Source organism: Bacillus sp. cl95, assembly GCF_900115925.1.
Taxonomy (GTDB): domain Bacteria; phylum Bacillota; class Bacilli; order Bacillales; family Cytobacillaceae; genus Neobacillus_A.
Window position 1 is genome coordinate 1 of sequence record NZ_FOYF01000003.1, and the last position, 115,343, is coordinate 115,343.

Below are 115,343 nucleotides of genomic sequence, written 5' to 3' on the forward strand. Positions count from 1 at the left end.
AAAAGCGGTTCAGAATTCATCATGACATCATTATCGGTGAATCCAATAGGAATAGGAAAATTTTCCGCCCTTAAAAACTTCTTAATTTTTTGAATATGGTCCTGACCTAAAGAAATAGCATATTCAAAAATGCCTTTAATTTCTGGATCCTTTAGATGCTCTAACATATATTTATTGAAGCAAAGTCCTGCAGTGTCATTCAAATACTGTGTCCATAAAGCCGCAATCTCACCTGATGTCAGTTTGGGTTCACCATTCTGGGTATTCATTGCATTACACCTCCAAATCTTATTTTTCCCTTCAGTAAACCTTTTCATACCAATAAAAATGTTGCATTTCGGTCAGCATGGTGCTAAATGCAAGTTGATTACAAATGGCATGTTTAAGAAAAACTAAAAGTTTCGGAAGTCAGTACAGGCGACTCAAATTCTTTATTTATTCTCCATCAAGATCACATTTTAATTCAGTATGATAAGGAAGGAAGTCACCTTTTTTCTTTATTGTCCAGGAAAGATTGTGAAATATTGTACTTAAACTAACGGGGGCTTTACTTCCATAAGGAGTAAAGCCTTTTTCTTATTCGAGTAACGGGCAGTTTAGTTGATGAAACATGGCTTAGTTCAACATTCAAGAACCGGCTATTGCACGCCTTTGGTGCAATAGCCGAAAGCGAAAACCAATCGGAAAAGCAAATTGAATTGGTTCTCTTAAGGCATTACCTTTTTAAGGATTAATCGTATATTACAGCTTTTCCTTGTTCACGTAACTTTTTTAAAGATGCAAGCATATGATTTATTTCTTCATCGGAATGCCTTTCCCATGAACCTAATTCTGCTACTATTTTCAAAGGAGATTTAGACCTATAAGAACGTGTTGGGTTGCCAGGAAATCTTTTGTCAGTTAAGTTCGGATCATTTTCAAAATCACCTAATGGTTGTACAATAAAAATTCTTTCTTTTGAATTAGATGTTGCTAATTCAGCACCCCATTTAGCAGCATCCAATGTTGCAGTAAAGTATATATAGTTAGATTTTTTATCTTGGTAATTTGATAAGTGTAGTGGTTCTAATAAATCTCCAATTTTTAATTCTGCTTTAGTACCATGAAAAAAAGGACCATTATCTAAGAAATCTTTTTTGTCATTCATACTGATACCCCTCTTATATTTTTAGATTTGTGTATAACAGTATATTATTGGAATTACAAAAAGAGTAGTCTATAAATTATTTATTAATAGTTGTATAATGTAAGTAGAGAGAATGATATCGAACGACAATTAACCTATTTACGTTTTAATTTAGCTTCACCATTTTGGGTTGTTGCGGATTTTTGAACTGACATATGGTCTTATACTTGTAAGCAAGCAATAGGTGCGTTGATCCAGAAGGATTAACCGCCTTTTTTGTTGAATTCCTTATTAAATAAAAGATGCAGGATAGCTGAAGAAGGGATAATGGTTTAATAGAGAGGGATATGTATGCCTGTTATTAAGAATAGACAATTTATCAAAGCTCCCATTGAACTCTGTTTTGACCTGGCAAGGAACGTAGATATACATATTCAAACTACTTCTGAAACCAAGGAAAGAGCTGTTGGTGGTATTACAGAGGGATTATTGGAACAGGGTGATACAGTTACCTGGGAAGCAATTCACTTTGGGGTTAAACAAAGGCTGACTGCCAAAGTGACTATAATGGAAAAGCCTCATAAATTTGTCGATGTTATGGTAAAAGGAGCTTTTCAATCTTTTGTTCATACCCACCAGTTTTTCGAACAAACAGACGGAACAATAATGATCGATACATTCGAGTATAAGTCGCCACTTGGTATTATCGGGGTTGTAGCAGATAAGTTGTTTTTAGAGAAGTATATGAGTGTATTTATTGCCACTCGTGCAAAAGAATTGAAAAAGATTGCTGAGAATATAGCTTAACTTATTCCCTTTAGACAAACGGTTCAGTTTAGTTGAAGAAGGAACTGTAATGTTTTGGGTGATTTTGGTATCCTTACATTGATGTTTTGTTTGAAATGAGTGATAAAAGTGAATAATTTTATAATTGCTGGTAAAGAAGGATTCATACAAATTGAATTAAACGAAGTGTATGGTTTTCCTAATGAAACAAGTTATTTGGGTGGTTATGATGTTAAAGGCAAAATCGACATAAAGAGTGGAAATTATTATGTTAAAGATGCTGAAATATGGTTTTCAACTGGTCAGGTATATCAGTTCTTCATTCGGTTGAAGAAATGTTATAACGAATTAAAAGGTAGTGTTACCTTTTTAGAATCAGAGAATAATCTGAAAATCGAACTTAATTTTAATAGGCTTGGTCAGATAAACATTCAAGGATATTTTCAAGAAGTAGCACACCAAGAGAATATTCTACATTATGAGTTTGAAAGTGAACAAAGTTATTTAACCTCAACATTACGCCAGTTGAATAGTATTGTTGACGAGTACGGCGACTTAAAAGGTGAAAAATAAGATATTCCTTATTGTGCAACGGGGGCGTTGATCCAGAAGGCTTAACGCTATTTTTGTGGAATTATCTTATTAAACAAACGGGCAGTTTAGTGCAAGGAGGTTAAACGACAAATTTGTAGAATTATTTTTATAAAGGAATTGTAAAGGGGTATAGTGTTGTTTCAACAATGATGATTTAATAAAATTCTAATAGGGTAAGGGGGACTGTGATTCAAGTGAGTAAAGTTGATAAACAAAAAGAAAGATGGAATAGAATAAAATCCAAAGGAAAAAAAAGATATGTATTAAACATATTATTACTATATGTAGTTTTTTCATTACTACTTGCAACAGTTCAAGTGTTTGTGCTTAATAGAATACTCTTATCCTATATTCCGTATGTTATCTCATCATATATAATGTCCATAATAATATTTAGTTTATTGGGAGTATGGATTGGAAATAAAACTTGGAAAGCTAACACGAATAAGTTTTAAAAGTAGATTATGTTTACCTTAATCCCCTTGAAGGTATACATTGTGAAATAATGCACTTAAATTATAGGGTGCAACAGTTGAAGAACGAGTGCCAAGATATTGGTGTCTTTTTTTATTAAAATAAAGGGAAGTATAGTGGAAGAAGGTATTTGAATAAAAAAAATAATAAATAATTTTTTACAAATATTTTTTTTATTTGAGGTGTAATATGAAGTAACAAACGTTATTGAGTTTGTTGGTTCTGTCTGTTTTTATTATCATTTTTTTTTATTATAGTTGGGAACTTTTCTCTACAGATTGGTCATATTCTTTAGCAGGACTGCCTTCCATTATATTAATGTTGCTTTCTTGCTTATTAGGTATATTCATATTCTTACCATGGAAAGACACAGGGAAATAGTTTTTGATAATGTTCTTCTATAAGAAGGTTTTTAGTGTTGATAGTATGTGAAACATTGTTAAACTGTAGGGGGCTTAAGTGAAAGTGTGAGGTGGTTGTGGCGATCCCTTTTCCTGGTAAACTAAACTGTGCAGTTTAGTTTAATTACTTAGTTACACAAATAAATACCATTAAAGCTAGCAATATAACAAATGATATATAACGTAACATGGCTTGTAGCTTAGAAAGTTAGTTAGATAAATTACATAGCAAGGTTAACACTTTTAAGAAGGGATGATTTACAATGAAAAATTCACTAAAAGAAAAGGCTGTGTCGTTTTTACAACTGGTTGCGTCGGGGGAAGTGCGCGAAGCATACCGTAGGTACATTAGTCCGGATTTTCGCCATCATAATCCCTTTTTCCAGGGAGATGCTGACTCTCTTATGCTGGCAATGGAAGAGAACGCCGCCAAGAATCCTAACAAAATACTTGAAGTAAAACGTGTCATTGAAGAGGGGGATAATGTTGCGGTTCACTCCCATGTAAAACAAAAGCAAGATGACCTTGGGGTAGCAGTGGTCCATATCTTCCGCTTCCATAACAACTTCATTGTCGAATTATGGGATGTGGGTCAGCCCATACCGGAGAATTCTCCTAATGAAAATGGCGTGTTCTAATGTAGGATATTGTTGATGTAATGCTAAGGTTCCGTTGATCCAAGAGGATTAACGTTTATTTAATAAATATACCCTCATTAATTCCCTAGACTTTGTTTGACTTGCCAGTTGCTTTCCGGGAATACTTAAACACGAAAAAATGCATTTGCATTAATTGGTGTAAAGAGCCTTCCAATCCAATCATCAAAATAAAGAACATTATCTGAAGTTTGATGTATGGAGGTTATGACAAAGTTAAGGTTATTTTTGAATTTATTCGTGTTGGTGCAGTAGTAGATGGGATAGAGGGAGGAAGAGTATTCATTAGGAATTCTAGAATTAAGTCAAGATTAAGTGGATACTCTCAAGATTTTTACTAAGAACGTATAGATAAAATCTATACATCCTTAGTAATGTCATATTTTAATAACTTTTGTTTATCAAATATTTTTTCAAAAACAATTCCCGTTAAATAGTAAAATCCAAGGCCAAAGCAAATATGAATAAGTGTGAATTTGGAACCAAATGAAGTGAATTCATATACTAGAACGGGTAATTTCACTGTCGACCATGCGCCTAAGAAAAACACAATATATCGGATACTGGCTCCTTTTTTCAATAAAAGTACTGCAATTGGAAAGGCTATATAAAGAGGGCCCGCAGCCACCGTTGCTAATAATAGGGTGAAGATGATACCGTAAATACCTGAATTCTCACCCATATATCGAATCAGTGATTCCTTCTTTACCCACTGGTCTAATAAACCTACTAATAGAAATATAGGAGGAAGCAGAAATAGCATATCCAAAATACTTTTACTAGTTAAATGAACTGTTTTCACAGCAATTGATTGATTTACGAATGCGATAAGAAACAAACCTAATAATAATATCAAAAATAAACGATATCTTTTTATTTTTTTCATGTCATCACCATCCAAACAATTAATGCAAATAGAAGAGACATTATGATAGCTGAAGCATTACGAGCACATGCAAAACTTCGTCCAAATGTTTTTTGTTCCATGGATAAAGTAACAAGTCCTACAGACATTAATGTCGACATTAATACCGCTACCTGTGGAAGTGCAGCACCATTTTGAACTAATGTACGTCCGAGAGGAAAGACAACAAAGCTTGGAACTAAAGCAATTGAACCAAGTATTGTTGAATAAGTGATACCTAGTAATCCGGAATTTTCGCCAATAATTGAAGAAATAAGGGCCGGTGACAATAAAGACAATGTTAGCCCGACAAAAAGCATGATAGCTAATAAATCCGGTAAGACATTGCGAAACATCTTCCATGCATTTAATAAGGCTGCTTTTGTTTTGGATTTGTCTTTTATGAAGGATATAACTAAATAAATAGTGGCAATAAAATATAGTATTATTCCACTAATCATTTTTTTGAGGTCCCCATTCTTTATACTTCTCTATGAAAAACGATAAGTTTTTTATTTTTTCCTCTATATCCATATGAAAATCTTCTAATTTTCTTTTTCCTACTGCAGTGATTTTGTACATCCTTATCGGTTTATCTTGACTTGTTGTATCAAGATAAGACTCAATAGCTCCTTCTTGCTCTAATTTTTTTAGTGTGCGATATAATATCGCACTATCTATGGGGTTAATGGGGAGCTCTTCCTGACACTTTTGAAGAAGTTTTCCTCCATAGTTATCCCGCTCTGTTAAAAACAGCAATAGAAAAGCACCTGTATGTCTGCCAGAATGTTTCATGATATACCCTCCAATTTTAGTGTTCTACTGTTAATAACAGTATGCTGTTATTAACAGTAAAGTGTCAATTTTTCAGTTAATTTTATAAAATAATTAACCAGTACTTTATTAATATCAACTCAAAACAAAAAGCTACAATATACCTGAATTTATGTAGCTCATGTATATTCTTGAGAAGTGATTTAAATCGAAATGCCTTAAATCTTGAGAATCACTGTAATGATTTTTAAGGCAAAATTCTTCAAAAGCGCTTTTGTAACCTCTACAGGAAAATTATTAAATGTTCGACCCCTGTTTAGGTTCATAGATATTAGCTAAAGTATTTTTAGCTAAATGCAATTCATCGTGGGTCCAACGAAAAAGACCTAATCAAGATATTGCTATATATTGGTCAAGAGATAATGTAGGTGATAGCAATGAGGAAATGGTGGCAAAGTTAAAAATAAGGGGATTTAATTGTTACATCATAATGAACGTGAAGTGGGATTAACAGGAATCTCTCTTTTGAATATACAATGGTCTGAATCAAATCGCGTGTAAAATAAGAATTCAACCCCTATACTATAAGGGAACAAAGTAATGGAGGGATAAAATATGCATATTGAAATGTGGACCGACTTTGCTTGACCATTCTGCTATATTGGCAAAAGGCGTCTGGAGGACGCCATTAAGCAGATTAACCATCCGATTGAAGTTGAAGTCACTTATAGATGCTTCGAGTTGGATCCAACGATGGAACGGGATATAAATGAAAATATTTACGAAAAATTGGCTAAGAAATATGGGATGAGTTTAGCTCAAGCAAAGGCAAATGCTCAAAACGTGGTGCAAATGGCAAAAGAAGCTGGGTTGGATTTTCAAATGGACACCTTAGTTTTAACCAACACATTCGATGCACACCGTTTGACGATGTATGCTAAAACGCAAGGATTAATGAAAGAGATGACAGAACGAATTTTGCGTGCGCATTTCACCGAATCCAAACATATTGGAAAGCATGAGACATTAACGGAGTTGGCAGTAGAAGTAGGCTTGAACCGGGAAGCTGTCCAACAGATGCTTTCAAGTGATGAAATGGCTGACGTCGTTCGTGCAGATGAGCAAACTGCCCAACAGTATCGTATAACAGGTGTTCCATTCTACCTGATCAATAAAAAATATGCCCTTACTGGTGCACAACCAACAGAGGTTTTTGTACAGGCACTGCAAAAAATCATCGCAGAGGATGAAATCACCGTTCTAAATGAACAAGACGGAGTCATATGTGATGACAATGGATGTGAAATTCCTGAAAAGTAGTGCGGTTGAAGGATTGAATAAATTGTATAATGTAACTCCACAAGCAAATTTTTTGTTTTGACTGAAATTAATTAGATTTGCTTGTTTCAGCGGATAACATACTTTAGATTAGGAAAACATCAGAGCTGCCATATGGCGGCTCTCTTTTTACATTAGGCTAGGTTAGATTTCGGAAAAAAGATAACTCAAAATTCCAACTATTATCAAGGAATTTGTTAATATATAAATAAATATATTCCTTCCATAACCTGTGTCGATAGAAAGGAGTGAATTTAATGAAACACTTAGAAAAGAATCAATCTGCATACTTCCTGCTCGTTCTTGCCAATGTAATTTGGGGAGGGAATTTTGTAATTGGAAGAGTAGGGACAGAGTATTTTCCTCCTATCACATTTTCAATTTTGAGATGGTCAGTTGCTTTTTTATTTTTGACTCCTTTTATGGTCAAGCCTATGCTTAAAGACTTCAAAGTTCTTTGGAGACACAAATGGATTGTCCTTTTACTAAGTGTCACTGGAGTTGCCGGATATAACACGATCATTTATTTTTCATTGAACTTCACAACATCCATAAATGCATCCATTGTGAACTCAACCACGCCTTTGTTCATTGCCATTTTTTCATTTTTTATGTTAAAAGAAAGACTTTCATTGTTACAGGGAACAGGTTTATTATTATCAGTAATAGGAATTGTTTTCATTCTTTCAAAAGGATCATTTGAAACATTGCAGGGGTTCAAGTTCAATCCTGGGGATTTATTTGTTTTGGTTGCTGTTGTAAACTGGAGCATTTATTCTATTGTAATAAAGAAGAACTCTAAAAACTTGCCAGCATTCTCTACGTTGTATGCCACTTCATTTGTTGGGATTCTCATTCTATTCCCATTAAGTCTACTAGAAATCATGCAGACTGACGCAGCGGTCATTTTTAATCCGGAAAGCTTATTGATCCTAGGTTATGTTGGCTTCTTTGCTTCTATCGTTGCTTTCATTTCCTGGAATACAGGCGTTTCTAAAATCGGAGCCGCAAAATCAGGTATCTTTATTAATTTGCTTCCGGTATTTGCAACCCTTTTTGCTACGATTTTTACAAAAGAAGATTTATTATGGTACCAAATTGCCGGGGGAGTCATTGTCCTTTTGGGTGTAGTGCTATCCTCACAAAAAAACAGGGCAGTTGAGGAGCGGAGTGAAAGTAAGGTCAGTGCATAATTAACGAAAGTCACATTGGGTATGTAATAACCCTAAATGGGAGTAAGGGTAAACGAATCAAGATTTACTTGAAAGATACGTGCGGAGGTGGGATATATGAAAGGTGCATTAACATTATTTATTGGTTTGCTTTTCTTTTTTTCATTAACAGGGTGCATCGCAGAGGATTATGATTTTACTCCTCCTACTGTTACCCTTTCAAACACCGATAGTGTCCAATCAGTAGATTTAGAAGAAGTAAATATTGATTGGAGAGGAGAAAATGGTGAACAAATTGAAAAACATACGGAAAATATTCTAGCATTTGCAAGAGAACGGAAACAATTGAACTTTAGTTCTGGGCAACAGGTTGATTTACTGTTTGACAGTGAAGACTTTGTTGTTGAAGAATTAAGTGTTTCAGTATGGAAGAATGATGAGAAAGTAAAATTGAATCTAAATGATTATCGTTCCTTTTATTTTCCAAAAGATAAAGGTGTGTACGTGATTGACGTAGAACTTCGTACGGATAGAGGAAGTGCTCAATATGTGGGGAATGTTGTCATCAAGTGATACGAAAAAAATGCTTAACTCAATAAATCCAAATTAGAAACATGAGCTGAAGATGTTATTAACATCCAAAAGAATATGGTATGCCAATAAGAGACGATAAATAGGAAAAAGGTTCAGAAATTGGGAATTCTGAACCTTTTTCCTATTTTTCATTAATTTTCAGCCAATTGATTTAGTTTATATATTTCCCGAGCCATAGATTCTAAGATATAGACAACAGGTACTTGTGTAGTAATATTAGATTCTTCGAAAAATTCTTCTGTTACGTAATAGGGAATGTTTATATCCGAGATTTTTGCAACGGTGGAGAGTTTATTGTTTGTGATACTAACGATTTTACTTCCTTCTTGCTTAAGTTGGTTAAGATGAGTGACGGTAAAATGATTTTCTCCTGAGACAGATAAAGCAATGGTTACGCTATTATGTCGTAGTTTAGAGTGAATAGGAAAGTGAGGATCTTTAATATATAACGAAAATTTACCTAAGCTTGAAAAATATCTTGCACCATATTCAGCAAGAATTCCGGAGCTTCCGATTCCAATAAAAATAACATTATCTGCCTTTGTTACGAGACTTGCAGCCTCTTTCATTTTTTCTTCCAAATCACCTTTTAAAGATCTCTCAAAAAATTCGACTACAGATTGTTGAGAACTTTTTATAAGCGTCTTCTTACTCTCTTTTAAGTCCAATTTAAGCTTTACTTTAAATTCGGAAAAACCCTCACAATTTAGTTTTCTGCAAAACCGCAAGATGGTTGCTGTTGATACATGAGTTTCATCTGCAAGTTCACGAATTCGCATGTAAGCCACTTTATCTTTGTTTTGACTTATATAGTTATATAAAGAAGTTTCTAATTCATTAAAAGAAGCGATTATTTCGTTTGAAAACATCGATTCACTTTCTCCTTCAGCTGAAAAGTTGATAACCACATTTTAACACAATTTTTTTAGCGAAACATAGTGTTACATTCGTGAAACAAATACCTTTTTTGGGTAATAAAAACTAGATACCCTTCATTCATTTACTAAGCTCCTAAACGTAGTATGATTCTTCTATAGTCTTTGTGTGTATTTAAACAAGTAGAGAAGTTAATAAATTTACAGGATAAACAAATATTAATGATGGAATAAATTTCTGGAGGTAAACCCAATGAAAAGTTATCATTTCCCTGAAGGTTTTTTATGGGGAGGGGCTACTGCTGCCAATCAAATTGAAGGTGGATTTAATGAAGGGAATAAGGGATTAAATATTGCAGACGTTCTTCCAGGTGGAAAAGAGCGGTATGATATATTAATGAATCCAGGTTTTGATTTTGAAATCCAAAGTGATCAACACTACTATCCCAATCATGAAGCGATTGATTTCTATCATCGGTATAAGGAAGATATAGCATTATTTGCAGAAATGGGCTTCAAGGCTTTCCGCATGTCGATTGCCTGGACTCGAATTTTTCCAAATGGAGATGAGTTAGAGGCAAATGAAGAAGGACTGGCTTTTTACGATCGTGTTTTTGATGAATTGCTTAAGCATGGGATTGAACCAGTCGTAACCATTTCTCACTATGAAATGCCCCTACATTTAGTAAAAGAATATGGCGGTTGGCGAAACCGTCAAGTAGTGACGTTCTTTGAAAGATATGTAAAAACGATTTTCAAGCGTTATAAAAATAAAGTGAAGCTGTGGATGACTTTTAATGAGATAAATAGCAGCTTGGTGATGCCGATTCAAGGTCTTGGTTTTTCAATTCAAAAAGAAGAAGATAAATACCAGCCTACATTTCAAGCATACCATCATCAATTTGTTGCAAGCGCCATTGCGGTAAAAGCTTGTCATGAAATCATTCCGAACTCCCAAATTGGATGTATGATTCTATTTGCGCCTGTATATTCCTTTGACAGCAATCCAGAAAACGTCATGTATGCTCTTCAGGAAGAACAGCTTTTCAATTATTTCTGTGCGGATGTGCAAGTACGAGGTGAGTATCCAGCTTATATGAAGAGATACTTTAATGAGCATCGTATCGAATTGGAGATTCAAGATGGTGACCTAGACTTAATAAAGAAAGGCACTGTAGATTATATTGGATTTAGTTATTATATGTCCCGGACAGAGAAGAATGTGAAGACAGATGCGGATGCGACACAAGGTAATATTATCGGAGGAATAAGAAATCCGTTCTTAGAAGCAAGCGACTGGGGTTGGGAAATTGACCCAGTAGGACTACGTATTAGCTTAAATAAATTATATGATCGCTACCAGAAGCCACTATTTGTTGTTGAAAATGGGCTAGGAGCTTATGACAGAATAGAAGAAGATGGCACGATCAATGATGACTATCGAATTGACTATCTTCGAGAGCATATTAAGGCAATGGGCGAGTCAATTGAAGATGGTGTCGAATTAATGGGCTATACAAGCTGGGGCTGCATTGATATGGTGAGTATGTCGACAGGTGAGTTCTCCAAACGTTATGGGTATATTTATGTTAATAAACATGACGATGGCAGTGGAACGTTAGAAAGGAGAAAGAAGAAGTCTTTTTTCTGGTATAAAGACGTCATTGCAACCAATGGAGAAAAATTATGAGATTCTTTCAATAGTTGCATGGCAACCTTCTTCTTTAAACAAATAAACAGACCATCCAAAATGATGGTCTGTTTATTAAGCTTTATATAATGAACATCATATGGCAGGGGAATCTCAAGTTTTAATCAATTTCATGAGAACGAAAGCAGCTGTCCTATCAATCTTTCATCCTATGAAAAAGTTGATTGTGTATTTCACCTTTTGAGGTGATGGTTAGTAGTCCAATATTGTTTTGTGTATCAATCAGTGACCCTTTTGTCACAGGATGGTAGGTGATAGCGTCAGTCCATCTAGTCGGAAGCTCTTGTGGGTCTCCGTTCAGAATATGATAATCCTTCGTACAAAAACGATGAATGGAGTCTTTCTTCCTTCTGAATTCATTGCGCATTAGGAAAGTCTTTATTAACAATCCACCAATACCTGAATAACTTATATTTTTGGTAGGGCTACTCGTAAACTGATGGATTTTCAGAAGTTCACCATTTGAAAATGTAATATTCGCAGAAACAGCGGATGCAGAATGAACATCACCAGAAAGGATGATACAGTATTCGGGGTTCCAACTCCCAATTTGCTGAAGAAAAGTGGTAAATCCCTTACCGTTGTATTTCCAGGCCTCGAAGTCGAGAATATTTTGCATGTCGATGCCGATTGTCCTTAGTGGGTAAACATATCGATCCAATACCGTTTCAATGAGACCCAGTCCATAAACGGGGGCTGGTGAAACGACAATTAGAGGAGTATTGTGTTTAAACCCCGCTTCCAAAAGTAGACGGTGTACATTTTCCCAGGCTTGAGGTTTTAACAGGTGCGGACTTGCCACGGTTTCTTCTATTTTACCGCCTATCATAATGGGGCGAGGATTCCATTCGTAAAGACGCTGTGTCCTTGTATCAAGAAAAACAGTGGGTGGATTAGTTGGAGCAACAAAATGCCAATTTTCATATTCCCAAAGAACTTTCGTCCACGTTTCACGGTCCTTTGTCGTTTCCTCTGCCTCATGAAATTCTTTCACTGTGTGAAAAAAATCATCCTCAAATACCTCTGGATTATTTCCCCAACCTTGGAACATCCAGTAGGCGTCGAGTCCATTTGACACAACATGTCTTCCAAGCGGAGAATCCCATACCTTCTTTTTCCAGTCATGAGAGAGGTTCCAATCGTCTGTGATGTCATGATCGTCAAAAATCATATAGACAGGTATATTAGCGAAGAGTCTGCGAACTTTATATGTATCAAGCTGGAAAGTGATGAGAGATTCTTGCTGATGCTCGAAGCGTTTCTGAAGCTGAAGCTTTTCAAGTTTATGTTTTTTATGGAAGGGTGTTACGTCAGGGAAAACAAAATAGATTTCCTTGTTGATCATGGCATCATTGAATGAAGATTGTATTCCAAGCTTTCTGGAGATTTCCCAAAGCTGAGGTCCCCAACTAAGCAAATACATGACGGCAAATTCGCTCCACCTCATCAAGTGATTGCTTGAATGAGTAGAGGTGAATTCACATAAGTGCTCCATGATGAATGACCGACCATTTATTTGTTCGAGCGATTTTCTAAACGGTTGGAGGGAAAGACGTTCGTCTAATTCAGTGAGGTCTTCTTTATCTCCAATGATTGCTTTTGAGTAGAATCGAATGAGTTGAAACAGCGGATCCGCTACATCGTCCGCATAAATTTGATCCCCCATGAGGAATAACGCTTCGGGTCTTTTGGAAAGATCATTGTGATATTGTTCTAAAAGGAAATCAACGTTCGGCAGTGTATCTTCGCCTTCTCCATGCGGCTTTCGACAAGAACCATAAGAAATGTGATGTTGATTCGAACGTTTATCCTTAATGAAGAAGGAAGGATAGGGAAGTTGCCCATAAACGATACTTCGCTCGATCGCTGGATTCAACAACCCCAGTGTACCTAAATCAAAATGACGTTCTTTTTCATAAAAATGGAGATTGTAACCTAGTAAGTGATTTGTGGGAAAGGGCTTCTCTTTTGGTTTCAATGTAAGCAGGTGGATGAAAAGATTTTTCCCAGCTGAAATCGATTTTGCTTCTGTAACAGTGGCGATCTCATGAGGTTCGTCATGATTGACCTCATTAAGAAGTTTATATAATTGTCCCTTAATGTTGACTGGCCGACTTGTTGCTATCCATATCGTTATAGCCGATATATCGGTCCTTCTAATAATCGGCCCTGATAGGATTAATGGGAAAATGATGGATTCCATGTTACACCTCAGTTGTCTTTTGCCATCATTTTATTCGGGCATTGTTCATCATATGAGGAAACGGTAGAAAAAAGAGGCACTTTTACAAGAAATAGCATATAATGATTCTTGCGTTTATTTTTTTTAACAAGGAGTAACACTCATGTACGAAACGTTTACTTTACGACAAAAAATTAAGCAAATCCTATTTCTTTTGATCCCCATTCTGATTACTCAACTTGGGATGTTTTCCATGGTATTTTTCAATACGATTATGTCAGGCAAGTATAACGCTTCGGATTTAGCGGGAGTTGCGATTGGTTCCTCCATTTGGTCGCCCATTTTTACAGGGCTAAGCGGAATCCTTTTAGCGGTATCTCCTATCGCTGCACAGCGTTTTGGTGAAAAGAAGATAAAAGAAGTGTCTTCGGTTTTGACACATGGAATCTACCTGGCATTATTGATTGGTGTTTTGGTAATAGGAGCGGGCGCTCTATTCCTAAATCCACTATTAGATTCAATGAAGTTGGCCCCAAGTGTGAGGGAAACTGCACATGACTTCTTGGTAGGACTAAGCTACGGAATTATCCCATTATTCATTTTCAATGCACTAAGGTCGTTCATATATGCATTAGGAAAAACAAGGGTAGTCATGGTCGTCTTACTCTTAGCACTACCGGTTAACTTTTTCCTCAATTATGTTTTAATTTTTGGAAAGTGGGGCTTTCCTGAGTTAGGGGGTGGGGGAGCTGGTTATGCAACATCGTTCACATACTTTGTGATTGCTGGTATTACAGCCTATATCGTTATGACAAAAGAGCCATTTGTGAATTACGTTCAACTGAAGCAATTTAAGGTCTTCAAGTGGACGGAGTGCCGTGAAATTCTAAAGATTGGCGTACCGATGGGATTATCCGTCTTTTGTGAAACGAGTATTTTTGCCCTTGTAACCATTCTCATGAGCGCATTTAGTATTACGACGATTGCCGCTTATCAATCTGCATTAAATATTGTCGCATTCATTTACATGATTCCAATGAGCATTTCGATGGCGCAAACGGTTTTGGTTGGTTTTGAAGTGGGAGCCAAGCGGTATAAGGATGCGAAAACGTATAGCTGGCTCGGAATTGGATTGTCAGTATTAATCGGAGGAGTATCTGGTCTATTGATCGTCCTCTTTAAGGAAGAAGTAGCGGGATTATATTCAAACGACCCTGAGGTAATTATATTAACAGCACAATTTCTAATCTTTGGATTGTTCTTCCAGATTGCAGATGCCATCCAAGTCACTGCACTTGGCGCATTGAGAGGTTATAAAGATGTAAACATTCCTTTTGTAATGACATTATTTGCTTATTGGCTAATTTGTTTGCCAGTCGGTTATTTCCTTGCACATAAGACGGACTTAGGGGCAACGGGTTATTGGATCGGTTTAACAGTTGGACTTGTGGCAGCGGGAATTGCACTCGCATGGCGGCTCATTCATATCCAAAAGCATAAATTTGCTGCTGTTGAAATGAAAGAAGTAGTTTGATTATGAAGAAATGGCACTCAAACTTTGTTTGAGTGTCTTTATTTTGTTTTTGTTTAAAGGACGTGGGCTGGGCTGGTATGGTGTGATGCAAGATTCTTGTGTATTTTCACAAGATTCTGCATGAGTTTCTCTCATAATATAGGTTGGAACGATTAGGGGAAGGTGGTTGTTCAGAACGGGATGCCTTATGAGAAAAGGGTAGATCTTAGGAAAGATGCTTTCACTAGGAATATTATATTTTCCAAGGTAACTGAGTCTAGTATGGTACACATGGTGGACTCCTAAAGGGACTCTTGAATCAAAACTTCCCCTTTAGGATGAAATACATTCATTTTCTAGGCCAATACAAAGTAAAATGCTATTATTCGGAGTTGCCATATTGGCAGCTGTTTTTATACTATGCTCTTGATAGGAACACTTCCAGAATCATTTGAAAAGCTTAGAGTTCTTTTGTCTAACCGTGATGTAGTTGTAAAACGACTCGTTAGTTCTATCAATCAATTAAATTATTGATTCGATTTTTGTCTTCTCATCCATTGGGTAGCAACCCATTTTTCTCCAGTTCTCACTGGCGCTCCACCATGTAAAGTTAATTCGTTTATGTTTTGATCGGTATAGAAATATTCGAAATACACCGCCATTCCCTTTTGTGGGGATACTGAAAAATTTAGTTTAGGAAAAAATGTTTCTCCTCCATGCTCCACATCATTTAAGTACATGACGATTGTGCTAATTCTATTATTTTTTGTTGCTTTACTTGAAGATGTAAAAAAATCAAAATGAGCTTTATACTCTTGGCCAGGAGTATATTTAAGAATTTGAATGCCATCCCCATGCTCAATCGGTATATTCATGATAGATGATATTCTTTTTTCAATTCTGGTAATAATGTCATTTTCATTTTCTTGAAAATGCATACTACTACTCGTTCTTATATCATTTACTTTGTGTGTAATGCCAATTTTAGAACGATGCAATTTGTCTTTTGACATTCTAATAAGTTCGTCACATTCTTCGTCACTCAAAACATTTCCCAAAATTGCGACTAGTGGTTCTTCTAATCTAGCAATGATATTAATTTCTCTATCTTCTGTTTTGATTTTATTTCCAATGTGATTGAAAATTGTTTGTTCTTTACAAATTGTTTTTTCAGTATCCATTGTCAACTTTACCGACTCCTAAAAAGATTTAATTTTCTGAATAATTATGTTATTTTGTTTGTTCAAGCAATTGTCTTTCATAATTATATCATGAAAGTCCTTTGATTGTTCCTTATTCAGTGAACGGGGATGTTGATCAGAGCAGGATAAATTCTCTTTTTTGTTGAAGTAAACTAGAAAGATAGATCATTTGCAGATGAATGGAGGGATGAATGGAGGAATCCAATAATGGTAAATGAGCTAAATAGGGTAGATGTACCATGCGTTTTGGGTAAGGGAATCATCTATAACCCTGATAAACAAGGGAGATAGTCAATTTTAATTTTATGAAAATAATCATAATTTAACAGGAAAGTTAGAAGGGGCGACTATTTATGGATTTTTACAGATTTCTAAAGGAAATGAATTATATCTTAGACTTTCAAAATAACACCCCTCACTAGAAAGGGGTGTAATCAACATTAGGTGTATATTTATTGGCAGCGTTCCAAAGGAGGAAGTCATGTATTCCTTCTGACCGCAAACCGTTAATCTGATCTTCTATTTCCTTTTTGCCGTAAACTTTGTAGTTTCCGTTACCGAGCCAACTTGCTGTGAAATCTTGAATCCACGGACGGGATTGTGGTCGATTGCGAACTGCTTGGAGTCGTTTATTTTCAAGTTTTGCATATTCTTTTACCAATCGGTAAGGCTCTTTATCTGGCTTCTGGATGCCAAACATCGGACTCCAGTGGCTAGGGTAAATCATGGCTGAAATCACGTCTACGTGTTGTGAGATCTTTGAAAAATTTTGACCAATACCTCTTGCCTCTGGAATGACGGTTGCATTGCCAAAAACATCAACGGACACTTTTACATGATAAGGTTTTAATTTTTCAGAAGCGTATTTAACAAAAGAGGTAACCGCTGCAATTCGGCTTTGTCCACCATCAGTGCGTGCGTTAGTGAATTCCCCATCCGAATAGGTCAAACTGCTTTCAAACCTCTCGAACTTCTCAGGAAATCTCACATAATCAAATTGAATTTCCTTAAAGCCAGCTTTCGCCGCTTCAATAGCAACTCCGACATTGTATTCCCAAACATTTTTTAAAAAGGGATTCGTAAAAGAATCTCCACGAGCATTTTTCCAAACAGAGGTATTCGTCTTAAAAGACAAACTAGGGTTTGACCGAGCCAGAACATTATCCTTAAACACAACAACTCGGGCAATGGAATAGATTTGATTTTGATTAAGTGTTTGAATGAGTTTGTTCACATCCCGGATATAAGGATGGCTCATTCCGTGATAGGGTGAATGTTTAGCGGGTACAAAAGTTAAATTCCCATGATCATCTTTGACATCGATGACCATCGCATTCAAATCCGTTTTCTTCACGAGTGAAAGCAGATCGTTGAAATAAGGGTCACGAGTATGTGAAGCCGTTACATAAATGCCTCTCACTGGTTCGTGTGTTGAAGTGGTCTCCGCGTTTATTTCATAAACCGGATTTGTAAAGAACGTGAAAATGGTCATTAAGATCAGGATTAATAGATGTTTCATAGTTATACCACCCAATTTTTGTTTTTCTTATCTTGCGCATGGAGAATGGAAACCATTCTTTTTTTAAAGGCTGTTTTCTCATAAATTGTTTCTTCTCCGATTAAAGCAACAACACGTATAAATTCTTATTTCGTGCTCTTTTCCTAAATATGAAGTTCTAAACGCTAATTTCCTAGTGGTTTGGAGGTCTAGATGATTGAATCGATACGATGCAAATTTTTAAATGTACAAAATAATGATTTTGAAGATGTAAAAAAATTATATATGAATCCACGGGTAAGAGAGTTTTTAGGAGGTACGGTAACAGAAAAAGTATTCTTAGATGGTTTCAAGGATATGTTGGAGAACAAAAGCAGAATGTACCATTGGTGTGTCAGGCTGAAAGAAACGAATGCGTTCATTGGTTTGGTTTCATTAAATGAACACCATGATGGGGATAGAATGGAAATTTCCTATCAGATCCTTCCTGATTACTGGGGACAAGGCTTAGCAACCGAATTGGTTAAACGATTGATTAGATATACAGGTGAAGAGTTGAAATGGAGAGAATTGATTGCGGAAACACAAGCGGCAAATAGGGCATCTTGTCAGGTCCTACTTAACGCTGGAATGAAATTCGAACAAAGTTTGAATAGGTTTGGTGCGATACAAAACATCTATCATATTCATACAACCACACATCATGAATAATTTGCTGGTGTAATTTTGTTTTAAATGAATTAGTTGGTATTTCATATTTGTAAACAGATATTTCAAAAAAAGTTTGACAAATTTGTGAACGGAGATAAAATTATCTTAAAGGGGATGAAACGATGAATACAAATCAAGCAAAACCTTTAAAGATGATTAAAAATGTAACCGTTATCTTTTGGCTTTTTGGAATGGCTTTATTTTTATACGGATTTACTGAGAGCGGTATTAGGCAAGACTACACCTTCGCAGTTAGTTTAAGCATAATGGTGTCAGCCATCTTAACCTTGGGATTTTGCGTGTTCATCCAAATGATGGAAGAAGTGAGCGGGAAAAATCGCCAGGTGCGCAGTCAATCTTCATTTGTATATAAAAAATCTCAACAAATTGTATAGGAATACAATCAAGCAGTGACTTTCTAAAAAGAGCACTGCTTTTTATTTGGGGAGGATTCGAATCGTGAAACATGCACTTGTAGTAGGCGGGACAGGAATGTTGGCAGATGTAGTGGAATGGCTTGCAAAGAATGGATACTTCGTTTCTGTGATCGGTCGTGATGCTCGTAAAATGAACCAACTTTTGCATAAGAATTCTCGAATTAAGCCTATTCTTGTTAACTATCGAAACGAAGAAGATTTGCAAGAGAAATTAGATCTAGCCATTCAACAAGATGGAGCTTTCGATTTGATTGTGGCTTGGGTAAGGAGCGACGCGCAAAGAGCTTTGGAAGCGATTATGGTTCAAAATTCTGGTTATCTAAAGGAATGGAAGTTGAGACATGTATTAAATAGCGGTCGTGATGCAGCTGATGTACGTGCGAATTTAGAAATTCCCGAGTTATGTCATTACAGTCAGGTACAGCTAGGGTTCATGATAGAAAATGAAAGCTCACGTTGGTTAACAAATGAGGAAATTAGTTCTGGTGTAATCAAAGCGATACAATTGAATCAACCGTATCATTTGGTTGGTGTAATGGAGCCAGTCGAAAAAAGACCATAATATAACTAATATATTTCACCCTGATGACAAGCTCACCATAATTGATAAACATTGTAACTCTATCGAAAAATTCTCGTAATCTTTCATTGATATAATGGTAATAGAAGAAATACTTTACTTTTATAATAGAGAATGTTGATAGGGGGCGGGTTTGTGGAATCTTACATTCAAAAATCGCTAGAAGAGTGGAAACAGGAAATCTCGGAACTGTTAAGCGCAATCGATGAAGAATATGATAAGGTAAAACAGGAACTGAAATTGTACATGTATAAGTATGGGATTACGAAGCAAGTCATTCAATCGACGGTAAATGAAGAGTTGATTGAGAATATTCGCGATCTTTACCATCGTCCGTTCGAAGAAAAGTACCATGAATTAAAGGAAGAAATCAAGGATTTAGATGAAAAGCGCAAAGTATTCCAAATGTTCGTAAACAAAATTGAAGAAGTAAGTCGTAAGGAAGATAATAAACAACCATACATACCTAATGTTCTGCAAACAAATTGAAACTATTAAAACGGTATCTCTTAATGGGGATACCGTTTTTCGTTGCATTCAAATATGCTACTATGTGCTTAGTACGTGTTATGGGAGGACTCATGAAAAAGTTCAAGAAAGTTATGAAGAAGATCTCTATTTTTTTATTGGTACTTATCATATTTATTTTCTTAAATAATACTTCCATGTTTACGAAAGAAAGTACAGATAAACCACTATTATTTGCACACAGGGGCGTTTCACAAACTTTTTCAATGGAAGGAATTACAGGAGAAACTTGTACGGCCGAACGAATTTACGAGCCAGAACATCCCTATATTGAAAATACGATCCCGTCCATGGAGGCTGCATTTGAGGCGGGAGCTGATATCGTCGAACTCGACATACATCCGACAAAGGATGGAAAGTTCGCTGTATTTCACGACTGGACGCTTGAGTGTAGAACAGAAGGAAAAGGTGTGACTAGGGATTTTACCATGGCTGAATTAAAGAAATTGGATGTTGGTTACGGATACACGGCAGACAACGGTAAAACGTTTCCTTTTAGAGGTAAAGGTGTGGGACTGATGCCTGAGTTAGATGAAGTATTAACTCATTTTCCGAATAAGTCGTTGCTGATTCATGTTAAAAGCGATGATCCAGAGGAAGGTAAACTATTGGCAGCTTATTTAAAGAAATTTACTGAAACAGAGCTAGCTTATTTTTCTGTTTATGGTGGAGACCAACCGATTGCCACTTTGAAAAAAGAATTGCCACAAATTCGAGTGATGTCAAAAGAAACAATGAAAAGTTGTTTAATTCCATACCTTGCTGTTGGTTGGACAGGATACGTACCGAACGCTTATAAAAACACTCAGCTCCATATTCCTGAAAAAATTGGCCCGTGGTTATGGGGATGGTGGATGGTCAGGAAAATTTCTTGAACGAATGGAATCAGTAGGAACAAGGACTATCATAGTGGCAGGAGATGGCGGGTTTTCTGAAGGCTTTGATAAAAAGGAAGATTTAGAACGATTGCCGGAAGAGTTTGACGGTATCATTTGGACAAACCGGATGGATGTCATTGCTCCATTGTTGAAAGATAAATAAAATCAATCTTTGAGTTTCAAAATAGCGATGATACCGTTCAATAGGTAAAATATGTTAAAGTATAAACATCGCAATTATTATTGGAGGTGATGTGCTTGTCTCTGAAAGAGGATTTATTGAAATTAGATTTGAGTGATGAAAACTTCTTGGAACTTGATAGTTTGTTAAGAAGAATGGTGGACCAAATTGGCTCTCCAGATTCTGAATTACGTGACAAGCTTATTTACGGTACATTTTGTAAGCTAATAAACGACGGTTATTTAACTGAAAGTCAACTATCGAATTTGTTAGTAACTCTGTTAGATGACCAACATCTATTCTTCAAAATTGGTGAAAAAGATACAGATTCAGTTTTTACAAGATCATTTTCTGCATCAGTTATTGCATTAATTCTGTATAAAGATCGTGAACAACAAAGCCTGTCTGACATCTTAATTAAACAAGCAATTGAAAGTGGTCTGACATATCTTCAAAATGAAGTTGATACTAGAGGGCATGTTGAAGGTAAAGGGTGGGCTCACGCAGTGGCACATGGCGCAGATCTTTTAGATGAGGCCATTCGCCATCCTTTATTTCACATGGATATGGCAGAGAAAAGCCTCCGAACAATTGAAAAATGTCTTACGAATGGACAAGCATACTTTAATGAAGAAGATGAACGATTAATCACTCCTATTGAAGCTCTGTTAGAAATAGGACTAAATGATAGTTTATTATCAAACTGGTTAATCGGCATATCGCTTAAACTAGCAGAAATTAGAAAAGAGGAAGGGTTCAGCATTTTCTACTTCAGGAAGAAAACCACATTCAATTCCTTCATAAAGACTTTGTATTTCAGGTTGAAATATAGGAATATCGGTACCGAAATAAGGGGAACGATCGAAAACATACTAAAAGAGGATTATAGAAAGGTTTATGGATAAGTCCGATTTGAGGTGTAAAGATGTGAGGGAAGAATCCGAGATAGATTTTGAGTATATAGACTATTTAGCCCAAGGAAATTCTCGACAGGTTGAAGTTTATCAACTTCTAATCAAAATGAATGTCATGGAGATATTAAGAGATTTTGATCCTATTTTAGTAGGGACTATTCCTATTGATATAGATATCCTTGAAAGTGATATTGACATCATTTGCGAAGTGCATGACTTTAAAGGGTTTAAAAAACTAGTAGAATCCCATTTTCATTTAGCTAGTGATTTCAAAATATTAAGTGAAATGGTTAATGGAATCCAATCCATAACAATTAATTTTAAGATTGATGATTGGCCGATTGAAATATTTGCACAAGCTATTCCAACAATCCATCAAAATGGCTACAAACATATGAAAATCGAGCACCAAATCTTAAATCTTCTCGATGAAGATGAAAAGAAATATATCAGGCATCTTAGGGCTAACGGGTTAAAAACGGAACCAGCTTTTGCAACATTCTTAGAAATAGAAGGCGATCCTTATCAAGAATTGTTGAAAATGTATGATTGGGATGATGTGAGGTTACGTGAGTTTCTATCAATTAGGATCGCTAATAAAAAATAGGGGCTTTCAGATGTCTAGAAGTCATGATAGTTTTATTGATTTGGAGTTGTAAATTCGATATTCCTCGCCTTTGCTTGTGCAGGATAAGATTCGGCAATACCTCCGCTTATCCAAATGACAACTTCTTTACCTTCTTGATATCTTGAAATGTTATCAAATGCACTTAGTGTTATCCAAATTAACCCGTCTTCTTGGCTTTTGATCAAAATCCTTCTTCCTTCGGTGTCAATTTCTTTAATGATACCGATAGTGTCAAAAGCACCCTTGCCAATGTCATCTTCTTGGTCACTTGAACCGATGAATCCAAGCAATACGATGAATAGAAAAGCAATTAGAATAAAAGTTTTTCTCATGATTCATTCTCCTTATTTTAATCATTTGCTCTGTTAAACTACATTTAAGTTAAAAATTACAGGAGTCCGCTCTCTTTGCGCAGGAATTTAAAAAGAGCCTATGATATAAAAATATAGACGGATTAAAATCACTTAAGTTTCAATTATCATTGTTTGAAAAGAGGAGCTCCCTTGGTTTGGTCATAATAATAGTAACTGCAAATACAGGAGGAAATAAATTGAAGAAAAAAATCGTTTTCATTCCCTTAATCATCATTTTAGTAGTAGCTTACGGTGTCTATTGGGCATTTTTTGACATGAATCGGTTACCGAAGGGCGATTATCAGACAAGAGCAGATTCCCCAGATGGGACTTATACAGTAAAAGCATATGTTTCAAACGGTGGAGCTACAACAGATTATGCCGTTCGTGGGGAACTTATCTTTAATAAGGAGAATAGAAGGGCTAAAAATATTTATTGGAATTATCACGAAGAGTATGCGCAAATTGAATGGAAGGATGAAGATACAGTTGTTATTAATGGGCATGAATTAACGGTTCCACAGGATACATACGACTTCAGACGAGACTGAGAATTGCTTGTTTAATATTGAGAGGAAAAGTGGGGAGTATACATGAACTTTTCACCCCCCAGGACAGAGGGAAATCGCTTCTAATAAAATGTGATTTAGAAAATTTAACACTTGTTTGGCAGCATTTTGCGTAACCTACTTATCACCAATGGCGGTCGGATCTTGCTCAATGACTTTTTATTAAGCGTGGGAATTATCTTCAGATAAAATCGAATTGTAACCTACTCTTGATAGTGATGAATATAAACAGAAAAATGATCCCTTGGATATCAGTATTGACTTGCAAACGAATGATTTTCTAGTATCACTCAAGAAATTTCCAATTAGTAAAAAAACGATTATATGATGACCTACGTGAATAATTCAGTTTAAGGGAAAGACAGTAGGTACTCGTGGGAAAATAAACTTGTTACTTTAGCATATGAAAATGAATTAGAAAAGAAAAAAGACCTTCACGCGAATGTCTTTTTTCTTTTATTGACTAATATTGCATTCTTAAAGCCTTTTTAGGAACACATAGCTAGTTTTGTCATAGTTCATCTTTTCTTCATAAAAACGATGGGCATCCACACGTTGCAACCCAGATGAAAGCGAAACAATATCATAACCATTTTTCTTTGCCCATTTTTCAACATAGTTTAGAAGGGCAGCACCATGTCCATTTGATCGGATATTTGCATCGGTCACCAGGTCGCTGACCCAAATGAATTTGCCATTGTATAAGGTGATCATGGGCATAAAGCCAATAAGGCAACGATGTTTTCATTTTCAAATAGTGCAGCCATCTTATAATCTTCCTTATTTGTTGCTTCTTCAACTAACTGAAGATAACTTGCCTCATCTAAATGAGTCCTCAATTGATTCATCACTGGAAATGCCTTTTTCCATTCTTCTTGACTATTCAACTCACGTATGGAAATTGTCTTTTGCTCCGTCACTTTTCAACCATTCCTTATTTATAAATTATATAATAATTTCATCTTAAACTGGAGTAGTCAATATGTCAGCTTTTTCTGATTTTGAGCAAAGGAAAGAAGGATTTCTATAGGAGGAGGTAGAAAAGGACTTCTATAATGTTCTTCACAATTAATAAAAGAGTTGAAGGTGATTACATGATTAAATATATGGGAACCCCTACAATAGAAACCGAGCGCTTAATATTAAGAAAATTAGATCTCACTGATGCAAAAAGTGTATATGATCATTGGCTTTCGGACGAGAGGGTAATGGACAATCTCATTAAAGGTGCACACAAGTCAATTTCTGAGACAAACATGAGGGTTGCTGAGATTGTCAGTAATTATGAAAAACAAGATTTTTGCTATTGGGGAATTCAATTGAAAGAAAGTGGCGTACTAATAGGTTGTATTGATTTCTACAATTTTGACATGCTGACGGAAAACTGTAACGTGGGCTATTCACTCGGATTTCACTGGTGGAACAAAGGGTATGGCACTGAAGCTTTGAAAGCAATCGTAGAATTTGGCTTTAAGCAAATGAATATTCACAAGATATCTGCTGCACATAACACAGATAATCCAGCCTCTGGAGTCATCATGGCTAAAGTAGGGATGAAACAAGAAGGAACCATCAAGCATATGATTCGAAACGCTAAGAAACTGTATAAGGACTGTGCGGTTTATGGGCTTCTCCATGAGGACTATATCAAAAACAATGACAATATCCAATCAAACATTCTTAAAATTGTATTTTAACAATTCGAAAGGAAGCAAAGTCTTATTCGAAGATATTTGGTTGGGAGATTGCGACGTTAGAATGGGGTTTTATTACAAAAAGGAGAAAAAAGTCATGTATGAACTTAAAACAAAAGAAACAGATAGCAGTGTCATTGAATTTATTGAATCGGTCGACAACCCGAAAAAACGAGAAGATGCTTATAAACTTTTGGACATTTTTACTGAGGTTACGGGTTTTGAAGCGAAGATGTGGGGACCTAGTATCATTGGCTTCGGATCGTATCATTATAAATACGCCTCTGGACATGAAGGTGATGCACCACTCGTTGGCTTCTCACCGCGCAAGGCAAAAATCAGTCTGTATTTTGCACCAGGTGAACCGAAAAGGGAAGAATTATTACAGCAGTTCGGGAAATATACAACGGGAAAAGCCTGTGTATATATCAACAAGATAGCGGACATTGATGTGGAAGTATTGAAAGAATTAATCTTACAATCCATTAAATTTCTGAAGGAAACTTATCCTGATTAATGATAAAGAGAATTAATTTTTAGGCAATGCTTTAAAAGTAACAAATCTAAAGTAATGATTGGTTAAAATTTTGGTTAATAGGGCAGTCCTTTAGCTTGTTCCAAAAGAAGTGTTCAAACTTAGTAGATTTATATTTATACATTACGTTAATTAATACGAAAATAATTGTAAGGACACACGGTAAAATAAGGATCTTATGGTGAGGTGATTCTATGAATATAGGTAGCGAATATTTAAAAACAGTTATCCAACGATTTATGGATGCTAAAGTTACCGCTGAAAAAGCCTTAGAACAATTAACCGAAAGCGAATTATTTTGGGCTCCGAATGAAGAGTCTAATAGTGTCGCGATCTTTGTGAAACATATGAGTGGTAATATGGTTTCTCGGTGGACTGATTTCCTTACAACAGATGGAGAAAAACCCTACCGAAATCGAGATGATGAATTTGTGGGAGATATTCAAACCAAAGAACAGATAATGGAACTGTGGGAATTTGGCTGGGATACCTTTTTTGACGCATTGAATCGTATTGAAGATGAACAACTCTTAAAAATAATAACCATCCGAAATGAACCCCATTCAGTTATCGAAGCTATTGAACGCCAAATGTACCACTATTCTTATCATATTGGGCAAATAATTTATGCAGCAAAAATTTTAAAATCAGGTTATTGGAAGACATTAACTATCCCTCGTAAAAAATAAATAATGGATACTTTTTCTACTACCTGGGTGCTTTACTTCTAGAAAGAGTAAAGCTTTTTTCTTATTCAAGAAAGGGACAGTTTAAATTTCATTTGTTGTATAGAAAAAATATGAATTAGGATTTTAATCGGGACAAGCAAAGACCCATTTACAGATAATAAGTACGGTTTTATCTATGAATTATGTGTTTTAGATGAATTTAGCGGAAATGGGATTTCAAAACAGTTGATGGAAAAAGGTATTGAACATCTAAAGAAAGAAGGATATTCCGAAGTTCGTTTAAGTGTATTTGCAGGAAACCAAGCAATTAAACTGTATGAAAAATTAGGATTTTACATAAGAACAGTTACTATGAGTCTGCCAATTTAAAAAAGCTGTCTTACTCAACTACGGGTACGTTTGATCCAAGAAGGATTAACGGCCTTTTTTGTTGAACTTCTTATTAAGCCAAATTGAGCTTAGTTGATTAAGCCTTAATAAACAAAGGTGTTGAAAAATATGTATCGGTGGAAATACGATAATGAATCTAAGAAGAAAATTAGAGGTCTTAGAAGAAGGAAAAAGAATTTAATAAACACTTTATATGAAATGACAGAAGAATTGCCTAACCCATAGGTGAGTTAAACTAAACGTTTTTCTTATCGTGCTTAGGAGCAGAGCGTTTTAATAGAACAACGCTTTAAAAATGTATTAGTTTAAATGAGGGAGGTGAAGACCTATGATAATTTGGTTTCGACACTTACAACAGACTAGTATGGATTTGTCAGAATGGACTCCTTTCATACAAATTAATTGGTATCGAAAACATTATATGAAGTTTGTATACCTACTTCAGATAATCATTTTTCTGATACCACATTTCTTTACTATAGGATTCACTAATATTAATATATTTTTACTCATTATAATAGGTATCCTTGTCTTCATCATTCACGAATGTCTACACATTTTGGTCATAAACAAAAAAGGTGATATTAGCCTAACGTTTAGCGGTATATTTTTTTGGCTACATACAAATGCAATTCTCTCAAAAGTTAGATTCTGGTTTTTTATGAGCTTGCCCTTTATTGTGTTATCGGTTGTGCCAGTTATTATTTCGTTTTATGTATTAGGAAATATCAAATTAATCCTATTATTTGTAAGTTGGATCAACACTTTGATTTCTTCTTCAGATATCATTAATTCATTTCTCATTGCAATTAAACCCAAGAACACCGTTTTTTGCAGAGGTTATTACCGAATAAAATAGTAATAAAAAGTAACTCAAATGAGTTTGAACATAAGTTAGAGCAAATTTGAAAAGGACTTGGAAAAATATGAAGACTTTAAAACTAATCCAGCTCGTCAAACATCTGAAAAGTTAGCGGAAAATAAAAAGAAATACTCTATCTTTGTGCATACGCTCCTCGTTCCCTCTGGCATCAATTGCACAATTTAGGCAACACTAGTCATATTAAGATATGGGAGTTGTTGCGATGAATAAAGTAGTGATTATGTTAGTCTCGGTATTTTTCTTAATTGCGGGTAATGCTTCGGCTGCTAAAGTTACAGCAGTAGGAGGAGATAGATATGAAGTGAAGGACCAAGCTACAAAGATGTTCATATATGACACCATGCAGGTATGGATGCGTCATAGCTTAGTCGATTATTATCATAATAAATATCATGCAGACTCCATAAATTGGGGAGAGCTAAAACCAGAAGGAATTCATGTTTGGATAAAGCAGCTTAAGCCTACTGAAAACGACGGAACGTATACCCATCTAATAAAAATTTCTTTAAAATATGATAAATTAATTATCAATGACAAGAAAGAAATAAAAACAAAGGATACATTTACATATGCGGTTAACGCAGATTTACTTTCACTTTGTCCTGAATCGGGTAAATCTGAAAAGGAACTTAAATTAATCAATTCTGATCATAAGGTGCGACCATAGCTGGTTGCACTTTTATTTATTAAAGTTATAGAAAAAAGTTGATGATTAGTACAAAAAGAGATGCAGTTTCTTAAATGATCCCATTGGTAAACATGTTGTAAATCCTATGGGAATCTCGGGTAAAAGACTTGGCAAAATTGGTACATTCGATTGGTGGAAATCACTTTTATTCCGAATCCTAAAGGTTCTTGTTGTTTTCTGTTTCATTAAATAAGATCAAAATGTCTTCAAAATAAAATGGAAGGAGTTATTCAAAAAACGTTTGACTGACTGGTCATATACCTTATATAATAACTTTTATTGAATGACCAGGTGGTCAAAGGGGTGATATGTTGAGGAGTAGTAAGCGTGTGGAGATCATTGAGAAGGCAATTGAAATGTTTGCGATGAAAGGCTATCATGAAACGTCTGTTCAAGAAATTGCCAGTGCCTTAAGTATCTCCAAAGGTGGATTTTATACTTATTTTCCTTCAAAAGACGACTTGATTATCGAGATATTTCATTACTACAGTGAAAAAATGCGGTCAGAAATGCAAAAAGTAAGTGAAGAATTGCCTCCAAAAGCAAGGATGAAAGAGCAATTAAAGGTTCAGATTGAAAATTTTATATCCCATCAACCATTTATGAAAATGCATTTTCGTGAGCAGAATGCTTCCATTATCAAAGGCTTACAGATTTTTATGCGGAAAAACTACTTTGAGATGTGCAAATGGTATGAGCAATATCTAATAAAAGTCTATGGCCCTGAGATTGAGCCTTATGTGGCGGATGCCGTGACCATTTGTGAAGGGATTAAGCAATCCTTCTTGAGGACATTTGTTTGGAAAACAGAACCTGTAGAGACTGCAGTTTTCGCTGATTATCTGATGGAGCGTTATGACGATGTCATTAAGGGCTTGATGAAAAGTGACTACCAACCCATTTTAGATAAAAAGAAGATGGAAAAACTTCTTAAACCGTGGACAGAAAAGGAAGAAAAAGTGGAGGAAGCAAAGGAATTGCTAGAAAAAATGAAGCAATTACTCTCTTTGGAACCACATCTAGATATTTCTGAAGAGGAAATAACTCAGATTATAGAATTTCTCATGAATGAAGTAAAAAAAGAATATCCGCAAAAACTGATGATACAAGGGATGCTTGCTAATTTGAAAGGAATCCAACGAATTAAAAATGAGAGAGAACGATTCGCTGAGATCATGAACGTTCAGCTTTTATAAGGAGAAGTGAATATGGAAGTACAACAACAAAAACCTTTAAACACAAAACTTATACTTACCGGCTTGATTATCGGTATGTTTTTTAGTGCCCTGGAGCAGACCATTGTCGGAACAGCAATGCCAACCATTATTGCTGATTTAAATGGATTCTCGATATTTGCCTGGGTAACGACAGCCTATCTTATTACGTCAACGACAGTTGTGCCGATTGTAGGTAAGCTTTCGGATTTATATGGGCGAAGAAAATTGTATCTTTTAGGTAACCTTATCTTTATTTTAGGTTCTGCCCTTTGTGGTACGGCTGATTCTATGGAACAACTTGTTTTCTATAGAGGCTTACAAGGGATTGGCGGAGGTATGATCATGCCTCTTACACAAACGATTATCGGTGATATTTTCACTGCTGAACAACGTGCAAAATGGCAAGGAGTATTTGGTGGGATTTACGGCTTAAGCTCGGTTATCGGACCATTTATCGGTGGTTTGATGGTTGACCATATCAGCTGGCACTGGATCTTTTTAATTAATGTGCCTTTTGGTTTGCTTTCAACAGCTATGATCGTAATCGGTATGAGAAACGAGACAATTAGAAGTAAAGGCAAAGTCAATATCGATTTCCTTGGGATATTTACTTTGATTCCAGCAGTTATTCTTTTATTGTTAGGACTTACGTTTGGCGGAGATAAGTTTGCTTGGGCTTCAACAACAAGCTACATGCTATTCGGAGGTTTTATTGTCTTGTTGGCACTGTTCTTATATGTTGAAAAACGAGCGGTGGAACCGATTTTAAGTCTTGACCTCTTCAAGAATAGAGTTTTTGCCACAACAAATGTACTAGGCTTCTTACTAGGTCTTGGCATGTTCGGGGCGATCATGTTTGTTCCTATGTTTATGCAAGGAATTCTTGGCGTTAGCCCGACAAAAGCAGGTTCAACGATGACTCCCATGATGATCGCGTTAATTGCTGCAAGTATTATCGGTGGTAGATTATTGTTGAAATTCAACTTCCGTACCGTCTTGACTTCCGGTATGGTGATTACTTTTATCGGATTCCTCTTAATGAGTACAATGGGCGTCGATTCAAATGAATATACAGCCTATGTCTATATGGTAGTGCTTGGATTTGGTATGGGTCTAGTAATGCCGACATTAATGATTGCGGTGCAAAACGAGTTCCCTAAACACCAACTAGGTGAAGTGACATCAGCGTCAACTTTCTTCCGCTCTATTGGTGGTACGATTGGGATTACAATCTTGAATGCGGTAATGAACCATTCCCTTGCTGACAAAATCAAAGCAGCTGCTAGCGATGAATCTAATCCAGTCTTAGCCAAAGCTCTCGAAGAAATCGGGAAGAAGACAGATGCGATGTTTGGGATTTTGATTAAACCTGAATTGTTACCATTCCCAAAAGAGTTAAAAACGCCTTTAATCAGTACAATCAAAAACGTGTGGGCAAATTCATTCTCAAGTGTCTTCTTAACAGGGTTGATCTTCATCGGTATCGGTATTCTGGTTGCCTTATCTGTTGGTAAGAGCCGAATTAACCGAGACAAAAAGGATGAGGAAGCAACTGAAGAGCAAGAATTAGCTACTGAATAAATTAAGGAGCTATCCTAATGGGTATAATGCCTAGGAGGGTAGATTTTTTATGATTGACATATAACCAAAAGGTGTTATAATATGAAAATGAAACCAAAAGGTGTTATTTTTAAAATAAAGGAGAATGTAATTTGGAAACTCTACAAGATATTAAACAAACTGCAGTATTCAACGCACCAATTCAGAAAGTATGGGATAAGGTATCTACATCTGAAGGCATGTCAGCATGGCTTATGCCGAATGATTTTAAGCCTGTTGTCGGTCACGAATTCCACATTCAGTCTCCATTTGGGCCGTCTCCTTGTAAGGTGGTAGAAGTCGAAGAGCCGCATAAAATTTCTTTTATATGGGACACGGACGGATGGGTTGTGACATTTCTTTTAAAAGAAATGGGCAAACAGACTGAATTCACGCTCATTCACGGAGGATGGAAGCATCCAGATGCAATTAGCGAGAAAGCGAGAGAGAAAAACTCTGTCATCCGCGATCGCATGGACAGTGGATGGGTCAATATTGTGAATGAGCGACTTAAAAAGGTTGTGGAAGCGTAAGTGTCTTCCTCTGCCGAAAAGTATGATGTATTTCAGGCAATTGCCGACCCAACTCGTCGAGAGGTCCTACGATTACTTTCAGTCGAAGAAATGCCGATATCGAAAATTACAGAGCATTTTTCAATCAGTCGCACCGCAATCGTCAAACATCTTCATATCCTAACCGAGGCTAAGTTAATTAGCGGAAAGAAGTTAGGACGAGAAAAGATTTATCATTTGCAACCAGAACCATTAGAAGAGTTGCATCAGTGGCTTGCCTACTATGAAAAATTCTGGAGCAATAAATTGTCTATGTTGAAGCATTTGGTGGAAAATGAAGATGATAGTGATATAAAAGTGATTAAGACTGGATCTGATCAAAAAATGGAATAGAGTAAAAAGAGACTGATATCACTTGAATGTCAGTCTCTTTTCATGTTGAAAATGGTTATGGAGAGGGTTTTAAAAGAAAAGGATATTTGTTAGGCATAGCGAATCATTAAATGTATAAGTTACATAGTTTTGAGAAAATGAGGTGTCCAAATGAAAGATTACAAAATTATTACCTATCAAGAAGCAATCAAAGTAATTGAAGAAATAGGGTTATTGCCTTTAGCTGATTTGCTTCCGGAATATCCTTCTTTAAATAGTATGACATCTAAGGAAAGCTGGCATTCTGACACAGAATTTGACCCTTGGACATGGCGTACCAAGTTTGCGGCAGATGGAGTAGCAGCTTATGGGAAATTTCTTAAGAAAAAGTCGATTTTAATATCCCGCGAATTGCTTCCTTGTGTAAGGGCTGTTTTAGGGCGCCAAGATTCTGTAAATGATCGTTACAAAAACGGTCTGATTTCAAAAGAGGCAATGAACTTGTACCATTTGATTAAAGAAAACGAAGGTATCGATACACGTATATTACGAGCTGAAGCAGGAATGAAGAATAAAGAGAAGAAAAAAGCCTTTGATCAAGCTCTAGTCGAACTTCAAGGAACCTTAGATATCACGATTTCAGGAATTAAAGAAAAACAAGATGCTAATGGAGAAAAGAACGGATGGAGCAGCACTTCTTTTGAAACGATGTCTCATTGGATGGAAAAGAATGACGTAGCCATGGACTGGAATCTAGACAATGCAAAAGAGAAATTAAGAAGTCATTTTTCGCGTGTATGTACGCCGGAGTCACTTAAAAAGGTTGAAAAGTTCTTTATGCTTTAGTTGTTGTTTATTTTTAAGAAAGGATGTGTTCAACGATGATCAGAAGTGCAAAAATGACTGATGCCAAGGAAATCATGAATCTTTCCATTCAATTGGGATATCCTGTAACAAAAGAACAGGTAGAATCACGTCTAGAGCGATTGTTAAACCATCGGGATCATGGAGTGTTTGTCTTCGAGAAAGAAGAAATGATTCTAGGATGGGCACATGTTTATGGGAAATGCTTGATAGAACTGGAGTATGCAGAAATTGGTGGCTTGGTTGTCGATGAACATGCAAGAAGACAAGGCATTGGTGAAAAACTCATGAGAAAATGTGAGGACTGGGCCAAAAATAATGGGTGGCAGGAAATGCGGTTGCGCTCGCGTGAACATAGACTGGAAGCACACGAGTTTTACAAAAAGATAGGGTATGAAAATGCCTATGCCCAACAAGTGTTTTGCTTGAAACTTTAAGTGTAAAGGTAGGTAGTCTATGAAAAATGAAACCTATTTTCACTCTAGTAATTATAATGGCAATCATTTGCACGTAGATAATTATGAGGATAAGTTTACACCTTTTATTGAGGGGATAGCATGGGTTAGGTTAGACGGTTCTATGGATTTGTTTTTCAATGAATTTATGAATGAGTCTGAACGACAAAGTTTTTTGACAATTTTCGAACCTCATTTTGATGAAAATCTAGGCGTTTTCATCAAATGCGTGAAAACCGATGAAGAAGCAGACGACGTCTTTCGTGAATGGGTACAAAATGTATTTGAGCCATTTAGAAATCAAGGGAAATGATGAACGAAAACGGATATTGTTGTTTCAATACTGACTCTAATATGTTATGGTATATTTCATTATGGTTTGTCAAAAATGAAATCAATGAAGCAACAAATGGAGTGATCTTATGACGAAAGCTAAAGCAAAAACTTCATCTAAAGGCGGCGGCACAGGTAGAGGAACAGGGAAAAAGGGCTGGAATCGTTGGGCTGCTGGTGCAAATAAGAAGAAAAGTGCAAAACCTTACGTGAGCAAAGGTGTTAAGCACGGGGATGAATCAAAAGATAAGAATGAGTAGCAATCTAAGACCTCCGCATGCCGGTGGTCTTTTTTTGAGAAAGTTTTGTCAAAGAATGATGTCAGAGGAAATATCAAAATAACAGGAAATTCTCTATTTACAGAATTCTTCATATAGGATGCTTAATTGTGATTTCATACTTGCTTTATCGTATTGGAACAGAACTAAACGCAATTGGTGACCAAATTTGGAAGCTAAATGATGTATGAATATTTTAGGGGTGACTCTTAAGGAACTAGAGGGGAGCCTTTTTTTAATTGACAGTTTTATAGAAAAAGTGGTAATATTTTCTTAATTGATATGAAGGGAGTGAGAATCTTTAATGCAAAATTCAATGGAAATAACCTTGGAAATGATATGTGTTTATTCTCACTCTAACGGATTAGTTTAGTTAACTTTCGTTATTTAACCAAACACTTTGAACCACAGGGTTAAGGAATCACCCTGTGGTTTTTTGTCTTTTGACTGGTGGGGGATTACAACTATTTCATTTCATTTGGTATTTTCAAATTTTTAAGGGGAGGCACAATACCATGATGAAATTGAGTACGATGAAAAAAGTGGTTGATACGGTTGATCACGAATGGAGAAGTTCTTTAGCTGAAGAGATACTCCAAAATTGGGAATATGATAAAGGCACAGTTTACTATTTACGTGCATCAGCTAACTTTATCTTTATTTTTAAAAGTAAAGGGAAAACGAGGTATCTGAGGTTCAATGATTCTAGTGAACGAGATGTGGCTAGCCTTCAATCTGAAATGAATATTCTTCTATACTTAAACGGTAAAGAGCTAAATGTCGTTCAACCTGTAAAGTCGCTAAAAGGAAATTTTGTTGAAACAATTGAAACCAAACAGGGTACATTTCATGCCGTAGTATTTGATGAGTTACCAGGTCAACAGCTTGAAACGGATGACCTAAATGACGATCAATTTCATGCTTGGGGCGAAGCATTAGGGAAGCTTCATGCTGTCCTGAAAAAGATGCCGAAAGATTTTCAACTCAATAGACAAACTTGGGAAAATCACTTGGAAACTGTTCAACAACAACTAGAAAGCGACGACATAGTTGTGCTTAATGAACTACAGTCAGTTCGAAAATGGGCAAATGGACTGGAGAAATCGGTTCACCATTACGGATATATCCATTATGATTTTGAAATGGATAATTTGCGTTGGAATGAGGGAAGCTTTAGTGCTTTAGATTTCGATGAAAGTGCATGCTCTTGGTATATGGCCGATATTGCAAATGCAGTCAGAGATTTATTTGAAGAACAAGTAGATTTAAGTAATCCTTCTTTTGTAAAATTTATTGAAGGATATAAAACTCAAACAGACTTAGATGTGAACTTATTTAGTGATATCCATGGATTCATAAGAATGCACAAGTTAGTTTTGTTTGCGAAAATCATACGGTCCGTTAATGTTGAAGAATCTCAGGATCATCCAGATTGGCTTAATAATTTACGGCTGAAACTATTAAATAAGATTGATAGCTATCGAAGTTCGCTGGTAAAGGAATAAAGGATGGGAGGGTACCTGAAAAGGGTATCCTTTTCTTTCGTTTATGTACTTTTTGTGAAACTAAGAGAATGTTTGCGGAAATTGGACAAATGAAGTCTAAAATTGGATCGATGAATAGCCAAATTGGAAAGATTTATAACGCGGAGGGGAAGCTAGTTGTGTAATTTTTACTAAATTATTAAATTTTTACCTATTTATGTAAGGAGATTGTTCCTAAATGACGATTTCAAATGGACCAATTATGAGTCCTCACGTTTATGGGGAGTTAGATTACTAGTTTAATGAATTTTTGCACCCTTGCTAGAGATCCTGACAAATTGAACGAAGTTTCAGATGCCTTTCGCAAAATTATCGTCATTCCATCGTAATGAAACCACAAAAAAGTGAGGACCTCCATTAGAAGTCCTCACGCTTTTCAATTTACATATGATCGTGCATGCCGAATGACATGACCCAAATCGTACCTGCCACGATACAAATGGCAGTAAAGATAGCGTAAATCATATTGACAGTGTTCGTTTTGCTGTCTTCGCCTTCACTCACGTGCATGAACATCGTAAGTTGTAGACCAGCTTGTAGTACAGCCAATGTCCCGATAATCCACATGATCGTTTTGAAGGAAAGATTCGTCTTAAGCGCCACACCTGCAGCAGCAAAAGTCATAATCAATGAAAATACAAAACCAATGATATGACTTACTGGATATGCTTTCTTTTCCATTTAAGACACCAATCCTTTCAAGTACACGAATGTGAAGATGAAAATCCAGACGACATCAAGGAAGTGCCAGTACAAGCCGATGATGAAAGTCTTACGAGCTGTAACTGGAGTCAAACCTCTTTTAACAAGCTGAATGATAATCATCGTCGCCCAGCCAATACCGAGTGTAACGTGGGCTCCGTGAGTCCCAAGTAATACGAAAAAGCTTGATAGGAAGGCACTTGTTTGCATGGTTGCACCTTCATGGACGTATGTGATGAACTCATGGATTTCCATGAACAAGAATCCAGCTCCAAGAAGGAGGGTAAGGACAAACCAAGTCAGTAAGCCCTTTAAGTTGTTGCGTCGCATTTCAAAGATAGCTAATCCCATTGTGAAACTACTTGTCAATAACAATAACGTTTGAATCATGACGCCTTTTACTTCTATCAGGTCCTGATGTGTAGGACCGCCAGCATAACGCTGAGAAAGCACGGCGTAAACGCTGAATAAAGTAGCGAAAAGGATGATCTCAGCACCAAGGAAGATCCAGAATCCAAGAATATTCATGCGGCTTTGTTCCGTTTGATACTCAAGTGGTAACGACGTATTCACATTAGCTGACATGATTATTCACCTCTCCTTCAACATTTCTCCATGCTTTTTCTGTTTCACTTATTTCATCGACGTGGACATGGTAACCATCATTATAATCGAATGAACGGATGATCAAGCCAGCAACAATGGCGATTGCACCAATAGCGGCTGCCAAATGCCATTCAAATACAAGGAAGAAGCCGACGATTCCAAACGCCACACACATCATGAATGGTAGGCCAGAGTTGCTTGGCATATGGATTTCTTCAATTTCATTGTCAGAAAGCGTTAAGCCCTCGTTTGTTTTTTTCATGTGCCAGAATGCATCAAGTGTCTTAACTTCAGGCAATTTAGCAAAGTTGTAATGCTGAACAGGGGAGGCAGTTGCCCATTCCAAAGTTCTAGCATCCCAAGGGTCGCTTGAAATGTTGCGGTCCGCATAACGGATGCTCCAGTAAATGTTGTAGCAGAATACTGCAAAACCAGCTGCTAAGATAACTGATCCAAGAGCTGAAACCATGAACAATGGTGCGAATCCTGATTCAGCTGAATATGTGTAAGCACGTCTTACAGCACCGTCTAATCCTAAGAAGAACATTGGCAAGAATGTTACGTTAAAACCAATCACGAATAACCAAAAATGCCATTTACCTAATTTTTCATTCAGCATAAAGCCGAACATTTTTGGCCACCAGTAGTAAAGACCAGCAAATACCGCGAATACGACACCTGGAATCAATACGTAATGGAAGTGAGCAACAAGGAACAATGTGTTGTGGTACTGATAGTCAGCAGCACCCATTGCAAGCATTACCCCTGTAACTCCACCAATTGTAAAACATGGAACGAACGCTAATGCCCAAAGCATCGGACTAGCGAGTTTGATACGGCCTTTACGCATAGTGAATAGCCAGTTAAATACTTTGACACCGGTTGGAACTGCGATAGCCATTGTCGAAATCGAGAAGAACGAGTTGACTGCAGGTCCTGCACCCATTGTGAAAAAGTGGTGAACCCAAACGAGCATACTTAAGATGGCGATACCAACGATAGAACCTACCATTGTTTTATAACCAAACAATGATTTACGTGAGAATGTCGCAATAACCTCTGAGAAAATACCGAAAGCAGGTAATGCAACGATATATACTTCAGGATGTCCCCATAGCCAGAATAAGTTTGCCCAAAGCATATCCATTCCGCCTGCAGACAACGTGAAGAAATGTGTTCCATACAAACGATCAAAAGTCATTAACGCAAGCGCAACCGTGAAGATAGGAAACGCAGCCACGATAATAATAGAAGTAATGAAAGATGTCCATGTGAACATTGGCATTTTCATCAATGTCATGCCTTTAGTACGCATTTTCAAAATCGTAACGATGAAGTTAATCCCTGTCATCAGAGTACCAATCCCGGCAATCTGAAGGGCGACCGCGTAATAGTTATTTCCAATTCCCGGGCTGTATTCTTTACCAGCAAGAGGGAAGTACGCAGTCCAACCAGCGTCAGGTGAACCACCGATAACAAACGAAATGTTGAAAAGCATAGCTCCACTAAAGAACAACCAGAAACTTAGTGCGTTCAATTGTGGAAAGGCAACGTCTCTTGCTCCAATTTGAAGCGGGATAACGACGTTCATTAATCCAATCAAGAATGGCATAGCCATGAATAAAATCATGATAACGCCATGAGTTGTGAAAACTTCATTATAATGCTGAGCGTCTAAGAGTTTCATATCAGGCCCAGCTGTTTGTGCCTTCATGAGTAACCCGTCAATTCCACCACGGAAAAACATCAATACGGCAGCAATAATGTACATAATTCCAATACGTTTATGATCAACTGTCGTCAGCCATTCTGTCCAAAGCCACTTCCATTTTTTCATAAAAGTAACACCAGCAACGATACCCAGCATCGTGAGCACAATAGCAATCTGTGAACCTAGTATTAAAGGATCACCTGTAATAAAAAATCCGTCCCATTTAATGCCCATGGTGGTCACCTCCAGAAGCTTCTTCAGTCTCATCATGTTCCATATCCATATCCATATCCATGTGTTCGTCATGATTCATATGTCCTGAAGCGTCTTTATTTTTATAATTATCTTCTTCTTCAAAAGTTTTTCCTCTGTAACCATGCGTTTCATACATATCAGGATTCGTGTATGTCTTTGAATCCATCTTCGAATGGTCTACATACTCTAAATGAGTGTTAGAGAAAGTTAAACGTCCTAAATTGTTTGGTTCGAGCAATTGTTCATATTTCTTTTCAGAAAGCTTTGGAGCTGTCTTTTGTACTTCCTTTACCCACTCATCAAAATCTTTTTGAGTTTGAGAAAGTACTTCAAATTGCATATCAGCATAGCCTTTACCGTTGAAGTTTGTATTTCTTCCTTCGTAAGAACCTGGGTTGTCAGCTACAAGATACATGTCAGTTTCCATTTTACCCATGGTGTATTTTTGACCGCCAAGAGCCGGAATCCAGAATGATTGCATCGTACTTGCAGAAGTCAGTTTAAAGTGAACAGGTCGATCTTCCGGGATGTTCACATAGTTGACAGTTTCAATACCTTCTTCGGGATAACTGAAGATCCATTTCCAGTCAGCAGACGTAACATTGATCGTGATAGGTTCCTTATCTTCATATCCTTTTGGAACTTCTTCTAATGAATAAAGAGTCTTAACAGTTGGAATCGTTAAAGCAATAACGATAAGAATCGGAATACCCGTCCAGATAATTTCAAGAAGAGTACTACCGTGTTCTTCAGGTGGCTCATAATCTAAATTATCTTTTCTTTCACGATATTTCCAAACAATGTACCCAAATAATCCAAAAACAAAGACCACTATTAACAACATCCATATTAGTGACCAGTTGATAAGATCCAAAATCGCCCTTGCTGCTGGACCTTGGGGTTCAAACACGACCATATTGGTTTCACAGCCACTAAGAAATAAGAGTGGAATGAACGCCATAAGTGAAAGTCCAAACTTGTTTAACTTCAATGAATTCAGCTCCTTTTACATGAGAAAACATATTGTGAATTACATCACAAAGTAATGTTCAGTTGTTCACAAACTTCCGTAGGGAAGTCCTTCAAATTTTCAATTAACACTATGTCTATGATGTTATCACAGAAAAACAAAATTAAATGTGACAAATTTGGTAAGGATTTTGTTAACAGTTGAAAATTTTTGATGCTTATTGCTTGCATTTTGGAACATACCATTTATATGTGGGATTACCTAAATAGGGTAGAATTGTTAGTTGGAAATCAGAAGTGGTAATGTAAGCGGAAAATAATCAGAGGTGTTTTATTCAACAGAGCTCTAGCTACTTAAAGTAGCCAGAAATTAAAGAAAATAGAAGGAATTGCGTGGGAAATAGCAGAATATGATAATAAACGACAATTTCTGGGCGCAAAGTGGGTTTAAAGAATGCAAGTCTATTATGTTACATATTATATAGAAAGAAACGAATTATAAGAGGAGGAAATAAATATGGATTTACGTTATCCAATAGGAGAATTTCATTACGTAGGGGAATTGGATTCTGAAGTGGTTGAAGGTTGGAAGAATGATATTGCCAGTTTGCCAAAGCTTATGAGAGAAGCTGTATCAGGCTTAACTGAAGAACAATTAGATTTGCAATATCGCCCCGAGGGATGGACGGTAAGACAAGTGGTTCATCATGTTGTGGATAGTCACTTAAATGCCTTTACGAGGTTTAAATTCGCATTGACCGAGGATAACCCTGTTATAAAGCCGTATGACGAGGCGAGATGGGCAGAACTAACAGATTACAATATGCCTATTGAAAACTCACTTGTCATGCTTGATTCCTTACATATTAGATGGAGTCATTTATTGCGCTCTCTAACAACAAAGGAACTGAATAGGACGTTTATTCATCCTGCCTCTGGTGAAATACCATTATGGAAGAATATCGGAATATATTCCTGGCATGGAAGGCATCATACGGCCCATATTACCTCACTTAGAGAGAGGTTAGGATTCTAGTAAACTTAAAAGGCAGCTTTTGGCTGCCTTTTTTGGACGTGAAATATCTTTAAAACCGCTATTTATGGTAAAATAACCCTTAGATTACAATTTTTATTTATTGTTGGAGGCATTATGATTACTTTTAAAAATATTAATATCGAAGACTCTGAAAAAATCAGAGATATAGACCGTTCCGAAACGATAGAAGCTGTTTATAGCATGAAGGATGGTGTCCTTGAAGCACAACAGGCAGGACATGAGTGTCCAAATTGGCAGGAAAAAGACTATCAAGAAATGATTTCTCGTTTCGAATATGAACTTTCAAATGGAGGAACCGCTTATGGTGCCTTTGATGGTGATAAAATGGTGGGTTTCGGAGTGTTGGCTCACAAATTCCGTGGCAAAGAAATGGATCAACTTCAAATAGATTTAATGTATGTTTCGAATGGATACCGAAGAAAAGGGATCGCGCGCACGATTATCGACTTTTTGAGCAAAAAGGCCATAGAAAGAGGCGCTAAATATCTCTATATCTCTTCAACAGAGACACAGTCTGCTGTTGGGTTTTATCAGTCATGTGGATCTCGTATTACTTCTGAGGTTGACAAGGAATTATTTGAAAAAGAGCCACTTGATATTCATATGTTGAAAAGGTTAGTAGATTAATAATTGTAATGAAATATTACATAGCGTCCAGTTTTGCAAATATACAGGCTGTTAGAGAAGTTGCAGGGAAATTGAATCGGCACGGATGGGTTCAAACTTATGATTGGACTCAGAAGAATCGGGCCGAAACATTAGTAGAGTTAAGGAGGATAGGAGAAGATGAAAAACGGTCGGTCATGGACTGCGATTTTCTCATTGTCCTCACTCCCGCAGGCAAGGGAAGCCATATTGAGTTTGGAATCGCTCTGGGTTTAGGTATCCCTGTTTACTTGTACTCAAATGGAACAGACATTCTTGATCTTGAAACCACCTCTACCTTTTATCATGTGCATGGCGTAAAGACGTTTGTAGGTGAGTTAAGCACTTTTATCGATGATGTTGTGTCTGAGGTTAAAGCGAATTTGCTCAAGAAATAGGCGAATAGCTGTGAAACAATTTTTGGATATTCGTCGTCTATTTGGTGGAGGGGGAATATTTAAATGAAAAGATTGCTCGCGAGCCTTATTTTACTAAGTGTGATTGCCCTTGGCATCTATGCTTTTCAAATCGGAACTAGGCCACCAGAACCTACAGTGACAGTTGCTCAAAAAAGTGTTCAGACAACAGAAGGCTCGTATTGCTGGGATGGTCTATTACGTGCAGGATGCGTGGATAAAGCATATACGTCCGTTTACCATATGGGAAATAAGAAAAATGCAGTTGTCGTTGAACCGAATTCAACGATCATGATCAATTTTGATAGAGAACCTATAGATGGAACGTTGGAAGTAGAAAAATGGCTGAATGAAGATGAAGTTGAAGGAATCGACATGAATCATGAGACTTTCACAGCACCATCGGAAAAAGGTCTCTATGTTTATCACATAATGGCACATTGGAAACAGGGCGGAGGCAGCTATGCTTTTTCTATAAAAGTGGAATAGTTCCATCTGTTGGAAAGTTTTGTTCAATGAAAAAACACAAAATTTAGGGTGTTTAGGTTGATTTACTGCTCATCTACTGTCATGCTAGTAACACAACTACTTTACGAAAGACAATAGGTGACTTAAATGATTGAAGTGAAAAAATCAGAAATTAGTGCGGGAGAATTTAATAGAGGCGTTTTTGCCACACGCGACATCAAGAAAGGCGAACTTATTCACGAAGCGCCAGTTTTATCCTATCCAAACGACCAACACGAACATATCGAAAAAACAGCCTTGGCTGACTATGCATTTGAGTATGGAATCAATCATACAGCCATTTTATTAGGCTATGGGATGTTATTTAACCACTCATACAAACCAAATGCAACGTATGAAATCGACTTCGATAACCATAAATTTGATTTCTTCGCTTATACAGATATCAAAGCGGGGGAAGAAATTTTCATCAATTACAATGGTGAAGAGGACAACGAAGATCCACTTTGGTTCAATGAAGAAAAGTAAGATATTTGAAACCACTTGCTGAGCAAGTGGTTTTTGTTTTGGGGTTTTGCGGTGGGGTTGGTTTGGTTTGGGGTGGTTTGGCGGGTGTTTGTGTCTTTGGAGTGACAGTCACAAATAGAAACGAGATTCACACGAATGAATCTCCGATTTACACGAATAAACTGTACAGTTACACAAATGAACCGTACAGACACACAAATAAAAAATCTCAGAGAATAAAAGTTACAAAATTTTGAAACTTTAATGTGGGATTTGCAGTATGAATACTATAAAAGTCGAACACAAAGAGAGGTTTAGTCATGGAAAGTATCCCGATGTGGGTAACGATTTTAATCATTGCAGTAGTAGGAGGTATTTTTGCATATGGATTGAGGATTTTCTTAAATAATTTCACTGACTCCCGACCGATTGTTTGTGATATGTGTGGGAAGCTAGCGAGAAAAACACCTGGTGGGCATTGTCCTCATTGCACACATCAATTGTAAAAGGGAAGAAGAGAGGGACTGCTAATTTAGGAGGTTGCTCAATTGGATGATAAAATCAAAGAGAAAATTAAGAATTGGGTATTGATTATTATGATAGCAAGTATTATTGGAGCATTTGTACTGTTTTTTTTAGGACATTACAAACTTGCTATGGGATTAAGCGGATTCTTTATGGCTTTAGCTTATTTTATTAGTGAATGGACATCCGATAAAAATGCTGATTATGTTTACAGAAGTACGAATAAAAATAAATGGTAAAACGCTTGTTCATCTAAGCGTTTTTATTATGTGAATTTTGCATAACTTATAATTTCTACAGTTATTAAATTTAATTTCCAAATGAATTTTTTGACCAAAATTTGCACAAAATTCCTTGTGAAAGAAAGTGGTGTTAGCTTGAGATTTGAAGATAAATCAATCGAAGAATTACTAGATATGGAGGATGATTTCAGACAGGCTATTTCTGAAAATGAGGGTCAGGGGTATCACCGGCTTGTAAATATTTATGAAGCGCTCTATCGTAAGATTGAATCTGATCCTGACAGTGAATATACCCCGAGTTTGGATAAAATTAAGAAGGATCTCATTCTTTACCTTGTTAAGTACGGGACCTATTTAAAGACTGAGTATCAAAAAGATGATAGGTTGGCTGAACATACGTTGAGACAAGCTCTTCGATATGATCGTGATAACCCAGCAGCCCATTATCGGTTAGGATTTCTAGCATATAAAGCTAGAAATTATACGGGTGCATTAGATCATTTTCAAAAAGCTATTTCAAAGCAAAAGAAAACACAAAGTGAAGTGTTTAAGTTGAGTAATCAACAATTGTATAATTCACACCTGTATTTAACCAATAGCGCTTTACATTTTGCACAACAAACGCAAGCGGAAATAGAGAAACTATCAAGTCTTGCCGATCTAGGCAAGGTTCCTAATCTAGAAAAATCGCCTTTGTATCATCTCATTAATCAAAACGAACAGTATTTGAGTTCGAACGCCTTTAAAATTATCACAAAAGATTCCGCTCGTCCTGCTTCAAAAGAGGAGTGTGATCTTTTAGTAGATTCTCAAACCTATCATCATATCGTTCTATATTTTGGAGATCGCGAAACAACAGCTTGCTTTAATGGTAAAGAAGTAAGTTTGACACCTAATCAAGCTGAGTTCCTTTACCAATTCTTTTTGAAAAGTGATTCTGAGAATCCGCTAAACAAAGAACACTTCCGAGACATACTCACAAACCGGCTTACGAACGGTGAAATAGAAGATAATACGTATATTCAGAATATGCGCAGGCTGAGGCAAAAGCTTAATTGCATCGAGTTGCCCTTACAGGTAATCGAGAGTAAACGTAAGAACAATCAGACAGGATACTATTACAACGGGACTTTACCTTACACCATTATCCATCGCAGTGACGACCCGTTTTTCCAAGAGTGACAGCCGATGACAGGGCTGTCATCGCCTTTTTGAGATACTGATTTCAGTAGTCGAAAGGGAGATGATGGACAATGAAAACTTGGAATCAATTGTTGGTACAGTATGGGTGGATGTTAACGGAAGAAAAGACGAACGTTTTTCAAACAAAGAATGAAACAATCGAGAATATGGACTTCTTAATCGAATGCCTAGCAAAAGCACAAGTGAATTTTTCATATCAAGGAAGTAAGCTTGTCATTCACGATGCACCATTGAGCGAACAAGAATGGATCAAAGCCATTGATTTTAAATATCGTGGTCGTGGAGAAGGGCTCTGGTTCCGTCCTGGCATCGATGCACCAAAGGTTCGAGAACTAGATACGTATATTGCCGGTATCGTCCGTCAGCTAAATCGTCTTGGTTTTCATACAATGGGTTCTTGTGATGGGCATGAGAGAAATGCTGCATATGTCATGATTCAAAAAGGAAGAGACATGGAGGAACTCACGCAAATGCTGCTCGCACTTGGGGTAAAACATGTTCATACTCGCGAAAGAGCTAACCATTACAGTGTTTCCTTCCATCAAAATCGTACAGAATTGCTTGCAACTGCTGAAAAAATGAGCTTCGTTCAAGAAGCGTGGCTGGAAAAAGGCTTTAATTTTATCAAAGAGCAAATGTTTTATAAGTTGCTAGAAGAATTGCTGTCAATTCCAGGTGTGAGTGGCCATGAGGGTAAAGTACGTGATTTTGTTAAAAAGAAAATGGAGCCACTTGTTGATAAAATAGCAGTGGATCGAAATGGTAATCTTCTTGCTGAAAAAACATACAAAACTGGAATCGGGCCGACGATTCTTCTGAATGCTCACTTGGATATTGCCTATGAATTAGAGCCAAATCGCAGCATTCTTAAAAATAATCATATCTGGTCCAGCAGTGAAGGTATTCTTGGTGCCGATGACCGGGCTGGAGTGGCGGTACTCGTTCATATGGCGGAACACCTTCTCCATACTTCCGATTTTAACGGCAAGGTGAAGTATATTTTTACCGTAAAAGAAGAATGTGGACTTGTAGGCGCGCAAGGTGTTGACGAATATTTCTTGTGGGGAACAGATGCGGCCATCGTGGTCGACCGTCGCGGTTCATCAGACATTGTCGTCTCATGTGGAGGATATATCCCGTTTTGTGATCCATGTTACGGAGAATTCTTTGAAACAACCGCAACACAAGAAGGATTAGCGGAATGGAAATGCACTCCTGGCGGTAGTAGCGACACAAGGATTTGGGCATCACATGGAATTCAAAGCGTGAATGTATCAGCAGGCTATAGAAATGAGCATACAGAAGATGAGTGTTTGGATGTTGCTGCTTGCTATCGTGTGACAAAACTTTTAAAAGGAGTATTCTCACGTGCAAACGAGTTGCGAAGGGTTTTACGTTTAATCGAGAGAAGAGGAAGTGTAGAAGCTATTTTGGAAGATGTAAAACGATAATAGAGGATAGAAGATTGCTCGACTCTCGGGCAATCTTCTTGTCTTGGGAGTGTGGAGAAATGTCGAAAAAGCATATTTTGCAAGCTACAATGGCAGGTGTGGTATCAGGAATCTTCCTAGGTCTATTTTTTAAGTTCGCTCAGACAGTAACCGAGATTAAAGTCTATACATTACTACTAAACGTCGACTATGTGCCGATACTCCAATCTTTTAGACGATCAGAAACGTTTGAGTTCAGCTTGCACCTTATCATTTCTATTCTTCTAAGCATAGTTATTTTATATATCATACAAAGTAAAGGGTGGGGAAATAGAGAAAAAATCACATTCACCATCTTTGTAAGCGTTGCAGTTGGAATCATCCTCTATCCAACCACTTTATTATCGGAGAGAACACCTGCTTTCACAGATATGTATGCTTTCCTCCTATGGTTGGTTGGACATCTGATTTATGGTGTACTTCTGGGGAGCATGATACGCGAAAAATGGTAAAAGTTCTGAATTGAAATATTAGCGGATCACGATATACGGTCTCATCATTTCATAGTCCTCATGCTCTAGAATATGACAGTGCCACACATACAATCCGGTATAAGGGCCAAACTTCATCATAATCCGAGTTACCTGATGCGGATTAGCTCTTACAGTATCTTTTAATCCCCGCTCTTGAGGTTCAGGGTGCATGGCGGGTCCAGTGTAATGAATAATCCTTTCCTTATTAAACTTTTCGTTGTCAAAATCTGTACGGTCCAATATCTGGAAATCAATTAAATGGAGATGAATGGGATGCGTATCGGATGTTAAATTAATCAGATACCATATTTCGGTTGATCCCAATTTAGGATCTTCTGTGATCGGATCATCCCAGTGTTTATTATCTAGGAGCATGACTTCACGACCGTACTGATCCTTATCATTATTTAATGTCAGGTATCTTTTTCTTGTAGCTGAATGTTCGTATAGCTTTGGGTGACGTGTCAGGAAGGCAGGAATAACACTTGTATCGATACTTGATAGGGGAAGATTGACTCTAAATTGCATCACGGTATCTGTATTTTCATTCACTGGATTACCTGATGGGAAGGGAGCAGGTGCATCGTTCTTCATGATGATCCTTTTGCCTTCAAGATTGGAAAAATCAATAATCACCTCGACCCTCTCAGCTGGTGCCAACAATATTTCCCTTATCCCAATCGGTTGTTCCATCAATCCACCATCCGTGGCAATCTGATACATTAGTTGGTGTGAATCGAGATATATTCGGTAAAACCTTGTGTTAGAGGCATTGAGTATTCTGAAACGATATTTACGTGTTTCAACTCGTAAATAAGGATAGGCTTTACCATTTACTAAAATGGTTTCTCCAATAAATTCAGGAACAATGGAAGTCTTTAATCCTGGTACCGGTTTTTCTGGCTGCTTCGGATAATAAAGGGATCCATCTTGATTAAATGTTTTGTCCTGAATCATGAGTGGTACCTCGAACTTACCGCTTGGCAAATTTAATGATCGTTCATGATCATCTCTAACCATGTAAAAGCCTGCCAAGCCTGCGTAAACATTGAGTCTTGTAATACCAAGTGCATGATCATGATACCAAAGGGTACAAGAGTGCATTTTATTATCATACTGATAAATTTGTTTTTTAAAATAAGGACCCACTCGTTCAAAATAGTTTGTAAACCAAGCCTCAGGGTATCCGTCGCTTTCCGATTCGACACTTGCTCCATGTACATGTACGACGGTGCGCACTTCTGGAACATCTGAATGGGCACCATGCACCGTATGGTCGAAAGGGAAGAGATGTTTTGTGGGTAGATGATTCATCCACTTAACAAAAACTTTTTCGCCGCTTTCCACTTCAATGGTTGGTCCAGGATAGCTTCCTTCATAGCCCCATACGGTTGTTTCCCCTAAATCACGATGGAGTTTTTGCTTAAACTCGTTCATTTGCACTTCATAATAAGTATAATGTTGATTTTTTGACTTTGGTTTAAGGATTGGAAGAAGGGGTAATTCATCAACAAATTTGGTGAGCTTCATACTTCACCTCCATGATGAGATGGAGAATGGATTCCATTCTTATAAAGGTTATTTGTATTCTGAGCAATCTATCACAAATCGGAAGAGAAATTAGGCGTAAAACGTTGGTTTATTGATTTTCGAGGAATTTTTGAAGAACATGGAACGGTCAAATAAAAAAACACCCAATCACTTGGGTGCATACTTGATGATACCATGTAGAAAAACAGAGTATTCTCTTTGAATACATTCTCTAATTTTAATCTTTCCTTCACTTTCTAACTCTCCAGCTAAATCTACAATTGACTTTTCATCTGCGTTTGAACCTTTAGGAATCTCTGTTGAAAAAAAATTACCACGGTTTGCATTGTGAATGATTTTTAGTAATCCAGCCTTATTCATCATTGGGTCAACCCCTTTGTCTTATTTATTCGACAGAGATGCTGTTATTTCCTTTGAAAACTCTCTTATTCTCTAATTTTCTTGAAAATGGTGCCATTTCCCAAATTGAAACATCTATCCGTATGGTTGTTATTCTAAAAGAATGCTTTCCGTCATATATTGCAAAGTAATGAACATCAAGGAGGGATTTCCATGCCGTCGGGAAAACATCAAGTCACGTTGGAGCTTCCGATTGCTGACGTTTGGAACTTTGTGAAGGATATGGATCATTGGGCGCCATTAGTGCCAGGGTACATAAGCCATGAAAAGTTAAGTGAACGGCAATCGAAATGGGCTTTTAAAGAATCTGTAGGAATTCTAAAAAAGAAAATAGAAATGCTGATTACGATCAATGAGTGGATTGAATCCACAAAAGTTACGTTTTCTCTAAAAGGAATAAATGAAAACGTATCTGGTGATGGGTATTTCGAAGCCGAAGCCATAACAGCTTCCAGAACAAAGATGACAGGATATCTTGAGCTGACAGCAGCCGGCGCTCTTGGTTCCGTCATGAATGCGGTTCTAAAAAACTCGCTACCTAAAACAGGAGAAGAGCTCACGAATGCCGTAGCAGAAAAGTTATTAGAATTACATCCATCCCATAAGTAAAGCATGAGACCTTCGTGACGAACAGCGCGGAGGTTTCAAATTTTTCAAATAGATGATTCTGGAAAGAATGTATGATAAAGTATTGTTTATCGAAAATAAAAGGTGGTTTTACAATGGAAAATCAACATGATCAAAAAGCATTGCCTCCAAAAACTTGTTCAGTGGACAGAATGGTTACGCTTGAAGAAGACGTTCAAAAAGTATTGAATGGAGAAAAAACAGCGACGCGTCGTAATGGGCGTTATGCAGATGTTGGCGAAATCATGACTTTAAATGGCAAAGATTTTGTTGTGGAGAAGGTATACTCTCAATCACTTGGTGAGTTAACAGATGAACACGCTCGTCAAGAAGGATTCTCTTCAGTCGAAGATTACAAACAATCGATTTTGTCCCTACACCCTGGCATGCCATGGTTACCACAAATGCGCGTTTGGGTGCATGAGTTCCGTGCCGTTCAAGAATAGTAGGCTTTACATTGAAGATGTTGTATAGTTTGCTTTTGTACATACATGTTGCGAGTGTGATTATCTCGGTTGGGCCGTTTTTCCTTCTTCTGTCTCTTGTAAGAAAAATGAAAACGACTGTAGGAGACGTCACTCAAGCATACTTAGATACGTTTCGCTTTTCCGTAAGATTGGCCAAACATGCCGGACATGTCCTTGTGGCATCCGGCGTAGGCCTTATTTTAGCTGGGCATTGGACATGGACAACACCTTGGATCTTAATGACGATCATCATCCTCGTGTGTTCTTTATTATTCTTGGCACGGGCATTTACGCCAACCATCCGTCAATTCGGAGAACAGAATGTCGATAGGGATGTTTTAGTACATAAACTAAAAAGGGCTATATGGATTTATCTTACATTATTAATGATCATGCTTTGGTTCATGGTAACAAAACCGGTGCTTTGGCAATGATAGGAGATTTATAGAATGCAAAAACAAGTGATTGTATATTCCACGAATGACTGTATAGAGTGTACTTTGGTCAAGCAAGTCTTAACTCAAGCTGAAATCCCTTTTGAGGAAAGAAATATTGCGGATAACTCGCAGTTTCAAGTAGAAGTCGAGCAATATGGTTTCCTTGGGGTGCCTGTAACTGTGTATGCTGATAAAGCAGTTAAGGGGTTTACAAATGAACTGAAAGAAATCATTGAACTTGCCCAACAATCATAATTAAAGGTGACACTATTTTCATTTAAAGGATTCCGGTTTTGGTTCCTTCTAAATAAAATAAAATGACGTATGAAATGGCATACGTCATTTTATTTTTTTAATGGCTATGTTAAACATAAATGTTGATAACAGGATATAAAATAAGTGCCTCGTTAAAGCTGTTATTTTTCGCAGCACTGAGGATTACTGAAATATTGTTTCGAAGTGAATAGAAGTTGGGAGGGGTTTCGGTGAATAATGTGGACATAAGAAGGCCAAGAATGGAGGACATTAAACAGTTAAATGAATTTTTTAGAATGGTGATTATTGATACGTTTACTAAGGAAGGTTTAGGGGAGAAGTTGGATGATATTAATGAGGAAATTAAAATTAAGGAAAAATACTTAGAAAGTGATTTTGAAAGCAATGGTGAAAAACGATATTTTTTGATTGCTTTAGATGGTGAAAAAATTATTGGTTCAATTGAATTCGGCCCAGCAAGTGAACTCATTAGTGATTGTACAAACAATGCTTTCAAAGAGCTCATTGAAGTAGGTACAGTATTTGTTCATCCTGACCACCAGAGGATTGGGGTAGGGAATTTGCTATTAAATAAAATGTATTTTACTTTACACAGTAAAGGCATAGAAGAATTTTGTTTAGATAGTGGATATATTAGTGCACAAAAAATCTGGAAAAAGAAATTTGGACCACCTGATTTCTTGTTGAAGGATTTTTGGGACGAAGGGTATGATCATATGATTTGGAGAATCAAGGTAAGTGATTGGATTTAGTTTGAGAAGTAAAAAAGCATAAGTGCTTAATCATCTACCATGAAAATACGTTTCTATAGTCGTTTAGAGACTTTGATTAGGCGTTTTCAAGGTGTTGCGACAGTTATCTGGATAACTAATTATATTGGTTCCGTTGGCTCTAAATAGGCAAGCATTTGACCTTTGAAAAGCAGGTAGAACAAATGCTTATTTTAGCGTGTCAAAAATCAAACAAGATTACTGTTCATAATTTTAGAAAAGTATCTTAATAAAGAAAAAACACAGCAACTATTTTTACTGTGCCTTTGAATCCTTTTGACTCCTACCTGCGAAAAAAACAGAGCATAAAAGGAAAACTATTCCTAAACCAAATCCAACTATCATTGAATAGTCAAAAACATTCTTTAATGCGAATCCACTTGTAATTGATGCGACAAAAAGCATAACAAAAGCTACTGTATAGTTCTTCTTCATAGATTTCTTCAACCTCCTTTTCCATTATTATACTATAAATCTAATTTTCTAATGCCCTATCTAAAAACAATAAAGTTTAAGAAAACAAAAGATTTTTTGATTTTAGAAAAATAACCTTCTAGTGAAGGACATTGTCCAAGAAGGAGTAATGTCAATTTTTGTTGAAGTAATAGATTAGTACAGTTTCATATTTGCGAACGATTTTCTTTTAACTACCACCACTATTAGATGTCCATTTCAATGAAGAGGTGTATATGATTGAAGGAGTTCTCAATTGCTAATATCTTAGAAACATTGAAAACGCGATTAGATGAAAATAGTTTATTACATGTACAATGTAGATTTGGAATTTATCCCAAGAAGGGTTTTGTGTTCAAAAACCCAATTGCAATTGAAAAATTAGAAAACCTTATTATGGAAAACGGGTTGAATCTGCCAACAAATTATAAAGAATTTTTGTTACTACATAATGGTGCCGAATTCTTCACCTATGAATATGGTAATGCATTTTGTCTATATTCCTTAGAAGAAATGATCCATGAATATGATAAGATGCTTTATTACTATCACAGCACCTATTATAAGCAGAATTGCTATCCTATCGGCTATGTAACAGATATTGGGCCTATCTTAATTGATCATTCAAAATTTAATCATTCAGATAAAGAGAATGTGCTTTTGATTGGTATTGAAACAATTGATTTTAGTTGTGATTTAAAAACTTGGCTAGAAAGAATGATTATTTCTGAAGGTCATTTGTATTGGGAATGGTATTCCAAGGTTGTAGAATATGAATAAGGGCATTTTTTGTATTAAGAGTGATTAGAACAACAAGAATTTATCTCTCTGAATTGAATAGGTATAGATATTGGCTTTTTCGTATTTAATGTTGCTTTTCATAAAGCAACAACACTTACTGAGCTAAGTGCGTCTTTTTTTCTAAAAATACTATCCTAAATGAAATGTTTGCGAAAAGAGCCTAATTATATGATTGGATTTTGGAGAGGGAGAAATGGGATGATCTTTAAAAGAATTCGGGATAACTTGCTGGAACTATTAGTAATGTATTTTGGCTGGGTAATTATTCTAATAGAAAAAATTCCAATTACTTTTTTAACAATTTTCATTGTAACAATGTCAGGTTATATTTTAGGTGAGTTAATTAGGCTTCTTATTTTTCATAAAACAGGTAACAAACTATAGATTCATGTTTCCACCAATGGAGCATTGTCCGAAAAGGATAATGTTCTTTTTGTTAAAGAACCCAAAAGGGTAATTCAGGAAATGTTCTTCTAAACCAGATGAGGAACATTTCACAGGTATTACGAAGGGGATTTGTTATTCATACCCCAGATGAAGAAAAATTTCTCATATGCTTTTGCTAATTGATCTTCGATTTCGTAGCTAAAGCACTTATTCGCTACAGATCGGCCACTGTTTGGTTTTATCTCTCCTAAATCATGCTAAAAGCAGTGGGTCTCACATCACTGCTTTTATACATGTTTATAATTGCTTTCCATTGATCCGGCTTTTGTTTTATTAACTAGGATAATCACAAAACTCAATAATCGTACCCTCTGTGTCTGCTGGATTCAAATAGATAAGACGTCTACCGTGTTTGTTGATACGGAGTGTGTCTTCAAGTGTACGAATACCTTGCTCATGCAACTCAGCAATGGCTGCTTCCAGATCATCTACACGATAAGCAACGTGATGAACTCCTTTACCTTTTTGTTTCAAGAAGCGTGCAATTGGGGACGTGGTGTTGTTTGTCGGTGCCAATAGCTCAGTCCTTTCACCATTTATATCGATTATGGCGACCTCACTTTCAACTCCTTTTGCTTCACTAACATAGCGGTCAATAAGTTTCCCGTTCATAACACTTTCATAAAAGCGAATGCTGCTCTCGATATCACGAACTGCAATTCCAATGTGGTCTAATAACTTATTCATTCTGTGTCACCTCGTTAATCATTTTAACCTACCGTCGATGGATATTCGAGTAGGGAAGTCTTTGCCAAAGAAAAAGGAATTCATGGTTTCATAGCGAATTACAAAAAAAGGATTATTTTTGGAGGAAACAAAAATGAAAGAGTTTGAAAAAGCTCCAGCTAAAGAGGCAGCTCAAATGTTTGTTACAAAACACTTTCCACAATGTCAGGCGGCTTTATTGTCGGGGAGTGTTGTAAGGGGAGAGGAGACCGAAACATCTGACCTAGATATCATCATATTTGACGATATTCTAGCTGATTCATACCGTGAATCATTGATGGCTTTCGGTTGGCCAATAGAGATTTTTGCCCATAACTTTCAATCTTATAAGCAAATATGTAAGACCGATTATGAAAGAGCACGACCATCTATGCTCCGAATGGTTTCGGAAGGAATCATCTTGAAGGGTCATAAAATCATTGATGACATCAAAAAGGAAGCCGATGAAATTTTAGCAGAAGGTCCTGCAAAATGGTCAGAAGAAACGATTCGTATCAAACGTTATTTCATCACCGATGCCTTGGATGATTTGATAGGATCGAATAACCGTGCCGAAAGCATTTTCATTGCGAATACGCTGGCAGATCTTGTACATGAATTTGTGTTAAGAACGAATGGGCATTGGATCGGGGCTTCAAAATGGATGATGCGATCATTAAGGGAATTTGATCAACCATTTGCTGAAGAGTACTTTCATGCATTCGATACATTTTATAAACATGGGGAAATAGAACTCGTCGTGAAACTAGTAGAGGCAGTCCTTGAACCACACGGAGGTCGTCTATTTGAAGGATTTTCAATTGGGAAGGGTGAGCCTAACTGAAGAAAATAAATCTTAGCTTTATAGGTATGATTATCATTACTCTTCTAGGAGTCTATCTAATCTTAAGTCCAATGAATGTCATTGAACTTATTACACAGTGAAATAAACAATGAGGTGAAGAAATGAAAGAGAATTTGAAGATTATTGAATTAAAGTCCACAAATGATTACCGTGAAAAGCTTTCTGAACTATTAATCAAGGTTGTAGAAGATGGAGCTTCAGTCGGCTTCTTGCCACCACTGGACCTGACAGAAGCCAATCAATATTGGGATTCTGTTTTAAAACCTGAAGTGATTTTATTCATTGCAACCGTTAATGATGAGCTTGCCGGAAGTATTCAACTCCACATGAGTTCGAAGGAGAACGGCAAACATAGAGCAGAAATCGCTAAATTGATGACTTCTCCCGATTTCAGACGAATGGGAATCGGGAAAATACTGATGGAAAATGCTGAAAAACGCGCAAAGAGTGAAAATATTTCGCTAATCGTGTTGGATACACGGGAAGGTGACCCTTCAAACAATCTTTATCAGTCATTTAATTACATTGAAGCTGGGCGGATTCCTCATTATGCAAAATCAGCAGATGGGGAACTCCACTCTACAGTTTTCTATTATAAAGAGCTATAATAGGCCTTCCTCAAATTCGAAAGACGAAAATAACGGGCGACTTCATATCAAATCTAAAAAAGCATCCATTCCCATTTTGGGAATGGATTGCTTTTTTGTGTACAACTGTTCTGTTAGTCAAGGATCCCTGTTTGAACCAATTTCACATCAACTTTCAAGTTGACTTTTGCATTTGGATAATCTTCTTTCCATGTCTTTAACCGGAATTTCCTATCTTGTGCTTTGTATTTTGAACCTAATCCTAGCGGATCCACGTCATTTATCTTAAATTTATTTATGATGGTTCTCCCTTGCTTTTCAAGTTGTCCTTCAATCTGTTTAGTAATTTTATTTATTATCTTTGGGAATGGGGAAGGTTTAGTAGATGAATACTGCTGAAGTCGAGCCTTGATTTTCAACTGAATGTTAAAGGTTGGTTTTCCATTGTGAATTTGTACCCTATATTTGGGCTTTGAATGGATGATTTCGATCACAACTTTATCATCGTTTTTCATTGTGAATTGTTGCATACCATGGTTACCCTTTTCAACTAAGTTTTTGAAGATAAAATGATAATGTTTTGGTATTTCAGTCTTAATTTTATCGTCCTTGAGTAGGGCAATGCTGGAAATAATGAGATCGTCACCTTCCTTTTTTAAAATAGGTAAGTAGGGATCCAGTCCTTCTTTGGAATATTGGTACATAAATGTATTGAAATCAGTGTGTGGTATATTGCCATTCGTCATATTTTGTTCGAGTAAATCTTGGATATATAATGCCATATTTTCATTTTGTTGTGTTTTCAGTAGAAGGAGGTCCTTGGTTTTTCCATCTACAATTGCCATTTTGCTAAGAGTACCAATAGCGGGATCTCGATTAATGGTATCTACTACAGGAAAGATTCCTTTTGCAGCAAGGGATTTGCCAAATAATAAGAGACGTATTTGTCCACTAACGAGTGGAAATCGAACTTTACCATTTGTTTCCTGGCGAACTTCTTTACTAGTATCCCCATGACCAGTAATCGTTTCAAACTTCGGAGGTTCTTTTCCTCCCTTAAATACAGGATAAACATAGGTCCCTTCAAGATTATCTTTTTCTGTCAAATCATAACCATAACCTTGAATGAAATTGAGTTCATTTACGACAAATGAGGGAAGGAAACTACATCCCGTTAGTAAAGTAACTAAAAAAAATGTTAAGGACATTCTAAATTTCACTATTAACTTGACCTCTTTTCAAAATTAAATAAAGAATAAATAGTAAAGGAATATAAACATAAAACATCCAAAAATTTATTTGACTGACCAAATTTAAATATTTGATAATGAGGCTTCGATCCGAAAGAAGTTGGCAGAAAACGACATCTATCAAACAAAGGATGAGAAGAGGATACTTCTGTTTTGTCCGAAAAATTAACTTGAAACCTCTGCTCGATGCCCAAAGTAATAAAGAAATGAGAGAAGTGATGGTAAGCATGTAAAATGATATATAAATATATTCAAATCTTTCCAAGAAAGAAAAATGAATCACCTTTGTCATTGAAAACTCTGGCCAAATCGTAACACTTAATTGCTTTTCGCTATAAAACAAGAAGGCAATAATTGCGGACAATGTATATAGTAATGTCGTAGCTAGGATTGCTAAATGCGCAAATTTCTGAGGAGATTTCCTTTTGTTGATAAATGGATACACCATAAGCAAAATCTCAAATCCAGCAATAGTATAAATGGAAGCTTTTATTCCATTTAGGATATCCGAAAGTGAATGATTCATGATTGGCAGTAAATTATCAATATGAGCATATCTTAGTGGAAAGTAATTCAAACTTACTAATGTAACGATTGGAAGAATAACAGAAATAAAGCATATTCCTGCAACAATTCGAAAGCCACCTGAAATGATATAATAACTTAGAGTCATGATAATGATAGCTAAACACCATGTTGGCAGGGTTGGAAACATCCATACTTGGACAATTTCAATATAGGACCTTAAAACCGATATGCTAGCTAGTCCATAATAAATCATGAATAGAACATTAATGAATCCGCCCAAATATTTACCGAAAATATTTTTTTGAATCGCAACGATATCTCCATTTGCTTTACTAACCAACTTGTACATAATCCATATTAAAACCTGAGCAACACAGCCAGCTAAAAGCACACTAATCCAAGCATCATATCCGGCTTCTTTTGCAATGCTTCTCTGAAATCCCAGTATTCCTACACCGACTTGGGAACTATAGATGATAAAAAATAATATATAAGGAGAAACCTGGTAACGTATGTCGACTTGCATAGAATGCCCTCCTTAATTATTCACTAAAATCCGTTTTGCGTTTTGGATGTTTAGGAATGCTAGTAGATTTCTTTTTTCTTTCTGGTCTTAAGTTAATGGGATTATCAGTTTGCTTTGAAAATGGAAGTCGAATCCATAAATCCTGGAAAGCCGTTTTCCGCAAAGGATAAAGACCAATAAAGGGAGTTCCAAAAGATGAAATTCTCAACATATGAGTAGCAGCAAATATGCAACCTATACTAATTCCTAATAATCCCATAAACTGCGCCAAGACAATCATAGGGAATTTTATAAATCTAAGTGTATTTCCGACTTTATATATCGGTGTTGCAAATGATGAAAGGGTACTAAGACCAACTAAGATGAGTAAGACGTTACTTGTTAATGCTGCTTCAACAACTGCCTGTCCAATGACAATTCCGCCAATGATTCCTAGTGTTTGAGCTACTTTGACTGGAAGTCGAGTACCCGCTTCTTTAACTAACTCAATGATTAATTCTAAAAATAAGACTTCAAAAAATGGAGGGAAAGGTACCGCAGCTGTTGATGATACAAGAGTTTCTAGTAGTTTTCTTGGTATCAATTCATAGTGATAAGTAAGAATTGCGACATACAAAGGAGTGATTAATACAGCAATAAAGAATGACAAAAATCTCAATATTCGATAAAAACTCCCTATGATCCATGGATAGCTATAATCTTCAATGGCATTGAGTGATTCAATTAATGTGATAGGAAGGATGATGACATTGGGTGAACCATCGACAACAATAACAATTTTGCCTTCTGTTAATCCTGCAACTACTCTGTCGCTCCTTTCCGTAACAATGGACTGCGAAAAGAGCGTATTCGGATTGTCATCTATCATCGATGTAATATAGGAACTATCAGAGATATGATCATACCGGATATTTTGAATTCTTTGGATGGTTGTGTTCACGATTTCCTTGTCTGCGATTCCATCCATGTACAAAATGGCTACCTTTGTTTTGGACAAATCTCCAACGGTCAACTCTTTTGTAAGAAGTTCAGGTACAGGAAGCCGTTTCCTAATTAAATTTACATTCATGTCTAATTCTTCAATAAATCCCACTTGAGGACCCAACGCGGTAGATTCCATGGTAGGGAGCCCAACGGTCCTAAATTGGTTGTTTGCAATATCGACGAGCAAACATTCTACGTCTAATTCCTGCCTTCGAACAGCCACATGGCCCTTTAGTATTTTCTCGTGTATTTCTTTCGGATCCTTCGTTAATACAATTCCTTGAATCGGTATTTCGCTTCTTAACTGTATTAACGTAAACTCATTATGTAGATAGGGTAATAAGTCTCTATGTAAGGTTTCTACATTGATAAGAGTCCGATAATAAGAAATCCAAAAGGGTTCATTCTTTTCCAGTGATGTAGGATCATCTACAAAATCATTTGACTTCAATAACTCTTTCAACCAGTGATTTTCGGGAGTAGAATTAGCTCGCATAGATTACCTCAATAACGTTTTTCACATTATGTGTAAAAACAGGGAAAGTATTCATGGTAATGAAGTTTTATGAAAGGGGAAATTATGTTTATTAAAATCAAATTATCGCGACGTGACAAGAGGAAGTAATCCGGCACTCTAATTAGAAAAAACTCCCCTTGGAAGGAGAGTTTTATAAGTAAGTAGTTTTTGTAATAAAATTAACCCAAGAATTTCTCCAAAGGTTTCCAGTAGTTATCTCCCCAACCGACAGAAAGATGATCACCTTGTTCTTCTGGGAAACCAATATGGTCAAAAATGATTAGGGTATCAGAGCCTTGCTCTTTAAGTTCAAATTTTGCTATTGAAAACACACCAGGTTCCCAATTGGCAACACGCCAAGCTTGCACAATTCTTTGATTAGGAACTAGCTCGATATGACGACCTAAGATCATTCCTCCGAAGCAAGAAAACATTCCGCCTTCTTCTTTACTAATCTCGGTTGGGGCACCGCCTGTAACTGTACTGAACTGCTCGGAATCAGTGAGTGCTTGATAGACTTTAGATGGGCTTGCAGGGATAACAACTTCTTGATGAATTGTATTTGTCATGATTAATCCTCCATTTTTCGGTTTGAATTTTTTTCGAAAATTAATGCATCGCTTTGACAGACCATGGATCCACACCAGGATCTCGTCCTTCTGCTAAAGTTTGTAATCTTATTGTGTAATGAGTCCAACCTTGTTGGTGAGAAGCTATTTCTTCAACAGGTAGGTCGTAGTGTGTCAATGTTAATAAGGTTCCATTGTCTTTCGGAGTAAGTGAAAATTCTACTGTACTTGAACCAGGTGGGACAAGTTTAGATTTTTCCCAACCCCATGTCATAACGATTTTTTCGTTGGGAACCATTTCGAGATACTCACCCATGGCAATGTCAGAACCGTTAACATCAATTCGGTATTTCCCTCCAATTTTTGGTTCTAGGAGAATCTGTCTCCCCATCCAACGAACCATTTTTTCAGGATCGACAAAAAATGCAAACAATGTCTCTGGCTGAGCCTCAATATAAATTTCCTTTACAATTTTTTCACTCGGATTTGAATTCATTCTTTTTCCTTTCTTCCTCTTCGGCAGCTTCTTTCAAGAGCAGCAAACTATCATCCCAAAAACGGTCAATGTACTGTTTCAAATCGGAAAAACCTTCCCTCCTAATGCGATAATACCGTTTTGTTCCTTCTTTCCGAACCACGACAAGTCCTGATTCTTCTAGAACCTTGAGGTGCTGGGATACTGCAGGCGCTGAAATCTCAAAATGAGATGCGATAGCGGTGGAGGTAAGCTCTCCATCACGAACGAGGGATAGTATTTCTCTCCGTCTAGGTACTGTTATGGCTTGTAACACTTTTTCAATCATGTTATTATTGTAGCGTTCACTTAATTAAGTGTCAACTTAAGTTTATGTACATCAAAATATATATCAGTTTTTATCAGTGAAAAAATATTGTTGTTGTAGGAATGAAAGGGGAAGTATTTATGACGATGCCACGTCCTAATGATGAATCGAAAGAATTTTTTGCTTCGGTTATACCGGTTGAACCTCGCGTTACAGTGAAGCCAATGTTCGGTAATCTCGCAAGTTTTATGAATGGAAATATGTTCGCTGGATTATTTGGAAATCAAATTTTTGTAAGACTTCCAGAAAATGACCGTCTTCTATTATTAGAAGAAGATGGGGCAGTAGAATTTTCTCCCATGCCTGGAAGGAAAATGAAGGAGTATGTAGTACTTCCTGAACAATGGAGAAACCATCCCGATCTTGTCAAAGAGTGGTTGAATAAGTCATTATCTTGGGTGGAGACACTGCCAGTAAAAGTGCCCAAGAAGAAAAAAAGCAAAGCATAAATCCTTTATGGTTGCTATGAAAATTGAATATTAAATAAGCGAAGGATAAGAAATTATCTTCGCTTATTATTATTAAATCGGATAATCTTATGCGGTTTCATTATTATCTTAATAACGAAAGCTTGTTTGAACGTGCACTTCGTATTTCATCGATTTATATGGGAATATTAAACAAGAGGTGAATAACATGTTGGGGAAAAAATTCCTTGTTATTTTTCTTATATTAGTTTGGCTCTTTTATGCGATCGGCTTCGCACTTTTTGGAATCTTGGGATTTGTTGCGGAGGCTTCAGAACAAGGCTTTAGAAGGACACTTTGTGGAATTGAAGATTGTAGTACAGCAGGATTTATATATTCGGTTGCTTGGCTTTGTGGAATGATCATCGTCATTTATGTATTACCTCCGATACTTGCCATTCTGTACTTTCGAAAAAGAAAGAAGAATAGATAAAATAAAAAAACATTGGACATGACTGCCCAATGTTTTTTGTGTGCTATAAAGTATTTTTGTAAAAAGTCAGCTGATTCTTGCCGTTTTCTTTTGATACATATAAAGCTTGATCGGCATATCGCACCACCTGATAAAGCTCGATATCATCTGTTGGCCACAAGGCACACCCAATACTACAGCCGATGTTCACCATACTGCCTTCAATATGAAAAGGTTCATTTAAGGCGGCAATGATACGGTTTGCTACGAGTTTAATATTTTCTTGAGTAGGTTCCGAAAAAGTTTCTAGTAAAATAACAAACTCGTCTCCACCCAACCGAAATACAAATTCGTGGCTGCGAATGCATCGCTTTAGACGGTTCGCAACAGCTTGTAACAAAACATCGCCATGATGATGACCAAACGTGTCATTTACACTTTTAAATCCATCAAGGTCTATGTATAAAATTGCGTACGGATTTTGATTTTCATCAAATTCAGCTTTCTTCTTTTTCAGATATTCTTCGAGTGATAAGCGATTAGGCAGTCCAGTTAACTTATCTAGTTGAGCCAAGGATTCCATTTTATCAAGATCAGATTCTGTTTGAGTCAAAGTGGAAATGAGCTCACTTAACGAAGTAGAAAGGATTTTGATGTCGGTAATTCCTTCTTTTATGGGAACTTCGACTCTTTCACCGTTTCTTAATTTTTCAGCTGTTAAAGCCAATTGCTTCAGTGGATTAGAAATCATTCTTGCTAAAAACCATCCTATTATAGCGAAAAGGAAGGCAAAGAGAAATCCGATTAAGATCACTTTGTTTCTCAAATCTTTCACGCTCTTAAAGGCGATATCTTCAGGTTGTCTGATAAGGACAGACCATTCAAGACCGGGATAGTTTAAAAAACCGTCAGCCAAAGCATATCCGGTTAAATAATGCTTGCCGTCAGGCCATTTCTCTAACTTCCAGTGACTCTTTCCTTGTTGTGCTTTCATAACGGATTCCATGTGGAGCGGCTTTCCAACCATGTCTTTTGGACCTAAAATCACCGTGTTATCTTTTTTGCTCACAATGAAAACATCGAGTTGTTCTTCTTTTTGTTGGATAGGTTTTATGATAGATTTCTTTACTTCGTTCGCCCATTCCCAGCTAAAGTGAGCGGCAAGTACACCCTGGAAATTGCCTTCTTCATTATAGATAGGGGAACTGATGTCAACGAATTGCAGCGGTTCACCACTTGGATTCGGCAACAACTTGGCCAACAAAACCGCATCATGCACATCGCCGATAAAAGTTTTGTCAGTAGCATTCTTAAAAACTGGACGCTCTGATATATCTGCCCCCAAAAGGATGTTGTCGGTTGAGGCCCGGACCATTCCTCTTGTATCTGTATAGCCAAGCCATGAATAAGAAGGGATGTTGGCTTTTAGTTCATTCACCAAGTCACTTACTTCTTCAATATCTTGAGGATTTTGTATCGTATCTAAATGACTTAAAACGGTGATTTCTCCATATCTTGACCACATAAAATAATCTAATTGATCGGCAAGCTGATTCGCTTTCTCGTTAAGTGAAGCGCTTATCTGCTCTTCTGAGTTTTGGCCGGATTCTTTACTAATGACGATACTGATGACAGCCGTAAAAATAATGATAAAAGCTGAAAAAATGAATGCAAAATAGGAACGTAAACTAATAGTCATAACTCTTTCTCCCTGATCGACAATTTCTTTGTCTGTATTTGTCGAAATTTCTAAATCTATTATATAAGAGCAAGCAGGAAAGAAAAAGCACTTTTAATAATCATAGAAAAGGACAACTCTTCAAAATGAAGGAGTTGTCCATACATAATTTATGATCTGGCTAGGATTTTTGTTTTGAGATAATGATCAATCATGGAAATGGGAATAGAATCAAGGGGCAGGGGCCTAAGGGATATAATGGTTGTTGAGGGAATAAGAGAGTCTTTTTGGGCTTGCAGCAAGGATTTATACATGGCTTTTCCACCTACTGCATTAGCAGAGTGAATGGTTATGCGGTCTGCGAATAATTTATCTCTGATCATCCTTTGTACCAGCATGAATCCGTTTCTATAACGATCTACCAAATCATGGTCTAAAGAAAGATGTTCAATTTCAAACTTATGCAATAGCTCCAAACACTCGTCAATCGTTTCTGCTAAAACGTATCCATCTGGAGCAATTCGATAGTCATCTAGGAAAACAGATATTTTCTTCATTGTTTATCCTCCCACATCATTAGGGAGTGACTAAGAAAAGTCGAAATGCCCTTTATTTGTTACTCTAAAAGCTTAACACAATTTTGAGCGTCATAGTTTCAAATTCCAACAATGCTATTATTTCCCAACTTTTAAGCTGTCCATGGGTACTCTATAAAGAAGGAAAAAGAATCTGTTGATAATATTTAACCTATAATGGAAGGAGATGAACGAATGTCATACTGAATTTCCTTTGTTTCTAATCCTTTCTGGAACTTATGTTGCACTATTAAACAATGTATGTTATTCTAAGTAAGAATTATTTTTGTTTGTTCGTGAAGGATTGGTTAGTGATTCAACTTTCTGTCTTGAAGATTTGAGCAAGGATAGTAACACAATGTGTGCAAAAGCACACGAGGAGGAAACACAAATGGAACAAGGTAAAGTAAAATGGTTTAACGCAGAAAAAGGTTTTGGATTCATCGAACGTGAAGCAGGAGACGACGTATTCGTTCACTTCTCAGCTATCCAAAGCGAAGGTTTCAAATCTTTAGACGAAGGTCAAGAAGTTACTTTTGAAGTAGAACAAGGTCAACGTGGACCACAAGCTACTAACGTGCGTAAAGCTTAATTTTAGCCAACATATATAAAACAGACTCATTCGTGGGTCTGTTTTTTTGTCTGAAAGAGGCATTCACAAAAGAAACCTGGTTTTACACAAATAAAACGTTAAATTACACAAATAAAGTGTACAGTTACACAAATGAACCATACAGTTACACAAATAGAAGTTCTCCGATAACCTCCATTCTTAATTAAAGGGTGAAAAAAGACATTACATATCACTTTTTATACTCCGCTCATCTTCGAAATTTGACTATTTTTCGTAATGTCTTAAATTTCATATGCCATCATAAGTCAAATAAGGTTAATTTCATCATAAACAGGGGCCAAAATGCTGAGATAGCGCTTACTTGTTTTATATATTGGTGAGACACTTTTACAAATAAAAGGAAAACTACTTACCTAAAAATCCGAAAACAAAAAAACCCTGCTAGCGCGAACAAGCAGGGTAATGGTACAAGTAAAGTTAATGGTAATTTTAGTATAGCACAGTATTAGAGCAATGGCTAATCTTTTTTAGTACCTTTGTAAAAAGGAGAGAATTCTTCTAAATTAGGGAAGGAATTTAACATGTCTCCAAACAACCTTTCTTTTAATTTTCAGAGATCGTTCTACTAATAAGGTAAATATCGTCGATTATTAATCGTTTTATGCTGTTTTCCTTGCATGCAAGGTACTCATTCATTAAATATTCTAACTGCCTGATAAAAATACGTAACTCCTCGACTTCTACCACCAAATGGTTACACCTTATAGTTAGCGACAAAAATTAAATTCCTTCCCATCTATACTCTATGCTTGTTTAAGATAAAAAGCGAATTTGAATATGCAATGAGAACACCTTTGGGCCGAGAAATTTGATACATATCAAGAAGATAAATATTTTAAATAATCTAGCTGAAATGAATGATAAACCTTCATCGAGAAGGTTTATTTTATTTTTACAGATCATACAGAGATGAAAATAAAATATTAGATGTAACGAGTAATTGGGAAACTAATTGTTGCGAAAACGTGAAATTTTTATTTTTACAAAATGTTATGTGATTAAAATCGCTTTTTACAAAACTTTTTAAGAGAAAAAGGTGAAATGCTAGCTTTTAAGCTTACGAAAATGGTGAAAAATCGAGAAAAGCATCTATTATACGAAATTATTCAATCTTGTCAACGTAGTATAATACCCAAAAAATCTCCTAATTTTCTGACTTAAAATTACTATATAAAAATAACTTTACTTCAATTACCATTATGTGACTATAATAATTCGTAGGAAAAAAGTCACGTTTGAAAAGGAGGTAAAGAGATCCTACGCATATAACAAACTATGTAAATACCACAATGACAAACCACTAAAGATCTTCTAAAAGAAAAACATGTTAAGCAGCATGATTTCATCTTCGTGATTAGTGTCACTACTATTACGCCCACCACCAACGACTAACTGTCCTAGAGTTTGGCGTGCCAATCGATTAGGAGGACCACCCACACATGGCCATACATCTTCAGCATCAAAAAAGAAAGACTTTATTTTGCGTAACCATACAGGAACTAACAGACTGTGTCAGAGAAGGACGGGTGATTACCAAACAGGTCACACCCTCACGTGTCAAAGCAATTACACATTCCTTATTTATGAATGCGGAAAAACAGCAACTATTTTTTTCACCCATGGTTGCAAATTTGGAAAGTGGAAATTTAGAGCATTGGGTAGACGGGAAAATTTCCATCATCGATGGGTCTCATCGTCTCAAAGCGTTTCAGCATTTGGCTGAAATCATGGAAAAATCGATCCTTAGTGAAAGAAAAGGAAGAGCAAAAATTGGTTGGAATATTTATTATCTGATGCAAAATTGCAGAATTCCAATCCAGATCTACGAAGGCCTTTCAGAAAAAGAGCAATCTCAGCTTTACATTGACTTGCATAAAAAGAAAATGACAAGATCAAATAAAATTTTGCTAAGTAAGGATACCTACATCAATTGGATTTCTAACTACTTATTCAAGGTGGATGCAGAAGGAGGGAATGAAGGTACAAAGAAAGCGATGTCATTGTCGCAACTAAAAAAGATTGTGAACATATTCGTAACCGGAAAGCTTATTCAAGGTGATAAAAATGCCAGTTTTAAACCATGTCTCCGCCGTGAGGAATACGTCCAACTAATCCACTATTGGAAGAATACTCTAAATGAAATGTGTGCTAGGAATACTACATTAAGCAGTTTATGTGATCATTTCACGAATATAGTAGCTATAGCGCAATTTGTGAATCACAAGTATGAAAACGCTTCCTGTGCAGAACGTGAACAAATCCTTCAGGAGAGAATGGGAGGTCTTGAAAAAATGGAGACAAGATTTCAGGTGTGGGAACTTTTTGAAGCAATGGAAGCAGAAGTTAGTAGGATGGATAAACAACTAAATTTGCTTAATCTAATCGGATGCGATGATGAAAGGGGAAATAAAGAAAGCCTCTAGAAGAAAGTCTTGGCCGACACAATCCAGAGGCGCTTCGGTCGGAGTATACCAACCTATCATAAGTATACTCTCTATTGGAACGAAATCATATAGATGACAAGGAGAGAAAAGCATGGATTTATCAAAAAAATATCTAATTGATGAAATGACCGTTTTATTAGGAGGGGAATTAGACTACCATGGTAACCTTTGTTCCCGTGTCGTCGTTGGAAGCGAAAACTTTCTAATCCATAAATCGCCAATGAATATTATAAAAGAATCCATTATCTATTATGGATCCAATTTCCACGCGGCATCGAGTTTTTCTAAAGACATTCTATCACATTCATATAAATGTCCGATTATAGTTAGTCTTCAAAAAGGGCTATGCATGTTTACAGTGAAGTCCGGACGGGATAACCATGACGCTATCTGGTTCATGTACAATCATATCGTCAAAGTCGAACCGTTCGGTAGAAAAACAAAAGTCTATTTCAACTTTGGACACTCCATGATTGTGGACTGTCGCTATTCATCTTTTATCGCGAAAAAGAATCAAGCAGCTGATCTATGCAGAACGATATCAGAGAGAAGTGAGAATGGAATTACTTTTTATGTGGATCAGAAAAGTAATAAGAAGATTACGAAGAAAAAGGATGGGACCTACAAATTTGCTGGAATTGGGAAAAATGAAGAATAGGTTCAAGAGAGTGACTTTGGCGGTCACTCTTTTTTTGGGCAAAAAAGTAGACAATTGTTTTGCCCCACTATCTCATATTAGTTTTTTGGATGTTTTACCCGATACATAATGGAGGCAAGAATATTGGTCAGCAGGAAAATGGGATTGCCCTGCGCATTTTCATGAAGCATCAATTCTCCGGCGTTCATGCGATCATACATTTCACCTTGTGTTTTTCCTTTTAACTTGTTTTTCGCTTCCATTTCTTTTAGTGCCACCAAATGACGGTAGGAGAAGGGTAACATGAAAAGAGAAAGCAGGACATAAAAGACGAAGATTCCTAGAAAAACATAAGTTAACATGGTATATCCCCTTTGTTTATGAAGTGTTGATTAATCTCAATATACCAAATGTTATGTGATTTTACTATATTTGTTAATCTATGAGGCTTAGTGGCTTATCTTCTAGGAAAAAGCCTTTATCCAACAAATGAGAAGAAAATTGTCCATGCTTGAAAGACGTTTAATGAATCCAAGAGGTGAATGGAAAGTTATATTTACGCTAACTTTAATCCAAAGTTCGCTCGATATGTTTTGACTATCTGACGTACATATATTAATTTTTGCTCACCTTCTAATTAGGAGATGGAAGAAACGAACTCCTGCTCAGATGCCCGGTTTTTCCGAGATGGATTTTGATTTGTTTGATATAATTTAGGTAGTTTGCCTATTATTCTGTTTAGGGAGAGAAATATATGAATGAATCATCACAAATATATTGGGATGAATTTTGGAAGTCTCAAAGTCAAGAAAAACCAAAAACAGTAAGTGCGTGGCAATTCGGAGCTGATCCAGATCATTTGGCTCAATTAGTAATAGATGGTGTAAAATCAGCCACTTGTTCAGGACTAATTTTTTATGAAATCGAAAACGAGCCACTGCCCTCCGTTGAAGATTATAGCATTATCTTAAATAGTAAAAATGAACCTTTAGCGATTATTAAAACAGTGGATGTTAAAATAATGCCGATGAATGAGGTTCCAGAGGAATTCGCTATTGCAGAAGGTGAAGGAGATAGAACTTATCAATATTGGAAAGAAGCTCACGAAAAATTCTTTGCTAAAGGGTTAAGTAATTTGGGACTTAAATTCTCTGAAGATATGATGTTGGTTTGTGAGCGTTTCGAATTAGTAGATGTAAAAAACAAGTAAGAAAAGCTTGGGATCTACTGATGAATCCGGTAAAATCTTACCAGACCTACAAGATCCAAATGGCGCCAATGAGTTCTCTTTTGGAGTACAAAACCGAAAAAAGTAATGCAAATTGCTAGCTAATTCGCATATGAATGAGCTAGCTTCTTTTTGTTGTTATATCAACGTTTATTGGGTTTTTATGTTGGAATTAGCACTCAATTGCATAGGTTTTAGATAGATGATAATAATTTCTGTCACACTGTGTTTTTGTATGTTAATTCACTGGTTAAAAGACTTACCAATTTTGGCGAAAAGGGATTAGACGAAGGTTAAATCGAATATATATTAAGATAAAAAATCTGCTGTCTTTATTCAAGAAACGGGCAGATTTATTAAAGAAGGAATACAGATGAAATTGGTAGAATAAGTAAATTGGATATAATTCTTAAGGTCTAAATATCAATAAGAGGAGAATGTCTACGGGAACTAACGAAGTAAAAAGTTTAAACTAAAATAAGCGCGAGGGGTTTAAAAATATGAAACAATTGGGGACGCTATACTTTTTGTGTGGAAAAATGGGAGCTGGAAAATCAACTAAATCAAAACAATTGGCGATAGATAAACATGCGGTACTGTTGTCTGAGGATGAATGGCTTTCATCTCTTTATCCCAATCAGATTGCATCATTTGAGGACTATCTAAAATTCTCAGCGCAGCTCAAGCCGTTGGTGAAAAAGCATGTCCAGAACATATTAAGTGTCGGTACAGATGTAGTGATGGATTTTCCTGCTAACACTCAAAAACTGCGAAAGTGGTTTTTGGATATGGCGTCAGAGGTCAATGCTAGCCATTAACTAATTTTCCTTAATTTAAATAACGAGCAATGCTTACGTCAAATTGCACAAAGGCGCAACGAACAACCCGAAAGAGCAGCTTTTGACACAGAAGCGGTGTTTATTCATGTTACTAAATTTTTTGAAGCACCAGAGGCATCCGAAGGTTTAGATATTTTAGAGTTTAGCGGAAAAGAATAACATGGAGTTCAATGATTAGTGTGTATAGAGACCTTTTGTTCTGGGAGGTTCTCTATGATGGGATGAGTGCGGCTAACGGTTTCCCTTTTGAGGTTCAAACCTTGCAAATCACATCACATTTTTTGTCACTAATATCAATGCAACTCTCAATGGAATTCTTTTATTAAATAACATCAATAAACGCAGAGAAGGGATAGCTTAATCGCTATCCCTTCATCTTAAATTCACTACCTAATCCTGTTGGTTGAAGAAATTTGTTGTCTGTTTTTATTGAGTGTCTTCGTCACTTTTGTACTCTAAAATATCACCCGGCTGACAATCCAAAGTCTTACATATCGCTTCTAATGTTGAAAAACGAACCGCTTTTGCTTTGCCATTTTTCAGAATGGAAAGGTTCGCCATCGTAATTCCAACCCTCTCCGAAAGCTCCGTTACGCTCATTTTTCGTTTTGCTAACATCACATCAATATTAATAATAATTGCCATATCCTCCACCTCAGACCGTCAAATCATTTTCTGATTTTATGTTAATCGCTTCTTGCAAAATCCTTTGGAGAACAGCAGCAAAAACGGCGATAACCAACGAAGCAAAAGGAATGATCATTCCAACAAATATGAGACCTGGGGCATCGTCTTTATCTGCCACGAGATAATAGAGCGGCAAACCTAAGACATGCAAACTACAGATGGAAATGGCGCAGTATTTGATTCTCATTAAAGCTCGAACAGACAATTCAGAGAAAGCAATGTTCTTGTCAATATAACTTAACAGTTTAAAAGCTTGATAAAGGGCGAAGTAAAAAGGTAATGCCCCTCCATATAAAAGAATGAAAATGATATATTTTATGGAATGAACCCCTAAGAAATCCGCTACCGCATCTGCCAGTTCAGGAACCAGAAATAGGCACAAAGCGAGAACCGGAATTCCAATTAGAATAACAGCTATCTTCAAAAATAATGTGGTTGCTATCTTCATAAAAAACACCTCTCGTATATTTCAAAATGTTAATTGTTTTTTGGCTGTGAATCCAAGAAATTCATTATAGGTTTTTGAAGAACGGTCACAAAAGCTACGACGACGCTTGTTGCTAAAACCCCCATTAGACCTAGAGATATTGGACCTGCTGCATCATCACCTGTGAATTGAGCATGCACCCTTAAATAAACTATTGCTAACAAAATGAAGAAAATGACAGTAAAAGCACATTTTTTTATTACCTTCAAAGATTGAAGAGATAACTCAGAGAAAGCATTGTTCTTTTCGATATAGGTTAAAAGTTTAAATACTTGATACAACGCTACAGAAAACGTAATACATATTCCATATGCACATACCAAAAGTGGATATAGCGAATAATCACCTGGACGCTCTATCGCATCTCTTCTGGCTGCTTCAGGCAACAAAAATATACACACTGCAAGCACTGCAATTCCAATCAGAAAAATTATTACCTTTAAGAAAGTGGTTGAACCTGGTTTTACATTCATTTAAAACACCTCACATATTTAATGACAACATGATTTTATCATATGATTTATCGTTTTACAATAAATTCATGTTGTTTTTTATTATATTATTGTTGTTATTGCATTATGTTTTTAATTTTGACGAAAATAAAAAGCATTTCTCATTACAAAGAAATACTCTTACTTTAGAATGTTAAATTTACAACTTGTTCAACGAAACTTCCAAATAGTTTTATAAAGTAAATCAACAACGAAAGATAACAGAACCTACTGAAAAAAATAATATCCTTCATCGTAAATTGTTTATCGGCAATCCCCAATCTTAGAGCTGGTGTAGGCTTCACATTATCCCATGAATTGTATGGCAAACAGAAGTTGTAGAAAGTACGAAGGATTGTTAAGGCGTATTGAGCATAGCATTAACATTTTCATATTCGAGAAATAGTATGCGAATTTCTGCTTGAAATACCAAAGAGTGCAGTAATACCAAGGAAATATAAAACGTAAATTCATGTGTGAATTCACGCTGAAAATGTATTGTGGAATTAAATTTTGCACCTTAAAAGGGAACTCGTAAGGCTGCGGCGATCCCCTTTTTATATTGTGCTAACGGGAGGTTAGTTGAATAAAAGCGGGTGAAATCTATAAGTCTTTATGGCGCAGTTGACTCAAACTGCGAAATTAAATAAAAAAGAGAGGGATTCTAAAGCATGTAAGAATCCCCCTCTATATCATTTAATCAGATTCGAATCCAATAGCTTGGACAAACTGACAATCAACAACGATAAGTTGTCCTCCTTCTCTCTCAGAATTGAAGAAAGCACAGCAATTTTTTTCATCAAAATTTACAAAAACGAGATCTTCAAGGATAGTCCCACCTGATAAAAATAAATCTACTTCTGTATTTGTTGATAATTTTCTAAATTGATCACATGCGCATCCTTTGCAACGATGTTTACTTTCAATTTTCTTTCTACAATCTTCACATTCTTCGTGTCTCATTCCCTTTACCTCTCCTTTTTTTAAAAATAAGTTACAATGACAGTTTATTTTGAATTAGAAAAAAGGATTGGACAAACATCTTACTAAAATTAAGATAAATCTATCTAATTTACATTTTTTTTAGTTTTGGTAAATATATACTTTTTGGTAGTCTGGTAAATAATAAAGTAAGAGTTTAAGAATAAATTAGTGTGCAGTTCGAACATGTTACGCAATAGAAAAGAGAATGCCTGTTGAAATAAAGGATGCTTTACTTCAAATGAGGTAGAGCATATTTTCTTCTTCAACTACAATGAAAATAAGTTTCTATAAAAATGGAAAATTGAAAATACTGAAGAAAACCCTGCTCAATATTCAAAAAAGAGGAGAGCGTAATAAATTGTGCTGGATTAGGGGTGACTGGATTAAGGTCAGTATCAATATAGATTTTAATTCAAAGTGGTGAAGCGCCGTTATTGAACTTATTGGGTGGTTAATGGGTCCTATAGTATAAGGTCCGCCTGCAATTTAGCCGGCTTTTACTTATTCGAATAACAAAGCAGGATTGTTGAATAAGAGGGAGATAATATGAATTTCTTGAAATTAGTTGTTACATTAATTTTTAGTATTAATATTCTAAGTGGCTGTGGTTCTGAGAAAATAGAATCCCTAAAAATGAATATAAACTTCTTTATATACAAGGTGTAAATAAAAATGAAACCGCCAGTGATCAAACACAAAAGGAAATACAGGATATTGAGAAGATTAATGCTTTTATCAAAAGAGTGGACAGTATTGAATTCTCCGAACATAAAAGAGATAAAATCAAACATAAAAACTCAATATATAAAATGAGATAGGGAATTACTATAATTTGTAAATCTAGCAAATTGCGAGATGGATATATTTGTCGTTTCTCACATTCCATAATGCTTGGGAAAAATGCTATAGTATGGAATATACAACCAAATAGAAGGGGAAACTCCGATGCTTTTAAAAAACGTAACGTACCTAAATAGTGAAATGAAATTTGAAAAAGGTGAAATCGCGATAAATGAAGGAAGTATCCACCTAAATACAGTGGAATCAAATGACAGTGAAGTGTTTGACTGCAGTGAATATCTTGTGATTCCAGGACTAATCAATGCCCACTTCCATAGTTATTCTTCGATCGCAAAAGGACTTATGAAAGAAATGAAGATTCAAGATTGGTGCAACGACTCAGAACAAGGGAGACTTCAAAATCATTTGTTCGAATATCTTGATACCAACCTATTAGATGAAGAATTTGTATGGATCGGCCAACAAAGCTATGTGGACATGATTAAGAACGGAGTAACCTTCGTGAGTGATTCTGACCCTGGAAATGATCCTGCCCTATTGGCGCAAGCCATCAATAAGTTGGGAATACGTGGAATGGTCGACACTTATGCGAGATTCCCAGAGTTACTTAGCCGGAAGGATGGAAATGTATCTTACGGTGCGCATTTATTGGAAGAAGAGGACATAACAGAAGAAACACTTCTTGAATGTGTAAAAAATAAAAAGAACTATGATTCTATTTTTATGACACATTGCATGGAAAATGGTTGGAGGAAAGATCTTGTCTATTCTAGTTTTAACAAATCTAGTGTAGAGCTCTACAAAGAATATGGACTACTCGATCATAAAACAATCCTATTCCATGGTGTACATATGTCAGAGAATGATATGGAACTTGCTGCGGATGCCGAAAGCTCGGTCGTACATTGCCCAATCTCTAATTTATGGAGCGGTGCAGGACAGGCAAATGTAAAAGAAATGCTCAGAAGAAAGGTAAATGTGTGCTTAGGTACGGATTATGCGCATACAGATATGTGGGAAGTCATGCGTATGGCTTACTATTTATTAAAACTGAACACGGATGTCAGCGAATTCTCCGCAGAGGCTATTTTTAAAATGGCAACCGTGAATGGGGCATGCGCTTATCAGCTCCACAACGAAATCGGTCAAATCAAGGAAGGATATAAAGCGGATCTTGTTTTTATCAAAAAAGACGCAGCACTGCAGCCACTGGTCCAAAAAGGGAACTTCACCAACTATCTACATAATTTATTGACGAACATGAAGAGCGAATTCATCCAACACGTTATGGTCGATGGTAAATGGGTGATGAAAGATAAAGAGATTCTAAACGTTGATGAAGAGTTGGTGAGACGAAGGTATTTGGAAATCGTGGAAAGGATCTTCGCTTAATCAGAAAATATAGGAAGGAATAAGTGAATGAAGAAAAGAGGTAACCCCATTTTATCTATCATGCTTGGTTTGCTATTCATTTTAACTCTTTATCTGGCTTTCTGGCCTGTTGCGATCAAGCCTGTTGCGTGGGATACTCCTAAGTCTGAAGGGTATCAGGGTCCTTTTAAAAAGAATAATAAATTAGCAGAGTTGAGTTTTATTGATATAGGAGATTACGCTGAACCTGAGTATATGGTTTACCAATCTGATTGGCTCTACGCTGCCATGAAGGGTGGGGAAATCATCCGTATGCGTCATGATGGTTCAGAAATGGAAGAGGTAATAACTACAAAAGGCCGCCCACTTGGATTCGATTTTGATTCTGAAGGAGCCATCATTGTGGCTGATCCCATGTATGGTGACCATGGTGGTTTACTAAGAGTGATCAATCATGAAAATGAAGCAAAGATTGAGCTATTAACAGATTCCGTAGATGACAGTCCTATTCAATTTGCCGATGCTGTTGCCGTCGCGCAAAATGGTAAGATCTATTTTACCGATGCCTCACAAAAAGTGAATGTCAATAAAATCGGGGACGTAGGTAAGGCAGGAGAAATTGATATCTTAGCTAATAGCAGCTCAGGAAGATTATTAGAATTTGATCCAGCTACGAAAGAAACGCGTGTCCTCATAAAGGACTTGAGCTTTGCGAACGGAATCACGCTGAGCAAAGATAAACAGCACATCTTTCTCAATGAAACGGGAAAGTACCGTATTTGGAAAGTGGATGTAGAGGCGAGGAATCTTAGTGCAAATGAACAACAAAATGGTGCGCACGTTTTAATCGAGAATTTACCGGGATTGCCTGATAATATGACAAGAGGTCAAGACGGGAGGATTTGGATAGGTTTAGTCAATCCGCGTAATGCCTTTCTGGACTTAAGTGCAGATAAACCATGGATGCGTGCCGTAGCTATGAGATTGCCGCATTTCTTGTTGCCAAAAGGTGCTGGGTATATGCACGTCATCGCTATTGATGAATCGGGGAAGATCTTAACAGACCTACAAGATTCAAATGGCGTCTATCCAAATATCACTGGTGTAACTGAAACGGATGATCAATTATACTTTCATCACCTGAATGAAACGAAATCCATTGGTTGGGTGAGGAAAACTGAGGTAGGTCTCTAAGGGATACAAGAATTTTTCTCCATAAAAAACGAACATGAGATATGTCTCCCAACCCAAGTATGGAAATGGACTTGTCTTTGCAGGAACAAATAGAATATGGCGGTGGGAGCAGAGCTAGCACTAAACTCGTTTAATGAATGAAAGGTCCTATTTAGTTCATTAAGTTTCAAGGCCTTTTTAAGCTGCGCCGCACCGCCCCATTTCTACAGAAAAACGAATCCATCTTTCTAAGAGGATTCGTTTTTCTGTATTGCAGGAAGAAATCATTATGCTTTCGGAACCTCTATTTCTTCAAGTGTAATTTTCACGGTTGTCCCAGTGCCTACTTCACTTTCATATTCTATCGAACCGTTCAATTCCCTGACAATTTTATTGGTAATCATGCTACCCAGTCCTGTACCCATCGTTTTCGTTGTGTAAAAGGGCAGTCCTATATTCTTCAACTGTTCAGCGTCCATACCACACCCATTATCTTGAACAGTGATGGTAATCGTATCATTAAAACTTGGTTGTATATCAATTTTTACTGTTCCTTGATCGTGAATGGATTCAATACCGTTTTTTATGACATTCATAATGGCCTGTTTCAAATAATGTTCATCACCATGAACATACCAATTGCCGCTTTTTTCAAAATCTATGATGACATTCGAATAAGAGGCGAATGGTCGCATTAATTGTACACAGTCGTCTACCAGTTGAGTGATTGGAATATTCGAAAGATTAAATGGCGCTTGCTTGGCTACATTTAAATAATCCGTAATGATCTTATTAGTGCGATCAAGTTCTTCCATGATAATAGGAGAAAACTTTTGGAATTGCTCATCCTTTGTATCCTTACTAAGGAATTGGATGAATCCTCGAACGGTTGTAAGCGGATTTCTGATTTCGTGTGCAATAGAGGCAGCCATTTGACCAACCATGTTCAGTTTATCGAGATAAACCATCTCTTCCATTTGTTTATTGATGCGGATTAATCTTTCGATTACATAAATCAATGCAATAGCGGTCACATAAAATGCTGAAAAATAAATCAAATAGAATGAAAGATCCAAAAAGCGAACCGTAAGATAGAGGATGGTAATGTAAGTTAAGAAATAACTAACCACAACCATTGTGCCTGATAACATTTTAATTTTTGATTTTAAAAACAATCCTCTAAAAAGGAAAGCGATGATGAAGGCCAAAATGGAAACGAGAATTCCAACCTCTTGAAAATCCCCTCCAATAAAATAGCGATAGATTGATACGACAGCCAGTACCATGATTCCCGGCAGCCATCCTCCATATAAAGTGAGAATCATGATAACAATCATTCGAAAATCGAAATGGGTTTCACCCAATGTTTCAATCGGATAAAACATGCAGAAAAGGGCCACCATCATTCCTATTAAGCCATAGCTAAATCTCTTCTTTAAAGAAATCGTATTTTTTGCTTGAAAAGGAAAAAACAAGTTCGCGTTGAATGTAAATGAAAACAATATTGTTATGTTAACCAATAACGGTTTTATGAGTGTAATCAATAAATATCCTCCACTTTTTAAATCTATAAACAAATTCATCATGTGAGCATTTAAAATATATTCTACATCATATTAATATAAATTTAGTGAAAGTGCCAAAAGAAGGGTTCAAAAGGTGGATCTGATCGTTGAATCAACTTTTTCAATTGTTCATTGATAGTTATCCATGCGAAAAAAAGGAGTATGCATATAGTGATTAAGAGCCTCAGTGCTCTTAATCTTTTTTTATGATTTCATGATGAATTTTGAATGGAGAAGAGGCAAATGGATAGAATTCTACTATTTGTATATGGATTATTGAGAGTGAATGAACCAGACCATTATCTATTAAAGGATGCAAAGTGTGTTGCGAGGCTAAGTTGGACTACAGGAAAATTATATGACAGTGGAATGGCATACCCGCTGATGATATTTGATTCATCGGAAAGGGTCTATGGTGAACTTTATGAGGTGACTAAAGAGCAAATAATAGCAATTGACCTACATGCAAGAAGTCAGAATAAATCCATTCATCCTATGAGAGTGAAACGGGATATCCAATCCGATTTTGGTACCTTTGAAGCTTTTGTTTATAACTATGATAAATCCCAAATGGAAAACTTTCAAAAAGTATCATTCGGTGATTGGAAATGTCATAGGTATCTACGAAAAGAAAAGCTATTTTATTTCGCATATGGCTCATGCATGGATACGGAAGAGTTTCGACGAAAAAAGGTGGAGCATCTATTTACTGACATTAAAGGGCGAGGGATTGTTGAAAAGTTAAAATTAGCTTACACACATACCACCTCTGATGGTGGATGCGCCGATCTTATAGAAAGTGATGAACAGGTTGAAGGAAAGGTATATGAAATCAATCAAAAAGCGCTGAAATATCTGTTTCTCCGCGAAGGTGTCTATTTAAAAATATACCGTCCAGCTTTTATTGAGATCCATATAGAAGGTGTATGTTATGCGAATGTATTAACCTTTTTAGTCGTGAATAAAAAGCCTGAAACGGCACCATCAGAATATTACGCAATGGAAATTCTTCGTGGAGCAAAAAGCGTGGTTAGTGCAGAATATTCCAAAAAGCTACAAGACGACCTATATAAAAAATTTCAGATGAAAGTTTCATTCTAAAATTGAAAATTGTAGCTGATAATACCTATACTTTTATATAGAAAGAGAGATTTCCAGTAGGAAGTCTCTCTGCTTTATTACCGATAATTTATTTTAGGAAACCAGCAAGTCTTTTTGCATATCGCATATTCGTTTTGAGAATCTCATAATACAGCTCAGGAAAGCCCGCTTTAATAGCGATATTATGCGAAGGATTGCAATGCTGAATTTCAATAATCCGTAGATTTCCCTCCTTATCAATTGCGATATCTACACCAGTATTTCCAAAATGGACACCTGTGTGATCGATTGCTTTAACAGACTCTATAGCTATTTCGGAAATTGCCTGTATTAACAATTTGTTATCCAAGTCGTTAAGCTTTAGGACTTCTTTAATTGTTTCCTCGCCTGATTTTACTATTGGAGAAAGGTTGCTAAGAATGTTTCCTGGCTGGCCATGTCTCGCAAATATCCCCATTACCTGCCAATGCGCATTTTGATTTTTGATAACAATCACACGAAAATCAATGGTGCGCTCTTGATAGGTGATCAACTCTAATGCTTCTTGAATCATAAACTCATTTTTTGCGAAATATCTTTTAAACAGGGAATAACCTTTATCTTTGTTTTTTAAATGGATTTTGTCTATTTGTCCGGTTTTGGGGTAGGTGATCACAAGATCCTTCTCGTCAACGGAAATCTTATAGATAGAGGACCCTTTGGAGGCATTTATGGATTTGACAATCATACTTGGAGAATGCTTAAGAAATGAATAAATATCATGAGGAGATGAATAAAGAGTCGAAACGGGAAGATAGTTCTTAAGATAGGAGGAAGCTTCCAAAGTTTTGTGAATGTCCCATTTATTGAAGTAGAAATCATTAAAGACGGAGTCACCGATGACGGATTTAAAGTGCTTGACCCATTTAGAACTAACAGTTCCTGTCTTAATCATTATGGAGGAAGGATAGGGAAAAGTACCTTCGTCCCATAGGTTTGTGGATGGATTATAAAGATGTCCTTTCATAATAAGCTTAGCTTTGTCCACATTTTCTAAAGAGAAAACAAGAACGGCACCCCTAATATCTTTTTCGTAATGATGTAAATAATCCAATAGTGTTTCAAGGCGTTTATTTACGGAGATTTCATTTGATCCAGCAAGTATTCCAATATATGGACCGATTATAATTTCATTGTCATTTTGCACAATATCAAAACGGCAATTTAGAGAGATTCCTAATTCTCTTATAAGGTCTGAGGATAATCTTATCTTGTCCAAAGGAAGATTTGCAGAAAGATAGACATCTATTGGAACGGCGCGTATTCCAAATCTAATTAATCCCTTCTGTGAATCGTCTATCTGCAAGGCCTTTGCTGCTTTGGGATGAAGGGTTAAGCGTCCTTGGTGATCGTTGTCGGATGTTATTTGTATATTATTCATTGTTAAACCTCCTAAAAGAATCTATGGATTATTGTATGAAGGATAAGATGATTATGTTTCGAAGTAGATACCATTTGGGAGTCAAGTTAGCTGGAAATGAGCGATTTTTCATATTATACTCTTGTTTCTTTTTCAGAAGTCATTATTCCCTTTTTGAATAATGGATAATAGTGGTAGAATAAAAGAGTATTTTGATCAAGGGAGGATGACCTTTGGAATTAATTGAAAAAGCTCTACAAGTGGCAAGTCAATCACACGAAGGACAATATCGGAAAGACACCACGATCCCGTACATCACTCATCCAGTCGCTGTCGGTATGATGTTAATGAAGGCAGGATATTCAGAAGAAATCATCGCAGCTGGAATTTTACACGATACGGTCGAAGATACGACGGTTACTTTGAATGAAATAAGAGAATTGTTTGGTGAAAGAATTGCTTCCATTGTTGAAGGCTGTTCGGAACCCGATAAATCTCTTTCCTGGGAAGAAAGAAAAACACATACAATCGAGTACTTAAAAAACGCTCCCGAAGAAATAAGAGTAGTAGCTTGTGCGGATAAACTTCACAATATCCAATCCATCATCAATGATTACGAACAGTTTGGAGATAAAGTCTGGAATCGATTCAACCGAGGGAGAGAGCAACAAGAGTGGTATTATACGAATATCATAGAAAGTCTTGCTCATGAATCGGATTTTTCATTAGTAAATGATTTGCGAGATAAGATTGCTTATCTTTTTAAACAATATGTAGTGAATGAAGACGACTTTTCCGCAACAGAGGATGCTGGATTAGATAAGGATGACATGCTAGGTCGGGTTTATCCAGGAACCATTTAAGGGAGGAATCAAGGTGGAGGAGCAAGTAATCAAGGCAATTCAGGATGAATATCCAGATGATTTTGCCTGGTGTTATGGTTGCGGCAGAATGAATGAAGAAGGTCATCATTTTCGCACAGGATGGCTAGGCGATCAAACGGTAACCGTTTATACGCCGAAAGCAGAACATATTGCACTACCAGGTTTCGTGTACGGAGGCATTGTTGCTTCTTTAATCGATTGTCATGGCACAGGATCAGCAGCTCTAGCACTACATAGAAAAAATGGCCACGAGCCAGGGGATGGCGCAGAACCACCAAGATTTGTAACAGCATCTCTTAAAACAGAATTTCTGAAACCAACAGCACACGGCACCCCATTAAAAGCAATCGGAACAATCGAAGAAATTCATCCGAAAAAATGGAAAATGGATGTTGAGGTGTTTGCAGAAGATACCCAATGTGCGCGTGGGGAAGTCATCGCTGTGGTCATGCCGAAAACCTTTGTAAGTAAACAATAGTGAACAATAGAGTATCTACGACCTCAGTCATTCATGATGACTGGGGTTTTTCTATATAAAAATGCCGAATAACAACGACTTTCAAAAGGGAAATAACATCTTACGTCGAATTTCTTCCATAAGGAGATGAATAACGTGGATACAGTGACATTAGTGACTTTTAGAATAAAAGGGTTATTAACACCAATTAAGATTGCATCTAAAATGGCACCATCTCAGGAACAAATACATAAGAAACTGTTGGATATCAAACAAAAACATCAACTAGAGGGCGAGCTTGAGTTCAAGAAGCTCGTACAAGAAAAAGGTAAGAAAATGTACATTTATAAAATAGGCGATAGTAGATGTGTCGTCATGGTTGAAAAATTGCAGAAGATTATTGAGTTTGATTCTATTAAATAAGTCCTATACTACAAAAGGTACTACATTTATTCGTATAGAAAGAATTTAATTTAGGCGGGTCATATGAGAAGGATTAGAAACATAAAAAGAGAAGATTTTCCGAATATCATCCAATTAATTGATGGTTCTTTGGGTGAGGGTTACTTCAATCAAGAACAATTAACAAAATATCTTGATGGGGATAATTTTGGCTTCGTTATGACGAAAGATGATAAGATTGTTGGAGTCATCCTTAACGACATAAAGTCTGTAAATGAGTTGTGTGAAGAATTAGGGATTGATCCTAGTATCATTACGAGTCATTCAAATGAATCTTGTTTCGGATTGCTAAATGTGGTGGTTGTGAATCCTCACTGTCGTAAAATGGGCATTGCACACTCATTAGTGGAACGGACCGTTCATGAATTTGAAAGGAAAGAAATCAAGGGAATTGTAGTAGAAGCATGGAAAAAACCAAATGGAATCGTCAATATTGGAAGGCTATTATATGAATTTGGTTTCAGTGAGATTTTAGAAATTGATGAGTACTGGAAGGAAGACAGCCTTAAAGAAGGTTTCGATTGTGTGTCATGTGGTTTTCCCTGTACATGTTCGGCCATCATCTATTTAACGAAATGATGAATTACATAGAAAAAGAACATTTATTGTGCACGACGTGTAAAACAGGGTATGCACGGTAGAATAAAGTGTTACAATTGTAAGGCATGATTTTAGATTATCTATAAAGGGAGTTAATGTTGTTGAATAATAAAGAAGTGAAAAGTGAGTTACCTGAGAATTACGAGGAATTAAAAAAAGCGGCAAGTCGTACATCTAGTTGGAGAGACCGATTTGATGCCATTGATGAACTTGGAAAGTGGAAGAGCAAACAGACGATCGATATCCTAAAATCTAGAATGATGAACGATCCTGTTTATAAAATACAAAAGAATGCATTCCATAAGCTCCAAGCCTTTGGGGAAGATGTTCAATTACCTCCAAAGAAAAAAGGGGAATTGGTTAAGGATGCAACGAAAATTTTCAAACGCGTGAAAAAGAGCCTACCTGAAGGCCATTCATATGAAGAGTTTGCAGAGAAGTTAAAGAAAATGAGACTCGATGTTTATGATGCGTACGAAGGTGAAAAGGGTAATGAGTTTGAAAATTGGTTGAAAAAGGCATGGTTGTCTGTATAATCTGGTGATTCGTATCTGTTTACATGAGAAAGTTTTGTTTCAAAACCTTGATGAAGAACATTTTGCTGGTTATATGAAAGAGATTTGTACTTCATAGCCATGATGAATAACATTTCTCGGGTTTCATGATAGAGATTTGTTCTTATAAACCTGAATGAAGAACTTTTCCCGAGGCTCCATCAATATTTTTTTCATCCCGAAACGTCCTGTAAATTGATACAGGACGTTTTACTTTTGTTCGTGCTTAAGTTTTTATTTTGATTTCATTTTGGCCAGTAGGATAGATACCAAATATATGGCGATCTCTACACACAATTAACTGACTCAATGTGTTTATAACATAATAGTCGCCACCTTTTTTGCGAAGTCGAGACCGTTTGTATTACTAATCATCAATTTGGTCACTTTAACATGTTAATCAAGTCCACGAAAATGAGAGAGTTCTTGGTCAAGCCTTTCACCAATTATTTTTAATTTTTTTGCTCTTCTTGAAAATAATCACGTGTCTGGCTAAAGTCTAAGCTGTCAAATTTGATTAGAACACCTTTGAAGTCGTAAAAGGGCTCTTTTGACGAAAAGTTTTATTGACAATTGTAGCTATTCGGTAATACTATATACTAGTAGTCAGTAATACTGAATATAAGTAACACAAAATACCTGTGTTACAGAGTACTGAAAAAATATAAGTGAAATATAAATGGAGGTAAAGAATGGAAAATATCACGGAAATGCTGAAAGGGGTGCTTGAGGGTTGTGTGCTTGAAATCATCAGCCGTGGCGAAACTTACGGCTATGAAATCACGCAACAGCTACGAGAACTTGGCTTCACAGATGTGGTTGAAGGCACAGTTTATACGATTACAATGCGGCTTGAGAAAAACAATCTGGTGGACATCGAGAAAAAGCCATCCACTATGGGACCGCCGAGAAAATTTTACACACTCAACGCAGCAGGTCAAGAGCAACTTGAGGTTTTTTGGAAAAAATGGGATTTCATCTCAAGTAAAATTAACGAACTTAAGACTAAAATAAAATCAAAAGGAGAGAAGTAAAATGAATATTTTTGAAAAAATTATCGGAAGTATAGATGACAAGCGGGAATGGAGGGCGATGGAGGCACGTGCGAAGGCACTTCCAAGTGAGTACCGCAACGCTTACAAAGCTATCCAAAAATATTTGTGGACAGCTGGTGGTGGTCCCACTGACTGGAAGGACAGTAGCCGAATCTTTGTCGGCATTCTTGACCTCTTCGAGGAAGGCGCAGCGGAAGGCAAGAAAGTCACCGACCTTACGGGCGAGGACGTGGCTGCTTTTTGCGACGACTTGGTGAAGGATGAGCAAACTTGGAAGGACAAATATCGCAAGAAGTTGAACGATACGATTGGTCGTGGCTAATGGTAAATTCCAAGTAAAGTTTCACCTAGCATCGACTCTAACCACGCAAACCGTCACTGGGAACGACTTGGCTTCCTTTCCGACAAACTAGTGGCTACCGCTAAAAGCTATGTCGACAAGTATCGTAAGTATTTAAATCAGCGTATCATGAAGCGATTGGAAAAAAGTAAATTCAATAGATAAATTCGACTGAATAGCTGGTTACAAATGAAATTGTTCCCTTCACTATTCAGTTATATTTTTACCTTAGTAGTAAGTAATACAGAATATCAGTCAGACAGAGTAGTGAGGTATAGCCAATCTAGCGCCTTGCTGGGCTAATTATAAGGAGGAAAAAAGTATGAGCAATACAGCGATTTCTGTAAAAGGGTTAAAAAAATCCTTTAAAGGAAAGGAAGTCTTAAAGGGGGTGGATTTTGAGGTGCAGCGTGGCGAAATTTTCGCACTACTTGGCTCAAATGGAGCGGGCAAGACGACGACGGTCAACATCCTCTCGACGCTTATGAAGCCCGATGGCGGCGAAGTCGGTATTTGCGGCTTTGACGTCCAGCGTCAACCGGATCATGTTCGCCAAAGCATCAGCCTGACAGGGCAATTCGCTGCATTAGACGGCATGCTCACAGGAAGGGAAAACCTGATGATGATCGCCAAGTTGCGGGGAGTTTCCAATCCCTCTCAAGTCGCTGACGATCTGCTTGTAAGATTCAGCCTGACCGATGCGGCCAACCGCCGGGCCGATAAGTATTCCGGTGGGATGAAGCGCCGGCTTGACATCGCCATGAGCTTGATTGGTACGCCAGAAGTCATTTTTCTCGACGAACCGACAACAGGGCTTGACCCCGAAGCGCGGATTGAAGTCTGGGATACCGTCAAGGAGCTTGCCGGCGGAGGCACGACCATCTTGCTAACGACTCAGTATCTGGAGGAAGCCGAACAACTGGCGGACCATATCGCCATCCTGCATGGCGGAAAAATCATCACAACCGGTACCCTTAAAGAACTTAAAGAGATGTTCCCGCCAGCGAAAGTGGAGTATATCGAGAAGCAGCCAACATTGGAGGAAATTTTCCTCGCGATCATCGGCAAAAAGGAGGAGATGTAAATGAAAAGCAAAACAGGGGTATTACTAGGACGTTTAATGCGCAACGTCATGCGCAGCCCGGATACGATTATCACTGTAGCGATTACTCCAATTATGATGATGCTGCTATTTGTTTACGTATTTGGCGGCGCCATAGAGACGGGAACTGACAACTACGTCAATTATTTATTGCCGGGAATCTTATTGATGGCTATCGCATCCGGGGGCGCTTACACTTCCTTGCGGCTGTTTAACGATGTCAGGAGCGGGCTGATGGCGCGTTTCATTACGATGCCTATCAAGCGCTCGTCGGTATTATGGGCTCACGTGTTGACCTCGCTTGTTTCCAATGCACTTACTGTCGTTGTGGTTATCCTCGTCGCCATTTTGATGGGGTTCCGTTCAAGCGCTGATATCCTGAATTGGCTCTCGGTAGCTGGGATACTCGGGCTTTTTACTCTCGCGCTTACATGGCTAGCGGTCATTCCCGGATTAACAGCGGGGTCTATGGAAGGGGCGACAGCTTACTCGTATCCGCTAATTTTCCTGCCGTTTATCAGTTCGGCCTTTGTCCCTACCGAAACCATGCCTAAAATTGTCCGTACGTTCGCTGAGAACCAGCCCGTGACTTCAATCGTGAATGCGATTCGTGCCCTCTTGTATGAAGGGTCTGTCGGTAACGATATCTGGATTGCGCTTGCCTGGTGCGTCGGCATCATGGTCATCGCTTACTTCTTCGCCAGTAAACAATTTAAACGCCTGTAAGGGTAAATACACCATTAAGGGATTAGTCAAATCAATAATCTATCCGCTCCAAATTTATTTTCTACACATGGAAAGCGAATATCTTTTTGAAAAAACTGAACAGTATTTATGAAATAAAAGTTAAGTATGCGAAGAAATGTACTAAAAGTAACGGGGCTTTAGTTTATGAAGAGCCACTATTCAGCATAAAGAAAACTCGCCATTTATGGGGCGAGTTTTACTTTTTAATATGCCATTTATGATGTCAAACTGACTGTTATTTTGGTGTGTTTTTTATAAAACGCACCTCGAAACGGAATCCATTAGATTATTCCGGAGGCTTTTTCCAATGAAAAATTATAGTGATTTAGTTGTCCAAGACTCAACGTTCCAAACTTCATTCACAACTGCTTGATAAAATTCAGGTTCATGGGAGATAAGCAAAATGCTGCCTTTATAGGCTTTCAATGCACGCTTCAGCTCTTCCTTAGCGTCTACATCCAAGTGATTCGTAGGCTCATCGAATACAAGGACATTGCTTTCGCGGTTCATCAGCTTACAAAGTCTTACTTTCGCTTTTTCTCCACCACTTAAAACGGAGATCTTACTCTCAATGTGTTTGCGTGTAAGTCCACATTTTGCTAGTGCGGCACGAACTTCAGCTTGACTTAAATGAGGGAACTCATTCCATATTTCATCGATACATGTGTTTGAATTCTCGCTTTTTACTTCTTGTTCGAAATAGCCTACAAACTGGTATTCGCCGCGTTCAACTGACCCGGAAATTGGCTTGATTTCTCCAAGGATGCTGCGAAGAAGGGTCGTCTTACCGATACCATTCGCTCCAACTAAAGCGATCTTCTGACCACGTTCCATCGTTAGATTTAACGGTCTTGATAGTGGTTCGTCGTAACCAATGACTAATTCTTTCGTTTCAAAAATCAATTTACCAGAAGTTCTTGCTTCCTTAAAGTTGAATTCAGGCTTTGGTCTTTCCGCTGCGATCTCAATAATGTCCATCTTATCAAGTTTTTTCTGTCTGGACATCGCAAGGTTAGCAGTAGCTGCCCTTGCTTTATTACGCGCAACAAAATCTTTTAAGTTCGAAATTTCTGCTTGCTGTCTTTTATAAGCAGCTTCTACCTGTTGCTTCTTTGCTTCATAAATAGCAAGGAAGTTATTGTAGTCACCAACATAACGATTCAATTCTTGATTTTCCAAGTGATAAATGACATTTACAACGCTATTAAGGAAGGGGATGTCATGTGAAATCAAAACGAATGCATTCTCATATTCTTGAAGGTAACGTCGTAACCATTCGATATGTTGTTCATCTAAATAGTTCGTAGGCTCATCCAGTAGAAGAATGTCTGGCTTTTCAAGCAAAAGCTTTGCCAATAAGACCTTCGTTCTTTGTCCACCACTCAAGTCATGAACGTCTTTGTCTAGTCCAACCTCATCTAGACCAAGTCCGCGAGCAACTTCCTCAACTTTTGCATCAATAACATAGAAGTCGTTATTTGTTAACATGTCTTGCAAAGTGCCAACTTCTTCTAATAACTTATCCATTTCTTCTGGTGTAACGTCACCCATTTTTCCGTAAATATCATTAATGTTTGTTTCAATATCAAATAGGTATTGAAAGGCAGTCTTTAATACGTCACGGATCGTAAATCCTTTTTGTAAAACAGCATGTTGATCAAGATAACCAACACGTTGATTTCTAGACCATTCCACTTTTCCATCATCAGGCTGCAATTGTCCTGTGATGATATTCATGAAGGTAGATTTCCCTTCACCATTTGCACCAATTAATGCGATATGCTCGCCTCTTAAGAGACGGAAAGAAACATTATCAAAAATAGCACGATCACCAAAACCGTGGCTAAGGTCTTTTACAGTTAAGATACTCATATGTTCACACTCATTTCATCAGCTTTTATAAAAACATCTATATTTTTTAATCATTTTTGAATTTAGGTCACAATATAAGATTATACTATGTATCAACATTTATGGAAATAGGTTCGATCACCAATTGTCGTTAAAACTAGTGATTATGTCATAGGTGAATGGTTCTCTTGCACATATATAGGTAATCTGTTATTCTTTAGAAGAATTATTTTTGTTCGGCAAGAATTGGTAAGTGACTAAACTTTCGATCTTGAACTATTGAGCAAGAATAGTACCACAAGTGTGCAACTAGCACACGCAGGAGGAAACACACATGGAACAAGGTAAAGTAAAATGGTTTAACGCAGAAAAAGGATTTGGATTCATCGAGCGCGAAGGCGGAGACGATGTATTCGTACATTTCTCAGCTATCCAAACTGAAGGCTTCAAGACTTTAGACGAAGGCCAAGCAGTAACTTTCGAAGTAGAACAAGGTCAACGTGGACCACAAGCTACTAACGTTCGTAAAGCTTAATTTTAAACAACACATTCGAAACAGACCCTATTAATAGGGTCTGTTTTTTTGTTTTTCAAAAAAAACAAGGGACCTCCATGAGTTCCCTTGTTCTATATAAGTGTTTAAAATTCTATATAAAATGGCTGTGCATCCTTATCCAAACTGTATTCAATTCTTTGTCTGAAATTCAAAAACGTGACCATTTCCAAGGCTTGCTCAATAGGGAAGAAAGCTACTTCTAAACTCTCTGGAGCAGTGGTTAATTGGCCTCCAACTGGCTTTGCTAAGAACAGCGTATTACAAATCGATTCTTTCACATTTTGAAATATTCCATAAAATTTTATAACCTCAATATCAATCCCTGACTCCTCTTTCGTTTCCCTTATTGCCGCATCTTTCAATTACTCGCCTTCTTCAACTTGTCCACCTGGCATTTCCCAACCTCGTCTAGGACCTTTGATTAAAAGAATTTCCTGTTGATCGTTGAGGACAATCGTCGCCGCTGAAACGATATGTTTTGGCGGAAAACGGTTGAAAAAGGTAGGTTTTGAAGTCGTTTTACACATTTTTCACACAAAAGATTATCTTAGGATTGTAGAAATAGTACACAATTACTTCACAGTAGACCCATACTGCGCAACTATGATTAATATAATTTATAAATTTGAACACAGTCCTTTATCTTCTGGGTGCTAAAGTAGTATTCTTTACTTTTAGTTTTTTCACTTCCATTATCTTGTCTAATGTAAATAAAAAATGGCTATTTTATTTCAAATTACTTGAATCTCTGAAACGTTGGAGTCCAGCTTCGACCGCGATAGATACCGAATGGAATTTGGATCCTGGCGTTGGAGGAGAACTAAGCCTATAAAAAGGATGGGGTTATTTTATTAAAATGCGAGTTGTAACAAAAGGGCATGATATGATTTTTCGAATTGTAATAAAAAAATATTATTTTGAAGGAGAGGGATTGAAAATCTTGCTCAATCGGTGAATGATTTGAAAGTCGAACAAGAATTGACCATATTTTATTAGAAAAAACGGGTAATTAGGTTTGCCCGTTCTTGTGTTCTTCTTTATATGAATAATAGAATGTCTTTACAGCCCCGAACTTTATATGAGGGTAATCGTCAATTAGCTGCTCTACAATCCACGTGAACTTTTCTTTAAGATTTTTATGTTCGGTCGTGGTATTGAAATACTTAATGAGACGGTCGTTCCGCTTTTTAAGAATAACCTTTTCATTAAGTCCTAGATTCGCAAGGTGATATTTAACCATGTCTCTACTGATACCTAACTTTGTTGATATATCCCTGACCTTCATTCCTCCTAGAGTAAATTCCTTCACTACATTTGGTATTACTTTACTGGCATTTCTTTTGTCTTCCTCTTGTCTTGCGTTATAAATATCTGGATAATCTCCGCTATATTCTCTTAGGGATTTTCCAACCAATATTCGGTTGATGTATTTATAAGTGAATCCAACTTCCTCGCTTATTTCACGATTGTTGTAACCGGCCTTATCGAGTTCAATGATCCGTTCCACTAACTTTCTGTGGAAGTCCATACGGTCCTGTTCTGCCTGTTTTTTGTTAATGTCCGCAACCAGATTATCCAAACATTTGATTGTTGTATCTTGCTGTTTATCTTCTAATGAAAGGAAGAATTCTTGCTCTCTAATCCATTTGAAAATACTTACACGTCTAATGCCGGCATTGTTACTTTCTGTTGTTCTGCTTCCTATTAAATGAATGACTGTGACTTTCGAAAAGGCATCAATGTATTTTTCTACCTCTTTTTTAATTCCTGTCTTAATGTGCCTTTTAATATCGATGGCTTCATTTTTATGTGGGTCATATAAGTCTGGAATTAAGTTATCAACCCGATGTCCATATTCTAATGGTGCTGATAACTCTTCAAGCATTTCAATGATTTTAACTTCTATATGTCTTCCTTCATTCAAGAACTTGCCTACATTTTTCATCCCGCTCACTTCGTCAGGATCTACCCCCATTTCTAAGAGGAATTGGCGGTACTTCCTGCTTCCTTTGTATGCTTTTTGTATGCTTTTATAAAAGGCTGTATGAGTGTCTTTGATGAAATGTTCACTTAAGGTGATATTGTGCTTTAGAAGCAACTTTAAATACATTTCTCTGGTTTGCTCTGTCCAGAATCCTCTTACGTTGCCATAAAATTTTAACAGTTCTCCATCAAACGCTAACTGGACGAGTTTATCAATGGTATAAGGACCAGGATGAGCAAACATAAATCGAGTATTCGCTAGGGGTAAGCTTGTTCTAAGGGAGGTGGGGCAGCTGATGTTATCTCCATTGTACACTTTTGCTTTTATCCATTCGTTGGAGTTTTTACGTCTGACATAAGGATCATCGCCGTCCATCTTTATTCTGTTGGTAAGTATAAGTTCTTTATGGTATATATTGAGCCGATCCAAGAAATCGTTTTTCATTCGTCTAATCCTTTCATCGTGTTTTCGGTATGTTCATTATGTCAACTAATCGAAGTATGTTCAACAATGAGAGACGGTTATCGCTAGTGGTCGCCATTGGTAATGAGTGGATATATAACCTGAAAGTATAATAATGAAGGTGGTATACATATGTAGAATCAATGTAACTGGTATATCATTAATGTGAGACTCTTGCTACACAGTACAAGGATACTGGTAACTAAGTAATCTCCGTTAAAGGCGACCACTCTTTTAGGGTGGTCGTTTCGTCGTATTTGACCCATAATGCGCAACAATTAATTTCTATTATGAACGAATGTCCTTTAATGGAGATTTTATTTTATCGGTGGTAGGCTTTCAACAGTCGGTCCAAATTCGTGAATTGGCTTGGTATCACATTTAAGTTTTTGGGGATTAATCGGAATGAACCATACATAAATATATGAAGTTTTTAAAAGCTAGAGAAATTTTCGAAAGTGAAATAAACGATTTGATAGCCAGTAAAGGACCACTATAAGCTCGAATAAGACAATTGCAACTTACCTAGGCTCAATAGAGAGGTAATTGAAGAATAACAATTAGGAGTGGGAGAGTCATCATTAGATGATTCTCTCGTTTCTATATCGGTTTTGTAGGCTTTAAAATATGAATAAAAGTAATTCTAGTAAATTTAATTATATTTAATAAATCTAAAATGATATTATATTATATGGGTAATTTTCCCTATACCATCAGTATAATCAGATTCAACTATTTAAAGCAGAAATCTGTATTGAATACTGTATGTTTTGATTCTCAGTAGTGCAATACGAATTAGGTATATGAGAGGGGGAGAAATATGATTCTGTTTGATAATGTGGAATACGATCGTTTTTTTAATCCGCTTTGTTGTAAAAATAAAAGGATATATTATGAATGCATTTTACAGCTCATAGAAAAGTCAAAGTCAGTTCCTCTTCTTTATGAGACGGACGCTAGAGACATCTTAATTTTGTATCTCCGTAACTATTCTTACACTATGGAAGAAGAAGATAACGCTGGGAATGCTGATGAGAATATTAGCAGTAAGAAATCAGAAGTTGAAAATGCTAGTGCAATCCTAAGATATTTCAGATATTGTGGGTGGATTTCAGAACGCGAGATTGGAAGAAATGGTGACAATATTGCTACTGTTACGCCTTATTGTAGGAAGATGATTGATTCGATTGAGAGAATTTTTAATCGTGATACAAGTGCGGCTTTGACTAACCATATTTTCTCAATTTATGATATTTTACATTCTGCATTTATAGACCATGGCAGAACTCATAGACCATATTCCAATATTCTGGTACCAGTATCGGATAGTGTTTCAGACTTAAAAAATGAACTGTTGGTGCTTAAAGATAGCATTAGGTCTATTATGCGCATAATCATAAAAATGACAGAGACCAATGAATTAGGACAGTTCCTTATCAAAGATGAAATGATGGAGTCTTTCTTTAATGATTATTTTTTCATAAAGAAGGATGGTTTAATACCCGGATATATTTCTGAAATCGAGAAAATGCTTAGACACATTACCAATACGGAAGTCTATGAAAATATGATTAAGGAATATCAAAAAATAAATAACGCAACCGAAATCGCATCTCGTGAAATAGTAGATAGCCAGCTTTCTGAAGTGCAAAGTTTTATCAGCTATGATTATGTCAAAGAGATAGATTACATAGATAAGAAAATTAATAACTATTACAGCTTGTATTCTACAAGAATTCTTATGGTCTTAAGCAATAATGTTAATATGCAGACCTATTTAAATGACTTGCTGATGACAATTAAGGATTTTGATCCGAATGAAAAGAAGGATATTATTGATTCTATTTCCAAGTGTTTTGGCTTGCAGTCATACAAATATGTTGGAAGAAAATCAATTGAACGTCGAAAGAAACGCAAACCGAATACAAAGAGTGGAGCTATTATTACCAGTTCATTATCAGATGAAGAAAAAGCAAGACTTACTAAGGAATTGTTATACGAATATCCAGATAGGTACAGCGTGAAGGAAGCAATAAGTTACTTTGATAACTTACTTGAAGGTAAGGCAAGTTTAATACCGGATGAGACGTTGGTCAAAACCAGAGATGATGCCATGATGGTAGCAGCCAGTATTATATATTCTGGGGCTGGAGATTTTCCATATGGGGTTGAATTCTTGGAAGGAACTATAGAAACAGAAGTTGCAACGATAAGCAATATACGAATTAAGAGGAAGAATTAAATGAGTGATATCAAATTAAACATTTCTGTAAAAGAAGAAAATAACATATTGTTCAAGCGTTGCATTCGTAAGTTGTTGGATTCAACGTTCATTGTTGGTGACAAGGATGATAAGTTGTATGCATTTATATCAAGAGAATCAAATAGGCAGGATGTTTCAGATTACTTGCGTATGATTGGATTTGATGTATTAGTAGATACAAATGTAAGAATTGCAATGCTTAAGCCTCATGAGGCTGATGAAGAAGCAGTAGGATTAAAACGAGCAAATGTTGTATCTTTCACAACAGAGCAATACCATCTACTGCTTGTGCTTTGGGAAGTATATCTGGAGAACCTGGGTTATAGTGATGAGAATGTTGTAATGCTTGGTGATCTTATTGATAAAGTCAAAGCATATGAAGTAGACATGGATAGTAAAAAGTTATCAGCAGCTATGAAGATTTTTAAGAAATATGATCTGGTTGATTATGATCCAAAGGATAAGTCGGAAGATGCTATTATCACATTGTATCCGTCATTACAGTTTGGTTGGGATATTGCACAATTCCAGACAGTTTCTGCGGAATACATGAAGAACAACCAGACAGAAGATGACCTGGAAGAACATAATACAGATAGTGATGAAGATGAGGAGGATGTGGAATGATCAGATTGAAATCAATTCGATTGATCAACTGGTATGGATTCAGCCAGATTACTGTTCCTATAGGCATCTTCACTTTAATTGCGGGTAAGAATGGAAATGGTAAATCAGTTTTGTTGGATGCCATAAAATATGCATTGTACGGGGATACAGTCTTTAATAAATCTACAGAGAATAAAGGAAGCAGAACGGTGACTTCATATACACGAGGTCTGCTTGATGCCACTGCAGCCACCTTTATGAGACCTGCAGAACAGATGCCAAATGTTTATACACATATTGTGCTTGAAATGGCGGAGGTGGAGCTTGGAAAGAGTTTTATCCTAGGAACAGTAATAGATACAGACTCTGGGAATGGATTTTTAACCAGAAGATATGTAGTAGAGAATAAGAAACTTGAGAACATTGCTCATACATACGAAGATAACGGACAGGTCATTCCATATAGTACATCAGAATTGCAGAAAGTTCTGGGTGTAAAAATGATGGATGTAAAAGAGGGCGTACTCAAATTTATGCAGCGAACAGGACTTCGCTTGAATGAGCAGCAGTTAGCATCTTTCCGAAGAAAACTTCGTAGCATTATGTCTTATGATCCAAATGCTAAGATTGATCAGTTTATCAGAGAAAGTGTATTAGAGGAAAAGAAGGTTGATTTCTCAAAGCTGGTAGAAGCCAAAAATAATATTGATACTTTGAATAAGAATTTTGCTACTATTGACGCTGAAATTAAAGAACTTAGCGATATAATCAAGCTTTTTGACGGCTTGCAAAATGCTAGAAATGTCATCCTTTCGGATGATGTGAAGATTGCATATAGAAAATTATTGAAGTGCAAAAAAGACATTGAAGAAGCTATAAGAAATATGGACATGGCTAATAGACAGATTGAGGAAGATGAGAAAAAGCTTAAAGCAATTGCTGACCGTGAAAAAGAACTTCGTGCAGCTTACAATAAAGCGAAAGATAATTTGAATTCTATGGACTGTGCGAAAGCAATTGAAGAGGCTGAGCAGGCTTTGCAGAATGCACAGGATGAAAAAGAGAAACTTGAAAATGAAAAGACCGCTCTTATTGAATTCCAGACTAGAGTAAGTCAACTGTTATCCTGGTTTTATGAAAAAAACCTGGCAATTGAACACCAGGATGTATTGTCTTCATTAACTTTGGATAATTTCTCAAAGATTCAAAAAGAAAGTAGTGTTGATTATCTTTTAAAGAAAATCAAAGATCATAGGGATGAGATCTTAGCTGAAATAACCAGAATTAAGGATGAATTGAAAGAAAATGGAAGACAGCAATTAAAGTGGCAACAGGTTATTGATGATTGTGATTCAAAGAAGACAACATTTTCACAAATACCTGATTATGTCGCATTAAAGAATGAAATTAATAAAGAATTTGGAAAAAGAGGCATACCATCTGAAGCTTGTTTTGCATGTGAGTATGTAATTGGTTTGACAGATGAGTTATGGCGAGATGCAATTGAAAGCTATCTTGGAAGACGAAGATATACTATTTTGGTTGAGCCGGAATATTATGACATTGCAGATGATGTACTTAATGCATCAAAAAACAGGTATGCGCATTTATTCAATACAAAGCTTTTAATGAAAAAAGTGATAACACCTGAAGAGGATTCAGTTGTTCAATTTATTGAAGTAAAGAATCGGGTTGCAAAGCAATATTTTGATTACCAACTTGGGCGTTTTCATGCAACCACAAAGGACAAGGTGAAAAATTACGAGAACGCTATATCAAAAGATGGAAGAGTATCCGTTGCAATGGATAGTTTCTTCCTGCGCTTCGATAAGATAGGGTTTTACTGTTTAGGACAGGAAACAATTGAGTTAAACAGAATAAAAGCTAAAAAAGCACTGGAAGCTTTATCTGCTGAATACAAGGAATCTCATGAGCGATTGCAGCAGGAAGAATCAAATAAGTCATATCTAGATACAGCTATGGAGTTCTTTGGTGAGAATAATTTCGATGCCTGCAGATTGTATGATGAAGTATTAATGGATTGTGCTAAAAAAAAGGATGAATTAGAACGTTTGAAAGACGCTCAAAAGAATAACCAAGAGTATATGGAACTTGCTGAGCAAGTCTATAGACTCGAGCAAAATCTTGAGGCTATGAATAGAGAACAGGATGCAGTTCGTGACAACAGATCTGCTATGCAGACGGAATATAGGATAAACGAAAACAGGCTGAAAGAAAAGAATGAGAGTATCACAAGTATAGAGAGTGATTTGATAGAATTTGAAATGACTAATAATGTAGTATATACAAAGGCTATTGAAGATTACGAAAAGCATATTGCAAATGGTCCAGGCAGTGCTGGTGGTGTATTAAAGGATAGAGCGCGTTCAGAACGTTCTCTTAGAGAAGCAGGGGATAAGCTTACAGGAGCTCAAGCTGCATACAATGCAGTTAGAACTGAAGATAATCAGTTACCAATGTCTGATAAATCCAGAGCTGTATATGAGTCAAGAAAATCTAGAATCTGGATGGATGATTTGCAGGAGATACAGGAGAAGTTAAAAGAACAAACCAGACGATATGAAGAAATATTTAAGAATGAGTTTGTACTTACTGTGTTGAAGTCCTGTGAAGCAGCAAGAGATGATCTGAAGTTAATAAATGCGGAATTAGCAAGACTGAAATTCAAGTCGAAATATGCATTTGATGTTAAGTACGTTAAGGATGGTTCTGATTATGGAAAAATCCTTGAATATGCTAATTTCTTAAAAGAACGCGAGGAACTCGGAACTACATCAAGTCAGATGACTTTTGATGCAATGGCATCCTATTCAGATGATAAGGGAGTAGAGCTTGAAAAGGAGATACGGAAGATTATTAACCGAATTGTGGGGAGTAACGATAAGAATCAGATTGAGCATTATGCAGATTATCGAAATTATATGACATACGAAATCTTACTTACAAATGATGTTCTTAGGTCAGCCAAGCTTTCAAAACAAACTGGTTATAATTCTGGTGCTGAAGTTCAAATTCCATACATGCTTATTTTGTTATCAGCATTATTAATGATTTACAATGATAAGCTTAATTCAACAAGACTAGTATTCATAGATGAGCCATTTGCAAAAATGGACCCAACTAATGTAAAAATCATGCTTGGATTTATGAAGGAGCAGAATCTTCAGATGATTTTCTGTGCTCCTGATAAGACAGAGCTGATTGGTAATGAATGTGAAGTTGTTTTACCTGTTCTTAGAACCCAGGTAGATTTGATGGAGATAGGAATTGTTGAAATGCACAAGGGAGTGTAGCGATGGAATACGGAGAGAAAATCCTCACATATTTAGTTGATAATTATCGGAAAAGTAAGAAGGATTCTGGAGATAACAAAACGAATAGGAGAACGCAGGTAAAACCTGAAAAATTATATAAAAAGTATAATGCTAATGATGGGGATTTTGAAGAGATATCCAGGTTGAATCAAGCGGTAAATGAGTTGACGGAGAAAGGCTTTACTTATAGCACCACAGAAACCTTTGGAACTCAGTTACAGAGTATTTATCTTGTTGATGAAAGAATTCTCGATATTGAGAAATACCTAAGTGATAAGTATGGTTATGTGTCAAAGCATATGCAGATTGAACAGTTACAATTTTTGGTTGATTGTTACAAGAATGCCTCTCCTATATGTGAAAAAGAATGTGCACTATTATTGAAGAGCATTGATAATAGAAAGATTCCAAAGAATTATGAAGAACTTGATAATGTTTTCAAAGCAATTTCGTTCATAGAAAATAACCAGACGGATTTATTCATCAGAGAAGTTTCAATGAAAGTTTATGGTGATTCAAAGTTCTTTGAGAAAGTAACAATGCATCCGGTGTGTACTTTATTACGCAAGTATTCAGATAGAACTATTGAAGAAAATGAGCTTATTGATGAAATTCTGGTGGATTATCACATATATAAAGAGCCTCAGAAACTTAGTATTAAAGGAAATGTGGTGATTACCATTTCTGACAAAGATATGGATCTTAGTGGTTTTTCTGAAGGAATAGAAATCATGGCTTCAGATCTTAAGCAAATTCAATCTGTAAAAATATGTGCTTCGAAGTTTATGACAATTGAGAATAGAACATCATTCCTGAGATACAAAGATGATGATACAGTCACCTTTAATCTTGGAGGATATGCTAACAGATATCAGCGCGAATTTATTAAACTGATTCTTGACACAAATCCAGATACAAAGTTTATGCACTTTGGAGACATTGATGCAGGTGGTTTCTGGATACATCATAATTTATGTGAGATTACAGGAATTGATTTTGCTATGTTTTATATGTCTTCTGATGAACTTAAGAATGAAGAGTATGAGTCATGCTTGCATGGCCTTACAGAAAATGATATAGCCAGACTTAAAGAATTAAAAGAGATGGATTTATATGAGCATACAGTTAATTACATGTTAGAAAATAATGTGAAGTTGGAGCAGGAAATTATTAGTTTGAATATGATGAATCGGAAGTTAATAGTGTAGCGCAACTAATAAAAATATATAAGTAGAAGAATTGTAGAATTCTATTAGCGAACAGTCACTGTGACTGTTCGCTATTTAGATTTTAAATGGAAATAAGGGAATACTAGTTGGTGATAAATTCCAGTACAACTATTTGATAGTATTATGAATAAACAGAGGTTGATCTTACCGATTTATTTTTAGAAGAACACTAACGAAATCAAAGTCAATTGCTGCATATTACAACGACATTGTCCAGGAAATACCAAAAGGATGATAACTAAAATTGGTTATTGTCCTTCTTCAACTGGGGGGTGAATCTGCGAAAAGAGATTCGTTTATTTCTTTATTGGGGTTAAAGATACTACTTTCTAATTAAATTCACACACATGAGCACCGAAACCACCAATTAGAGAGAAGTGTTCGTTTATGTATTTCCTTATAAGTGGGATATAGAACTCGTTAGAGGCTAAATTTAGAATTTTAAAACTCTATATAAAATGGCTGTGTATCCTTATCCAAACTGTATTCAATTCTTTGCCTGAAATTCAAAAACGTGACCATTTCCAATGCTTGCTCAATAGGGAAGAAACCAACTTCTAAACTCTCTGGAGTAGTGGTTAGTTGGCCACCAATTGGCTTAGCTAAGAACAGCGTATTACAAATTGAATCTTTCACATTTTGAAATATTCCACAAAATTTTATTACCTCGATATCAATCCCTGACTCTTCTTTTGTTTCTCTTATAGCCGCATCTTTCAATGACTCGCCTTCTTCAACTTGTCCACCTGGCATTTCCCATCCTCGTCTAGGCCCTTTGATTAAAAGAATTTCTTGTTGTTCATTGATGACAATTGTTGCCGCTGAAACGATATGTTTTGGCGGTGAATAAGTGATTTGGATACTTTGTTCCAAACGAATTCCTCATTTCTCTCCATTTTGTAGGTGGTTCCAAAAAATATCTTTTTGCTATTAAATCGGAAGATTCTGATAATACGAGTTTATCATAGGTTACATCAAGTGTTCCAGACCTCCTTACGTTCTCGATTAGTGTCTTAATCTGAACCATCCGTTCACAACAATTCCTTTTTCATAAAAAATATTTCCTCTTACCCTGTCCTTTTCGTTGATTTCTTCTTATATAAAAGGTGAAAGGGCAATATGATTGGTTCGTTATTATCATCTTGGTGATTGCCGAAAACAAAGTAGTACGAAAATGGATATTCGATGAGGAGGAAGGTAGGATGAACAAGTTATTGATCAGCGGAAAGCCATTGATGGTAATTCCAGAATTGGCAGTGAAAATTGGATTCAACGAAGCGTTGATGCTGCAACAAATTCATTATTGGGTGAGTTCAAGCACTCATATAATTGAAGGGAAAAAGTGGATTTACAACACCTATAAGGAATGGCAAAACCAGCTCCCGTTTTGGTCAGAAAGTACGATTATGCGAACCATCCGCTCACTAGAGAAACAGGGTTTTCTCATCTCAGCGAATTGGAATTCCTCCAAGATGGATAAGACGAAATGGTATACGATTAATTATCAAAAAGTTGAAGAATTAGAAAATGCCGAGATGGAACTTTCCTTTGGTCAAAATGAAGTATCTAATACGTCAGAATGCACTATGGAGGAAGGAAGCTTGACCAAAGCAATACCAGAGAGTACTTCAGAGATTACTACAGAGAAAAACATTATAGTCGATGAAGTCATTTCCTACCTCAACGAAAAAACAAATGCAGTCTACAAATCTAGAACACCAAAAAACCGTAAAATCATTAGGGCTAGGATGAGGGAAGGGTTTACTTTAGATGATTTTAAAAGGGTCATTGATATAAAGACCGAAGAATGGCAGCATCTACCACATCTGTGTAAATTTCTAAGGCCAACCACCTTATTCGGAACAAAATTTGAAGCGTATCTCAATCAAAAGGTCGTCCAGAAATCATTTAGAGCGGAGGATTTTGACTTAGATGACTAAAGAAGAGACCTATCGCCTATTAGTAAAAATACAGAACATATACAATTCCTTCAAAGTGAACCAAGACGTCATTAATGCTTGGCATGAAATCCTCAAGAAGGATTCACTTGAAAAAGTGGAAAAACGATTGTTAGACCACATAAGAATGTCTAAGTACCCTCCGAGCCTCATGGAATTTGCGGCACCGTTACAATCGTTCTCAACCACTCCTAACGTGAATGAAACAAAGCGGTTGATTCACAAGCAGCCTACTACTGCTAGCAAAGAAGTCATGGATCAAGCGCTTGCGAGTATGAGAGTTGTTTTGGGTATCTCCAAGGAGGAGCAATAAATGAGTGGCAATGCACCGTTTAATTTAGAAGCAGAAGCAGCGGTAGTGGGTGCTTTCTTCTTAGACAATGAGTTGGTTAAAGAATGTACGATTCGTCCTGAACACCTATATTCTCCGAAACTAAGACTCTTATACACAGCAATTAGACATCTTGACGAAAAAGGAAGACCGATAGATCCCATCACTGTTTGCGAAGAACTAGGCAACAGGAACATCCAAAGGCTGGGTGGAGTCAGTTATATAACAGACCTAGCTGGCAGTGTGCCAACCACCGCAAACTTTCACTTTTACGAAAATATGGTCAGGGAATACGATAAAAAAAGAAAAGCCGTTCAAATCGCTGCAAAAATCATTGAAAGCGCAAAAAACTCTGAAATCAATAAAACCCTAAATGAGAGTATTCATGAACTCATGGCGGTTGACGATGACAAAGTCGATGAGGAAAACGGGGATATCACACCAGCACTAGTAAATCTTTTTGAAGAGTGCGAGAAGGACTTAGGTGATATCATCGGCATCCCCTCTGGATTTAAGCATTTAGACCGCCTAACAGGTGGTTTTCAGGAATCAGACCTGATGATTGTAGGAGCTCGTCCAAGTATGGGGAAAACGGCCTTTGCACTCAATCTAGCGATGCAGGCTGCCAAAGAGGACGTGAGCTTATTCTTTTCGCTAGAAATGTCCAAAAAGCAACTTCTGAAACGTATCACTGGTTTTACAGCAAGGATTGATAGTTTCAAAATGAAGAATCCAAGAAGAGAGTTTGGAGACGATGACTGGCGAAATTTCTCCGAAACACTTGGATACCTATCAAAAGTCAATCTTCATATCTTCGACAAAGCCGGAATGGACATTCCGTACATTTGGTCTAAAGTACGGAAGGCGCGCAGAGAGTACAAGAAGGACAAAAGAATCCTCGTCATCATCGATTATCTGCAACTGATCGAAAGCGATTCGAAAAATAACCAAAACCGCCAAGCAGAAATCAGCGAGATCAGCAGGGCGATCAAAACAATGGCTAGAGAACTGAATGTAGTCGTGATCGCTCTGTCCCAGCTCAGCCGAGGAGTAGAAAGTCGCTTCGACAAACGACCCATCCTCTCAGACCTAAGAGAAAGCGGCCAAATCGAACAAGACGCCGACCTCATCGCCTTCCTCTATCGCGATGATTATTACGATAAAGAATCCACCCAGAAAAACATGATGGAAATCATCTTCGCCAAACATCGAAATGGTCCAACAGGAACGATAGAACTAGGGTTTAATAAGGAGTATGGGAAGTTTGTGAGTTTGGTGGAGTGAGAGAAATAAAATAAAGGGTTATGAATCTTACTTATTACTGTAAGAAAATGTTAATACCTTTCTTAATGGTACCTATGTAACTGTTGAAACACAAAGATTCAACAGCTACATAGGCATCGGTTCGTTCAGACCACCCTTACTTATGAAAAGGTAAGTCCATTTGAGAAAACAGTAAACACCTTAAAATGTTGATGTATCAATGTTTAAGGTGTTTTTTTAGCGAATAATAAGGTAAGATTTGATTTCATTACACACATTTTTACAAAAGAAGTTTATTATGTTATTCCATGTCCTTTGTGATACCAACGATTTAGAGAAAATCTATAAGCAAAGAAGTTTATTTTTGAATTTAAAGAATTTTCGTATAAATTTATAACAATGCTATAATTGGTTAAGGTTAAGTACATAATTACAGAGGTGAGCCTTTTATGGAGAGACTAGGAATAAGTAATTGGGTATGGAAAAAGGGATATATTAAAGAAACAGTTCTGAATTTGAATGTAACTAAGATAAATATCATAACAGCTTTTTTCTCAAATTACGGACTTATCCTTATTAAAGAACTAAAAAATAATAATAATCTACCAAAAGATAAAATCAATATATACCTATCTAAGGAATTTAGTATGAATAATCCAGGTAAGCTTTTAGAAGGATTATTAGATATTGCTAATGTATATATAGTTCATCAGGACAAATTACATGCTAAAGTATTTATGTTTTACACTTCAGAAAGAATTTATGTTTATCATGGATCAGCAAATTTTACTCGTGGAGGGTTAGAGGACAATCTTGAATTAACACATGAGTTTAGCTCAACTAATGTTTCTCGGTTAGAAAATTTTATTAACCATTGTAAAATTGCTTCCGACAAGGTAACAAAGGAACTCATTAGTAAATATAAAGGAATTGATCAAGAACTAGAGAAATTAACTAATGCTAATCTTGAGATAAGTAGGAAAATTAATGAAATATTTGTAGACGAAAAAGATCTATTTAAGGAATCCGATTATGACTTAGATGGATGGTTTTTTAACTATCAGGATTATGAGACATTATTTCCAAAACACCAATATCAAGATGGTCCAATCATTAATAGGAGAAGAGACAATGTTCGTAAAAAATTACTTGAAATTAACAATCATTTAAAGAATAACGTGAAACAATATAATTTACACAATCACTGGGCATCGGGAAGAAACCCAGAATTTATTACTTCTCAAATCATTCGATCCGATTATAACCACAATCGACTGTCCTGGATTTGTGTGCGATATGGTAAAGACAAGAAAAATGCAATACTTAAAGGTAGTCCTGCAGAAAGATATGAAAGTTTTATAAAACACGCATGTATACAAGTATCCCTCGTCGGTGACGGTGTTCAAGTGGGCCTATTTCATGCTACAGCAAATGGAGCTATCGATAGGGATTACTTAAAGCGAAATATTGAACGACTTAAAGAAAAAATAATTTACGAAGTAACAAAGTTAAACGGAGAAAAATTTGTTTGGCATGTATTTGATCCTAAGACTGATAAGTCAATCAAATCATTTAGTTTTGATTATGAGGATCCAAATGAGTTTATTGAATTCTATAAAAAATATGATGATGAGGGATTTGAGTCTTTTTGTATTTTTCATATGAATCCTAATGATCAAAACCTTATGACCAAAGATAGTATTGTTCGAATTGCAAGTCATAAAATAGAAAAGCTTTATTCACTATATAAATTAATAACCTGGGTAATACCCGATTGATTTTTTTAGGATAGAGAGGCAGAACCCTGATGAGTTAAAGCGTTAACGTACTTGGAGCCAGGCACTATATTAAAGTTCTTTATTGTCACAAAATCACAACAATTAATTAAAGGTTAATTTAATTAAGAAAAGAATATATCTTTTGAGGAGGTGTGATGTTCTTGTTGGTCTTGGAGGAAGATGTTGAATTAGGTATTAAAATTGTAATGAATGAATTCAGGGATATAGTGGAAATTAATATTTTTAAAATAGAAGACTATAAATTCATAGCTTTTGTAATCTTATGTGATGACAAACCACCTTGGAGATATCACATATTGCAAAGACATGGTAAAACTGCTGAGGAAGCAATAAAAAATGCTCTAATTGATTTGACCTATGAAGCATACATAAATTAATAGAGACTGTTTTGGCTAAATTCAGATAGAACCCTGTCACTTAGTTGTTTCACTCAGTCAAAACTCTTCATCAAATACTTTTATTTTAGAATTGTTAACAAGAATCAAAAGAATTCCATCGTGAACTTCTGGTACAAAAGCCTGCATCTAGGTTTAGACTTATTTCGTAGAATGATACTCAATGTATGAAATTTCTACTTCACTTGATAAATTCCAACCAGAAAAAGATAAACTCAAGTCGCTGTAGAAGTCGTGGAGAGAGTGAAGAATACTCATAAAGTACTAAACCCTTTGTCATAGATCAACAGATTTTTTCTTCTAAATATGTTAATATTTAGATAAAGAAAAATGAGGTGACTTAGATGAAGGAAAAACGTGTAATCAGAACTTTTGGTTGGGTGCAAAATCCAGGAAAGTTCGAGAATCTTAAACGTACCGTTCAGGTTTTTGATAAGGATTCCAAAGTTTATAAAGAGGTAAAAGACCACAAAATTCCTAATCTTGTAAAAGATAAAGGGGTTCGTGACACACTGGTAAAAGCAATGAATCGCTCAGATAATCTGTATACATACAAAGAGTTAGTAGGTACGGGTACTTCCATCCGAGCAAATGCCCCGTGTGATGCCATCATTCAGGCGACAATACTAGACCAAGGTAACAAAAAAGGATACATTGATAACTGGTCAGCAGACGGGTTCGTTCGTTGGGCTCATGCTTTAGGCTTCATTGAATACGAACATTCCAAAGACGCATTTTATCTTACAGATACAGGAAAAGCTTATTCCATTTCAAGCGATAATTCTTCAAAAGAAAAAGCAATCCTAATCGAAGCGTTATCATCATATCCACCGGCAATACGAATTTTGACATTACTGGAAAAAGGCGATCATTTAACAAAGTTCGAATTAGGTAAACAGCTAGGCTTTAACGGTGAGAGTGGTTTTACATCATTACCACAAGACTTGTTCTTGGATTCCTTAGCAACTGCACCTTCATCACCATCTAATATTAAGAGTTCTATTCGTTCAGATTGGGAAGGTTCAGCAGATAAATATGCCCGCATGATTGCAGGCTGGCTCTCTAAGATGGGGTTAGTAACGCAACCAAGAAAAGATTTTGTTGTACCGACAGTTGGTGGTCATACACGTAATGAGTATATTTCCCATTCTTACAAAATTACAAAAGAAGGCCTCGATGTTATACGTAGAGCAAAAGGCGGTAGCAAACATATACGAGTACCAAAACGTGTATATTGGGAAATGTTAGCTACTAACATCACTGATAGAGTATATGTCCGTACAAGACGAGCCTACACTCTGGACCTGCTTATGAAAAGCAACTCTCCGTTAACAACAGTTCAATTACAAACGAAATTAAGAGGATTGGGGTTCGATGAACTTGAGGAGACAATCCAAAACGACATCAACGGTCTAATAAACACGGGTATTTTCATCGAAATGACTAGGAGTGGTTTCCAATTAAAAGATACAATTCAACCATTCATTATTCCTCAGTTAGGTGTCACTAAGTTTTTGGTCAAAGGTGCAATGGAAATTAAGAAATCGGAATTACGTCATAAGTTGAGGCACGTACCACATGAATATATCGAACTTATCGAGATTGCTCAGGATTCAAAGCAAAATCGTTTACTAGAATTCAAAGTCGTAGAGTTTTTCAAAAAAATATACGGATATCGAGGAAAACATTTAGGTGGTAGTCGTAAACCTGATGGGGCGTTATTCACTGACGGTCTAGTATTAAACCACGGAATTATACTCGATACGAAAGCTTACAAAGATGGTTATCGTTTACCCATTTCACAAGCAGATGAAATGCAACGTTATGTTGATGAGAACAATAAACGTAGCCAAGTTATTAACCCAAATGAGTGGTGGGAAATATATCCAACATCTATCACGGATTTCAAATTCTTATTCGTGAGTGGTTTCTTCCAAGGAGACTATAGAAAGCAATTAGAGCGCGTAAGCCACCTTACAAAATGTCAAGGTGCAGTTATGAGTGTTGAACAGTTGTTATTAGGAGGTGAAAAAATTAAAGAAGGTAGCTTAACACTTGAAGAAGTGGGTAAGAAATTCAAGAATGACGAAATTGTATTCTAATAGTAGGAATTGTTTTTCTAGTTTCTGGCAATATAGGAAGTCATCTAATCTCACAATAAGCTCACTCTAGAAGAATTTAAGTTCGAAAGAAAGAAAAATTGATGATTGTTTTTCCTTTTTCTATGATGATATTAGAGAGCTTTAATAAATTTTTGAATATTAATAAGTTATATGAGAATAATGCAAAAAAGCATTGGGAAATTTGGCCCAATGCTTTTTTTCTAATAGATTCAATCGCTACATAACCTAATAAAATGTAGCAGATAAATACTATCGTTTGTTGTGTTTTAAAACAAGATCCCAAAGATTGTTCATACTACTCAAATCACTATCATACATTGTGTAATTATCTAGATATCCATGATTTTCAATTCGGTTAATTCTGAGAACATCTTCCTTTGCGAACCATCCAATTAGGTGCCCACTTTTCAGATCATCAAATATTCTCACAGATACATATATGTCCTTAGGTTTATTATTAAACTGTTCTACAAGTTCTAAGGTTCTAGTATGGTAGGATTTTGTTCTTGTTTTAACATCTACCGTTATCTTATTAGATATTATAAAGTCAAATAGGTCAGCTTCCTGGTGACTGGTTCTATCTTCCTCGAAAATAATATTATTTTCGAGGAGAAATTTTTTGAAGATTTTCTCACCTAATTTTCCTTCAAACATTTTTTGCTTTTTATTAGATAAGCCTCCAGCATGGAAATCATGCTTATTTGATGTGAATTCTTTTGAAATTTCGGCATAATCTAATGCTTCTTTTATCAATTCATCTTCAAGTATGTATTTTTTTCTTAAGATCATTCTTTATCACGTATCCTCTATAAGTTTAATAATTATATAATACTACATAATTATTAAATGGTATATTATGTAATAAAACTTGTTTTGGAAATTCTATTTGAGAAATACTTCAATCAAGTTAAATTGGGAAAATAAAATGAGATTTAGAAGAAGATAGAAAGGGCATCTGGTAACAAAAAGAAAATGGGATTAAAGAATCATCCTCCCTACCGACACCTGATGTGGATTACAATACACAATCAAGCAGTATCAAGACATACTGGAAGGGTTACCAAATTATGTCCAGTATGCCTCGACCTAGCAATCCTTGCGAAAATGCCTAAGGAGAATGTTTCTTTTCCATTTGAGAACAGAACCTCTCCATCCCTATTCTGTCCAAAAAGTTGAAGACTTAGAAGCGATAATTTACAACTATATGTATTAATATTTTTTTTTGATTTTTCAGTTCGTAACCACTAAGTTTTATTTTCATTGATAATTATCAAGAATCTTGTTTATCATGTGTATGTTAGGTATTAGTAATCCACTTTGTAATTGAATCATACCTAATGATTCAAGATAAAGCTTAATAATATCAAACTGATGTTTACTGGATTTTAAAGACCTTTTTGTATCAAAGGAAGATTCATAATTTGAGTACCATGTTTGAAATAAATAGTGTTGTCGTTGTTGTCTGGTTCCACTATTATAACTTGAACAAAGATACAAAAATTCGAATATTCCGATAAATGAATCGGAAAAATTTTTCATGATGTTAATCTTTATTTTCTCAATGTCTACAAGTGATATACATTTTTCTCCATCTATTGTTAAAGCTAGTCCTTTTTTTGGTGTTTTTCTTATAAGATTGGCTCTTTCAAGTGTTTTCCAGGTATTATAACAACGGTTTTTACTCATAGAATAATTACTATAAAACCAGGTTTCAAAATCATCTAAACTTAATTCCTTACAATCATTTATTTTATTCAAAATAATCATTATTGTCTTAAAAAGATCATTTTCAGTTGGAGGTATCTTTAAAACAGCTTTATATCTAGTTTCAAAAAATGGATCTTTAAGTATGTCTAATAATACCAATAAAATCACCTACCTGTTTTTATTACTGTATTATTGTTTACCGAAGAGGATTTTTTTATAAAAAAACATGGTATTTGTTCAATTTACTTTTATCTTGAATATATTCATTTGTTAGGATATGTGTTAATAAACTTAACTGGACGAATTACAATGAGTAAATAGTTATGATGTAAGAGCTTAAATATTAGGAAGGGGAAGGGGAAGTGTGTAGTTTACTGTACCAAGGGATAAAACTTTTGATAATGTGGTTTTCTGAATAACCGATAACTAATATCTTAGACCACTTATCGAGCTAATTTCAGATAATTGATGATCCAGAATTCCTTCTTTGATCTAATTATTTTTTGAAAGGGAATCATCTGATCCCCTCTACATATTTGAAAAATGGAAAAGTAGATTAACTTGATTCTTTTTTTGCAAAAAATATTAACTCATGTAAATTGTGTTCCTTTGAAGAAAGCTTACCCTTATATCTTCGATATGGAATTTTATATACTTTTACAGTATCTGAGTCGCAATAAGTATTAAGTATGTCGACAATAACTTTCTCGTCCATAATTCCTTCATTACTATAACTTACAACAATATATTTGAATTTAGCATTTTCAATTAGGTCTGAAAATTCTGTTATAACATCTTTTTTATTACAATATTTAGATTTTACGTCTTTATAAGGTCTTAAACCTGTTACACCATAAATCTCTGGATAGTCATATTTTGCGATTGTTTCTAAAAGGTGATAGTTAGGTAGATACTGTCTTGTATTGTATGGAGGATCAATGTATAAAATATCCCCTTCTATTTCTCTAATTAATTGGTTTGCATCCTTGTTAAAACATATATTTAATTTATTGTTGGTGGTTACTGGGAGTCTAACCATTTCTAATGGTTTAAGTGCTCTTTTATCCCAATGTTTTAAGTATGCACCAAAAGTTCCTGATATATTTGAAATATAAGGGACCGCTTCAATTAATCCTGCTAACAAATAATAATATTCATTTTCGAGTATTAAATCATTAATGTACCATTTTTCAATTTCGTTTCTTATAAAGTCAATTCTTTTTGCATTTTCTATAGAAAAGTACATTCTATCACAATCTTCATGAGGAGAATAATTTTTCCATATGAACGAATTTTCCTTGGTAAATGAATAATTTTCCAATGGGAAATTGTCTAAATATGAGAAAGGATCATTTATATTTAGTGATTTAAGTCCTTCAAAACTTGGGATAGAATCGTTTTCTATAGTTGCTTTTTGTAATACAAATGAAAAATACAATTGATCATTTGAATAAGTTTGATATTTGTTTTTAAAATTTCTCGCGACTGTTGCGGTACCTGAAAAAATATCAAGAAACGATGAAGCGTAAGGTATGTTTTTTTCAATAACGCTTTGTATATTGTCGATTAATAATGTTTTGGTTCCAATGTATCTCACTTTAAATACCCCTAGTGTCGTAGTTAGTGATAAGAACTTCTAAAGACGCATCTCTGTCTTTTCTTTGATAATTACTATTTCCATAACTTGAATTAATAGGGGTTACAAAAAAATTATTGGCTTCACACCACTCAATCAAAACTTCATTTCGTAACCCTTTGTTTTCAAACACATTTGATAGTGCAAACTTGATATTTCTTCGATTCAAATTATCTAAGAATGCAAGGAGCCTTGTTTCGTGCTCTGTAGACCAACCTTCGAAACCTCTTTTTCCATCATTATAAACTCCTTGGCTTATTAAGTAAGGAGGATCACAATAGAAAAAATCATCTTGATTGAAATTCATTAACGAAATTTCAAAATCTTCATTTGTGAAAAGAATATTTTTATCCTTAATTGCCTTTATGAAATCAATAAGTTTTTGCTTAAGTGAAGGACTAAAATGGCTCCTGTTCTTTCCAAAGGGAGTATTGAATTCATGTTTCTTATTAAAACGAATAACATGGTTAAAGGAGTAACACACAAGAACATACAAATCTAAAACTATTCGTTCTTTATTGTAAAATTCACGTAAAGCTAAATAGCCTTCTTGATTTTCCTTACTCAAGTTGTATTCAACTATACGATTTTCGATATGACTAATTGTTTGTTCAAGAGGTAGCTCTTGAAATTCATTAAAAAGATTAATTAGATAGTTGATATTATCATTACAAATTATTTGATTAGCATTCACATTTACCCCGACATTGCTGCCACCACAGAAAAGATCTACAAACTTATTTATTTCTTTAGGGAACATAGGTAATATTTGATTTAATAATTTGTATTTCCCTCCTGTGTAATTCAAGGGAGATTTAATGTATACTGATTTTTTAATTGTTGTTGCCATTAACAAACTGCTCCTTTATAGGGAAAGCTAATCAAAAAAGAGCCCATATTAAAATATGAGCTAATACAGAGTTCGCTTCCTAATTTTAATATATGATGTAGGGTAAGATTAAGACTCTATAAATGTCATTTGAATATTTTCTGTTCTCATATTTGAAATTTCTACGTATTCGGAATTAATTTCGAAACCTATAAATGAGCGATTCATATTTATGCTTGCTACAGCAGTTGTACCGGATCCCATAAAGGGATCAAGAACTAAATCATTCTCATTGCTGTGTATCCGAATAAGATGTTCTAACAATTTTACAGGTTTTTGAGTAGGATGATATCGTTTGAACCCTCCGCCACTTTCAGAAGGGTAAGATAAGATGCTGCCCTCGTATTTAGGATTTTGACGATTAAACGCCCATTTTCCCTTTTTTACATACCACTGGATCATTTCTATATTTGGAATATATCTTCTATCTCTATTCCTTGGCATAGGGTTAGTCTTCTGCCAAATGATAGTATCTTTATAAGAAAATCCTGCATTTGTTGCTATATCATTAATTAGAGATGCTTTCTTAAAGTCGTTAAATACGATCAATGATCCGCCGTCCTTTAATACTTTAAACGAATTTAATATCCAATCAGCATTATCAAATTCTACATCCCAATCTCCAAAGCTTGTCCCTGTTCTTTGTTTTTTTCGATCTTTCATAGTATGAAAATTAGATTCCTTCGAAACAACGTAAGGAGGATCGGCAATTATTAGGTCAATACAGGATCCATAGTTGTTGTACAAATCTTGGAATCCCTGTGAACAGTCTGTTTTATGAGTCTTATTTAAGAACTCTTCCATATTTTACCTCCTTACTAAAGGTTAAGATTCGACAAAAAAATACACTTTTTAATAATAACATAAATGAATCATCTCTCCTTCTATATATTTCTGGATTTTATTAGATTTATGTTAGGACTATATAAAAAGAAACTTAAAAAAACTAGATACCTCTTTCAAGCAAAAAAATGCTTAAAAAGGTTAAAGATTATAAATATCATTTAATTAAAATTAGAAAAAGATACAATATATTAAATATAATGATTACCTCAGAGTAAAAGCTTTTTTGATTTAAATTATCTAAAGTCAAATAAAAATTAAAGGTAAAAATATCCCTTCGATTTAAATAGCATTTTTGTTAATATGAAGAATAGTAAAACTTTCATAACTAATAAATATAAAGGGAACGTTTGTTTGAACGATAAACGTTCATATTATGGTTATAATATCATAAAAATAATATAATTACAATATTTAGAACGATAATAATTCAGTTGTTATTAAATATGTTTACGAAAGAAGGCATAAAATAATATGGTGGAAATGGATAATGTACTGCTTATTTGTAATTTAAGAGAATTGTTATCAAGAAAAAATATTTCTGCAAATAAACTTTCTCATGATATAAATGAAAGAAGATCAACAATAAATGATCTGATAAACAATAAACAAATGGATAAAAGACAAATACCTGCGAGACTAATTGCTAAAATTTGCATTTATTTAGATGTGTCACCATCAGACTTATTTGAAATCGGATATAATATCGAGAAGATGAAAAATATAACCGATTAGATGAAGGTTGAGCGTAACTATTTTTAAGAATAGACTAGTTTTTTTTCATTAAATTAGTAGTTTTTTTTATTAAAGAATAGTTTAATAACATACTTCTTTTTTATTTTTTCAGACAGTTTTATTTAAACTAAATCTTGATCGTAATGGATTCTGTTAACCCCAAAATGATTTGTATAACAATTAAACGTATCTTGCCTTTCTTTTGTCGTTCCCATTGATATCCGCATACCACATGAAGTTTATGTTTCATTCAAGTCCTAAGTGAAACATAAAGGAGGTAACAAGATGCCACGATATAATAAACTTGTTCGAGATAATATTCCTCAAATAATTGATGCTAACGGTAAGAAATATGCGTCGAAGATCATTAGAGATGAAGAATACATAAATGAGTTAAAGAAAAAGAGCTTTGAAGAACTACAAGAATATATGGACGCGGTTACGACTGAAAGTGCTTTGGAGGAACTCGCTGATGTTTTGGAAGTTATACATGCCTTGGCGGTATACCATGGGAGCACAATTGAAAAAGTAGAAGAAATTCGTAAGCAAAAAGCTAAAAGCCGAGGAGGCTTTAAAAAAGGTATCTTCTTAAAAGAAGTGGATGATTAAGAAAAGAAATTCACCTAATCGAATTCATTTGGAGGAAACATGAGTCATAAACTTCAAGTCGGTGAAATGAGGGTTTCCTTCTTGACCGATAAAGAAATTTGGGGACATTTTAATTTTATCTTTTCAAGTAAGTCCCGAAACTCAACTACATACAAGTTTGTTTTGATTAAGTCGCTTTTAGAGAACCTGTATAACGTAAATGACAAGTTGGAACTCAATTATCTTAATCTATTTGGAAGTTTTGCGAGAATTTATTGGAATCTTGTTGTTCATCACAATCTTAACCAGATAAATATGGTAGGAAAGAGATCAGAAGTTCAAAAAATACTTTTACAGATACAGGAAAAGAATCAAATCCCAAATACATTAGTCTTTGACCGTCTTTCGGATGAATTACAATTACAAATCATTAATCGGGTAAAAAGGGCATGTAAGTTAAACGTAATGGGTGCTATTTACGGGGATACTGGAAGTACAATTTATGACTTTGATAATAAGAAAGAATTCATTCGTTTCAATCCTGCCTTTTATTCTTTTATGCAGAGATTTCAACGGGTCTTAAACTATTTGACCAATTATCAATTAGCTCTATTTTTGGAGAAGTTTAACGAATTTGGAGATACTACCAACCTTCTGACGAAGGTTGAAAATGTTTCAAAACGATCTTCTTTGGATTCGTTTTATCAAATTCTGTGTTCCTTTTATGATGGGAAATGCTTTTACTGTGGGAAATGTATAAAGAAAAAAGAATCTTCCCACGTTGACCACTTTATTCCTTGGAGTTTCGTTCAGGCAGACCAACTTTGGAACTTGGTCATATCTTGTAGTGCTTGCAATTTATCCAAAAGCGATAAACTTGCAAATGAAAACTTTCTTTATCTATTGATTGATCGAAACGAAATGCTAATGAAAGACCAAGCATTTTTTTTAAGAGAGGATATGAAGGTTTATTCCAATAAGAAAATAGAGGAACTTTATTCATATTCAATAGATAATGGAATTACGGATTTTTGGGTGCCGAAGATAGTTGGGGATTAACAAAGGAACTGAGTTTCACTCAAAATGAAAGTAAAAGTAGCCTGTTAAGGTTGTGAGGAGTTTTATAGAGAGAGTTGGGAATAAGTGGGTCCTAAAAGATCCATACAAGATGTCTTGATTAATCAAAAAGAGTTGGTACATTATTTTTATGTGTCAACTCTTTATCTATATTTGACCTTTTTCAGAGAAGTGCATTTATTTAGTAAATGGTTCAAGCAAAGTTGCAGCATCTTTAGATGCTTTACTAACTGGTAATGCCTTTCAACGTCTTTTTCATATTCGGTTCCTCTGAGATCTCCTTTTAACACACTGCGCCTTAATAAAAGGAAAAAAAACAATTGAAGAAAGGACTAAAACAAGACCAACTGGATGTCCCTCTATGAGAGACGATATTGAGCCAATGGTAGAAAAGATAAATAAAATAAAGTAAATAAAATTCAAAAACACTCTATCTACCGCATAACCAACAGCTCGTAGAATTGGTACATTGTTGCTTTCTTGCGAAAATTCATCGTCTACTAAAACTTTATAAATTCTCCTAAACTTGTAACCTAAGTAATATTGTAATATTACGTTAACGGTCAAGAACATTAAAGAAATAGTGGGAACATAATCCTCCAATTCAAAATAATTATACATTCCTAAAGAAACAAAGAAATACAATAAATGACTTTGAATCGTAAACATCAGCAAATCTCCTATTTGCCTGATCTTATGAATTCCTCGAAAAGTAAAAAAGTAATACCAGAATATAATCGGTGCTAATAAGGTATTTAGTGCACGATTCGGAGTCGATAAGAATATCCTCAAGAAAATCTCCCTCACTTATGTATTGGATAATAATAGTACTTTTTGATTATATTACAATTTTCGCGTTTTGTTGTTTTTTTTTACTAGAGGCGGTTCAAAACCTTCAGCTTTTCTGTAAAAGAATATGAAGAGAGGGGACAAGGAGAACTTAGAGGCATCTAACTTTTATAGTTGTAACATACTGCTCGTTTCCTTACAAATTCGTCTTAAATGTTAATTCGGTGAATACACTTATAGATAACAGCATTTCAATGTACAGCGAGAGGTGATGACATCATGTTTTCTGTTACAGGAATGCAAGGTTTTGAATTGTTTTCTACGGAGCATTTGATCACGCTAGGTATATTCTTTGGTGTTTGTTTCTGTTTAATTTATTTTAGGAAAAAACTAAAGGCCCACCAGAATGCCTTAAAGTGGACCATCTTTTGGACTTTGCCAGTCTGTGAAATTTCCTCGCATTTATGGCGTATCTTAACCGGTCAATGGGACGTTGGTGATCTTCCACTCCACATGTGTTCGATGAGTTCTTTTTTGGCGATGTACTTATTTTTAAAGAAGAATGTGAAAGGCTTTTATGTGCTATATTTTATCGGTACGCTTCCTGCCATCTTAGCCATGGTTACACCTGAAATGACCTACGTATTTCCTCATTTTCACTTTATCGAATATTTCCTTCACCATTCAGCCATTCCAATTGCCGCCTTATATTTTATCCTCTTTGAAGGGTATAGAGTTCCTCCCAAAGCCATCCTTTACACTTATATCATTGTAAACATTGTCGCCGTACCTATTTTCATTTTGAATATACTGCTAGATACGAACTTTTTCTATTTAGCAGCTCCAACAGATGCAAAAACCATATTATCTTTTTTCGGTAGTGGGATTATGTATTATATTAACCTTGAGATTGCTGCATTGTTTGTTTTTGGTATCACGTATATACCGATGGGGATTTTGCGGAAAATAGAAAATAAAAAACGTTTATTGAGCCCTCAATGAACATCATGTCCTTTGTTTCAGAAATTCATGGTATACTGTTTGGATAACCGAAGGGAGTTACTTAACACATGAAATATATCAAGTCCCAAATGAACCAACTGATTAGAGAAAACAAAGAATTGCATACACGCTTAAAGGCGTTGAAGGTAGAGCACGGTCTTGAGAAGAACAATGCCATGAAGGCATTGTATCATTCAGAGGTTGCTGCTGGTGGAAAGTATCAATTAGCTTATCAAGCACTCGACA

The 115,343-nt window shown here is 36.1% G+C and carries 124 protein-coding genes and 5 pseudogenes (1 of these 129 running past the window's edge); 85 read left to right on the forward strand and 44 right to left on the reverse strand.

Annotated elements, in window-relative coordinates; genetic code table 11:
* Both BMZ31_RS08965 and arr read right to left on the reverse strand, forming a co-directional pair.
* A partial coding sequence (locus BMZ31_RS08965) for a DUF3231 family protein (protein ID WP_175478055.1) occupies window positions 1-269 on the reverse strand: 269 nt, incomplete at its 3' end.
* Window positions 270-730: 461 nt separating this feature from the next.
* The gene (arr, locus tag BMZ31_RS08970; protein WP_090831417.1) at window positions 731-1,147 is read right to left on the reverse strand and encodes an NAD(+)--rifampin ADP-ribosyltransferase; all 417 of its coding nucleotides are present in this window, start codon (window positions 1,145-1,147) and stop codon (window positions 731-733) included.
* Between the two features lie 330 nt (window positions 1,148-1,477).
* Here arr and BMZ31_RS08975 point away from each other — a divergent pair, with 330 nt between their 5' ends.
* From BMZ31_RS08975 to BMZ31_RS08990, 3 genes are all read left to right on the forward strand, one after another.
* The gene (locus tag BMZ31_RS08975; RefSeq protein ID WP_090831418.1) at window positions 1,478-1,933 is read left to right on the forward strand and encodes an SRPBCC family protein; all 456 of its coding nucleotides are present in this window, start codon (window positions 1,478-1,480) and stop codon (window positions 1,931-1,933) included.
* Between the two features lie 108 nt (window positions 1,934-2,041).
* Window positions 2,042-2,485: a WapI family immunity protein gene (locus tag BMZ31_RS08980; RefSeq protein ID WP_090831419.1), complete on the forward strand. Its 444-nt coding sequence runs from the start codon at window positions 2,042-2,044 to the stop codon at window positions 2,483-2,485.
* A 1,159-nt stretch (window positions 2,486-3,644) separates the two neighbouring features.
* Complete coding sequence (locus tag BMZ31_RS08990) at window positions 3,645-4,019, forward strand: nuclear transport factor 2 family protein (RefSeq protein ID WP_090831421.1); 375 nt, start codon at window positions 3,645-3,647, stop codon at window positions 4,017-4,019.
* A gap of 376 nt (window positions 4,020-4,395) precedes the next feature.
* On the opposite strand, the gene BMZ31_RS08995 is transcribed toward BMZ31_RS08990, so the two are convergent.
* The 3 genes from BMZ31_RS08995 to BMZ31_RS09005 are packed head-to-tail and all read right to left on the reverse strand — an operon-like array spanning window position 4,396 to window position 5,736.
* A complete protein-coding gene (locus BMZ31_RS08995; protein WP_090831422.1) occupies window positions 4,396-4,923 on the reverse strand; it encodes a permease in 528 nt (175 codons plus the stop codon).
* Window positions 4,920-5,402 carry a hypothetical protein gene (locus tag BMZ31_RS09000; RefSeq protein WP_090831423.1) on the reverse strand — a complete coding sequence of 161 codons (483 nt, stop codon included), beginning with the start codon at window positions 5,400-5,402 and terminating at the stop codon, window positions 4,920-4,922. Before BMZ31_RS09000 ends, BMZ31_RS08995 begins: the two co-directional genes overlap by 4 nt.
* Window positions 5,395-5,736: a PadR family transcriptional regulator gene (locus BMZ31_RS09005; RefSeq protein ID WP_090831424.1), complete on the reverse strand. Its 342-nt coding sequence runs from the start codon at window positions 5,734-5,736 to the stop codon at window positions 5,395-5,397. Before BMZ31_RS09005 ends, BMZ31_RS09000 begins: the two co-directional genes overlap by 8 nt.
* 639 nt (window positions 5,737-6,375) lie before the next feature.
* On the opposite strand from BMZ31_RS09005, the gene BMZ31_RS09010 reads away from it, so the two are divergent.
* The 3 genes from BMZ31_RS09010 (at window position 6,376) to BMZ31_RS09020 (ending at window position 8,798) form a co-directional block, all read left to right on the forward strand.
* Window positions 6,376-7,035, forward strand: a complete 660-nt coding sequence (locus BMZ31_RS09010) for a DsbA family oxidoreductase (protein ID WP_302846848.1) — start codon at window positions 6,376-6,378, stop codon at window positions 7,033-7,035.
* 275 nt (window positions 7,036-7,310) lie between these two features.
* The gene (locus tag BMZ31_RS09015) at window positions 7,311-8,246 is read left to right on the forward strand and encodes a DMT family transporter (RefSeq protein ID WP_090831426.1); all 936 of its coding nucleotides are present in this window, start codon (window positions 7,311-7,313) and stop codon (window positions 8,244-8,246) included.
* 96 nt (window positions 8,247-8,342) lie between these two features.
* Window positions 8,343-8,798: a hypothetical protein gene (locus BMZ31_RS09020; RefSeq protein WP_090831427.1), complete on the forward strand. Its 456-nt coding sequence runs from the start codon at window positions 8,343-8,345 to the stop codon at window positions 8,796-8,798.
* 152 nt (window positions 8,799-8,950) lie between these two features.
* Here the strand turns inward: BMZ31_RS09020 and BMZ31_RS09025 are convergent, their stop codons facing one another.
* Window positions 8,951-9,688, reverse strand: coding sequence for a MurR/RpiR family transcriptional regulator (locus BMZ31_RS09025; protein ID WP_090831428.1), 738 nt, complete (start codon window positions 9,686-9,688; stop codon window positions 8,951-8,953).
* A 259-nt stretch (window positions 9,689-9,947) separates the two neighbouring features.
* Between BMZ31_RS09025 and BMZ31_RS09030 the strand changes: the two genes are divergently transcribed.
* On the forward strand, window positions 9,948-11,384 hold the full coding sequence (locus BMZ31_RS09030; protein ID WP_090831429.1) for a glycoside hydrolase family 1 protein: 1,437 nt from the start codon (window positions 9,948-9,950) through the stop codon (window positions 11,382-11,384).
* Window positions 11,385-11,541: 157 nt separating this feature from the next.
* Here BMZ31_RS09030 and BMZ31_RS09035 read toward each other — a convergent pair whose 3' ends face one another.
* A complete protein-coding gene (locus tag BMZ31_RS09035; RefSeq protein ID WP_090831430.1) occupies window positions 11,542-13,608 on the reverse strand; it encodes a metallophosphoesterase family protein in 2,067 nt (688 codons plus the stop codon).
* A 142-nt stretch (window positions 13,609-13,750) separates the two neighbouring features.
* Here BMZ31_RS09035 and BMZ31_RS09040 point away from each other — a divergent pair, with 142 nt between their 5' ends.
* Entirely contained in the window at window positions 13,751-15,121 is a 1,371-nt protein-coding gene (locus BMZ31_RS09040; RefSeq protein ID WP_090831431.1) for an MATE family efflux transporter, read from the forward strand.
* 506 nt (window positions 15,122-15,627) lie between these two features.
* Here the strand turns inward: BMZ31_RS09040 and BMZ31_RS09045 are convergent.
* The gene (locus BMZ31_RS09045) at window positions 15,628-16,281 is read right to left on the reverse strand and encodes a 2OG-Fe(II) oxygenase (RefSeq protein WP_090831985.1); all 654 of its coding nucleotides are present in this window, start codon (window positions 16,279-16,281) and stop codon (window positions 15,628-15,630) included.
* 439 nt (window positions 16,282-16,720) lie between these two features.
* Complete coding sequence (locus BMZ31_RS09050) at window positions 16,721-17,821, reverse strand: putative glycoside hydrolase (protein WP_090831432.1); 1,101 nt, start codon at window positions 17,819-17,821, stop codon at window positions 16,721-16,723.
* Window positions 17,822-18,013: 192 nt separating this feature from the next.
* On the opposite strand from BMZ31_RS09050, the gene BMZ31_RS09055 reads away from it, so the two are divergent.
* The 7 genes and pseudogenes from BMZ31_RS09055 to BMZ31_RS09085 all read left to right on the forward strand — a co-directional run bounded on the left by BMZ31_RS09055 (window position 18,014) and on the right by BMZ31_RS09085 (window position 22,636).
* Complete coding sequence (locus BMZ31_RS09055) at window positions 18,014-18,511, forward strand: GNAT family N-acetyltransferase (protein ID WP_090831433.1); 498 nt, start codon at window positions 18,014-18,016, stop codon at window positions 18,509-18,511.
* A gap of 122 nt (window positions 18,512-18,633) precedes the next feature.
* Complete coding sequence (locus tag BMZ31_RS09060) at window positions 18,634-18,906, forward strand: hypothetical protein (protein WP_090831434.1); 273 nt, start codon at window positions 18,634-18,636, stop codon at window positions 18,904-18,906.
* A 64-nt stretch (window positions 18,907-18,970) separates the two neighbouring features.
* Entirely contained in the window at window positions 18,971-19,510 is a 540-nt protein-coding gene (locus BMZ31_RS09065) for a short-chain dehydrogenase (protein WP_254778710.1), read from the forward strand.
* Window positions 19,511-19,663: 153 nt separating this feature from the next.
* The gene (locus BMZ31_RS09070; protein WP_254778712.1) at window positions 19,664-20,017 is read left to right on the forward strand and encodes a hypothetical protein; all 354 of its coding nucleotides are present in this window, start codon (window positions 19,664-19,666) and stop codon (window positions 20,015-20,017) included.
* Window positions 20,018-20,109: 92 nt separating this feature from the next.
* A pseudogene (locus BMZ31_RS09075) lies at window positions 20,110-21,097 on the forward strand (glycerophosphodiester phosphodiesterase family protein).
* A gap of 95 nt (window positions 21,098-21,192) precedes the next feature.
* The gene (locus tag BMZ31_RS09080) at window positions 21,193-22,020 is read left to right on the forward strand and encodes a DUF2785 domain-containing protein (RefSeq protein ID WP_175478056.1); all 828 of its coding nucleotides are present in this window, start codon (window positions 21,193-21,195) and stop codon (window positions 22,018-22,020) included.
* Window positions 22,013-22,636, forward strand: coding sequence for a DUF4269 domain-containing protein (locus BMZ31_RS09085; RefSeq protein ID WP_090831437.1), 624 nt, complete (start codon window positions 22,013-22,015; stop codon window positions 22,634-22,636). Before BMZ31_RS09080 ends, BMZ31_RS09085 begins: the two co-directional genes overlap by 8 nt.
* A gap of 32 nt (window positions 22,637-22,668) precedes the next feature.
* Here BMZ31_RS09085 and BMZ31_RS09090 read toward each other — a convergent pair whose 3' ends face one another.
* Window positions 22,669-22,989, reverse strand: coding sequence for a DUF3221 domain-containing protein (locus tag BMZ31_RS09090; protein WP_090831438.1), 321 nt, complete (start codon window positions 22,987-22,989; stop codon window positions 22,669-22,671).
* A gap of 218 nt (window positions 22,990-23,207) precedes the next feature.
* Here BMZ31_RS09090 and BMZ31_RS09095 point away from each other — a divergent pair, with 218 nt between their 5' ends.
* Window positions 23,208-23,561: a DUF5412 domain-containing protein gene (locus BMZ31_RS09095; RefSeq protein ID WP_254778714.1), complete on the forward strand. Its 354-nt coding sequence runs from the start codon at window positions 23,208-23,210 to the stop codon at window positions 23,559-23,561.
* A 495-nt stretch (window positions 23,562-24,056) separates the two neighbouring features.
* On the opposite strand, the pseudogene BMZ31_RS09100 reads toward BMZ31_RS09095, so the two are convergent.
* Window positions 24,057-24,427, reverse strand: a pseudogene (locus BMZ31_RS09100) (GNAT family N-acetyltransferase).
* Between the two features lie 246 nt (window positions 24,428-24,673).
* On the opposite strand from BMZ31_RS09100, the gene BMZ31_RS09105 reads away from it, so the two are divergent.
* From BMZ31_RS09105 to BMZ31_RS09175, 15 genes are all read left to right on the forward strand, one after another.
* Window positions 24,674-25,276, forward strand: coding sequence for a GNAT family N-acetyltransferase (locus tag BMZ31_RS09105; RefSeq protein WP_090831988.1), 603 nt, complete (start codon window positions 24,674-24,676; stop codon window positions 25,274-25,276).
* 94 nt (window positions 25,277-25,370) lie between these two features.
* Window positions 25,371-25,790 carry a DUF1801 domain-containing protein gene (locus tag BMZ31_RS09110; RefSeq protein WP_090831989.1) on the forward strand — a complete coding sequence of 140 codons (420 nt, stop codon included), beginning with the start codon at window positions 25,371-25,373 and terminating at the stop codon, window positions 25,788-25,790.
* A gap of 212 nt (window positions 25,791-26,002) precedes the next feature.
* Window positions 26,003-26,497, forward strand: a complete 495-nt coding sequence (locus BMZ31_RS09115) for a DUF1572 family protein (protein ID WP_090831439.1) — start codon at window positions 26,003-26,005, stop codon at window positions 26,495-26,497.
* Between the two features lie 126 nt (window positions 26,498-26,623).
* A complete protein-coding gene (locus BMZ31_RS09120) occupies window positions 26,624-26,866 on the forward strand; it encodes a GNAT family N-acetyltransferase (protein WP_302846849.1) in 243 nt (80 codons plus the stop codon).
* A 385-nt stretch (window positions 26,867-27,251) separates the two neighbouring features.
* Window positions 27,252-27,746: a DUF3267 domain-containing protein gene (locus BMZ31_RS09125; protein ID WP_139205948.1), complete on the forward strand. Its 495-nt coding sequence runs from the start codon at window positions 27,252-27,254 to the stop codon at window positions 27,744-27,746.
* Between the two features lie 226 nt (window positions 27,747-27,972).
* Window positions 27,973-28,437 carry a hypothetical protein gene (locus BMZ31_RS09130; RefSeq protein ID WP_090831442.1) on the forward strand — a complete coding sequence of 155 codons (465 nt, stop codon included), beginning with the start codon at window positions 27,973-27,975 and terminating at the stop codon, window positions 28,435-28,437.
* A 350-nt stretch (window positions 28,438-28,787) separates the two neighbouring features.
* Window positions 28,788-29,654, forward strand: a complete 867-nt coding sequence (locus BMZ31_RS09135; protein WP_175478057.1) for a TetR/AcrR family transcriptional regulator — start codon at window positions 28,788-28,790, stop codon at window positions 29,652-29,654.
* A gap of 12 nt (window positions 29,655-29,666) precedes the next feature.
* Window positions 29,667-31,256, forward strand: coding sequence for an MDR family MFS transporter (locus tag BMZ31_RS09140; RefSeq protein WP_090831444.1), 1,590 nt, complete (start codon window positions 29,667-29,669; stop codon window positions 31,254-31,256).
* A 131-nt stretch (window positions 31,257-31,387) separates the two neighbouring features.
* A complete protein-coding gene (locus BMZ31_RS09145; protein WP_090831445.1) occupies window positions 31,388-31,807 on the forward strand; it encodes an SRPBCC family protein in 420 nt (139 codons plus the stop codon).
* Window positions 31,808-32,179: an ArsR/SmtB family transcription factor gene (locus BMZ31_RS09150; RefSeq protein WP_090831446.1), complete on the forward strand. Its 372-nt coding sequence runs from the start codon at window positions 31,808-31,810 to the stop codon at window positions 32,177-32,179. It begins immediately after the preceding gene.
* A gap of 150 nt (window positions 32,180-32,329) precedes the next feature.
* On the forward strand, window positions 32,330-33,004 hold the full coding sequence (locus BMZ31_RS09155) for an AlkZ-related protein (RefSeq protein WP_090831447.1): 675 nt from the start codon (window positions 32,330-32,332) through the stop codon (window positions 33,002-33,004).
* 35 nt (window positions 33,005-33,039) lie between these two features.
* Window positions 33,040-33,459, forward strand: a complete 420-nt coding sequence (locus BMZ31_RS09160) for a GNAT family N-acetyltransferase (protein ID WP_090831448.1) — start codon at window positions 33,040-33,042, stop codon at window positions 33,457-33,459.
* 19 nt (window positions 33,460-33,478) lie between these two features.
* Complete coding sequence (locus tag BMZ31_RS09165) at window positions 33,479-33,790, forward strand: hypothetical protein (protein WP_090831449.1); 312 nt, start codon at window positions 33,479-33,481, stop codon at window positions 33,788-33,790.
* Window positions 33,791-33,899: 109 nt separating this feature from the next.
* Window positions 33,900-34,070 (forward strand): DUF3934 family protein, encoded by a 171-nt coding sequence (locus BMZ31_RS09170; RefSeq protein WP_090831450.1) that lies wholly within the window; start codon window positions 33,900-33,902, stop codon window positions 34,068-34,070.
* A gap of 533 nt (window positions 34,071-34,603) precedes the next feature.
* Window positions 34,604-35,593: a phosphotransferase enzyme family protein gene (locus BMZ31_RS09175; protein WP_090831451.1), complete on the forward strand. Its 990-nt coding sequence runs from the start codon at window positions 34,604-34,606 to the stop codon at window positions 35,591-35,593.
* Between the two features lie 420 nt (window positions 35,594-36,013).
* Here BMZ31_RS09175 and qoxD read toward each other — a convergent pair whose 3' ends face one another.
* From qoxD to qoxA, 4 genes are read right to left on the reverse strand one after another with little or no spacing between them, the layout of a single operon-like run.
* Window positions 36,014-36,313 (reverse strand): cytochrome aa3 quinol oxidase subunit IV, encoded by a 300-nt coding sequence (gene qoxD / locus BMZ31_RS09180; protein WP_090831452.1) that lies wholly within the window; start codon window positions 36,311-36,313, stop codon window positions 36,014-36,016.
* Window positions 36,314-36,919, reverse strand: coding sequence for a cytochrome aa3 quinol oxidase subunit III (gene qoxC / locus BMZ31_RS09185; protein WP_090831453.1), 606 nt, complete (start codon window positions 36,917-36,919; stop codon window positions 36,314-36,316).
* Window positions 36,909-38,885, reverse strand: a complete 1,977-nt coding sequence (gene qoxB, locus BMZ31_RS09190) for a cytochrome aa3 quinol oxidase subunit I (RefSeq protein ID WP_090831454.1) — start codon at window positions 38,883-38,885, stop codon at window positions 36,909-36,911. The genes qoxC and qoxB overlap by 11 nt, the downstream gene beginning before the upstream one ends.
* The gene (gene qoxA, locus BMZ31_RS09195) at window positions 38,875-39,867 is read right to left on the reverse strand and encodes a cytochrome aa3 quinol oxidase subunit II (protein ID WP_090831990.1); all 993 of its coding nucleotides are present in this window, start codon (window positions 39,865-39,867) and stop codon (window positions 38,875-38,877) included. Before qoxA ends, qoxB begins: the two co-directional genes overlap by 11 nt.
* A 525-nt stretch (window positions 39,868-40,392) precedes the next feature.
* On the opposite strand from qoxA, the gene BMZ31_RS09200 reads away from it, so the two are divergent.
* The 10 genes from BMZ31_RS09200 to BMZ31_RS09245 all read left to right on the forward strand — a co-directional run bounded on the left by BMZ31_RS09200 (window position 40,393) and on the right by BMZ31_RS09245 (window position 46,880).
* Window positions 40,393-40,911, forward strand: coding sequence for a YfiT family bacillithiol transferase (locus BMZ31_RS09200; RefSeq protein WP_090831455.1), 519 nt, complete (start codon window positions 40,393-40,395; stop codon window positions 40,909-40,911).
* Window positions 40,912-41,025: 114 nt separating this feature from the next.
* On the forward strand, window positions 41,026-41,559 hold the full coding sequence (locus BMZ31_RS09205; protein ID WP_090831456.1) for a GNAT family N-acetyltransferase: 534 nt from the start codon (window positions 41,026-41,028) through the stop codon (window positions 41,557-41,559).
* Window positions 41,560-41,567: 8 nt separating this feature from the next.
* Window positions 41,568-41,975, forward strand: a complete 408-nt coding sequence (locus BMZ31_RS09210; RefSeq protein WP_090831457.1) for a group-specific protein — start codon at window positions 41,568-41,570, stop codon at window positions 41,973-41,975.
* A gap of 63 nt (window positions 41,976-42,038) precedes the next feature.
* Window positions 42,039-42,482 carry a hypothetical protein gene (locus BMZ31_RS09215; protein ID WP_090831458.1) on the forward strand — a complete coding sequence of 148 codons (444 nt, stop codon included), beginning with the start codon at window positions 42,039-42,041 and terminating at the stop codon, window positions 42,480-42,482.
* 126 nt (window positions 42,483-42,608) lie between these two features.
* Window positions 42,609-42,989 carry an SET domain-containing protein gene (locus BMZ31_RS09220; protein ID WP_090831459.1) on the forward strand — a complete coding sequence of 127 codons (381 nt, stop codon included), beginning with the start codon at window positions 42,609-42,611 and terminating at the stop codon, window positions 42,987-42,989.
* 299 nt (window positions 42,990-43,288) lie between these two features.
* Window positions 43,289-43,474, forward strand: coding sequence for a hypothetical protein (locus BMZ31_RS09225; RefSeq protein WP_090831460.1), 186 nt, complete (start codon window positions 43,289-43,291; stop codon window positions 43,472-43,474).
* Between the two features lie 42 nt (window positions 43,475-43,516).
* On the forward strand, window positions 43,517-43,732 hold the full coding sequence (locus tag BMZ31_RS09230) for a hypothetical protein (RefSeq protein ID WP_090831461.1): 216 nt from the start codon (window positions 43,517-43,519) through the stop codon (window positions 43,730-43,732).
* A gap of 138 nt (window positions 43,733-43,870) precedes the next feature.
* Window positions 43,871-44,917, forward strand: a complete 1,047-nt coding sequence (locus tag BMZ31_RS09235; protein WP_090831462.1) for a tetratricopeptide repeat protein — start codon at window positions 43,871-43,873, stop codon at window positions 44,915-44,917.
* Between the two features lie 71 nt (window positions 44,918-44,988).
* A complete protein-coding gene (locus BMZ31_RS09240; protein ID WP_090831463.1) occupies window positions 44,989-46,389 on the forward strand; it encodes a M20/M25/M40 family metallo-hydrolase in 1,401 nt (466 codons plus the stop codon).
* A 59-nt stretch (window positions 46,390-46,448) separates the two neighbouring features.
* Window positions 46,449-46,880, forward strand: coding sequence for a hypothetical protein (locus BMZ31_RS09245; RefSeq protein ID WP_090831464.1), 432 nt, complete (start codon window positions 46,449-46,451; stop codon window positions 46,878-46,880).
* An 18-nt stretch (window positions 46,881-46,898) separates the two neighbouring features.
* Here BMZ31_RS09245 and BMZ31_RS09250 read toward each other — a convergent pair whose 3' ends face one another.
* Window positions 46,899-48,431: a multicopper oxidase family protein gene (locus BMZ31_RS09250; protein ID WP_090831465.1), complete on the reverse strand. Its 1,533-nt coding sequence runs from the start codon at window positions 48,429-48,431 to the stop codon at window positions 46,899-46,901.
* 168 nt (window positions 48,432-48,599) lie between these two features.
* Window positions 48,600-48,815, reverse strand: coding sequence for a hypothetical protein (locus BMZ31_RS09255; RefSeq protein WP_090831466.1), 216 nt, complete (start codon window positions 48,813-48,815; stop codon window positions 48,600-48,602).
* Window positions 48,816-49,004: 189 nt separating this feature from the next.
* Between BMZ31_RS09255 and BMZ31_RS09260 the strand changes: the two genes are divergently transcribed.
* The 6 genes and pseudogenes from BMZ31_RS09260 to BMZ31_RS20035 all read left to right on the forward strand — a co-directional run.
* Window positions 49,005-49,460: an SRPBCC family protein gene (locus BMZ31_RS09260; RefSeq protein WP_090831467.1), complete on the forward strand. Its 456-nt coding sequence runs from the start codon at window positions 49,005-49,007 to the stop codon at window positions 49,458-49,460.
* Window positions 49,461-49,573: 113 nt separating this feature from the next.
* Window positions 49,574-49,924, forward strand: a complete 351-nt coding sequence (locus BMZ31_RS09265; RefSeq protein ID WP_090831468.1) for an ASCH domain-containing protein — start codon at window positions 49,574-49,576, stop codon at window positions 49,922-49,924.
* A gap of 17 nt (window positions 49,925-49,941) precedes the next feature.
* Window positions 49,942-50,379, forward strand: coding sequence for a hypothetical protein (locus tag BMZ31_RS09270; RefSeq protein ID WP_090831991.1), 438 nt, complete (start codon window positions 49,942-49,944; stop codon window positions 50,377-50,379).
* A gap of 15 nt (window positions 50,380-50,394) precedes the next feature.
* Complete coding sequence (locus BMZ31_RS09275; protein ID WP_090831469.1) at window positions 50,395-50,637, forward strand: glutaredoxin family protein; 243 nt, start codon at window positions 50,395-50,397, stop codon at window positions 50,635-50,637.
* A 230-nt stretch (window positions 50,638-50,867) separates the two neighbouring features.
* Window positions 50,868-51,410, forward strand: a complete 543-nt coding sequence (locus tag BMZ31_RS09280) for a GNAT family N-acetyltransferase (RefSeq protein WP_090831470.1) — start codon at window positions 50,868-50,870, stop codon at window positions 51,408-51,410.
* A 104-nt stretch (window positions 51,411-51,514) separates the two neighbouring features.
* A pseudogene (locus BMZ31_RS20035) lies at window positions 51,515-51,658 on the forward strand (IS1595 family transposase); the annotation flags it as partial.
* Window positions 51,659-51,683: 25 nt separating this feature from the next.
* Here the strand turns inward: BMZ31_RS20035 and BMZ31_RS09285 are convergent.
* On the reverse strand, window positions 51,684-51,863 hold the full coding sequence (locus BMZ31_RS09285; protein WP_090831471.1) for a hypothetical protein: 180 nt from the start codon (window positions 51,861-51,863) through the stop codon (window positions 51,684-51,686).
* Window positions 51,864-52,121: 258 nt separating this feature from the next.
* Between BMZ31_RS09285 and BMZ31_RS09290 the strand changes: the two genes are divergently transcribed.
* Entirely contained in the window at window positions 52,122-52,661 is a 540-nt protein-coding gene (locus BMZ31_RS09290) for an SMI1/KNR4 family protein (RefSeq protein ID WP_090831472.1), read from the forward strand.
* 741 nt (window positions 52,662-53,402) lie between these two features.
* On the opposite strand, the gene BMZ31_RS09300 is transcribed toward BMZ31_RS09290, so the two are convergent.
* The gene (locus BMZ31_RS09300) at window positions 53,403-53,816 is read right to left on the reverse strand and encodes a VOC family protein (protein ID WP_090831474.1); all 414 of its coding nucleotides are present in this window, start codon (window positions 53,814-53,816) and stop codon (window positions 53,403-53,405) included.
* Window positions 53,817-53,949: 133 nt separating this feature from the next.
* Here BMZ31_RS09300 and BMZ31_RS09305 point away from each other — a divergent pair, with 133 nt between their 5' ends.
* Both BMZ31_RS09305 and BMZ31_RS09310 read left to right on the forward strand, forming a co-directional pair.
* Complete coding sequence (locus tag BMZ31_RS09305; protein ID WP_090831475.1) at window positions 53,950-54,678, forward strand: nucleotidyltransferase; 729 nt, start codon at window positions 53,950-53,952, stop codon at window positions 54,676-54,678.
* Between the two features lie 122 nt (window positions 54,679-54,800).
* Window positions 54,801-55,307, forward strand: coding sequence for a GNAT family N-acetyltransferase (locus BMZ31_RS09310; protein WP_090831476.1), 507 nt, complete (start codon window positions 54,801-54,803; stop codon window positions 55,305-55,307).
* A 113-nt stretch (window positions 55,308-55,420) separates the two neighbouring features.
* On the opposite strand, the gene BMZ31_RS09315 is transcribed toward BMZ31_RS09310, so the two are convergent.
* The 6 genes from BMZ31_RS09315 to BMZ31_RS09340 all read right to left on the reverse strand — a co-directional run bounded on the left by BMZ31_RS09315 (window position 55,421) and on the right by BMZ31_RS09340 (window position 60,463).
* Entirely contained in the window at window positions 55,421-56,494 is a 1,074-nt protein-coding gene (locus BMZ31_RS09315) for a Ger(x)C family spore germination protein (RefSeq protein WP_139206603.1), read from the reverse strand.
* A 1-nt stretch (window position 56,495) separates the two neighbouring features.
* Entirely contained in the window at window positions 56,496-57,590 is a 1,095-nt protein-coding gene (locus BMZ31_RS09320) for a GerAB/ArcD/ProY family transporter (RefSeq protein ID WP_090831478.1), read from the reverse strand.
* Window positions 57,591-57,606: 16 nt separating this feature from the next.
* Entirely contained in the window at window positions 57,607-59,070 is a 1,464-nt protein-coding gene (locus BMZ31_RS09325) for a spore germination protein (protein WP_090831479.1), read from the reverse strand.
* 200 nt (window positions 59,071-59,270) lie between these two features.
* Window positions 59,271-59,660: an SRPBCC domain-containing protein gene (locus BMZ31_RS09330; RefSeq protein WP_090831480.1), complete on the reverse strand. Its 390-nt coding sequence runs from the start codon at window positions 59,658-59,660 to the stop codon at window positions 59,271-59,273.
* Between the two features lie 40 nt (window positions 59,661-59,700).
* Complete coding sequence (locus tag BMZ31_RS09335; protein ID WP_090831481.1) at window positions 59,701-60,156, reverse strand: SRPBCC family protein; 456 nt, start codon at window positions 60,154-60,156, stop codon at window positions 59,701-59,703.
* Entirely contained in the window at window positions 60,137-60,463 is a 327-nt protein-coding gene (locus tag BMZ31_RS09340; protein WP_090831482.1) for an ArsR/SmtB family transcription factor, read from the reverse strand. The genes BMZ31_RS09335 and BMZ31_RS09340 overlap by 20 nt, the downstream gene beginning before the upstream one ends.
* 119 nt (window positions 60,464-60,582) lie before the next feature.
* Here BMZ31_RS09340 and BMZ31_RS09345 point away from each other — a divergent pair, with 119 nt between their 5' ends.
* Window positions 60,583-60,951, forward strand: coding sequence for a TfoX/Sxy family protein (locus tag BMZ31_RS09345; protein ID WP_090831483.1), 369 nt, complete (start codon window positions 60,583-60,585; stop codon window positions 60,949-60,951).
* A 187-nt stretch (window positions 60,952-61,138) separates the two neighbouring features.
* On the forward strand, window positions 61,139-61,402 hold the full coding sequence (locus tag BMZ31_RS09350; RefSeq protein ID WP_090831484.1) for a hypothetical protein: 264 nt from the start codon (window positions 61,139-61,141) through the stop codon (window positions 61,400-61,402).
* Window positions 61,403-61,445: 43 nt separating this feature from the next.
* On the opposite strand, the gene BMZ31_RS09355 is transcribed toward BMZ31_RS09350, so the two are convergent.
* Window positions 61,446-63,080: a sensor domain-containing diguanylate cyclase gene (locus BMZ31_RS09355; RefSeq protein ID WP_090831485.1), complete on the reverse strand. Its 1,635-nt coding sequence runs from the start codon at window positions 63,078-63,080 to the stop codon at window positions 61,446-61,448.
* Between the two features lie 149 nt (window positions 63,081-63,229).
* A complete protein-coding gene (locus BMZ31_RS09360) occupies window positions 63,230-63,616 on the reverse strand; it encodes a cyclic-phosphate processing receiver domain-containing protein (protein WP_090831486.1) in 387 nt (128 codons plus the stop codon).
* Between the two features lie 409 nt (window positions 63,617-64,025).
* On the opposite strand from BMZ31_RS09360, the gene BMZ31_RS09365 reads away from it, so the two are divergent.
* From BMZ31_RS09365 to BMZ31_RS09375, 3 genes are all read left to right on the forward strand, one after another.
* On the forward strand, window positions 64,026-64,226 hold the full coding sequence (locus BMZ31_RS09365) for a cold-shock protein (protein ID WP_066073248.1): 201 nt from the start codon (window positions 64,026-64,028) through the stop codon (window positions 64,224-64,226).
* Window positions 64,227-65,707: 1,481 nt separating this feature from the next.
* Window positions 65,708-66,691 carry a ParB N-terminal domain-containing protein gene (locus BMZ31_RS09370; RefSeq protein WP_090831487.1) on the forward strand — a complete coding sequence of 328 codons (984 nt, stop codon included), beginning with the start codon at window positions 65,708-65,710 and terminating at the stop codon, window positions 66,689-66,691.
* Between the two features lie 112 nt (window positions 66,692-66,803).
* The gene (locus BMZ31_RS09375; protein WP_090831488.1) at window positions 66,804-67,370 is read left to right on the forward strand and encodes a competence protein ComK; all 567 of its coding nucleotides are present in this window, start codon (window positions 66,804-66,806) and stop codon (window positions 67,368-67,370) included.
* Window positions 67,371-67,447: 77 nt separating this feature from the next.
* On the opposite strand, the gene BMZ31_RS09380 is transcribed toward BMZ31_RS09375, so the two are convergent.
* The gene (locus BMZ31_RS09380) at window positions 67,448-67,711 is read right to left on the reverse strand and encodes a DUF3949 domain-containing protein (RefSeq protein WP_090831489.1); all 264 of its coding nucleotides are present in this window, start codon (window positions 67,709-67,711) and stop codon (window positions 67,448-67,450) included.
* Between the two features lie 392 nt (window positions 67,712-68,103).
* Between BMZ31_RS09380 and BMZ31_RS09385 the strand changes: the two genes are divergently transcribed.
* The gene (locus tag BMZ31_RS09385) at window positions 68,104-68,559 is read left to right on the forward strand and encodes an ASCH domain-containing protein (RefSeq protein ID WP_090831490.1); all 456 of its coding nucleotides are present in this window, start codon (window positions 68,104-68,106) and stop codon (window positions 68,557-68,559) included.
* A 518-nt stretch (window positions 68,560-69,077) separates the two neighbouring features.
* Window positions 69,078-69,575, forward strand: a pseudogene (locus BMZ31_RS09390) (AAA family ATPase).
* 267 nt (window positions 69,576-69,842) lie between these two features.
* Here the strand turns inward: BMZ31_RS09390 and BMZ31_RS09395 are convergent.
* The 4 genes from BMZ31_RS09395 to BMZ31_RS09410 all read right to left on the reverse strand — a co-directional run bounded on the left by BMZ31_RS09395 (window position 69,843) and on the right by BMZ31_RS09410 (window position 72,044).
* Window positions 69,843-70,061, reverse strand: coding sequence for a helix-turn-helix domain-containing protein (locus BMZ31_RS09395; protein ID WP_004434885.1), 219 nt, complete (start codon window positions 70,059-70,061; stop codon window positions 69,843-69,845).
* A gap of 10 nt (window positions 70,062-70,071) precedes the next feature.
* Window positions 70,072-70,551 carry a DUF2975 domain-containing protein gene (locus tag BMZ31_RS09400; RefSeq protein WP_090831491.1) on the reverse strand — a complete coding sequence of 160 codons (480 nt, stop codon included), beginning with the start codon at window positions 70,549-70,551 and terminating at the stop codon, window positions 70,072-70,074.
* 29 nt (window positions 70,552-70,580) lie between these two features.
* Window positions 70,581-71,063 carry a DUF2975 domain-containing protein gene (locus tag BMZ31_RS09405; protein ID WP_090831492.1) on the reverse strand — a complete coding sequence of 161 codons (483 nt, stop codon included), beginning with the start codon at window positions 71,061-71,063 and terminating at the stop codon, window positions 70,581-70,583.
* 714 nt (window positions 71,064-71,777) lie between these two features.
* On the reverse strand, window positions 71,778-72,044 hold the full coding sequence (locus BMZ31_RS09410) for a hydrolase (protein ID WP_090831493.1): 267 nt from the start codon (window positions 72,042-72,044) through the stop codon (window positions 71,778-71,780).
* A gap of 966 nt (window positions 72,045-73,010) precedes the next feature.
* On the opposite strand from BMZ31_RS09410, the gene BMZ31_RS09415 reads away from it, so the two are divergent.
* Both BMZ31_RS09415 and BMZ31_RS09420 read left to right on the forward strand, forming a co-directional pair.
* Complete coding sequence (locus BMZ31_RS09415; protein WP_090831494.1) at window positions 73,011-74,258, forward strand: amidohydrolase family protein; 1,248 nt, start codon at window positions 73,011-73,013, stop codon at window positions 74,256-74,258.
* Window positions 74,259-74,285: 27 nt separating this feature from the next.
* Window positions 74,286-75,431, forward strand: coding sequence for an SMP-30/gluconolactonase/LRE family protein (locus BMZ31_RS09420; RefSeq protein WP_090831495.1), 1,146 nt, complete (start codon window positions 74,286-74,288; stop codon window positions 75,429-75,431).
* A gap of 266 nt (window positions 75,432-75,697) precedes the next feature.
* Here BMZ31_RS09420 and BMZ31_RS09425 read toward each other — a convergent pair whose 3' ends face one another.
* Entirely contained in the window at window positions 75,698-76,954 is a 1,257-nt protein-coding gene (locus tag BMZ31_RS09425; protein ID WP_090831496.1) for an ATP-binding protein, read from the reverse strand.
* Window positions 76,955-77,218: 264 nt separating this feature from the next.
* Here BMZ31_RS09425 and BMZ31_RS09430 point away from each other — a divergent pair, with 264 nt between their 5' ends.
* Entirely contained in the window at window positions 77,219-78,076 is an 858-nt protein-coding gene (locus BMZ31_RS09430) for a gamma-glutamylcyclotransferase (RefSeq protein ID WP_175478060.1), read from the forward strand.
* Window positions 78,077-78,164: 88 nt separating this feature from the next.
* Here the strand turns inward: BMZ31_RS09430 and BMZ31_RS09435 are convergent, their stop codons facing one another.
* Window positions 78,165-79,496 carry a YheC/YheD family endospore coat-associated protein gene (locus tag BMZ31_RS09435; protein WP_090831498.1) on the reverse strand — a complete coding sequence of 444 codons (1,332 nt, stop codon included), beginning with the start codon at window positions 79,494-79,496 and terminating at the stop codon, window positions 78,165-78,167.
* A gap of 212 nt (window positions 79,497-79,708) precedes the next feature.
* Between BMZ31_RS09435 and BMZ31_RS09440 the strand changes: the two genes are divergently transcribed.
* The 9 genes from BMZ31_RS09440 (at window position 79,709) to BMZ31_RS09480 (ending at window position 85,655) form a co-directional block, all read left to right on the forward strand.
* Window positions 79,709-80,338 carry an HD domain-containing protein gene (locus tag BMZ31_RS09440; RefSeq protein WP_090831499.1) on the forward strand — a complete coding sequence of 210 codons (630 nt, stop codon included), beginning with the start codon at window positions 79,709-79,711 and terminating at the stop codon, window positions 80,336-80,338.
* A 13-nt stretch (window positions 80,339-80,351) separates the two neighbouring features.
* Window positions 80,352-80,837 carry a PaaI family thioesterase gene (locus tag BMZ31_RS09445; RefSeq protein ID WP_090831500.1) on the forward strand — a complete coding sequence of 162 codons (486 nt, stop codon included), beginning with the start codon at window positions 80,352-80,354 and terminating at the stop codon, window positions 80,835-80,837.
* A 135-nt stretch (window positions 80,838-80,972) separates the two neighbouring features.
* Window positions 80,973-81,239 carry a hypothetical protein gene (locus tag BMZ31_RS09450; protein ID WP_090831501.1) on the forward strand — a complete coding sequence of 89 codons (267 nt, stop codon included), beginning with the start codon at window positions 80,973-80,975 and terminating at the stop codon, window positions 81,237-81,239.
* 63 nt (window positions 81,240-81,302) lie between these two features.
* On the forward strand, window positions 81,303-81,857 hold the full coding sequence (locus BMZ31_RS09455; RefSeq protein ID WP_090831502.1) for a GNAT family N-acetyltransferase: 555 nt from the start codon (window positions 81,303-81,305) through the stop codon (window positions 81,855-81,857).
* Between the two features lie 122 nt (window positions 81,858-81,979).
* Window positions 81,980-82,414: a HEAT repeat domain-containing protein gene (locus tag BMZ31_RS09460; protein WP_090831503.1), complete on the forward strand. Its 435-nt coding sequence runs from the start codon at window positions 81,980-81,982 to the stop codon at window positions 82,412-82,414.
* 710 nt (window positions 82,415-83,124) lie between these two features.
* Complete coding sequence (locus BMZ31_RS09465; protein ID WP_090831504.1) at window positions 83,125-83,466, forward strand: PadR family transcriptional regulator; 342 nt, start codon at window positions 83,125-83,127, stop codon at window positions 83,464-83,466.
* A 1-nt stretch (window position 83,467) separates the two neighbouring features.
* Window positions 83,468-83,809 carry a DUF1048 domain-containing protein gene (locus tag BMZ31_RS09470; RefSeq protein ID WP_090831505.1) on the forward strand — a complete coding sequence of 114 codons (342 nt, stop codon included), beginning with the start codon at window positions 83,468-83,470 and terminating at the stop codon, window positions 83,807-83,809.
* A gap of 340 nt (window positions 83,810-84,149) precedes the next feature.
* The gene (locus BMZ31_RS09475) at window positions 84,150-84,911 is read left to right on the forward strand and encodes an ABC transporter ATP-binding protein (protein WP_090831506.1); all 762 of its coding nucleotides are present in this window, start codon (window positions 84,150-84,152) and stop codon (window positions 84,909-84,911) included.
* Entirely contained in the window at window positions 84,912-85,655 is a 744-nt protein-coding gene (locus tag BMZ31_RS09480; protein ID WP_090831507.1) for an ABC transporter permease, read from the forward strand.
* A 336-nt stretch (window positions 85,656-85,991) separates the two neighbouring features.
* Here the strand turns inward: BMZ31_RS09480 and BMZ31_RS09485 are convergent, their stop codons facing one another.
* A complete protein-coding gene (locus tag BMZ31_RS09485) occupies window positions 85,992-87,548 on the reverse strand; it encodes an ABC-F family ATP-binding cassette domain-containing protein (protein WP_090831508.1) in 1,557 nt (518 codons plus the stop codon).
* A gap of 313 nt (window positions 87,549-87,861) precedes the next feature.
* Between BMZ31_RS09485 and BMZ31_RS09490 the strand changes: the two genes are divergently transcribed.
* On the forward strand, window positions 87,862-88,062 hold the full coding sequence (locus BMZ31_RS09490; protein ID WP_090831509.1) for a cold-shock protein: 201 nt from the start codon (window positions 87,862-87,864) through the stop codon (window positions 88,060-88,062).
* Window positions 88,063-88,166: 104 nt separating this feature from the next.
* Here the strand turns inward: BMZ31_RS09490 and BMZ31_RS09495 are convergent.
* Window positions 88,167-88,610: pseudogene (locus BMZ31_RS09495) on the reverse strand (NUDIX hydrolase).
* Window positions 88,611-89,092: 482 nt separating this feature from the next.
* Window positions 89,093-90,511 carry a hypothetical protein gene (locus BMZ31_RS09500; protein WP_090831510.1) on the reverse strand — a complete coding sequence of 473 codons (1,419 nt, stop codon included), beginning with the start codon at window positions 90,509-90,511 and terminating at the stop codon, window positions 89,093-89,095.
* Between the two features lie 838 nt (window positions 90,512-91,349).
* Between BMZ31_RS09500 and BMZ31_RS09505 the strand changes: the two genes are divergently transcribed.
* From BMZ31_RS09505 to BMZ31_RS09520, 4 genes are read left to right on the forward strand one after another with little or no spacing between them, the layout of a single operon-like run.
* The gene (locus tag BMZ31_RS09505) at window positions 91,350-92,771 is read left to right on the forward strand and encodes a Wadjet anti-phage system protein JetA family protein (RefSeq protein ID WP_090831511.1); all 1,422 of its coding nucleotides are present in this window, start codon (window positions 91,350-91,352) and stop codon (window positions 92,769-92,771) included.
* Window positions 92,772-93,419, forward strand: coding sequence for a DUF4194 domain-containing protein (locus BMZ31_RS09510; RefSeq protein WP_090831512.1), 648 nt, complete (start codon window positions 92,772-92,774; stop codon window positions 93,417-93,419). It abuts the gene before it with no gap.
* Complete coding sequence (locus tag BMZ31_RS09515; RefSeq protein ID WP_090831513.1) at window positions 93,416-96,712, forward strand: SbcC/MukB-like Walker B domain-containing protein; 3,297 nt, start codon at window positions 93,416-93,418, stop codon at window positions 96,710-96,712. The genes BMZ31_RS09510 and BMZ31_RS09515 overlap by 4 nt, the downstream gene beginning before the upstream one ends.
* Before the next feature lie 2 nt (window positions 96,713-96,714).
* Window positions 96,715-97,941 carry a Wadjet anti-phage system protein JetD domain-containing protein gene (locus tag BMZ31_RS09520; RefSeq protein WP_090831514.1) on the forward strand — a complete coding sequence of 409 codons (1,227 nt, stop codon included), beginning with the start codon at window positions 96,715-96,717 and terminating at the stop codon, window positions 97,939-97,941.
* A 462-nt stretch (window positions 97,942-98,403) separates the two neighbouring features.
* Here BMZ31_RS09520 and BMZ31_RS09525 read toward each other — a convergent pair whose 3' ends face one another.
* Window positions 98,404-98,835, reverse strand: a complete 432-nt coding sequence (locus BMZ31_RS09525) for an NUDIX hydrolase (protein ID WP_090831515.1) — start codon at window positions 98,833-98,835, stop codon at window positions 98,404-98,406.
* A 329-nt stretch (window positions 98,836-99,164) separates the two neighbouring features.
* On the opposite strand from BMZ31_RS09525, the gene BMZ31_RS09530 reads away from it, so the two are divergent.
* The 6 genes from BMZ31_RS09530 (at window position 99,165) to BMZ31_RS09555 (ending at window position 105,810) form a co-directional block, all read left to right on the forward strand.
* A complete protein-coding gene (locus tag BMZ31_RS09530; protein WP_090831516.1) occupies window positions 99,165-99,902 on the forward strand; it encodes a conserved phage C-terminal domain-containing protein in 738 nt (245 codons plus the stop codon).
* Entirely contained in the window at window positions 99,895-100,233 is a 339-nt protein-coding gene (locus tag BMZ31_RS09535) for a replicative helicase loader/inhibitor (protein WP_090831517.1), read from the forward strand. Before BMZ31_RS09530 ends, BMZ31_RS09535 begins: the two co-directional genes overlap by 8 nt.
* Entirely contained in the window at window positions 100,234-101,535 is a 1,302-nt protein-coding gene (gene dnaB, locus BMZ31_RS09540) for a replicative DNA helicase (protein WP_090831518.1), read from the forward strand.
* Window positions 101,536-101,963: 428 nt separating this feature from the next.
* Window positions 101,964-103,292, forward strand: a complete 1,329-nt coding sequence (locus BMZ31_RS09545) for a phospholipase D family protein (RefSeq protein WP_090831519.1) — start codon at window positions 101,964-101,966, stop codon at window positions 103,290-103,292.
* A gap of 170 nt (window positions 103,293-103,462) precedes the next feature.
* Window positions 103,463-103,690, forward strand: coding sequence for a hypothetical protein (locus BMZ31_RS09550; protein ID WP_217644039.1), 228 nt, complete (start codon window positions 103,463-103,465; stop codon window positions 103,688-103,690).
* 362 nt (window positions 103,691-104,052) lie between these two features.
* Entirely contained in the window at window positions 104,053-105,810 is a 1,758-nt protein-coding gene (locus tag BMZ31_RS09555) for a restriction endonuclease FokI recognition domain-containing protein (RefSeq protein WP_090831521.1), read from the forward strand.
* A 270-nt stretch (window positions 105,811-106,080) separates the two neighbouring features.
* Here the strand turns inward: BMZ31_RS09555 and BMZ31_RS09560 are convergent, their stop codons facing one another.
* From BMZ31_RS09560 to BMZ31_RS09580, 5 genes are all read right to left on the reverse strand, one after another.
* On the reverse strand, window positions 106,081-106,620 hold the full coding sequence (locus BMZ31_RS09560) for a hypothetical protein (RefSeq protein WP_090831522.1): 540 nt from the start codon (window positions 106,618-106,620) through the stop codon (window positions 106,081-106,083).
* A 468-nt stretch (window positions 106,621-107,088) separates the two neighbouring features.
* Window positions 107,089-107,697: a hypothetical protein gene (locus BMZ31_RS09565; protein WP_090831523.1), complete on the reverse strand. Its 609-nt coding sequence runs from the start codon at window positions 107,695-107,697 to the stop codon at window positions 107,089-107,091.
* A gap of 397 nt (window positions 107,698-108,094) precedes the next feature.
* Window positions 108,095-109,135, reverse strand: coding sequence for a DNA adenine methylase (locus BMZ31_RS09570; RefSeq protein ID WP_090831524.1), 1,041 nt, complete (start codon window positions 109,133-109,135; stop codon window positions 108,095-108,097).
* Between the two features lies 1 nt (window position 109,136).
* Window positions 109,137-110,024, reverse strand: coding sequence for a Dam family site-specific DNA-(adenine-N6)-methyltransferase (locus tag BMZ31_RS09575; protein ID WP_090831525.1), 888 nt, complete (start codon window positions 110,022-110,024; stop codon window positions 109,137-109,139).
* A gap of 108 nt (window positions 110,025-110,132) precedes the next feature.
* Window positions 110,133-110,867: a DNA-methyltransferase gene (locus tag BMZ31_RS09580; RefSeq protein WP_090831526.1), complete on the reverse strand. Its 735-nt coding sequence runs from the start codon at window positions 110,865-110,867 to the stop codon at window positions 110,133-110,135.
* A gap of 513 nt (window positions 110,868-111,380) precedes the next feature.
* Here BMZ31_RS09580 and BMZ31_RS09585 point away from each other — a divergent pair.
* The 3 genes from BMZ31_RS09585 to BMZ31_RS09595 all read left to right on the forward strand — a co-directional run bounded on the left by BMZ31_RS09585 (window position 111,381) and on the right by BMZ31_RS09595 (window position 113,288).
* Entirely contained in the window at window positions 111,381-111,641 is a 261-nt protein-coding gene (locus tag BMZ31_RS09585; protein WP_254778716.1) for a helix-turn-helix domain-containing protein, read from the forward strand.
* A 285-nt stretch (window positions 111,642-111,926) separates the two neighbouring features.
* Complete coding sequence (locus tag BMZ31_RS09590; protein WP_090831527.1) at window positions 111,927-112,250, forward strand: nucleoside triphosphate pyrophosphohydrolase; 324 nt, start codon at window positions 111,927-111,929, stop codon at window positions 112,248-112,250.
* 39 nt (window positions 112,251-112,289) lie between these two features.
* Complete coding sequence (locus BMZ31_RS09595) at window positions 112,290-113,288, forward strand: HNH endonuclease (RefSeq protein WP_090831528.1); 999 nt, start codon at window positions 112,290-112,292, stop codon at window positions 113,286-113,288.
* Window positions 113,289-113,561: 273 nt separating this feature from the next.
* Here BMZ31_RS09595 and BMZ31_RS09600 read toward each other — a convergent pair whose 3' ends face one another.
* Entirely contained in the window at window positions 113,562-113,975 is a 414-nt protein-coding gene (locus BMZ31_RS09600; RefSeq protein WP_090831529.1) for a hypothetical protein, read from the reverse strand.
* 417 nt (window positions 113,976-114,392) lie between these two features.
* Here BMZ31_RS09600 and BMZ31_RS09605 point away from each other — a divergent pair, with 417 nt between their 5' ends.
* Together BMZ31_RS09605 and BMZ31_RS09610 are read left to right on the forward strand one after the other, a co-directional pair.
* The gene (locus tag BMZ31_RS09605) at window positions 114,393-115,097 is read left to right on the forward strand and encodes a YwaF family protein (protein ID WP_254778778.1); all 705 of its coding nucleotides are present in this window, start codon (window positions 114,393-114,395) and stop codon (window positions 115,095-115,097) included.
* A gap of 68 nt (window positions 115,098-115,165) precedes the next feature.
* Window positions 115,166-115,343: the 5' portion of a hypothetical protein gene (locus tag BMZ31_RS09610; protein WP_090831531.1), read on the forward strand. 14 nt of this gene lie beyond the right edge of the window; the window shows 178 of its 192 coding nt (coding positions 1-178); its start codon is at window positions 115,166-115,168; its stop codon lies beyond the right edge, outside the window.

Excerpts from the sequence above, each read along its gene's own strand:
- arr (WP_090831417.1), bottom strand. The coding sequence starts at position 1,147 with ATGAATGACAAAAAAGATTTCTTAGATAATGGTCCTTTTTTTCATGGT.
- BMZ31_RS08975 (WP_090831418.1), top strand. The coding sequence starts at position 1,478 with ATGCCTGTTATTAAGAATAGACAATTTATCAAAGCTCCCATTGAACTC.
- BMZ31_RS08990 (WP_090831421.1), top strand. The coding sequence starts at position 3,645 with ATGAAAAATTCACTAAAAGAAAAGGCTGTGTCGTTTTTACAACTGGTT.
- BMZ31_RS08995 (WP_090831422.1), bottom strand. The coding sequence starts at position 4,923 with ATGAAAAAAATAAAAAGATATCGTTTATTTTTGATATTATTATTAGGT.
- BMZ31_RS09000 (WP_090831423.1), bottom strand. The coding sequence starts at position 5,402 with ATGATTAGTGGAATAATACTATATTTTATTGCCACTATTTATTTAGTT.
- BMZ31_RS09005 (WP_090831424.1), bottom strand. The coding sequence starts at position 5,736 with ATGAAACATTCTGGCAGACATACAGGTGCTTTTCTATTGCTGTTTTTA.
- BMZ31_RS09015 (WP_090831426.1), top strand. The coding sequence starts at position 7,311 with ATGAAACACTTAGAAAAGAATCAATCTGCATACTTCCTGCTCGTTCTT.
- BMZ31_RS09020 (WP_090831427.1), top strand. The coding sequence starts at position 8,343 with ATGAAAGGTGCATTAACATTATTTATTGGTTTGCTTTTCTTTTTTTCA.
- BMZ31_RS09025 (WP_090831428.1), bottom strand. The coding sequence starts at position 9,688 with ATGTTTTCAAACGAAATAATCGCTTCTTTTAATGAATTAGAAACTTCT.
- BMZ31_RS09030 (WP_090831429.1), top strand. The coding sequence starts at position 9,948 with ATGAAAAGTTATCATTTCCCTGAAGGTTTTTTATGGGGAGGGGCTACT.
- BMZ31_RS09035 (WP_090831430.1), bottom strand. The coding sequence starts at position 13,608 with ATGGAATCCATCATTTTCCCATTAATCCTATCAGGGCCGATTATTAGA.
- BMZ31_RS09040 (WP_090831431.1), top strand. The coding sequence starts at position 13,751 with ATGTACGAAACGTTTACTTTACGACAAAAAATTAAGCAAATCCTATTT.
- BMZ31_RS09045 (WP_090831985.1), bottom strand. The coding sequence starts at position 16,281 with ATGGATACTGAAAAAACAATTTGTAAAGAACAAACAATTTTCAATCAC.
- BMZ31_RS09050 (WP_090831432.1), bottom strand. The coding sequence starts at position 17,821 with ATGAAACATCTATTAATCCTGATCTTAATGACCATTTTCACGTTCTTT.
- BMZ31_RS09055 (WP_090831433.1), top strand. The coding sequence starts at position 18,014 with ATGATTGAATCGATACGATGCAAATTTTTAAATGTACAAAATAATGAT.
- BMZ31_RS09060 (WP_090831434.1), top strand. The coding sequence starts at position 18,634 with ATGAATACAAATCAAGCAAAACCTTTAAAGATGATTAAAAATGTAACC.
- BMZ31_RS09085 (WP_090831437.1), top strand. The coding sequence starts at position 22,013 with ATGGATAAGTCCGATTTGAGGTGTAAAGATGTGAGGGAAGAATCCGAG.
- BMZ31_RS09090 (WP_090831438.1), bottom strand. The coding sequence starts at position 22,989 with ATGAGAAAAACTTTTATTCTAATTGCTTTTCTATTCATCGTATTGCTT.
- BMZ31_RS09105 (WP_090831988.1), top strand. The coding sequence starts at position 24,674 with ATGATTAAATATATGGGAACCCCTACAATAGAAACCGAGCGCTTAATA.
- BMZ31_RS09110 (WP_090831989.1), top strand. The coding sequence starts at position 25,371 with ATGTATGAACTTAAAACAAAAGAAACAGATAGCAGTGTCATTGAATTT.
- BMZ31_RS09115 (WP_090831439.1), top strand. The coding sequence starts at position 26,003 with ATGAATATAGGTAGCGAATATTTAAAAACAGTTATCCAACGATTTATG.
- BMZ31_RS09125 (WP_139205948.1), top strand. The coding sequence starts at position 27,252 with ATGGATTTGTCAGAATGGACTCCTTTCATACAAATTAATTGGTATCGA.
- BMZ31_RS09130 (WP_090831442.1), top strand. The coding sequence starts at position 27,973 with ATGAATAAAGTAGTGATTATGTTAGTCTCGGTATTTTTCTTAATTGCG.
- BMZ31_RS09140 (WP_090831444.1), top strand. The coding sequence starts at position 29,667 with ATGGAAGTACAACAACAAAAACCTTTAAACACAAAACTTATACTTACC.
- BMZ31_RS09155 (WP_090831447.1), top strand. The coding sequence starts at position 32,330 with ATGAAAGATTACAAAATTATTACCTATCAAGAAGCAATCAAAGTAATT.
- BMZ31_RS09160 (WP_090831448.1), top strand. The coding sequence starts at position 33,040 with ATGATCAGAAGTGCAAAAATGACTGATGCCAAGGAAATCATGAATCTT.
- BMZ31_RS09165 (WP_090831449.1), top strand. The coding sequence starts at position 33,479 with ATGAAAAATGAAACCTATTTTCACTCTAGTAATTATAATGGCAATCAT.
- BMZ31_RS09170 (WP_090831450.1), top strand. The coding sequence starts at position 33,900 with ATGACGAAAGCTAAAGCAAAAACTTCATCTAAAGGCGGCGGCACAGGT.
- BMZ31_RS09175 (WP_090831451.1), top strand. The coding sequence starts at position 34,604 with ATGATGAAATTGAGTACGATGAAAAAAGTGGTTGATACGGTTGATCAC.
- qoxD (WP_090831452.1), bottom strand. The coding sequence starts at position 36,313 with ATGGAAAAGAAAGCATATCCAGTAAGTCATATCATTGGTTTTGTATTT.
- qoxC (WP_090831453.1), bottom strand. The coding sequence starts at position 36,919 with ATGTCAGCTAATGTGAATACGTCGTTACCACTTGAGTATCAAACGGAA.
- qoxB (WP_090831454.1), bottom strand. The coding sequence starts at position 38,885 with ATGGGCATTAAATGGGACGGATTTTTTATTACAGGTGATCCTTTAATA.
- qoxA (WP_090831990.1), bottom strand. The coding sequence starts at position 39,867 with ATGGCGTTCATTCCACTCTTATTTCTTAGTGGCTGTGAAACCAATATG.
- BMZ31_RS09200 (WP_090831455.1), top strand. The coding sequence starts at position 40,393 with ATGGATTTACGTTATCCAATAGGAGAATTTCATTACGTAGGGGAATTG.
- BMZ31_RS09205 (WP_090831456.1), top strand. The coding sequence starts at position 41,026 with ATGATTACTTTTAAAAATATTAATATCGAAGACTCTGAAAAAATCAGA.
- BMZ31_RS09210 (WP_090831457.1), top strand. The coding sequence starts at position 41,568 with ATGAAATATTACATAGCGTCCAGTTTTGCAAATATACAGGCTGTTAGA.
- BMZ31_RS09215 (WP_090831458.1), top strand. The coding sequence starts at position 42,039 with ATGAAAAGATTGCTCGCGAGCCTTATTTTACTAAGTGTGATTGCCCTT.
- BMZ31_RS09220 (WP_090831459.1), top strand. The coding sequence starts at position 42,609 with ATGATTGAAGTGAAAAAATCAGAAATTAGTGCGGGAGAATTTAATAGA.
- BMZ31_RS09225 (WP_090831460.1), top strand. The coding sequence starts at position 43,289 with ATGGAAAGTATCCCGATGTGGGTAACGATTTTAATCATTGCAGTAGTA.
- BMZ31_RS09240 (WP_090831463.1), top strand. The coding sequence starts at position 44,989 with ATGAAAACTTGGAATCAATTGTTGGTACAGTATGGGTGGATGTTAACG.
- BMZ31_RS09245 (WP_090831464.1), top strand. The coding sequence starts at position 46,449 with ATGTCGAAAAAGCATATTTTGCAAGCTACAATGGCAGGTGTGGTATCA.
- BMZ31_RS09250 (WP_090831465.1), bottom strand. The coding sequence starts at position 48,431 with ATGAAGCTCACCAAATTTGTTGATGAATTACCCCTTCTTCCAATCCTT.
- BMZ31_RS09255 (WP_090831466.1), bottom strand. The coding sequence starts at position 48,815 with ATGATGAATAAGGCTGGATTACTAAAAATCATTCACAATGCAAACCGT.
- BMZ31_RS09260 (WP_090831467.1), top strand. The coding sequence starts at position 49,005 with ATGCCGTCGGGAAAACATCAAGTCACGTTGGAGCTTCCGATTGCTGAC.
- BMZ31_RS09265 (WP_090831468.1), top strand. The coding sequence starts at position 49,574 with ATGGAAAATCAACATGATCAAAAAGCATTGCCTCCAAAAACTTGTTCA.
- BMZ31_RS09270 (WP_090831991.1), top strand. The coding sequence starts at position 49,942 with ATGTTGTATAGTTTGCTTTTGTACATACATGTTGCGAGTGTGATTATC.
- BMZ31_RS09275 (WP_090831469.1), top strand. The coding sequence starts at position 50,395 with ATGCAAAAACAAGTGATTGTATATTCCACGAATGACTGTATAGAGTGT.
- BMZ31_RS09285 (WP_090831471.1), bottom strand. The coding sequence starts at position 51,863 with ATGAAGAAGAACTATACAGTAGCTTTTGTTATGCTTTTTGTCGCATCA.
- BMZ31_RS09300 (WP_090831474.1), bottom strand. The coding sequence starts at position 53,816 with ATGAATAAGTTATTAGACCACATTGGAATTGCAGTTCGTGATATCGAG.
- BMZ31_RS09305 (WP_090831475.1), top strand. The coding sequence starts at position 53,950 with ATGAAAGAGTTTGAAAAAGCTCCAGCTAAAGAGGCAGCTCAAATGTTT.
- BMZ31_RS09310 (WP_090831476.1), top strand. The coding sequence starts at position 54,801 with ATGAAAGAGAATTTGAAGATTATTGAATTAAAGTCCACAAATGATTAC.
- BMZ31_RS09315 (WP_139206603.1), bottom strand. The coding sequence starts at position 56,494 with ATGTCCTTAACATTTTTTTTAGTTACTTTACTAACGGGATGTAGTTTC.
- BMZ31_RS09320 (WP_090831478.1), bottom strand. The coding sequence starts at position 57,590 with ATGCAAGTCGACATACGTTACCAGGTTTCTCCTTATATATTATTTTTT.
- BMZ31_RS09325 (WP_090831479.1), bottom strand. The coding sequence starts at position 59,070 with ATGCGAGCTAATTCTACTCCCGAAAATCACTGGTTGAAAGAGTTATTG.
- BMZ31_RS09330 (WP_090831480.1), bottom strand. The coding sequence starts at position 59,660 with ATGACAAATACAATTCATCAAGAAGTTGTTATCCCTGCAAGCCCATCT.
- BMZ31_RS09335 (WP_090831481.1), bottom strand. The coding sequence starts at position 60,156 with ATGAATTCAAATCCGAGTGAAAAAATTGTAAAGGAAATTTATATTGAG.
- BMZ31_RS09340 (WP_090831482.1), bottom strand. The coding sequence starts at position 60,463 with ATGATTGAAAAAGTGTTACAAGCCATAACAGTACCTAGACGGAGAGAA.
- BMZ31_RS09345 (WP_090831483.1), top strand. The coding sequence starts at position 60,583 with ATGACGATGCCACGTCCTAATGATGAATCGAAAGAATTTTTTGCTTCG.
- BMZ31_RS09350 (WP_090831484.1), top strand. The coding sequence starts at position 61,139 with ATGTTGGGGAAAAAATTCCTTGTTATTTTTCTTATATTAGTTTGGCTC.
- BMZ31_RS09355 (WP_090831485.1), bottom strand. The coding sequence starts at position 63,080 with ATGACTATTAGTTTACGTTCCTATTTTGCATTCATTTTTTCAGCTTTT.
- BMZ31_RS09360 (WP_090831486.1), bottom strand. The coding sequence starts at position 63,616 with ATGAAGAAAATATCTGTTTTCCTAGATGACTATCGAATTGCTCCAGAT.
- BMZ31_RS09365 (WP_066073248.1), top strand. The coding sequence starts at position 64,026 with ATGGAACAAGGTAAAGTAAAATGGTTTAACGCAGAAAAAGGTTTTGGA.
- BMZ31_RS09370 (WP_090831487.1), top strand. The coding sequence starts at position 65,708 with ATGGCCATACATCTTCAGCATCAAAAAAGAAAGACTTTATTTTGCGTA.
- BMZ31_RS09375 (WP_090831488.1), top strand. The coding sequence starts at position 66,804 with ATGGATTTATCAAAAAAATATCTAATTGATGAAATGACCGTTTTATTA.
- BMZ31_RS09380 (WP_090831489.1), bottom strand. The coding sequence starts at position 67,711 with ATGTTAACTTATGTTTTTCTAGGAATCTTCGTCTTTTATGTCCTGCTT.
- BMZ31_RS09385 (WP_090831490.1), top strand. The coding sequence starts at position 68,104 with ATGAATGAATCATCACAAATATATTGGGATGAATTTTGGAAGTCTCAA.
- BMZ31_RS09395 (WP_004434885.1), bottom strand. The coding sequence starts at position 70,061 with ATGGCAATTATTATTAATATTGATGTGATGTTAGCAAAACGAAAAATG.
- BMZ31_RS09400 (WP_090831491.1), bottom strand. The coding sequence starts at position 70,551 with ATGAAGATAGCAACCACATTATTTTTGAAGATAGCTGTTATTCTAATT.
- BMZ31_RS09405 (WP_090831492.1), bottom strand. The coding sequence starts at position 71,063 with ATGAATGTAAAACCAGGTTCAACCACTTTCTTAAAGGTAATAATTTTT.
- BMZ31_RS09410 (WP_090831493.1), bottom strand. The coding sequence starts at position 72,044 with ATGAGACACGAAGAATGTGAAGATTGTAGAAAGAAAATTGAAAGTAAA.
- BMZ31_RS09415 (WP_090831494.1), top strand. The coding sequence starts at position 73,011 with ATGCTTTTAAAAAACGTAACGTACCTAAATAGTGAAATGAAATTTGAA.
- BMZ31_RS09420 (WP_090831495.1), top strand. The coding sequence starts at position 74,286 with ATGAAGAAAAGAGGTAACCCCATTTTATCTATCATGCTTGGTTTGCTA.
- BMZ31_RS09430 (WP_175478060.1), top strand. The coding sequence starts at position 77,219 with ATGGATAGAATTCTACTATTTGTATATGGATTATTGAGAGTGAATGAA.
- BMZ31_RS09435 (WP_090831498.1), bottom strand. The coding sequence starts at position 79,496 with ATGAATAATATACAAATAACATCCGACAACGATCACCAAGGACGCTTA.
- BMZ31_RS09455 (WP_090831502.1), top strand. The coding sequence starts at position 81,303 with ATGAGAAGGATTAGAAACATAAAAAGAGAAGATTTTCCGAATATCATC.
- BMZ31_RS09465 (WP_090831504.1), top strand. The coding sequence starts at position 83,125 with ATGGAAAATATCACGGAAATGCTGAAAGGGGTGCTTGAGGGTTGTGTG.
- BMZ31_RS09470 (WP_090831505.1), top strand. The coding sequence starts at position 83,468 with ATGAATATTTTTGAAAAAATTATCGGAAGTATAGATGACAAGCGGGAA.
- BMZ31_RS09475 (WP_090831506.1), top strand. The coding sequence starts at position 84,150 with ATGAGCAATACAGCGATTTCTGTAAAAGGGTTAAAAAAATCCTTTAAA.
- BMZ31_RS09480 (WP_090831507.1), top strand. The coding sequence starts at position 84,912 with ATGAAAAGCAAAACAGGGGTATTACTAGGACGTTTAATGCGCAACGTC.
- BMZ31_RS09485 (WP_090831508.1), bottom strand. The coding sequence starts at position 87,548 with ATGAGTATCTTAACTGTAAAAGACCTTAGCCACGGTTTTGGTGATCGT.
- BMZ31_RS09490 (WP_090831509.1), top strand. The coding sequence starts at position 87,862 with ATGGAACAAGGTAAAGTAAAATGGTTTAACGCAGAAAAAGGATTTGGA.
- BMZ31_RS09500 (WP_090831510.1), bottom strand. The coding sequence starts at position 90,511 with ATGAAAAACGATTTCTTGGATCGGCTCAATATATACCATAAAGAACTT.
- BMZ31_RS09505 (WP_090831511.1), top strand. The coding sequence starts at position 91,350 with ATGATTCTGTTTGATAATGTGGAATACGATCGTTTTTTTAATCCGCTT.
- BMZ31_RS09510 (WP_090831512.1), top strand. The coding sequence starts at position 92,772 with ATGAGTGATATCAAATTAAACATTTCTGTAAAAGAAGAAAATAACATA.
- BMZ31_RS09515 (WP_090831513.1), top strand. The coding sequence starts at position 93,416 with ATGATCAGATTGAAATCAATTCGATTGATCAACTGGTATGGATTCAGC.
- BMZ31_RS09520 (WP_090831514.1), top strand. The coding sequence starts at position 96,715 with ATGGAATACGGAGAGAAAATCCTCACATATTTAGTTGATAATTATCGG.
- BMZ31_RS09530 (WP_090831516.1), top strand. The coding sequence starts at position 99,165 with ATGAACAAGTTATTGATCAGCGGAAAGCCATTGATGGTAATTCCAGAA.
- BMZ31_RS09535 (WP_090831517.1), top strand. The coding sequence starts at position 99,895 with ATGACTAAAGAAGAGACCTATCGCCTATTAGTAAAAATACAGAACATA.
- dnaB (WP_090831518.1), top strand. The coding sequence starts at position 100,234 with ATGAGTGGCAATGCACCGTTTAATTTAGAAGCAGAAGCAGCGGTAGTG.
- BMZ31_RS09545 (WP_090831519.1), top strand. The coding sequence starts at position 101,964 with ATGGAGAGACTAGGAATAAGTAATTGGGTATGGAAAAAGGGATATATT.
- BMZ31_RS09555 (WP_090831521.1), top strand. The coding sequence starts at position 104,053 with ATGAAGGAAAAACGTGTAATCAGAACTTTTGGTTGGGTGCAAAATCCA.
- BMZ31_RS09560 (WP_090831522.1), bottom strand. The coding sequence starts at position 106,620 with ATGATCTTAAGAAAAAAATACATACTTGAAGATGAATTGATAAAAGAA.
- BMZ31_RS09575 (WP_090831525.1), bottom strand. The coding sequence starts at position 110,024 with ATGGCAACAACAATTAAAAAATCAGTATACATTAAATCTCCCTTGAAT.
- BMZ31_RS09580 (WP_090831526.1), bottom strand. The coding sequence starts at position 110,867 with ATGGAAGAGTTCTTAAATAAGACTCATAAAACAGACTGTTCACAGGGA.
- BMZ31_RS09585 (WP_254778716.1), top strand. The coding sequence starts at position 111,381 with ATGGTGGAAATGGATAATGTACTGCTTATTTGTAATTTAAGAGAATTG.
- BMZ31_RS09590 (WP_090831527.1), top strand. The coding sequence starts at position 111,927 with ATGCCACGATATAATAAACTTGTTCGAGATAATATTCCTCAAATAATT.
- BMZ31_RS09595 (WP_090831528.1), top strand. The coding sequence starts at position 112,290 with ATGAGTCATAAACTTCAAGTCGGTGAAATGAGGGTTTCCTTCTTGACC.
- BMZ31_RS09600 (WP_090831529.1), bottom strand. The coding sequence starts at position 113,975 with ATGTTTACGATTCAAAGTCATTTATTGTATTTCTTTGTTTCTTTAGGA.
- BMZ31_RS09605 (WP_254778778.1), top strand. The coding sequence starts at position 114,393 with ATGCAAGGTTTTGAATTGTTTTCTACGGAGCATTTGATCACGCTAGGT.